Genomic DNA, 111,471 nt, shown 5'->3' on the forward strand with positions numbered 1-111,471 from the left:
GCAGTGGCTGCACACCTACAATCACCACCGCGGACACACCGCGCTGAAAGGCCAACCACCCGCCAGCCGCGTCCCCAACCTCACGGGTCAGTACAGCTAGCCGGCCGGATGCCCTCCAGGGTGAGCAGCCGCGTCTTGCGTTCGAGGCCGCCCGCGTATCCGGTGAGAGAGCCGTCGGCGCCGATCACGCGATGGCAGGGGCGCAGGATCAGCAGCGGGTTGGCACCGATCGCGCCGCCCACCGCGCGGACCGCGGGGCGGGAGGCGCCGATCCGCGCGGCGATCTCGCCGTACGTCGTGGTCGCGCCGTAGGGCACGTCGTCCAGGGCGGCCCACACGCGTTCCCGGAAGGCGGTGCCCTCGGCGCGCAGCGGCAGCCGGAACTCCCGCAGCTCTCCGGCGAAGTAGGCGGCGAGCTGCTCCCGGGCCGCCCGGAAGGGCCCGGCGTCCTGCCGCCAGCCGTCCTGGACGCTCCGGCCGCCCTTCTGCCCGGGCACGGACAGGGAGCTGAGCGCCCCGTCCGGGCCCGCGGTGAGGAGCAGCGGGCCGACGGGGCTGTCGACCTCGCTCCAGTAGGTCATGGCGGTGCCGGTCGTGGTGGTCATCGGTGCTGCTCCCACTCTCCTGCTGCGCGCAGGTGGTTCACGGCGTACGAGCGCCAGGGGCGCCAGGTGTCGGGCACGGCGGTGCCGGGCGGGGCCACGTCGGGGTCGCCGAGGGCGCGGGTGCGGACGACGGCGGCGGTGCGGGCGTCCATGCCGGGCACGGCGAGCAGCGCGCGTTCGGCGTCGTCCCGGTCGGCGCCGGGGTCCAGGCGCAGGGCGCCGTCGGCGAGCGCCGCGGCGAGCGCGCCCAGGGGGCCGCCCGGCTCGGCGCCGGCGAGGACGGCCGGTTCGGGGAAGAGGTGGGTCAGGGCGCCGCACGGCGCGTCCAGCGTCTTGCCGTACCGCTGCACCAGGCGCTCGGCTTCCGCCCGTCCCGCCACCGTCCGGACGGCGAGTTCGCCGGGGTCGGCGGTGCCGGGTGAGCGCAGTCCGGGGCGGGCGGCGACGAGGGGCGCGAGCCGGGGGTCGGCGCCGAGCCGCTCGTCCACGGCGTACGGATCGGCGTCCAGGTCGAACAGCCGGCGCAGCCGCTGCACGGAGGTGGTCAGGTCGCGGAGGTCGGTGAGGTGGAGTCGGGCGTCCAGCCAGCCGCCGGTGCCGGAGCGCGGTCCGCCGGGCCGCTCGTCGACGGCGACGATCCCGGTGCCGTACGGCAGGCGCAGGGTGCGCCGGTAGACGCGGCGGCCGGGCGGGCCGCTCACCTCTTCGACGCCGGCCACCGCCTCGTGCTGGAGCAGGTCGAAGACGGGGCCGTGCTGGTAGGGGCCGCGGTGGGCGAGCCGCAGGGGGATGCCGGCCGAGGGGGTGGCGCCGCGGCGGGCGGGCCGGTCACGGGCCGGGGCGGCGGCGCGCAGCGCGCTCGGGGTGGCCGCGTACACGGCCCTGATCGTGTCGTTGAACTGCCGCACGCTGGCGAAGCCGGCGGCGAAGGCGATCTCGGTCACCGGCAGGCCGGTGGTCTGCAGCAGGACGCGCGCGGTGTGCGCCCGCTGGGCGCGGGCCAGGGCCACGGGCCCGGCGCCCAGCTCGGCGGTGAGCTGCCGCTGCACCTGGCGGGCGCTGTAGCCGAGCCGGCCGGCGAGTCCGGCGACGCCCTCGCGGTCGACGACGCCGTCGCCGATCAGCCGCATGGCCCGGCCGACGACGTCGGCGCGGACGTTCCAGTCCGCCGAGCCCGGCACGGCGTCCGGGCGGCACCGCCGGCAGGCCCGGAAGCCCGAGCCCTGGGCGGCGGCGGCCGTCGCGAAGAACCGCACGTTGCGCCGCTTCGGGGTGACCGCCGGGCAGCTGGGCCGGCAGTAGATGCCGGTGGTCTCCACCGCGAAGAAGAAGGCGCCGTCGAACCGGGCGTCCCGGCTGCGGACCGCCTCGTACCTGCTGTCCTCGTACGCGCTGTCCTCGTACGCGCCGTCCCCGTTACCGCTGTTCTCGCGCCGCGCGGGCTCCGCGCGCTCCTTCACGTTCTGCGTCACGCTGTCCAGTCTCCGCCAGACCGGCGGACCGGGCTGGCGGAAATCGGACATCGCGTCGCAGGAGGGGTGGCGCCGCTACCGCACGCGGCCCCGCTTGGCCTCCATCGCCGCCTTGCCCATGGCGCCCCGGCGCTTCCACTCCTTGCGGATCTCGGCGCGCAGGCGGGCATCGGTCTTGGCGACGATGCGCTGGTTCTCCCGCATGAGCTTGCGGTAGCTCTCCAGCCGGCGTTCGGGCAGCTCGCCGCTGTCGAGGGCGGCGAGGACGGCGCAGCCCGGCTCGCTCTCGTGGGCGCAGTCGTGGAACCGGCAGTCGCGGCCCAGTTCCTCGATCTCGGCGAACACCTGCCCGACGCCGGTGCTCGCGTCCCAGAGCCCGACGCCCCGCAGCCCGGGGGTGTCGATGAGCACTCCCCCGCCGGGCATGGCGAGGAGGTTGCGGGTGGTGGTGGTGTGCCGGCCCTTGCCGTCGACGTCCCGGATGGCCTGCACGTCCATGACGTCCTCGCCGAGCAGCGCGTTGGCGAGGGTGGACTTGCCGGCACCGGACTGCCCGAGCAGCACGGCCGTGCCCCCGGAGACCACGGCGGCGAGGACGTCGAGCCCCTCCCCGTGCTCGGCGCTGACGGACAGCACCGTCACGCCGGGCGCGGCGGTCTCCACGTCCTGGACCAGGTGGGCCAGGGTCACCGGGTCGGGAACGAGGTCGGCCTTGGTGAGCACGACCAGGGGCTGCGCCCCGGACTCCCAGGCGAGGGCGAGGAACCGCTCGATGCGGGCGAGGTCGAGTTCGACCGCGAGGGACACGGCGACGATGGCGTGGTCGACGTTGGCCGCGAGGATCTGTCCCTCGGACCGCTTGGAGGAGGTGGAGCGTACGAAGGCCGTACGGCGCGGCAGGTACGTCCGTACGTAGCGCGGGGTGCCGTCGGGTTCGACGGCGACCCAGTCGCCGGTGCAGACGACGCGCAGGGGGTCGTGCGGGGTGACGAACGCGGTGTCGGCCCGCAGGGTCCCGTCGCTGGTGACGACGTCGCACTGACCGCGGTCGACCCGGACGACGCGGCCGGGCAGCAGCCCTTCGGCGGCGTACGGGGCGAAGGCGTCGGCCCAGTCCTCGTCCCAGCCGTAGGGGGTCAGGGTGGAGTGAGCGGTGAACGGGGTGGTGGAAGACAAGGGGTTGCCCTTCGGGGGGGCGGCCCCGGCGCGGGGACTCAGGAGGCCCGGAGGCGGCCGGCGGCCACGGAGGTGGACGTGATGGGTTGCTGGATGCGGGCAGCGCCCGTCGCAATGACAGCCATCGGTCGACACCTCCTCACTCGTACGTTCCTCACCGCGCGGCGATCGCCGCGTGACGTGCCGCCACAGTAGCCCGTCCCCACCACGGCCCGTCAACGCGTTTTCCGGCCGGGACGGCGGGCGTCGGGCGCTCACCCGCTCTCGCACTCCCGGCCGTTCAGCGTGAAGCCGTCCGGCGGGGCGTTCCTGCCGCGCCAGGAGGCGATGAAGCCGAAGGCGAGGCGGCCGCCCGCGGGGACGGAGGCGTTGTGGTCGGCGGCCGTCGCGGTGGCCCGGGCGCCGGTCTGGGCGTACCCGGCGTCCCACATCTGGCCGATCCGCTGGCCGTCGGGGAAGGTCCACGCGACCTGCCAGGAGTCGAGGGCGCGGGTGGTGGTGACGCTCACGGTGGCCTGGAAGCCGTCGGGCCACTGGTTGACGAGGTCGTAGCGGACACGGCAGGCGGCGGGGGCGGGCGTGCCGGGGTCCGGGGCCGGGGCGCGGTCGGGGCCTGTCGGTTCCCCGGCGCTCGCGGTGGGTGCCGTGGGTGTGGCGGTGCCCTGGGGTGCCGGGTCGGGGTCCTTCTTCCGCGGGGTCCGGTCCACGACCGGTGCGGTGGCACCGGTGGAGGCCCGCGCCCCTTCCGGTGTCGGCCGGCTGTCCGCCCGCGGCGGCGCGGGCTGCGGGATGACGACCGGGCGGCGGTCCGCGGTGCCGGTGGGCGCCGCGGCGTCGTCGGCGGTGCCGCGGGAGGTGACCAGGGTGACGGTGAGCGCCAGCAGGGACACCAGGCCGGCGGTGGCGAGGAGGCCGCCGCGGACGAGCCGGGTCCGGTGGTCGCCGTCGGGTGCCCCGTCGGCGCGGTCGTCGTCGGCCTGGCTCCCGGCGGCGCGTCGCGCCCGGGCGTCGCGGCGGCGGCGTTCCAGGTGCGCGAGCCCGCCCCAGCCGAGCACTCCGGCGGCGAGGGCCGCGGGCAGCCGGTCGTCGTGCGGGCTCAGACAGGCGGCGGCCTCGGCGCAGTCGGGGCAGTCGGCGAGGTGCCGGGAGAGGTCGTCGGGGACGTCGGCGGCGGGCGACCTGGTGACCGCGTCCAGGAGCCGGGCGTAGCCCCGGCAGGGCGGGGCCGGTGGCGCGTCGAGGTGGCCGCGTCGGCAGCGGTCCCGGAACAGCCGGCGCACCTGGGCGAGCTCCCCGGAGACCCTGGCGGGGTCGAGGCCGAGGCGGCGGGCCACCACCGGCGGCGGCAGGACCTCGACGTCGGCCAGCCACAGCAGCTCCGCGTCCGGTTCCTGCATGTCCTTGAGGCCGCGCAGCGCGAGCGGGCGACGCGGCGGCGGTCCCGTGTAGCGGGCGGACCGGGCGGAGCCCAGCCACTGCCGCAGTCCGGGGTCGAGTGCCTGCCCCCGGCCGCCGTCCTCCCAGGCGGCCGCCGTGGTGCGTACGGCGGTCAGGAGCAGCGCGGTGCGGGGCAGCCGGGACGGCGGGCGGGCGGTGGCCGGACCGGCGGCGCGGACCTCGCGCAGGCCGTGGGTGAACGCCTCGGCGGCCAGCCGGGCGGCCGCCTCCGGACCGGTCGTGCACAGGGCGGCGTAGGAGAGGACCGTGTCCCGGCACTCCGCGAGCAGCGCGGCCTCGGCGGCGTCCTTGAGGGTCGGCAGGTCGGGCATCGGACTCCTGCGTCCACGGGTGAGGCCAACTCGCCACACGGTCGGAGGAGTTGGGGCCGGGTCTCGCGGCAGCGCAGAGCTTCGCACGTCTTCCGCACGACTGACAAGCGGCCGGTCGGGACGAGGAGCGGGAGGGCGAAGACCGGCGGGCGCGGTGTGCCGCCCGCCGGTCCGCACGCCGGCTCACACCTCGACGGGCGCGTCCTCGGGCAGGCTGTCCATGAAGGAGCTGACGGAGAAGACCGCGTTGCCGGCGCCGGGCGGGCCGTAGCCGGGGGGCGAGGAGAGGCCGAACTCGTCCATCGTCTGCCGGTAGGCCTGGAGGAGCCGGATGTGGTACTCCAGCGGCGCGCCCTGCGGGTTGGCCTTGCCGAGCGGGGTGGTGGGCTCGGGGCACCAGGTGGTGAAGCGGGGCGTGATGCCCCGGGACATGAAGAAGCGCAGGCCCTCGGTGGTGGAGGCGATGGCCTCGTCGACGGTCTTGAAGCCGAAGGGCTCGGCCATCTCGACGCCCGCCACGAAGTTCGGGATCACGTTGCGCGCGCCGAAGACCTCGGTGGAGTCCAGGATGCGCTTGTGCCACTCGTCGCGGCCGACGTAGCGCTCCTTGCCGGGGCAGTACATCTTGAACAGGTACTCGTCCCACACCTCGTAGTTGGGGTGGTAGATCTGGACGCCGTAGTCCTTGAAGCGCTGCACGTCGTCCTTGGGCAGGGCCTGCGCGACGACCTTGCCGATCCAGCGGCCGGGGAAGTGCTCCTCGATGGCCTTGGCGTAGCGCCCGTAGAAGTCCGCCTCGTCCAGACCCTGGACCTTCGACGTGATCGCGCCGCCGGTGAGGGTGTAGGCGGTGGAGGTCTTCGCCGTGTCGTACCTGTTGATGATGTCCAGCGCTTCGAGGACCTCGTCGACGTCCTTCACACCGGTGTACGGGCGGCCCGCCGCCTTGTGCTGGCGCCAGTTGTGGTTGATGTCGCAGTACTGGCACTCCTCCTTGGCGCCGAAGTACTGGCAGACCCGGAAGGCGGTCAGGTAGATCAGGTAGCCCCACTGGATGGTGGGAGCCACCTCCATGACCGACTTCCCGTTGGCGAGCTTGTGTCGGTAGTACTCCGGCATGGGCGGCACGCCGACGTCGGAGATCCGCTTGCCGTCGAGGTACAGGCCGAGCTGGTTGTGCTCGTCGGCCGCGACGCGGTACGGCGAGGACGGGTTCACGCGGACCGAGACGACGGTGCGGCGCAGGTCGTAGGGGCCGCCGGTGAGGATGATCTCCTCGGGCGGGCGGCGCAGCGCGGCCTCGCCCAGCTCGGGCAGGGTGCCGTGGTCGAAGGAGAAGATGAAGTACGACTTCGGCTTGACCTCGCCGTCCTCGTTGTCACTCAGCGCGGAGGGGTCGAAGGCCACCCCGCCGCGGAGCAGGTCCTCCTTGAAGACGGCTTCCCGCGGTACGTGCGGAAAGCGCTCCATAAGATCCTCGACCAGCGCGGTGCGGCTGCCGCTGCCCATCCGTGTCTCCTCCCGGCTCAGGCGTTCGACTTCTCACGGTATGCCCCCGCCGGTGCGGCTTCCCGCCCGGGGCCCCCTCAGGCGCGCCGGGTAGGTTTCCGCGGTATGAGCGACATCACCGTGACCAACTGGGCCGGCAACATCACCTTCACGGCCGGGGAGCTGTCGCGGCCGCGTTCGACGGCCGCGCTGCGGTCCCTGGTCGCGGACGGCGCACGGGTCCGGGTGCTGGGCAGCGGGCACTCCTTCAACGAGATCGCCGAGCCGGGCGCCGGGGGCGTCCTGCTGTCGCTGGCCGATCTGCCGGCCGAGGTGGACGTCGACACGGCGGCCCGTACGGTCCGGGTGGGCGGCGGCGTCCGCTACGCGGAGCTGGCGCGACGGGTGCACGAGCGGGGGCTGGCGCTGCCGAACATGGCCTCGCTGCCACACATCTCGGTCGCCGGTTCGGTGGCCACCGGCACCCACGGCTCCGGAGTGGGCAACGGCTCGCTGGCGTCGGCGGTGCGTGCGGTGGAGCTGGTCACGGCGGACGGGTCGACGGTGACCGTCGCGCGGGGCGACGAGCGGTTCGGCGGCGCGGTGACCTCGCTCGGCGCGCTCGGCGTGGTGACCTCGCTCACCCTGGATCTGGAGGCGGCCTACGACGTCGAGCAGCACGTCTTCACCGAACTGCCGCTCGACGGGCTGGACGCGGCATCCTTCGACGCGGTGATGTCGGCGGCGTACAGCGTGAGCCTGTTCACCGACTGGCGGGCGCCGGGCTTCCGGCAGGTGTGGCTGAAGCGGCGCACGGACCAGCCGCTGCCGGCGTTCCCGTACGCCGCTCCGGCGGCCGAGAAGATGCATCCGGTGCCGGGCATGCCGGCGGTCAACTGCACCGAGCAGTTCGGTGTGCCGGGACCCTGGCACGAACGGCTGCCGCACTTCCGCGCCGCGTTCACGCCCAGCAGCGGCGCCGAGCTGCAGTCCGAGTACCTGATGCCCCGCGAGCACGCCGTGGAGGCCCTGCGCGCGATCGACGCGATACGGGCGACGGTCGCGCCGGTGCTCCAGACCTGCGAGGTGCGCACGGTCGCCGCCGACGCACAGTGGCTGAGCCCGGCCCACGGGCGGGACACCGTGGCGGTGCACTTCACCTGGGTGGACGACACGGCGGCGGTACTGCCGGTGGTGCGGCGACTGGAGGAGGCGCTGGCCCCGTTCGCGGCCCGGCCGCACTGGGGGAAGGTGTTCACCACGCCGGCGCACGAGCTGCGCGCCCGCTATCCGCGGCTGGACGACTTCCGGGCGCTGGCCGCGGCCCTGGACCCGGCGGGCAAGTTCACCAACGCGTTCGTGCGCGGGGTGCTGGGCGGCTGAGCGACTCCCGCCCGCGCCGGCCCGGCGGATGGCAAGGTGTGATCACCACCTCCGGTCTGCGATCACCACCTACGGTCTGTGATCATCACCTACGGTCGACGAAAGGGGACTGTCGGCATGGCCGTCATCCACCGCACCTCGCTCAGTCCGACCAAGCTGGAACTGCTCGCCGCCTGGCTGCCGTCCCGGCCGTGGTACTCCGGCGCGGGTGAACCGGAGCTGGCCAGGGCCGGCGGCTTCCGGCTGGACGACCCGCAGGGCGAGGTCGGGATCGAGTTCCTCGTGGTCACCGACGTCTCCGGCCCCCGCCCGTCCAGCTACCTGGTGCCGCTCACCTATCGCGGCGCCCCCCTCGACGGGGCCGAGGACGCCCTCGTCGGCACCATGGAGCACGGGGTGCTGGGGCGGCGCTGGGCCTACGACGGCTGCCACGACCCGGTGCTGGCCGCGCAGTTGCCGGCGCTGATCGAGGGCCGGGTGTCGGCTCAGGACCAGGACACCAGCAACGTCCCCGACCGGGAGGTCACCCGCTCCTGGACCGGTGCCGGCCTTGCCCCCACGGACTTCGGCACTCCCCCCACCGACGACGCGTCGGGCACCGAGCTGCACGCGCCGGACGGCTCGGTCCTGCGCCTGCACCGGGTGCTGCGCGCCACCGCGGACGGCGCGCCCGGCCCGGCGCCGGGGACGGCGGGCCACGTCGCCGGCTCCTGGACCCTGCCGGACGGGAGCAGGGCGCGGGGGCTCTTCGCCGACCTGCGCACCGGCACCCGTTCCCGGTAGTCCCCGGACCTCAGTGGTCCGCGCAGCACGGCGTCGGGTCCGGGTCCTCGAAGGGCACCAGGGTGCCGCCCGCGGCGGGCATGGCGGCCAGGACGAGGCGTCCGTCCCGCCACTGCGGGCGGACGTGCTCCCGGGTGACCAGCCGCGTGTCCGGGGACGGCGCGTCCGGTGTACCCAGCACGGTCACCTCGTCGATCGCGGTGCGCGCGAGCAGCTCGGCGAGCGTCAGGGTGCCGGTGAGTCCGGCCGCCCCCGGGAAGAGGACGGCGCGGCCGACCGCGTCCGGGGCGCCGTCCAGTACGTCGTACCCCTGGGTGGTGAGCCGGTCCTGGGCGGCGCGCAGGACCGGCTCCGCATCGGCGGCCAGGGACAGGACGACCCGCGGGCGGCCGTCCCGGACCAGGTGTGTGCAGCCGAAGACGTCCTCGGGGAGGGCGAGTTCCGCCGCGAGCGCCTGGAGGAGGTGGTCGGCCTCGCGGAGCGTCGTCGCGTGGGTGTCGATGCCGATGGCGTACGGCGGCCGGGGCGGTGTCACGAGGGCAGGACCCACACCGGGTTGGAGTAGAACCACAGGTCGCGCCACGGGTCGGCGTCGCCGACGACGTCGATGGCGGGGCCCGCCGGGTCGACCTTCGCGCCCAGTGCGCCGACGGCGGACCGGTTGCCGTCGGAACCGCGGGTGCGCAGGTAGACGGGGCGGTCGACGCGGCCGAGGTCGTAGGTGAGCCGGACGGTCCCGGAGTCCTTGTTCACCTCGTAGGACGTGACGACCCGGGCGGTCGGTGTGGTGAAGGTGTCCTGGTCGGCGACCGGGCCGGTGACGTCGCCCTGGATGACGTCGACGCGGGCCAGTCGGGGCGTGAATCCGGCCCAGTTGGGGCCGCCGGCCAGGGCCACGTCGATCGACAGGGTGACCCGGGTGCCCTTGCGGACGTGCAGGGCGCCGCCGAGCGTGGCCCACCGGCTGCCGCCCGAGACGCGGACGTCGAGGCCGCTGACGAGCTGCCCGTGGTCGACCCAGACGCGGCCGGCGCGGATGCCGTCCATGACGGCGGCGTAGGAGAAGCCGTCGGAGCCGACGTGGGTGCGGCTGTACTGGCCGGGCCAGAAGTCGCCCTGGCCGATGTCGATCTTCCCGGCGTAGACGGGGTCGTCGTACCGGCCGTTGGCGTTGAAGTCGCCGCCGCCGCGGGCGGCGGTGTCGGCGTACACCTGGTGGGAGTCGGAGTTGGCGGTGATCCACCAGGGGCGGCCCTCGGCGAGGAGGCTGTCCCACAGGCCGCCGACGGTGGCGGTCATCCAGTCGAAGCCGCCCCAGGTGCGGTAGCTCTCCAGCGGGTAGCCGGGGAAGGAGTTGACGCCGGGGCTGCCGTCGTAGATGCCGCGGGCCCCGCCCGCGCCGAGCGGCTTCGGCAGGCCGGCGGCCTGGTGGCCGGGGGCGCCCTCGAAGCCGACGGCGATCTGGTGGTGCGCGGAGGTGGCGTCGCGCCAGGCGCGGATCTCGTGCGGGGAGTCGATGCCCTTGCGCGCCGGGTGGTTGGCGAGCATCAGGGCGTCCTTGACCTTGCGCCGCTTCACCTGGTCGGCGAGGAAGGAGAGGCCGGCGACGGCGAGGGCCTCGTTGGCGGGCGTGGAGTCGCCGGCGCCCTTGACGCTGCCGTCGTAGTCGGTCTCGAACTGCTTGAGGACGGACACCTCGCCCCGGCCGGGGTGGACGAAGACCGTGCCGTGCTCGGCGGCCGGGATGTTCCACTCCAGGCCCTGGAAGACGAGGGTGTCCTCGTGGGCGGCCCTGGCCGCGCGGATGTCCGGGTTGACCTTCTCGACGCCGATCCTGGCGTGCGTGGTGCTGCCGTGGTCGGTGATGACCAGCCAGTCCATGCCGTTGCGGGCGCCCTGGCGGACCTGGTCGACGACGCGGTACTTGCCGTCGCTGCTGTACTGCGTGTGGATGTGGTGGTCCCCGGCGAGCCAGAGGAAGCCCTTCCCGGAGCGTCCGTTGCCCGCGGCCCGTGCGGGGGCGGCGTGCGCGGTCCGGGTCAGGACGGTGCCGGCGGTGAGTCCGGCGCCGAGCAGGCCGGCGCGGCGCAGCAGGCCCCGGCGCGACTGCTGCGCGGGGCTCAGGGCCTCGTCGGGGACGCTGGTGTCGAAGGCTGCGGGCAGGGCCGGCGCGGCCTCGTCGCCGTGGTCGTGCGGGTGCGCGTGCCCGTGGTGGTGATGGCCGTGTCCGTGTCCGTGCCCCATGAAGTCCTCCTGGATACCGCCGCGGTGCGCGGCTGTGAGGAGGATCGAGGCAGAAGGTGAACGTTGAACGACTCCCGGGTGAGCCCCGCCTGCCGCCCGGCCTGCCCTAGCATGAAACCTAGGAACCCTAGGAAACCGGAAGGTGGCCCATGCCCCGAGCGGGTCTGACGACCGACCGTGTCGTCGCGGCCGCCGCCGACCTCGCCGACCGGGACGGGTTCGAGAACGTCACCGTCTCCGCGCTCGCCCGGCACTTCGGCGTCAAGGACGCGAGCCTGTACACGCACGTCAGGAACCTCCAGGACCTGCGCGTCCGGGTGGCGCTGCTGGCCGGCGGCGAGCTGATCGAGGAGATCGCGGCGGCGGTGGCCGGCCGGGCCGGCCGGGAGGCCCTCGCCGCCTTCGCGGGCGCCTACCGCTCGTACGCCCTGGGCCACCCCGGCCGCTACGCCGCGACCCAGATCCGCGTCGACCAGGACCTCGTCGCCGACTCCCCCGCCCTGCGCCGCACCGCCGAGATCACCTACGGGATGCTCCGCGCCTACGGCCTCACCGAACCCGACCTCACGGACGCCGTACGCCTGCTGCGCAGCACCTTCCACGGTTACTGCGCCCTGGAGGCGGCCGGCGGCTTCGGCGCCCCGCGCGACGTGCGGGCCTCCTGGGACAAGGCGGTCGACGCCCTGCACATGGCCCTGGTCCACTGGCCGCGCGAGGAGCCCGGCGTCACCTGATGAGGGCCCGTACCTCGTCGTACGTCGGTGCCGCGCCGCCCGGGACCCGGCCCGCGGCGATGTCAAGCGCCGTCTCCAGGGCCGCGCCCAGCGCCCGCCGGTACAGCAGCGAGCCGAGGCTGACCCGGCGCACCCCGAGGTCGGTGAGGTGCGGAAGGGAGGGGCCGGTGGGCGAGTGGAGGACGTTGAGCGGTACGTCGAGGTGGGCGACGAGGTCCGCGATCCGGCCCGGGTCGGTCAGGCCGGGGACGAAGACGCCGTGGGCGCCTGCCTCGCGGTAGGCCTCCAGGCGCCGCGCCGTCTCCCGGGCACGGCCGTCGTCCTCGCCGGCCCGCAGCCAGTAGGTGTCGGTGCGGGCGTTGACGAACAGGCCGGGGGCCGCCGACCGGACCGCGGCGATCTTCGCGGCGTGCCGGTCGGCGGGGCCCGCTGCGTCCTCAAGGTTGATGCCGACGGCCCCGACCGCCGCCAGCTCCCGCGCGAACTCCCCCACCTCGTTGGGGTCGTCGCCGTAGCCGTCCTCCGCGTCCACGGACAGCAGGAAGGGCTCCGACCCCAGGGTCAGGGCCAACCGCAGCGTCTCGTCGCGGGTCGCCGAGGCCCCGTCGGGCAGCCCGGCCGCCGCGGCGACGCCGAGGCTGGTGGTGCCGACGGCCCCGAATCCCCGCCCGGCGAGCGCGACCGCGGAGGCGTGGTCCCAGGCGCACGGCAGGAGCAGGGGGTCACCGGCGCGGTGCAGGGCGGCGAAGGCGGTCACGAGAGGTCCCCGACCGCGTCGGCGTAGTAGACGGACTCCGCGAGGTGCGCGGCGAGTTCGCGGAAGCTCCAGCCCTCGCCGGGCGAGTGGTCGAGCTGCTCGGGGGTGAGCGCGTCGAGGCGGTCGGCCCAGATGCGGGCGAGCCGGGTGAGGCGGCTGCGGGCCTCGTCGAGGTCCTCCCGCGTGAAGGGGGCGCGGTCCGCCTCCGTGGTGATCAGGGAGGCGTGCCAGTGGTCGGGCTGCGTCTCCTCACCGGCCGACCGGGCCACCAGTTCGGCGAGATGGTCGACCATGTGGTCGGCGACGCGCCGGATCGCCTTGTGCGGGGTGTAGACGCGGCCGTCGACCTGGGTGGGGCGCCCGTCCCAGCCGGTCCAGGTGGCGGCGAGCGCGAGGACGTGGTCGACCATGCCGGTGACGGTGTCGGCGGGCGTGGGCGTGGGGGCGGTTGTGGCGGGCGTGCGGGGGGCGGTGTGCGTGTCGCTCATGTCCCCGACGCTAGGGGCCCGTCGCTTCGGTGCCGGCCGAAGTGTCCCCGCTCCGTCCGACGCCGACCGGAGTGTCCCCGCCCCTCGCGCGGGTACCCGCACACGCACGTGACGTCACCAAGAGGTGCTACGGACCTGGGGGGTTGGACATGGAGAGACCTGAGCGGGACGCCGACCGTCCGCGGCGGCTCCGGCGGGACAGCCTGTGGGTGATCGGCCTGGGGGCGCTGGCCGCGGGCCTCGTGGTCCGGCTGCTCTTCAACGGGGCCGGGGCCTGGCCGTCGGCCCTCGTCGGCGCCGCCGCGATGAGCGCCTGGGTCGTGTTCCTGGTCCGGCGCCGCCGCCGCGACGACGCGCGGGACACCGGTGCCGAGCCCGACGACGTACCCGCCATGGAGCGGCGGATCCTCAAGGGCGGTCCGCCTCCCGAGGATCCGCGACGCCGGCAGGCCATGGCGGCGCTGGTCGACTCCCGTCAACGACGGCTGCGGCGCCACCGCTGGTGGGCCTTCCCGCTCCTGTTCCTGATCTTCTTCGGCACGTCCGCCCTGTGGTTCGCCACCGGGTCGGTCACCGCCGGGAGTGGGATGCTCGTCCTGTCGGTCGTCACCGTGGGGTGGCTGGCCTGGTACAACGTCCGTTTCGACCGGCGCCTGACGCAGATGCGGCACCGGCTGCGGGCCTGACCTGCGGGGCGCGGGCGTGCCGGTCGGGACCGTTCAGCGGGTCGCCGGCGGCCCGACTAGCCTCGTCTCCATGACCAGCGACTTCACCGACGCCCTCGCCTCCGGCCCCCCGCTGGTGCTCGACGGCGGGATGTCCAACCAGCTGGAGGCGGCGGGCCACGACCTGAGTGACGACCTGTGGTCGGCGCGACTGCTCGCGGAGGACCCCGGCGCACTCACCGAGGCCCACCTGGCCTACTTCGAGGCGGGGGCGGACGTCGCCATCACCGCCGGCTACCAGGCCACGTTCGAGGGCTTCGCCCGGCACGGCATCGGCCCGCAGCGGGCGGCCGGACTGCTCGCGCTCAGCGTGGAGTCGGCGCGGGCGGCCGCACGCCGGGCGCGGGTGGCCCGCCCGCTGTGGGTGGCGGCCTCCGTGGGACCCTACGGGGCGATGCTCGCCGACGGCTCCGAGTACCGGGGCCGGTACGGGATCGGCGTCGCGGAGCTGGAGCGCTTCCACCGTCCCCGGCTGGAGGCGCTGGCCGCCGCCCGGCCGGACGTGTTCGCCCTGGAGACCGTCCCCGACACCGCCGAGGCCGAGGCGCTGCTGCGGGCGGTGCGTGGACTGGGCGTGCCGGCCTGGCTGTCGTACACCGTCGCGGGCGACCGCACCCGCGCCGGTCAGCCGTTGGAGGAGGCCTTCGCCCTGGCGGCGGACGCGGCGGAGGTGGTCGCGGTGGGCGTGAACTGCTGCGCGCCCGAGGACGTTCCCGGCGCCGTGGAGACCGCTGCGCGTGTCACCGGAAAGTCAGTTGTCGTTTACCCCAACAGCGGCGAGGCCTGGAACGCTGGGACGCGGGCCTGGGAGGGGCGTTCGTCGTTCGACGCCGGGCAGGTCCGCCGGTGGCGGGCGGCCGGGGCCCGGCTGATCGGCGGTTGCTGCCGGGTGGGGCCGCGGACCATCAGGTCGGTCGCGGCGGCGCTGGCGCCGGTGTGACCGGCTGTCGGTGGCACGGCCGTCGGGGGACGCGGACTGCGCGGATGCCGGGGCCTCGGTGCACTGATCTTTGACAGCGGCGTGTTCGGCGGGGGGAGCCATGGAACACGGGGAGCGGCGCAGGCAGCGGGCGGTGCCCGGCGCGGTGGTCGCCGTCGGGGTGGTCGGGGCGCTCACCGTGGCGGCGCTCGCACTGCGGCCCTCGGAGGGACTGCTGCACGCCGGCCGGGGGCCGCTCGGCCACGGGGGCGTCGTGATCGTGTCGTCCCTCGGCTGGACGGCCGTGGTCGTGTGGGCCGTCACCCGCCTGCGGGGCCGGTTCGGCTCCTACCGCGCCGCGCTGTCGCCGGGCGAGGAGCGGCTGCGGGAGGTCGCCGCACGGCTGCTGCTCGCCGGGGCGGGCGTCATCGGGGTGCTGGCTCTGGTGCTGCACCGGTTCCCCGACGGCACGGAGTCCGACCCGCCGCCGCCCCTTCCGACGCGGCTGCCCACCGCCGGTCCCGGCGGGCCGACGACCGATGGGGGTTCGGGGGACACGTCGGGCCTTCCGTCGCTGCCGCTGTACGCCGTGCTCGGGCTGCTGGCCGCGGTCGTCGCCGTGATCGCCACACGGACCGTCGTACGACGGCTGCGGCGGCTCGGGCTCAGGGTGCCGCACCGCCCCGACCTCGCGGGCACGGTGGCCGAGGACGACGAGGCGCGCCTGCTGCTGTCCGCCGTGCGGTCGGGCCGCCGCGCCCTGGCCGACACCGGTGACGCCCGTGCGGACGTCATCTCCTGCTACGCCGCGATGGAGGACGCCCTCGTCGCCTCCGGCGTCCGGCGGTACGCCTCCGACAGCCCCGCCGACCTGCTCACCCGGGCCGCCGGCGCGGGTCTCGCCCCCGGGCCGGCCGCACCGCGCCTCACCGCGCTCTTCCGCGAGGCCCGCTACTCCTCGCACCCGATGGACACCGCGCACCGCGAGGCCGCGGCCCGCGCCCTGGAGGAGATGGCCGCACTGCTGCGGGACGGGGAGGGGACGCGGTGAACCCGCGCGGAGAAGGGACCGCGGCAGGGGACCTGCTCACCCGGGGCCGGCTCGGCCTGCTCGGTGGCGCGGTCGCCGGCTCCGGTGTCCTGCTCGTCCTGCTCCTCGACGGGTTCGAGGCGGCCTGCGCGCTCCTGGTGCTGCTGACCGTCGTGGCGCTGGTCGTCACCCGGTACGTCGCCGGGGCGGCCGCGTTCGACTCCGCGCGCCGGGAGGAGGTGGGGCTGCTGCGCACGCGGGCGCCGGGGATGGGCGAGTGGCGGCGGAACGTGGGGACCGCCACGGGCCCCGACGGCGCCCTCTACTACCGTGCCGTGCTCCGCCCCGAGCTGCGCCACCTGTACGCCGCCGCGCTCGCCGAGCACCACCACGTCTCGCTCGACCAGCAGCCCGAGCGGGCGGCCGAGTTGATCGGCCCCGAGCTGTGGCCGTGGCTCGGTCCGGAGCCGCCCCGCACCGGGCCCGACGGCGAGGTCCCCGTCGACGTGCTGCGCCGCCTCGTCGACCGGCTCGAAACACTCGGCGCGCCCCGCGCCCGTACATCCGCACCCGCACCCGCACCCGCACCCGCACCCGTGAGGAAACAAGCGACGTGACGACTGACTCCACGCCCGGGCTCCGCACCGCCGCGCAGGTCGGCGAGCAGGCCGGCGCCGTACTGCGCGAGGTGGGCCGGGCCGTCGTCGGCAAGCCGGACGCGCTCGAACTGGTGATGCTGGGCGTGCTGGCCGGCGGCCACGTGCTCGTCGAGGACCTGCCGGGGCTCGGCAAGACCCTCCTCGCGCGGTCCTTCGCCGGCACGCTCGGCCTGGACTTCCGCCGCATCCAGTTCACGCCCGACCTCCTGCCCTCCGACGTCACCGGAACCTCGCTGTACGACCAGCGCACCGGCGAGATGGTGTTCCACCCCGGCCCGGTCTTCACCCATCTCCTGCTCGCCGACGAGATCAACCGGACGCCGCCCAAGACGCAGGCCGCGCTGCTGGAGGCGATGGCCGAGTCGCAGGTGACCGTGGAGGGCGAGACCCGGCGGCTCGCCGACCCGTTCCTGGTGATCGCCACCGCCAACCCGGTGGAGTACGAGGGCACGTACTCCCTGCCCGAGGCGCAGCTCGACCGGTTCCAGCTGCGCGTGCGGATGGGCTATCTGACCGGCGATCAGGAGCTGGCGATGTTGCGGGCCCGGATCGACCGGGCCGCGCCCGAGGCCGTCCTCGACCGTCTCGCGGGGCCGGCCGACGTCGTCGCGTGGCGGGCCGTCGTGGAGCGGGTGGAGATCGACGACGACCTGCTGGAGTACGCCGTCGCGCTCGTCGGCGCGACCCGCGACCATCCCCAGATCAGCATCGGCGCCTCGCCGCGGGGGGCTCGCCCTGGTGCAGCTCGCGCGTGCCCGCGCCGTGCTGGACGGCCGTGACTACGTCGTCCCGGAGGACGTCAAGGCCCTCGCGGTGCCCGCGCTGGCCCACCGGGTGTCGCTGCGGCCGGAGCTGTGGGTGCGCGAGGTGTCGACGGACGACGTGCTGCGCGAGATCGTCGGCAGCGTCGGTACACCGGCGACACGGCGCACGGCCGCCGCCGTCGCGTCGTGACCCCGCCCGTTCCCGTGCCGCCGCACGCAGCCGTGCTCCGCGCCCTGGAGGGGCGCACGGCACCGGCACAGCCGCCGCCCCCGCCGCCCGACGGTCCGCGCCCCGGCGAGCGGACGCTGCGCCTGCTGACCGTCGCCGTCGTCGCGCTGTCCGCCGCGCTGCTCACCGGGCGGGCCTGGCTGCTGGCCCTCGCGGCGGCCCCGCTGGTGCTGCTCGCGCTGGCCCTGCCCCGGGCCTTCGCCCGGCACGTCGAGGCGTCGACGACCGTGGCACCGGGCCGCTGTTTCGAGGGTGACACCGTCACCCTGCGCATCTCGGTGGCCCACGACGGGGATGCCGTCCGTCTCGACCCCGGTGTCACGCTCGGCCCGGGCCTGCGGCTGGACGAGGTCGTCGTCGGCCGGTCCACGGTGACGCTGCGCCACACCGCGCTGCACTGGGGCCGCTGGTCGCTCGGCCCGGTGGACCTCGACGTGTACGACGACGGGGGTACCGTGCGCCGCACCGTGCGCGTGGCGGCGGCCGAGGTGGCCGTGTTCCCGCGCGCCACCCGGGCGCGGTTCACGCCGATCCCGGCACGGCTGCCGCAGCGGCTCGGCGAGCACGCCGCGCCGCAGGCCGGGGAGGGCGTCGAGGTCGTCGGCGTGGGCCCCTGGGTGCCCGGGGAGCGGCAGCGGCGCATCCACTGGCCGTCGACGACCCGGCGTGGGTCGGTCCAGCTGCACCGGTTCGCGGCCGAACGGGCCGCCGACACGGTGATGCTCATCGACGCGTTCGGGGACGTGGTCGACCCGGTGACCGGAGTGTCGTCCCTGGACGAGACGGTGCGCGCCGCCACCGGACTCGCCCGGGCCTACCTGCGCACCCACGACCGGGTGGGGGTCGTCTCGACCGGCGGCACCACACGCTGGCTGGCGCCGGGCACCGGGGACGCGGCGTTCTACCGCATCGTGGAGAGCGTCCTCGGCGTACGCAAGGACCGGCGGTTCGACGCGCCCGGTCTGGAGCGGCTGCCGCCGCCCGCCCTGCCGGAGGGGGCCCTCGTCTACGTCTTCACCCCGCTCAGCGACGCCCGGGTGCTGAAGGTGCTGCGGGACCTCCAGCAGCGGGGGCGCCGCCCGGTCGTCGTGGAGATCCCGAGCGGCGATCCGCAGGTGGAACCGGACGACGCCGCCGGTGAGTTGGGGCTGCGCCTGTGGCGCGCGGAGCGGGACGCGATGCGTTTCGCCCTGCGGGACAGCGGGGTGCCGGTGCTGCGGCACACGGTGGGTGAGCCGCTGGATCTGGCGCTGGCACCGCTTCTGTCGGGGCGCGTCGGCGGGAGAGGAATCGAGCGGGTCGGCGGGAAGGGGCGCGCGGGATGACGGTGCCGGAGGCCCGGGTCGGCGCGCGCGCGTACCTGGGGTACTGGGCCGGCACCGTGCCGGTGCGGGTGCTCGGGGCGGCGGCCGTCGTGACGGCGTGGCGCCCGTGGACGACGGTGAGCAGTGTGCCGGAGGCGCTCGCTCTCGGCTGCGCGGTGCTCTTCGCCCTGTGGGCGGCGCCCTCGCCGGACCGACGGCCGTCACTGGAGTCCACGCGCTGGTCCCACCGCCTGCCGCGGCACCGGACGACGGTGCTGGCGTCGGGTGTGGTGGTGATCGCCGCGTCCGGTGATCCGGCCTGGTGGGAGGCTGCCTGCGTGGTCGGGTTGTCGGTCGCCTACCTGGTGTCGAGCGAGACGTGGCCGTGGCGGTGGGGGCGTGGACGCGTGCGCGTGTGGACCGAGGCGGTGGCGGCCTGTGCCGGGGCCGGGGTGGTGGGGGTCGCCGCGGCGCTCCCGGTGACCGGTACGGGATCCGGACCGGGTCGGGTGGTGGCGGCCGGGGCGATCGTGGGCCTGGCGGTGGCCGGCGGCGGGGTGCTGAGCGCCCGTTGGCGGGGCCGGGAGCGAGACCCCCGCTGAAGGAGTGGCCGCGAGGCCGCCCGCTCGCTCCTCACCCGTGACACTGACGAGGAAGCGGGTGGCCCACGGCCACTCCTCCCCCACCCCGAGCGGCACCCAGCTCGCACCACACGATCTTGCCGGGAGTCCGCTCCCCCACGCCCCACTTGTCCGCCAGCTCCGAGACGAGGAGCAGCCCGCGCCCACCCTCCCGGGACTCCCCGCCGGGCCCGGACGGCACGGCGGGCACCCCGCCCCCGCTGTCGTGCACCTCGACGCGGACGACATCGCCGAGGAGCAGCAACCGCAGCAGGAAGCCGCGGCCGGGCGGCACACCGTGCACCAGGGCGTTGGTCGCCAGTTCGCTGACGCACAGCACCACGTCGTCCGTGCGCCCGCGCACGCCCCACGCGTCGAGCGCCTCGCGGGCGAACGCCCGCGCGGCGGGTACGGATCGACGCTCCCGGGTGTAGAAGCGCTGACGTGAGGAGGGGGATCGAGTTTCGTCGTTCACGTGACGAGTGTCACGCTCCGTGGTCATCATGGGACAGTGCGTGCAGCCGTACAGCCGGTCCGTACGGGTGCGCGACGGTGAACGTACGCGCCCGGGTGGGGAGTTCGACCTCATGAGCACGACGACACGGAGGAACGCCTCCGCGATGAAGATGGTGGGCGCGTTGCTCGCCCTCTACCGCCAGGCCGCCGGCCACACCCAGAGGTCGCTGGGCGAACGGTTCGTCATCGGCGAGCAGCAGATCGCGTCGATCGAACAGGGCCGACGCCCACTCAAGCCGGATCTCGCCGAGCAGCTCGACGAACTCCTCGACACCAAGGGGGCGCTGTCGACCGCGCTGAGCAGGATGCCGGAGGTGGACCTCGTTCCCCTGTGGGCGGAGGAGTTCCTGGACCGGGAGCGGGAGGCGATCGCCATCTCGGTCTACGACAGCCTGGCCGTGCCCGGCCAGCTGCAGACCGACGGGTACGCCCGAGCGGTGTTCCGCAGCCGCGTACCCGTCTATGACGCGGACGAGATCGAGCACCTGGTGTCGAAGCGCATGGAGCGCCAGGAGATCCTGCACCGCAAGGTGCCGCCCACCACGAGCTTCGTCATCTGGGAAGCCACCCTGCGGGATCGCTTGGGCGGGGAGGACGTGTACACGGAGCAGGTACGGAAGCTGCGTGAATGCGTGGATGTGCCGGGCATCACCCTCCAGGTCCTGCCCCTCGGCCGCACCTCGCACGCGGGGCTCGACGGCCCCTTCGTCCTCCTGGAGACTCCCGACTACCAGCGACTCGCCTACATGGAAACCCAGCGCGGCAGCCAGCTGATCGCCGATCCCGACGGGGTGGGAATTCTGACCCAGAAATATGCGATGCTGCGAACGCAGGCCCTCAACACCGAGGACACAAGAGCCCTGTTGGACCGTCTTCTGGGAGAAGCATGAGCAGCGGCAGCGCACTTGAGTGGTTCAAGTCGAGCTACAGCGGCAGTGAAGGCGGCCAGTGCCTGGAAGTCGCCTACGAACCCGCCACCATCCACATCCGCGACTCCAAAACCGACACCCTGACCGCCCCCCGCATCACCGTCGCCCCGGAGGCCTGGGCCGCGTTCCTCGCCTGGTGACTCGCTGAACGGGCGTGTGTCAGGGGTGAATCCGTGACCCCTCGATCATTGCCTGCGCGTCCCTCACGCCGGCGAGTTTGGCGAAGGCGAGGACGTACTGACGGACGTTGGCCTGCACACGGCGAAGATCCGCGCGGCAGTCGGCCGCCCCCGGCCACTCCTCCTCAGGACGCCCGGGATGGCTCTGCTCGAAGGCCTGCAGGCGCGGGTGCCACTTGGTGAGGAACGGTCGCAGCTCGTTGTTGAGGAACGTGACGGCGAGGTGCTCGACGGTCAGCCCGCTGTTCGCGTGGACCGACGGACGACCGGCCTTGAGGGTCTCCCTGGTCGTGGCGAACAGCCCGTACAGCGACGTCAGCGCCTCCCGGAGCAGACCCTCGTCGTCGTCCAGGGGCTGGACCGACACCCGCGTGACGGACTCGATGAACAACTGCCAGGAGACCTGCCGCGAGTCGTTGTTGACCACGAAGGTGAGTTCACTCAGCTGCGGCACGGTGACCCGCACCTCGGTCAACCGGCCCGCCCGGCGGTAGGCGTCGAGCCCGAGTGCCACGACGACGCCGGTCAGCGCTCCGGTGACGGCGAAGAGGTAGGTGCCGTTGGCGTGACTGACGGAGTAGACACCGAGGCCCAGTCCGGCGCCGATCACCATCGACACCAGGGCTCGGAAAACCAGCGTCCCCGTGACCCTGGCCGCCCTTGCGTCGGCCATCCCCCACCTCACCGTCCGTGTGCGTGCCCTGGGCGAACTGTAGACGAGGCCGGGGGCGACGCGGCAGGGGTCACGGAAGCCCGGCGTGCGCCGTGGGACGAGGGCGGAGTTTGCGGCATATCACTGTATGGGGGGTGATGGAGGGGCTACTCTCCTGGCACGCGCAGGGGCGGTCGTCGGGGGACGCCGCGCGCAAGGGGGAACGGCATGGAGCAGGCCGGCGAACGTGTCCATCAGCACGACGTCTTCATCTCGTACAGCCACCAGTTGGACGACGGGCCCGCCACGGCCTTCCAGGCAGCCGTCGAGCACTTCGGCCGTCCGTTCTACCGCTCCCGCGACCTGCGCGTCTTCCGGGACAAGACGAATCTGTCCGCGAGCCCCCATCTGTGGGCGGACATCGAGAAGGCGCTGGAGGAGTCCGCCTGGCTCATCGTCATGGCGTCCCCCAAGGCGGCCGTGTCACCGTGGGTCCGCAAGGAGATCAGGTGGTGGCTCGAACACCGGAGCAGCGACCGCATCCTGATCGCGCTGACCGCCGGCACCATCGCCTGGGACGCCGAACGGGGCGACTTCGGCTGGGAGAGGACGGACTGCCTGCCCCGGGAGGAGGTGGCCGGGGCCTTCACCCAGGAGCCCCGGTGGGTCGACCTGAGGTGGTTGCGCGAGCACAAGCGGATCTCGCCGCGCCACACCGAACTCGTGCAGGCGGTGGCGGAGTTCGTCGCACCGGTGCGGGAGAGGTCGAAGACCGAGCTGATCGGGGCCCATCTGCGGCGTCAACTGCGCTTCAGACAGACCGTGACCGTCATCAGCGTGGTCCTGGCCGTGCTCCTGGGCATCGCCGTCGTCGCCGGGGTGCGGGCGAACGAGGAGAGCGACCGGGCCGCCGAGCGCCAGCTCGTCGCCACCTCCCGGCAGTTGGTGGCGGAGGCCGCCTCGATCCAGGACACCCAGCCCGACCTCGCCAGGCAGTTGCTCGTGCAGGCCTATCGGATGGCGCCGACCGCTCAGGCCCACGGGGCCCTCGTGGCCAGCGCCGCCATTCCGGACGTGTTGCCCACCAACGGCTCCTCGAACGGCGTCGCCTACTGTCCGTTCGGCAGAGTCCTCGCCTCGGCCGCGGACGACGGCGTGACGCTGTACAGCACCGACGACAGCCGTCGTCTGGGTCTGGCCGGGACCGTGAAGGGCTCCGCCACCGCCGTGGCGTTCGGCCAGGACTGCGGTGTGCTCGCCGTGGGTGACGGTTCCGGCCATGTACGCCTGTGGTCGGTGAGCCGGGCCGGCGAGCCGCGTCTCGTCTCGACGGTCCGACCGGACGACGGTGGTGTGGGAGGCCTGGCGTTCGTCGGGCGGACGCGGCGACTGGCGGTCATCACCGACGGCGCCGTGCCCCACGTCGTGGACTTCGAGAAGCCGGAAGCGGAGGTGACGGACTCACTGTCGGGCACCGTGCTGGCGGGCATCACCGAGACCATCGCCGTCAACCCCGACGGAACGCTCGTAGCGGCGTCGTACGAAGCGGGCAAGGTCAGGCTCATGAGCCTGTCCGACGAGGGCCGGCTCACCGTGGAGTCCACGACGACCAGCCCGTCCCGCGCGCTCGCGTTCAGCCCCGACGGCCAGTTCCTCGCCGCCGGCGGGGAGGAGGACTCCGCACGCCTGTGGGAGGTGAGCGACCCGGCCCGGCCGAGCCGGGCGGCGCTGCTCAGCGCGCGCTCCTCCCTGGGCGTCGACTCCCTCGCCTTCAGCACCAGCGGCAAGTCGCTCGCGACGGGAGCGGGGGACGGCACGATCCAGTTGTGGGACATGACCGACCCGCTGCGTCCCGCACAGGGAGCACGGCTCACCGGTCACTCCGGAACGGTCAAGGGACTGGCGTTCGCGCCGGACAACCGGACGCTGGCGTCCGCGGCCTCGGACGGCGCGACCCGCGCCGACGACGGCTCCGACGATCTCAACGGCACCGTACGGCTGTGGAGGGTGGCCGAGGCGGAACGCTCGTCCTCCCGGGTGTTCCTCCCGGAGGGCCACCTGTCGAAGCAGCCGTTCGGCAAGGACGGTCACGTGCTCGCCCTCGGCTCGCCCTCGTCGCTGTGGTGGGTCGACGGTGCCACGCAGCCGTACCGCCTGTCGACGCTGACCACGTTCAACGTGGGCGGGCAACAGGTCTCCTTCGGTCCGAACGGGACCACGCTCGCCACCGGGACTCCCCTGAAGATGTGGGACACCTCCGACCCCCTGAAGCCCCGCGAGCTCACGACCACCGCCATGGAACAAGGAGCGGACGTCGTGCTGTTCAGCCCCGACGGCGACCTCGTGGCAGCCGACGAGGACGATCGCCTGGGCCTGTGGAGCACCGAGGGGCGCGAACCCCGGCGGCTGGCGCTGCTGCCGGTGGCGACCAGGTCCCCCGCGGTCTTCCTCGACGACGGCAAGAGGCTCGCCACCGTCACGGAAGCCCAGGACGCCGTGCAGGTCTGGGACATCTCGACCCCGGCCGAGCCCAGGAAGGCGGCCACCCTGCGGACCGGCGCCGCCCGCCCCACCTCCCTGGCGGCGTCCGACCGGGCCCTGTACGTCGGGGACTCCCACGGCGCGGTCACGGCGTGGCGCGTCCGCGGCGACCGGGCCGACCGGCTGGGCTCCAGCACCCGGCACAGCACGGCGGTCGAGGACCTCGCCGTCCACCCGGAGGGCGCCACGGCGGCGAGCGGCGGAGCCGACGGGTCCGTGCGCATCTGGGACGTGTCCGACACCGAGAACCTGCGCGAGTCCGCGGTGCTGACCGTGGGGGCGGGGACGGACGGCATGGCGTTCAGTCCGGACGGCCACACCCTCGCGGTGTCGACCGGCGGGACCACTCAGATGTGGGAGGCGCAGCCGTCGACGATCCAGCAGCAGCTGTGTGCCCAGTCGGAGCCCATCACGCCTGAACAGTGGATCCAGTACCTGCCCGACCGCACCTACAGCCCACCCTGCATCGAACGGGAGCCGACCGTGGAGACGAGCACATGACGAAACGGGTGACACGGGCCCTGGTGGCCCTCGCCGCCGCCGGGTGCGCGGCGGCCTGCTCGCCCCCCGACCAGGGCCCCCGGGTCACCCCGGCGCCGACGGCGTCCAGCGTCTCGGCCCCGGTGCCCCCGGCCGCCCCTGCCGCCCCGCCCTCCGCTCTCGGGCCCGCCCCCGCCGACCTGCGGGACGTCGACTGGACGCACGCGGTGCTGCCCGGCGACTTCTGCGAGATCGCCGGGACGGTGTCCCTCACCGACAGCGAGGGCGAGGCCGACTCGAAGACCTGGGGCCGGGTCCACGTGGCACAGCTCCCCGACCTCACCACGTACGGGGACGTCACGGGGGACGGCCGCGACGAGGCCGCCGTCGCCGTCGGCTGCGACAACGGGGGAGGCACCGCGGCCGGGCAATTGGTCTTCGCGGCCATCGTCCTGACCGCGCGCGACGGCCGGCTGTACGCGCTCGGCACCCTGGACACGCAGGACGACTCGTCCGGCCCGCATCCGCCCCTGGTGTCCACGACGAGGCTGACGTCGGGCAAGGCCACGATGACCGAGCTGTGGTACCGGCAGTCGGACGCCAACTGCTGCCCGTCGGGGGAAAGGGTCAGCACCTGGACGCTGGAGGCCCCGGACATGCTGGTCCTGAGCGACTCGAAGGTCACGTCCTGACCGCCGGCCCGGTCTCCGGCGCGCCGGAGGCCCCGGCCGCGTTCCTCGCCCGGTGACCTCGACCCGTCCCGCTGGGCGCCACGGGGTGACAATGGGAGACACGCCCGCCCGCACTGTGCCGCCGAGGAGGCCGTCGTGACCGTCGATCCCCTACGCCCGAGCCGGTCCGCCCCCGTGACGATCACCGAGGCCGACGAGCGGCACGCCGTTCTGGCCTTCTCCGGTGCCCTGGACGCGCCCGCGCTGGGCCTCCTGGAAGAGCTGCTCCTCGACCCTCGACTGCGGCGACCGGGCGCATGGACCCTGGACATGAGCGACCTGACCCATATCGACCTGGCCTGCGCCTACGCGCTGCTGCGCACCGCCACCCGGGCCCCGGAACCCGCCGCCCTCACCGTCCGCGGCGCCCGCCCGGCGGTGCACCGCACCCTGCGGCACGCGGGGCTGGACACCGTGGCCACCTTCGTCGCCTAGGGCAGCCTCGCCCCTGACCGGTCCAGAACGGCCCAGAACGGCCCACCATCCCACCGACTTGCCTACTGGGAAAGTCATGGCTTACTTTCCCAGTAGGCAAGTAAGCCAGGTACGGGAGGGCGAGGGCTGTGAGCACATCGGTCGATGCCGAACAGGCATGGAAGGACCTGCAGCGCATCCGGGTGCCGCAGGAGCGGGTGTACGACGAGGTCGAGCGGGCGGCGGGCGGGGGCCTCGCCTCGACCTGGGCCACCGCCGCGATCATGTGGGTGTTCCTGGCCGGCCTGCGCCTGGACCCGCCCACGTGGGGCGTCTGGCTGGCCGTCGCGGCGTACGTGGTGCTGCTGGGCGGCCTGGCCGTCCTCCACCACCGCGGGAGCCGGCTGCTGCTGCATCACTCCCGCTTCACCTGGCGGACCGTCGCCACACTCGTCGCGGGGGCGGTGGTGACCGGCGGGACGGTCCTGCTGTCCGGCCGCATGGTCGAGTCCCTGGCGCCGCTGCCCGCCGGTCTGGTCCAGGCCACGGTCTCGGCGTCCGTGTTCGTCCTGTTCGTGGGCCCGGCGAGCCGCTGGGCGGCCGGTGCCCTGCGCGGCCGGGGCGCGGCGGAATCGCGTCCGGAGGCGGGGCGATGAGCATCCCCTCCGGTTTCGACGAGCTGATCCATCCCGCCACCCGGCTGTCGGTGGTCGCGCTGCTCGCGGCCACCGAGTGGGCGGACTTCGCGTTCGTCCGCGACAGCCTCTCGCTCAGCGACTCGGCGCTCTCCAAGCAGCTGCACACCCTGGAAGAGGCCGGGTACCTGGAACTGCTCAAGGAGGGCGGCGGCCGCAGGCGGCGCACGAAGGTGCGGCTGACCGACCGCGGCCGCACCGCCTTCGAGGGGCACGTGGCGGCGCTCCGGGCGATCGTCGACGCCGCCGGTCCCCCGGCCGCGGCCGACCCGGTTCCCCCGCGGCAGCACTCGGAGGCGGGGCGATGACACGGCACCCGTCCGGCCGGCCCGTGATCCACGCCCGTGACGTGGCCATGTCGTACGGCGGCACCGCCGTCCTGCACGGCATCGACCTGGACATCCACCGCGGCGAGGTCTTCGCGCTGCTGGGCCCCAACGGCGCCGGGAAGACCACCACGGTGGAGATCCTGGAGGGCTTCCGGCGGCGCTCGGCCGGCGAGGTCGACGTCCTCGGCACGGACCCGGAGCGGGGCGACGACGCCTGGCGCGGCCGGATCGGGCTGGTCCTGCAGTCCTGGCGCGACCACCGCCGCTGGCGGGTCGCCGAGCTGCTGGGGCACTTCGCGACGTTCTACCCCGACCCGCGCGACCCGGCCGAGCTGCTGGACCTGGTCGGCCTCACCGACCAGGCCGGCCGGCAGGTGGACCGGCTGTCCGGCGGGCAGCGCCGGCGGCTGGACGTCGCGCTCGGCATCGTCGGCCGTCCCGAACTCCTCTTCCTGGACGAACCGACCACCGGGTTCGACCCGCAGGCCCGGCACGACTTCCACCTCCTCGTCGAGGGGCTGGCCCGCGACGAGGGCGTCACCGTCCTGCTCACCACGCACGACCTGGTGGAGGCCGAACGCCTCGCGGACCGGATCGCCATGCTGGTCGGCGGCCGCATCCGGGCCTGCGGCACACCCGCGGACCTGGCCCGGCGGGCCGCCTCGCAGGCCGAGGTCCGCTGGACCGCCGGCGACGGGATACCCCGCCGCGAGCGCACGGAGGACCCCTCACGGCTGGTCTGGGAGCTCCACCGGGACGCGGACGGTCCGATCCCCGGGCTCGAGGTGCGCCGCCCGACGCTGGAGGACACCTACCTGCACATGGTGCACGGGTCCGCCGACGGCCCGGACGGGTCGCCGGACGACTCCCCGGACGGGGAGGCACAGGCCGCATGAGGGAGACACACGTGACGGACAGCGCCCCCGAGGCGGACGACACCACCGGCGCCGTCGCCCCGCAGGCACCGCACCGCCCGCACCGCCGCCCCTGGCGGGCCGGTTTCCTGCGCGGCGGCATCGAACTGCGGCACCTCCTGCGCAACCCCAAGGAGATGTCCGGCCACGTGACCAACGTGGTCGTCGCGCTGGTGATCGCCGCCTACATCGGCGACGACGTGCCGGGCACCCAGACCCCGATGGCCCACCTGGTGCTGGCCGGCTTCGCGGCCTACCTGCTCTTCCAGATCGGGTTGATCAACGTCCCGCAGATGCTGGTGACCGAGCGGGAGGAGGGCGCGCTGCTGCGGCTGCGCGCGACACCCGGCGGGATACCGGCCTACCTCGTCGCCAAGTGCCTGCTGGTGACCGCCACCGCGACCGGCACCCTGGTCGTGCTCCTGGCGAGCGCGGCGCTCCTGGTGGACGGACCGCTGCCGGACGGGCCGGCCGGCTGGCTGACGCTGCTGTGGGTCACCACGCTCGGGCTGCTCGCCGTCGTGCCGCTGGGCGCGGCCATCGGCGCCGTGCTGCCCAATCCGCGCGAGGCGCTGGCCCTGATCATGCTGCCCACCATGGGGCTGCTGGTCACCTCCGGGGCGGTGTTCCCGATCACCTCGCTGCCCGTGCCGGTGCAGCAGGTGGCCTCCGTCTTCCCGCTCAAGTGGATGGCCCAGGGCCTGCGTTCGGCGCTGCTGCCGGACTCGGCGCGGACCGCCGAGGCGGCCGGCTCCTGGGAACTGCCCCTGGTCGCCCTGGTCCTGGGCGCCTGGGCGGTCCTCGGCTTCCTCCTCGCGGTGCCCCTCCTGCGCCGCTCCGCCCGTCGCGAGTCCGGTTCCCGCCTGGCCTCGCGCCACCGCGCGGCGGAACGGAGCGGGGCGCTGCCCGGATAGCGCGGCCGTGAGCCGGTCATCGCTGCCGGCCACCCCGGGCCGCGCGGACCGCCCACTCGACGCCGCCCCGCAGATGCGCGCGGAAGACCGGGTCGCGGTAGGCGTCGGCGGTATGGCCGAGGGCCGTGTAGAAGACGCGGCCCGCGCCCTGTTCGCGGCACCAGACCAGTGGATGGTCCGCGCCCATGCCGCCGCCCTCGTACGACGACTCGTCGGCGCGGGCCAGCACCCGGACCGCACCGCGCGGGTTGGTGCGGAAGTCGTACCACTCGTCCGTGAACTCCCAGACCGGCGGCAGCTCCCGGGTCGCCGGATGGGCGGGGTCCTCGACCAGCACCCGGCCCGGCTGGCAGGCGGGGTGCCGGTCGAAACGGGCGCCGAGCAGCTCGCCGTAGTACGGCCAGTCCTCCTCGGTGCAGGCCGCCGCGTGCACGCCGACGAAGCCACCGCCCCCCTCGACGTACGCGGCGAGCCGGTCCCGTCCGGCCGGGGTGAGCACCTCGCCGCTGGTGGAGAGGAAGACGACGGCGCCGTACCGGTCGAGGGGCCGCTCCAGGACCGCCGGGTCCTCCGTGTGATCGACCTCGAACTCCCCCAGGGTGCGCAGGGCGTGGACCCCGTCCGGGATCGAGTCGTGGCGGTAGGCGGTGGTGCGCGTGCAGACGAGCAGCCGGGGCGCCGGGTCGCGGTCCCCGGTCCCGCCGCCGGGCCGCGTCATCCGCCCACGTCCACGTTGTTGTCGGGCGCCCCGTCGCCGACCGGGGGCAGGTCGCCGCGTTCGACCGGTGTGCCGGGCGCCGGGTCGGCGGAGGGCAGCAGCCGGGCGGTTTCCGCGGCGTCGGGGCGGTGGGCGGTGACAGCCGCCTCGCGCAGCACGCCACGCGGTACGGCGTCCACCTCCGCGGAGACCCGCAGGACGTGGCCCTCCCCCGGCACGGCGTACTCGTGGCGCCCGGCGCCGGTGCGGTACCAGGTGGCGCCGTCGCGCTCGCACGTCGTGCGCTCCCCGGACATGTCACCGACCGGCTGCTCGGGGCACGTGCCGACGGTGATCGAGCCCCGGTCGACGGCGAGCCGCAGCTGCGCCCCCGTCCCGGCGGAGACCCAGGTGGCGGAGAAGCCGTCGTCGCCGAGGACGCCGACGGACTGCTGGGCCAGGGTGAAACCGGGGGCCTCGATGACGCGGACCAGCTCGGGGGCCACGCCCAGCGCATGTGCGCGGGCGTCGAGTTCACCCCGGTCGGGGCCGGGGCCGGTGGCCTCGCGGGCTCCCACGGAGGAGACGGCCACGGTCTCGGTGTCCGCCTTCTCGGAGCCGCAGGCGGTGAGCAGCAACGGCGCCAGCAGCAGCACCGGCAGGACGCGCGGGGGACGAGGCATGCGCCCATCCTGCCGCACAGACGTTCCCCCCGTCAGGCCCGGCCGACCGCGGACCCCGCCGGACCCGCCGATCCCGCCGGACCCGCCGATCCCGCCGGACCCGCCGATCCCGCCGATCCCGCCGATCCCGAGCGGACGGGAGGCGCGCGGAGCCCCACCGGCCCTAGGGGCGGTGCGCCGCGGCGTCCTTCGCCAGCTGGACGGCCGAGAGCAGGCTGAGGCCCGGTGCGGCCTCGCGCAGGACCTTGACCGCCTGGACGGAGTCGGCGGGGCCCTCGTAGCCGGCCCGGGCGAAGCGTTCGCGGACCCAGCGGGCGCGCAGCTCCGCGTCGGAGGCGGCGGCGGCCTGCTCGGCCAGGGCGGCGGCGCGTTCCAGTCCCGGCCGCTGTTCGGGCGTCGCCTCGGCGAGCGCCTGACGGAGCCCGTGGGCTATGACGTCCGCGTCCCGCAGGACGAGCACGTTGAGTTCCTGTTGCCTGCCGCGTCCGAACATGCGGCCATGATCAGGGACGTGCCCGGCGCGGGGGAAGGGACTTGAGCGGCTTCTGAGGCGCGGCAGCCGTCACCGCGGCGCGTCCGTCGGCCGACGGACGCGTGTCCGATTCCTTCAAGACCGGCCCCGCGCGCCCCGCCTACGGTGGCCCCATGACCGCACGATTCGACGCCTTCAGCATCATCGTCTCCGACATGGCCGCCTCCGTGGCCTTCTACCGCCGGCTCGGTCTCGCGTTCCCCGAGGACGCCGGGGACCAGCCCCACGCCGAGGCCCGACTGCCGGGCGGCACCCGGCTGCTGCTCGACACGGAGGCGTCCGTCCGTTCCTTCACGCCCGGCTGGCAGCCGCCGGCCGGTGGCGGGCGGCACTCGCTCGCCCTGCTGTGCGACACCCCCGCCGAGGTTGACGCGCTCTACGCGGAGCTGACCGACGCCGGCTGCCACGGCGAACGCGGACCCTGGGACGCCCCCTGGGGCCAGCGGTACGCCGTGCTGAACGACCCGGACGGCCACGGCGTCGACCTGTTCGCGCCGCTACCCGCCCCGGCCGAGTAGCCGCCCCGGCGGCAGGCCCGTCAACTCCCTGACGTCCCGCGCCAGATGCGCCTGGTCGGCGTAGCCGGCCCGGACGGCCGTCTCGGCGAGCGGCACGCCCTCGCGGGCCAGGGCGAGGCCACGCTGGAGCCGCAGCACGCGGGCCAGGGTCTTGGGCCCGTAGCCGAAGGCGGCCAGGGAACGCCGGTGCAACTGGCGGGGCCCCACGCCCAGCTCGTCGGCGGTCGCGGCGACCGGACGGCCCGCTTCGAGGGCGGCCACGATCCGGCGCAGCAGCGGGTCGGGAGGCCCGGTGCCGGCCGCCCGGGACAGCGCCGCCTCCTCCAGTCCGCTCGCCGGGTCGGGGGCCGCGTTCACCCGGGCGGCCAGGTGACGGGCCCGGGCGGTGGGCCAGAGGTCGGTCAGCTCCACCCGCCGGTCGCGCAGCTCGTGGGCGGGGACGCCGAGCAGGGCGGGGGCGGTACCGGGGGCGAAGCGGACGCCCGCCCAGGGGCCGGGGGCGCCGTCGGTGACGTGGGCGCGGGTGTCGGGGCCCGCCACCAGCAGCCGGCCGTCGTGCCAGAGCAGGTCCATGCAGCCGTCGGGCAGGACACGTCCGGTGCCGGGCGCGACCGGGGTCTGGGTCCACACCACCGCGCCGGTCAGCCGGGACGCCCGTTCCGCGTACACGCCCGCCAGGCTACGCCGGTGTCCGGTACTCCTGCGGGCTGACGCCGTACACCCGTTTGAAGGCCGTGGACAGGGCGAAGGCGCTGCCGTAGCCGACCTGCCGGGCGATCGCGCCGAGGGTGTCGTCGGTGTCGCGCAGCCGGTCGGCGGCGAGCGCGAGGCGCCAACCGGTGAGGTAGGCCATCGGCGGTTCGCCCACCAGGTCGGTGAAGCGCCGGGCGAGCGCGGCGCGGGAGACGCCGGTCTTCGCGGCGAGCGACGCCACCGTCCAGGGGTGTGCCGGGTCGTCCTGGAGCAGCCGCAGCGCCCGGCCCGCGACCGGGTCGCCCAGCGCCCGGTACCAGGCGGGCGGCTCGGCCTCGGGCCCGGCGAGCCAGGCCCGCAGCGCGGCGATGACCAGCAGGTCGAGGAGCCGGTCCAGGACGACCTCCTGGCCCGGTTCGTCCCGGATGACCTCCGTCGTCAGCAGCGGCGTCAGCGGGCAGTCCCACTGGTCGGAGGTGAGGGACAGCAGCGGGGGCAGGGCGTCCAGCAGCCTGCCGCCGATCTCGCCGCGCACCAGGTACGTGCCGATCAGCAGCACGGCGTCGCCGTCGGCCCGGTCGCCCCAGGTGCGCACGCCGAGGTCCATCGAGCCGTTGAGGGGGCGGCCGTCGGGGTGGCTGCACGCGCCGCCCGGCAGGATCACCGCCTGCGGCGGGGTGCCGGGGTCGTCGGCGCAGGTGTACGGGTCGGGGCCGCGGGCGATGGCGAGGTCGCCCGCGCGCAGCCGCCGCCGCTCCCCCGTGTCCGGCACGATCCAGGCGTCGCCGCGGACCATCAGCATCACCGTCAGCGGTGCCCGGTCCTCGACGCGTACGGCCCACGGCGGGTCGAAGCAGGCGCGGATCATGAACGCGCCCCGGGCGCGGGGTCCCTCCAGCAGGCCGGCGAGTGCGTCCATGGCGTCACAGCGTAGACGCACGCGTATGCCGGCGAGCCGTTCGGCGATGGGAACGCGGGGCGCCCGGCCGTTGACTGGTGCCATGACGAGGACGAGTGCACAAGGGGACATGACGGTCGTCGTGACGGGGGCGTCCGGGCGGGCCGGCAGCCGGGTGGCCGGGGCGGCACGGGCGGCCGGGCTGACGGTGCGGGCCGCGTCGCGGGCGACCGGGTTCGACTGGTGGGACCGGTCGACCTGAGCCGGCACCCTGCGCGGCGCCGACGCGGCCTTCGTGGTCCACCCCGCCGACGTAGGCGCCCCCGACGCCGCGGCGACGGTCGGGGCCTTCGCCCGGGAGGCGGCGGGGCTCGGCGTACGGCGGCTGGTGCTGCTGTCGGCGCGGGGCGAGGAGCAGGCGCGGCCCGCCGAGGAGGCGCTGGCCGGGGCGGACACGCGGTGGACGGTCGTGCGGGCCGCCTGGTTCGCGCAGAACTTCGGTGAGGGTCCGCTGGCGGAGGAGCTGCGCGGGAGCGGGGAGCTGGTGTTCCCGGCCGGTGACGCGGCCCGGGAGCCGTTCGTGGACCTGCGGGACGTGGCCGACGTGGTGGTGGCGGCGCTGGTGTCCGGCGACCGGTACGCCGGGCGGGTGCTGGAGGTGTCGGGGCCCCGGCTGCTGACCTTCGCCGAGGCGGTCGCGGAGATCGCGAAGGAGACGGGCCGCGCGCTGACGTACCGGGCCGTCGCGGCCCGGGAGTACGGCGGGAACCTGGTCGGCTTCGGGGTGCCGGCGCAGGAGGCGGCGTTCCTGGTGGAGCTGTTCGGCACGCTGCTCGACGGCCGCAACGCCCGGTTGTCGGACGGGGTGCGGCAGGTGCTGGGGCGCGCGCCGAGGGACTTCAGCGACTTCGTGCGCGAGGGGGTGGCCGCCGGGACGTGGGAGCCGGGGGCGTCCGGCCGCGCCTAGGGACGGCCGCCGGGTAGGGGGATCTCGCGATCCGGGGGACGGCCTCGGCCGGTCAGGAGGCCTCCGGCTTGTCGTGGTTCGCGGGCGGGTGGTTCTTCACGTGGGCCCGCAGGCGGGCCGTGACGTCCTCGGGCGGCAGGAAGCGGGACCAGCGTTCCGGGAACTCGGAGGGCATGTCGGGGTCCGCCTCGCCGGTCGCGGCGGCCCGGGCCACGTACTCGGCGATCTGGGCCTGCCGCAGCCGCTCGTTGGCCTCGCGGGCGGCCGCGGTGGCGGCGGCGGGCCACACCCGGTCGATGGCCGCGTTGACCGCCGCCCCGACCAGCACCGCGAACGCCGACACGCCGATCCACAGCAGCACGGCGACGGGCGCCGCGAGCGAACCGTAGATGGTGGGTCCCTCGACGGTGCTGGTGAGGTAGATGCGCAGCAGGAAACTGCCGAGCACCCACATCGCGAGGGCCACCAGCGCGCCGGGCACGTCCTCGATCCACGGGGAGCGCACGGGCACGGAGACGTGGTACAGCGTGGTCAGGAAGGCGACGGACAGGATGATGACGACCGGCCAGTACAGCACCTGGACGACCGTCGTCGACCACGGCACGATCCGGACCACGGCGTCGGGTCCGGCCACCATCAGCGGCAGCGCGACCGACCCGATCAGCAGGGCCACCAGGAACAGCAGGAAGGCCATGAGACGGGTCTTGACGATCCCCCGGACGCCGTCGAGGCCGTACATCACGGTGATGGTGTCGATGAAGACGTTCACCGCGCGGGAGCCCGACCACAGGGCGAACAGGAATCCGATGGAGATGACGTCGGGCCGGCCGCCCTTGGTCACGTCGTCCAGGATCGGCTCGGTGATCTGCTGGACGCCCCGCTCGGAGAGCACCGCGCGGGAGGCGTCCAGGATGTTGGTGCGCAGGCTCTCGGTGGTGTCGGCGCCGATCCACAGGTCGACGTAGCCGATCAGCCCGAGGACGCTCAGCAGCAGGGGAGGCACCGACAGCAGGGTGAAGAACGCGGCCTCGGCGGCCAGGCCGAGGATGCGGTACTCCATGCCCGAGTTGACGGTGTCCTTGAGCAGCAGCCAGGCGGTCCTGCGTTTGGAGACGTTCCGGTACAGAACCCGGGCGCGATGGAGCCGGCCGGAGGGCCGTTCGGGGGATTCACTTGCTGGCTGCACGCCCTAAAGGTATCCGCAGCCGGGGGCCGCACTCATCCGCGGACGCCCGCCGGCCGGTGCCGCCGCCGCGCCGGTCGCCGGCACGGTAGGTTCACGGTCATGGCAGGCAGTACCCACACCGTGACGAATCAGGCCCCGCCGCTGGTCGGCCACGACGTCTTCACCACCGACCGGGCGCTGACGGCGGCGGTCGAGCGGCACCTGGCACCGGAGCTGCGCGAGGAGGCCCGGGCCGAGCTGTCGGGCCTGGGCCGCAGTTGCGGGTCCCTGCAGAGCCGGGAGTGGGGTGTACAGGCCGACGAGAACCCCCCGCGACTGCGCACCCACGACCGCTACGGCCACCGCGTCGACGAGGTCGACTTCCACCCGGCGTGGCACCGGCTGCTCGGCAAGGGCGTCGCGGCGGGCCTGACCGCGGCCTGGTCCCGGCCGGGCGGGCAGGTGACGCGCGCCGCCGGGTTCCTGATGTGGACCCAGGTGGAGGCCGGCAGCTGCTGTCCCCTGTCGATGACCCACGCGGCCGTGCCGGCCCTGCGCGCCGACGCGGAGCTGGCCGCGGAGTGGGAGCCGCGGCTGACCTCCCGGGTGTACGACCGGGAGCTGCGGCCCGCCCCGCTGAAGGCCGGGGTCCTGTTCGGGATGGCCATGACGGAGAAGCAGGGCGGCAGCGACGTCCGGGCGGGCACCACCGCCGCCCGCCCGCTGGCCGAGGACGGCACGTACGAGCTGACCGGGCACAAGTGGTTCTGCTCGGCGCCGATGTCGGACGGCTTCCTCGTGCTGGCGCAGGCCCCGGGAGGGCTGACCTGCTTCCTGGTGCCCCGCGTCCTGCCGGACGGGACCCGCAACGTGTTCCTGATCCAGCGGCTGAAGGACAAGCTGGGCAACCGGTCCAACGCCTCCGCCGAGGTGGAGTTCGCGGGCACCTGGGCGCGCCGGGTCGGCGAGGAGGGGCGCGGGGTGCGCACCGTCATCGGCATGGTGGCGGCGACCCGGCTGGACTGCGTGCTGGGGTCGGCGGGACTGATGCGGCGGGCCGTCGCCGAGGCGGTGCACCACTGCACGTACCGGGAGGCGTTCGGCGCGAAGCTCGTCGACCAGCCGCTCATGCGCAACGTCCTCGCGGACCTCGCGGTCGAGTCGGAGGCGGCGACCACGCTGGCGATGCGGCTGGCGGCGGCCCAGGACGCGGCCGAGGGCGGTGACGAGCGCGAGCGTGCGCTGCTGCGGCTTGCGGTGCCGGTGGCCAAGTACTGGGTGACCAAGCGGTGCGCGCCGGTGGTCGTGGAGGCCGCCGAGTGCCTGGGCGGCAACGGGTACGTCGAGGAGTCCGGGTTGCCCCGGCTGGTGCGCGAGTCGCCGCTGAACTCGATCTGGGAGGGCGCCGGCAACGTACAGGCGCTGGACGTGCTCAGGGCGCTCGGGCGGGAACCGCTGGCGATGGACGCCTACCTGACGGAGGTGGGCCTGGCGCGCGGCGCCGACCACCGCCTGGACGCGGCGATCAGGGGGCTGCTGACGGAACTGGCCGATCTGGGGGCCGCCGCCGAGGGGCGGGCGCGGCGGCTGGTGGAGCGGCTGGCGCTGGTGCTCCAGGGCTCGCTGCTGGTGAGGTACGCGCCGCCCGAGGTCGCCGACGCGTTCTGCGCGGCCCGGCTGGGCGGCGACGGGGGCATGGCCTTCGGCACGCTGCCGCCGACGCTCGATCTGGCGTCGGTCGTGGAGCGGGCCCGCCCGGTGGCCTGATCGCGCCCGTGTGGCGCGGGGGTGGTGCTGCGCCGACACGGCACCACCCCCGCCACACGGGCCCGTTCGGGCCGCGTACGCCGCACGGGGCGGCGTGACTCCAGTTTGGACACCGGCCGGGCGGTCCACCAGGGTTGCAGGGGGTTGCAACTTGCCGGCCGTGTGCGGACCGTGTTCCGCGGGGCACGGGCAGGCGGCCCCCACCAGACGGACATCCGGCTTCCGGGAGGGACGGGACCAGTGGCGCTCTCGCCGAGGGACGTGACGCGGCTCGCCGCCGTCGACACGACGCGCGCGGCGCGCATGCTCAGCGAGGTCCGCTCCGCGCGACTCTCGGGCGGACGGGCCCCGGTGGCGCCGCGTCCGGTGATCGAGCAGTCCTGGGAGCGGATGCTGCGCAGCGGCGTCGACCCGGAGCACGACTTCCGCGCGGGGCTGCTGCCCCTGGACGAGGTTCGGCGGCGCCGGGAGGCCTCGCCGCTGCGGCACGTGCTGCCGGTCCTGCGCGAGGGCCTGCTGTCCGTCGCGGACGTGGCGCAGCACATCATGGTGGTCGCCGACGACGAGGGCCGGCTGCTGTGGCGGGAGGGCAGCGCGCCCGTGCTGCGCAAGGCCGACGGGCTGGGCTTCGAACTCGGGGCGGACTGGCGCGAAGAGGTGGTCGGGACCAATGGTGTGGGGACGCCGGCGGTCACCCGGCGGCCCGTCCAGGTGTTCGCCTCCGAGCACTTCGTGCGGTCCCAGGCGACCTGGACCTGCGCCGGAGCGCCCATCAGCGATCCGCGCAGCGGCCGGCTGCTCGGCGTGGTCGACGTGAGCGGGCCGCTGACGACGATGCATCCGGCCACGCTCGCCTGGGTCGACTCGGTCGCCAAGCTGGCCGAGGCCCGGCTGCGCGAGCTGCACGTGCGGTCCCTGGAGCGGCTGCGGGCGGTGGCGGCGCCGGTGCTGGCCCGGCTCGACGGCCGGGCCCTGGTCACGGACCGGGACGGCTGGTCGGCGGCGGTGACGGGGATGCCGTACCTGGACCGGGTGGTGCTGCCCGGACCCCCGGTGGCGGGACGGCGGTGGCTGCCGTCGCTCGGCGCGTGCACCGTGGAGCCGCTGGGCGAGGGCTGGCTGGTGCGGGCGGCCGAGGAGCCGGTGCCGAGCGGGGGCGTCCGGGTGGTGCTGGACCTCGGGCAGCCGCGCCGCTGGTCGGTCCGGGTGCTGGGGGACGCGCAGGCGTGGACGCGGGGACTGAGCGCCCGGCACGCGGAGTTGCTGTACCTGCTGGCCGTCCACCGCGGCGGTCGCAGTGCCGCGGAGCTGGCCGAGGACCTGTTCGGCGACCCGGCGCGCACGGTGACGGTGCGGGCCGAGATGTCCCGGGTGCGCAGGTACCTCGGGGCCTGTCTGGAACACCGGCCGTATCGTTTCTGCGCCTCGGCGGAGGTGGAACTCGTCCTCCCGGACGACCCCCGTGACCTCCTCCCCCACTCCACGGCCCCGACGGTGACGGCGCACCGGGCCGCACGCCCGGCGCCCTGACCGCCCGCCTCGGCCCCGGGCGGAGCGCCCGACCCGCCGGGCGTCCCGCACGCCCGGGCACGCCCGCACCGGGCACCGGGCACCGGGCACCGGGCACCGGGCACCGGGCACAGGGCACAGGGCACAGGGCACCGGGCACAGGGCACAGGGCACAGGGCACAGGGCACAGGGCACCGAGACGCTACGTTTTCGCATATTTGCAGCGTCCGCGTCCGCGGACCCGCCCACCTGTGTAGCATCCTCTACGGACCGCGCCAGCCGCTCCCCGGTCAACGCGACCACCGTCGAGCCCAGTTGGTCCGGTGCCTGTGGAGGTTTGATGAAGCACCGCGGCAGACACCGCCGACGCAGGCGGAGCCGGGCGCTGCGCGCGGCCCTGGCCGGTGCGGCCCTCGCACTGACCGGCGCCGCCACGATGATCAGCGCCTCGCAGGCCACGGTCGCCGACGACCCCGGTGCCCTCGAGCCCCTCACCTCCGCCACCCGGACCGACGCCCTGCGCCTGACCGAGCACCGGGTACCGCGCCCCTGGCTCGACCGCCTCTCCGCCGCGATGGGTGAACCGGTGGGCGTCGCCACCGTCCTCGGCTCCGCCGACCGCACGCTGCGCGACGCCGCCGACTGCACGACCGGTGAGCGGGAGGCGCTGCCGGTCCTCCCCGCGGCCACCCGGGCCTACTGCTGGGACCCGGCCGACACCGAGGGCTGGCGGCCGGGCGCGGTCACCACCTCCGGGGACGCCGAGGCGGACGGCCGCTGGGGCGCCCACCGCGTGGTCCTCTCCGCGTGGACCCGCGACGACGGTACGCCCGAGGGCGGCCTCGCCCGGGTCTCCTTCGTCGACGCGGACGCTCCCGACCGGCCCGGCTACACCTCGGCCCTCCTCGCCGTCCCGGTCGACCGCGGGCACGACTACCGGGGGCTCGCCTCCCCCGTCTCCGGCATGGTCTGGTACCAGGACAAGCTGCTGGTCACCACCGGCGCCGGTGGTCGAGAGGCGCTGTACGTCTACGACCTGGACCTGATCCAGCGCGCCACCACCGACGCGGACGCGGTCGGCCGGGTGCCCGGCGGCTGGGCGGCGGGCGGCCACCCGTACGTCCTGCCCGCCGTCGCCTCGTACCGGCTCTCCGACACCTCCGGCGCGGCGCGTCCCGCCGCGATCTCCCTGGACCGGGGCACGGCCCCGGTCAGCCTGGTGGCGAGCGAGCGGGTGCCCGCCGAGGGCGACCGCCCCACCCGGCTCTGGCGCTACGCGTTCAGCGCCGATCCCGCCCGGGCCGGACTGCCGGCCGTCGACTCCGCGGGACACGTCGACGCGGTGGAGGCGTACGAGACGGGGGCGGCCGAGGTGGGCGGCGTCCTCTCGCACCGCGCGCCCGGCGCGACGCGAGCCGACTGGTACCTGGGCCGCGCGGCCGGCGGGGACGACGGGCGCGGGACCCTGTGGCGCCAGGACACGGACGCCGCCCGGGCCGTGGAGTGCGGGGCGGACCGCTCGCAGCGGTGCTGGAGCGGACAGGCGGGCTCCCTGTCGTACTGGGAGGCGACCGGTGAGATCTGGTCCCAGTCGGGCCGCATGCTGTTCGCGGTGCCGCTGACGTCGATCGAGGACGCGCTCGACTGACGCCCGCCCCGGGGGACCGGACGGGAGATGACAGATGCGCGGCGCGGATGGTTCCCTGACCGCCATGACCCACATCGCCGTGACCACCTGGTCCCTGGAGCAGACGGCGCCGACCGATCTGCTGCCGGCCGCCGCACCGGAGGGGGACGTCCGGATCGTCCGCTCCGAGGTGCCCTCCCCCGAGTTCAGCCGTTTTCTGTACGCCTCGGTCGGCGGGGACATCCGCTGGACGGACCGGCTCGGCTGGAGTCACGCGCGGTGGCGGGAGCACCTGGAGCGGCCGGGGGTGGAGACCTGGGTCGCCCACGACCGCGGCACCCCCGCCGGGTACGTGGAGCTGTCGTCCGGCGACGACGGGGTGGTGGAGATCGAGTACTTCGGCCTGATTCCGGCTTTCCGGGGCCGGCGCATCGGTGGTCACCTGCTGTCGTACGGCACCGCCCGCGCCTGGGACCTGGCGGACCGCTGGCCGGGCCTGGCCGCGACCAAGCGGGTGTGGCTGCACACGTGCAGCAAGGACGGCGCGTTCGCGCTGGACAACTACCAGCGCCGCGGCTTCCGCCTCTTCGACACCAAGGTCGAGGAGGAACCGGACGTCGCCACTCCCGGGCCGTGGCCCGGAGCGTTCCCCGCCTGACCGTGCCTCGGCCCTGACCAGGCGTCGACGGGGGCCGACGACCATGTGACCCACAACACCCTTGTCTCGCTGTACGAGACAAGGGTGTCTGCATCGTGGACAAAGCTGGACGGTGTTCAGATCGTCGTGCCAGGCTTCCGTCATGCCTGGAACTGGAATTGCCTTGGTGAGTCGGCGGCACGTCGACCTCGGCCGCATGTCCAGCGCCATCTGTCCGGGCCGCTGAGAGCTTCCTCCAGCACTACCGGATCCCCGCAGTCGCCTCATTCCCGCGCAACGCCGCGCAATCATGCCCGTGCGCGCACACGCGCAGGTCAGAGCCGCATTTCCGCCTGCCCCGAAGGACGTGTCATCCATGGCCGCCACGCCGCCGAATCCTGCTGCCGCGACCCCCCGCCGCAAGGTGAGCCGTCACCGCGGCGAGGGTCAGTGGGCAGCCGGTCACTTCACCCCGCTCAACGGCAACGAGCAGGTGAAGAAGGACGACGACGGTCTCAACGTGCGGACACGTATTGAGACGATCTACTCCAAGCGTGGTTTCGACTCGATCGACCCCAGTGACCTCCGCGGACGCATGCGCTGGTGGGGGCTGTACACCCAGCGCAAGCAGGGCATCGACGGCGGGAAGACGGCCGTCCTGGAGCCGGAGGAGCTGGACGACAGCTACTTCATGCTGCGCGTGCGCGTCGACGGCGGCGCGCTGACCACCGCGCAGCTGCGCGTCATCGGCGAGATCTCGCAGGAGTTCGCCCGCGGCACCGCCGACCTCACCGACCGGCAGAACGTCCAGTACCACTGGATCCGGATCGAGGACGTCCCCGAGATCTGGAACCGGCTGGAGGGCGTCGGCCTGTCCACGGTCACCGCCTGCGGCGACACGCCCCGCGTGATGATCGGCTCCCCGGTCGCGGGCATCGCCGAGGACGAGATCATCGACGGCACGCCGGCCCTGGAGGAGATGAAGCGCCGGGTCCTGAACAACCCGGCGTACTCGAACCTGCCGCGGAAGTTCAAGACCGCGATCTCCGGGTCGCCGGTGCTGGACGTGGTCCACGAGATCAACGACGTGGCCTTCGTCGGCGTCGAGCACCCCGAGCACGGGCCGGGCTTCGACCTGTGGGTCGGCGGCGGCCTGTCCACCAACCCCAAGCTGGGCGTGCGCCTGAACGCCTGGGTGCCGATCGAGGACGTGCCGGACGTCTACGAGGGCGTCATCTCCATCTTCCGCGACTACGGCTACCGGCGGCTGCGCAACCGTGCCCGCCTGAAGTTCCTGGTCGCCGACTGGGGTCCGGAGAAGTTCCGCCAGGTGCTGGAGGACGAGTACCTGAAGCGGAAGCTGACCGACGGCCCGGCGCCCGCCGACCCGACCAGCCGCTGGCGCGACCACATCGGCGTGCACCGGCAGAAGGACGGCCGCTTCTACGTCGGCTTCGCCCCGCGCGTCGGCCGCGTCGACGGCACGATCCTCACCAAGGTCGCCGACCTGGCGGAGGCGCACGGCTCGGGCCGGGTGCGCACCACGGTCGAGCAGAAGATGATCGTCCTCGACGTCGAGGAGGGGCAGGTCGACTCCCTGGTGGAGTCCCTGGAGGCGCTGGACCTCACCGCCCGGCCCTCCACCTTCCGGCGCGGCACCATGGCCTGCACCGGCATCGAGTTCTGCAAGCTCGCCATCGTCGAGACCAAGGCGCGCGGCGCCTCGCTGATCGACGAGCTGGAGCGCCGGCTCCCGGAGTTCGACGAGCCCCTCACCATCAACCTCAACGGCTGCCCCAACGCCTGCGCCCGCATCCAGACCGCGGACATCGGTCTCAAGGGCCAGCTGGTCCTGAACGCCGAGGGCGAGCAGGTCGAGGGCTACCAGGTGCACCTGGGCGGCGCCCTCGGCCTGGAGCCCGGCTTCGGCCGCAAGGTGCGCGGCCTCAAGGTCACGGCGGAGGAGCTGCCGGACTACGTGGAGCGCGTGCTCAAGCGCTACGAGGCCGAGCGCGAGGACGGCGAGCGCTTCGCCACCTGGGCGGCCCGCGCCACCGAGGAGGCCCTGTCATGAGCGAGCGCGCCGCGCCGTTCCACTGCCCCTACTGCGGCGACGAGGACCTGCGTCCCCACGAGGAAGGACACGGGGCCTGGGAATGCGGGGCGTGCAACCGCGCATTCCAGTTGAAGTTCCTCGGGCTCCTCGCCCGGGGTCTTCAGCCCAACTCCACGGGAGAGGAACCGATATGACGGCGGTTCAGGAAGAGCGTACGACCGAGGAACTCAAGGCGCTGGCCGAGCGGGCGGGCCGCGAGCTGGAGGACGCCTCCGCGCTGGACATCCTCCGGTGGGCGGCCGAGACGTTCGGCAGCCGCTTCTGCGTGACCTCCTCGATGGAGGACGCGGTCGTCGCCCACCTGGCCTCCCGCGCCCTGCCCGGCGTGGACGTGGTCTTCCTCGACACCGGCTACCACTTCCCGGAGACCATCGGCACCCGGGACGCGGTGGAGGCCGTGATGGACGTCAACGTCATCACGCTCACCCCGCGGCAGACGGTCGCCGAGCAGGACGCCGAGTACGGCCCGAGGCTGCACGACCGCGACCCCGACCTGTGCTGCGCGCTGCGCAAGGTCAAGCCGCTGGAGGAGGGCCTGAAGGGCTATCAGGCCTGGGCGACCGGCCTGCGCCGCGACGAGTCCGAGACCCGCGCGAACACCCCCGTCGTCGGCTGGGACGAGAAGCGGCGGAAGGTGAAGGTCTCCCCCATCGCCAAGTGGTCACAGGAAGACGTGCAGACGTACGTCGACGAGCACGGAGTCCTCACCAACCCGCTGCTGACGGACGGCTATGCCTCCGTGGGCTGCGCGCCCTGCACCCGCCGCGTGCTGGAGGGCGAGGACGCCCGCGCCGGCCGCTGGGCGGGCCGTTCCAAGACCGAGTGCGGACTGCACGGCTGACATGACGACGACCACTGATCTTCAGGAGAACCCTGTGACGACCGGAGCCACCGTCTGGCTCACGGGTCTGCCCAGTGCCGGCAAGACCACCATCGCGTACGAGCTGGCCGACCGCCTCCGGGCGGAGGGCCGGCGCGTGGAGCTGCTCGACGGCGACGAGATCCGCGAGTTCCTCTCGGCGGGCCTCGGCTTCAGCCGCGAGGACCGGCACACCAACGTGCAGCGGATCGGCTTCGTCGCCGAACTGCTCGCCCGCAACGGCGTCACCGCGCTGGTCCCGGTGATCGCCCCCTACGCGGACAGCCGGGACGCCGTCCGCAAGCGGCACGAGGCGAACGGCACGGCGTACGTGGAGGTGCACGTGGCGACCCCGGTCGAGGTCTGCTCGGTGCGCGACGTGAAGGGCCTGTACGCCAAGCAGGCCGCGGGCGAGCTGACCGGGCTCACCGGGGTCGACGACCCGTACGAGGAGCCCGTCGCGCCCGACCTGCGCGTCGAGTCGCAGGACCAGACCGTGCAGGAGTCCGCCGCGGCGGTCCACGCCCTGCTCACCGAAAGGGGACTGGCATGACGACGACCGTCGCAGCGGTGGAGGGGACGGCGGGCCCGTACACCCTCTCCCACCTCGACGCCCTCGAGTCCGAGGCGGTGCACATCTTCCGCGAGGTGGCGGGCGAGTTCGAGCGGCCGGTGATCCTCTTCTCCGGCGGCAAGGACTCCATCGTCATGCTGCACCTGGCGCTGAAGGCGTTCGCCCCCGCGGCGGTCCCCTTCTCGCTGCTGCACGTGGACACCGGGCACAACTTCCCGGAGGTTCTGGAGTACCGCGACCGCACGGTGGAGCGGCACGGGCTGCGCCTGCACGTCGCCTCCGTGCAGGACTACATCGACCGCGGGGTGCTCAGGGAGCGTCCGGACGGCACCCGCAACCCGCTGCAGACCCTGCCGCTGACCGAGAAGATCCAGGCGGAGCGGTTCGACGCCGTCTTCGGCGGCGGGCGCCGCGACGAGGAGAAGGCCCGCGCCAAGGAGCGGGTGTTCTCGCTGCGCGACGAGTTCTCCCAGTGGGACCCGCGCCGCCAGCGCCCCGAGCTGTGGAACCTGTACAACGGCCGGCACGCCCCCGGCGAGCACGTCCGGGTCTTCCCGCTGTCCAACTGGACCGAGCTGGACGTGTGGCAGTACATCGCCCGCGAGGGCATCGAGCTGCCGGACATCTACTACGCCCACGAGCGGGAGGTCTTCGCCCGGTCCGGGATGTGGCTGACGGCCGGTGCGTGGGGCGGCCCGAAGGACGGCGAGACGGTGGAGAAGCGGCGGGTCCGCTACCGCACCGTCGGTGACATGTCCTGCACCGGGGCCGTCGACTCCGACGCCGACGGCATCGAGAAGGTGATCGCCGAGATCGCCGCCTCCCGGCTCACCGAGCGCGGCGCCACACGCGCCGACGACAAGATGTCCGAGGCCGCGATGGAAGACCGCAAGCGCGAGGGGTACTTCTAGCCATGACCAGCACCGCCGAACCCGTCGAGCCGCTCTCCGTCGAGCAGCTGTCCGAGACCACCCTGCTGCGGTTCGCCACCGCCGGGTCCGTCGACGACGGCAAGTCCACCCTGGTGGGCCGCCTGCTGCACGACTCCAAGTCGATCCTCACCGACCAGCTGGAGGCCGTCGAGCGGGCCTCCGCCAGCCGCGGCCAGGAGGCCCCGGACCTCGCGCTGCTCACCGACGGCCTGCGGGCCGAGCGGGAGCAGGGCATCACCATCGACGTGGCCTACCGCTACTTCGCCACCCCGCGCCGCCGGTTCATCCTGGCCGACACCCCGGGGCACGTGCAGTACACCCGGAACATGGTCACCGGCGCCTCCACGGCGGAGCTGACGGTGATCCTGGTCGACGCGCGCAACGGCGTCGTCGAGCAGACCCGCCGGCACGCCGCGATCGCCGCCCTGCTGCGGGTCCCGCACGTCGTCCTCGCCGTCAACAAGATGGACCTGGTGGACTACCGGGAGCCCGTGTTCGCCGCCATCGCCGAGGAGTTCACGGCGTACGCGACCGAGCTGGGCGTCCCGGAGGTCACCGCGATCCCCATCTCGGCGCTCGCGGGCGACAACGTGGTGGAGCCGTCGGCCGTCATGGACTGGTACGGCGGCCCGACGGTGCTGGAACACCTGGAGACCGTCCCGGTCAGCCACGACCTGGCGCACTGCCACGCCCGGCTGCCCGTGCAGTACGTGATCCGGCCGCAGACCGCCGAGCACCCCGACTACCGCGGCTACGCGGGCCAGATCGCCGCGGGCACCTTCCGCGTCGGCGACCCGGTCACCGTGCTGCCGTCGGGCCGCACCTCGACGGTGTCCGGCATCGACGTGCTCGGTGACGCGGTCGACACCGCGTGGACGCCGCAGTCGGTGACGCTGCTGCTGGAGGACGACATCGACGTCTCGCGCGGGGACCTGATCGTGCCCAGCAAGGACGCCCCCGCCACCAGCCAGGACGTCGAGGCCACGGTCTGCCACGTCGCCGACGCGCCGCTCACCGTGGGCCACCGCGTGCTCATCAAGCACGGCACCCGCACGGTGAAGGCGATCGTCAAGGACATCCCGGCCCGGCTCACGCTCGACGACCTGTCCCTGCACCCGCACCCCGGTCAGCTCGTCGCCAACGACATCGGCCGGGTGAAGATCCGCACCGCGGAGCCGCTGCCCGCCGACTCCTACGCGGACTCCCGCCGCACCGGGTCGTTCATCCTGATCGACCCGAGCGACGGCACCACGCTCACCGCCGGGATGGTCGGCGAGTCCTTCGCCGCGCCGGAGCCGGTCAAGGACGCGGCGGACGACGACGGGTGGGACTTCTGACCATGCGTTCCCCGGACTTCTACTCCACGTTCGCCAAGGAGGGCGGCCGCGTCGGCAGCGGCTCCCTCGGCAGCGGGCAGGGCGGGGTCGGGCGATGTGCGCGGTGACGTACGCGCACTGCTCGCGCGCCCGCACCCCCCACCCGCACAGCCGAAGACCAGCCGACCTCCCGGCCACGACCTGACACCTCGGATCCACCGACAGGCGTGACCGCCGGGCCAACGAGAGGAAAGCCTCCCGTGCCTGCCACCACCGCTCTGCGCCGCACCCTCGCGGTCATGGCCGCCCTGCCGCTCCTCACCCTCGCCGCCTGCGGATACGGCTCCAAGGCCGAAGACGAGGACACCGCGAAGGTCGCCGCCGGCGCCGAGAAGATCGACGGTCTCGACTCCGTCCGCATCGGCTACTTCGGCAACGTCACCCACGCCACCGCCCTGGTCGGCAACCAGAAGGGCTTCTTCCAGAAGGCGCTGGGCGCCACCGAGGCCAAGTACGCGACCTTCAACGCCGGCCCGTCCGAGATCGAGGCCCTGAACTCCGGCTCCATCGACATCGGCTGGATCGGCCCCTCCCCGTCGATCAACGGATACACCAAGTCCGGCGGCAAGAACCTGCGGATCATCGGCGGTTCGGCCTCGGGCGGGGTGAAGCTGGTGGTGAACCCCGAGAAGATCAAGTCGCTGAAGGACGTCAAGGGCAAGCGCATCGCCACCCCGCAGCTCGGCAACACGCAGGACGTGGCGTTCCTCAACTGGGTCGCCGAGCAGGGCTGGAAGGTCGACGCGCAGAGCGGCAAGGGCGACGTGACGGTCGTCCGCAGCGACAACAAGGTCACGCCCGACGCCTACAAGGCGGGTTCCCTGGACGGCGCCTGGGTGCCGGAGCCGACCGCGTCCAAGCTGGTCGCCGAGGGCGGCAAGGTGCTGCTGGACGAGTCGACGCTGTGGCCGGACAAGAAGTTCGTGATCACGAACATCATCGTGTCGCAGAAGTTCCTCAGGGAGCACCCGAAGGCCGTCGAGGCCGTGCTGAAGGCCTCGGTCGAGACCAACGAGTGGATCAAGGCCAACCCGGACGAGGCGAAGGCCGCGGCCAACCGGCAGCTGGAGAAGGACACGGGCAAGGCCCTGCCGGCCGAGGTCCTGGACCCGGCGTGGCAGTCGATCGAGGTCACCGACGACCCGTTGGCCGCCACCCTCGACGCCCAGGCCGAGCACGCCGTCAAGGCGGGCCTGCTGGACGAGCCCGACCTGCAGGGCATCTACGACCTCCGGCCGCTCAACAAGGTCCTCGGGGCCAAGGGCAGGCCCGCGGTCGACGACGCCGGTCTCGGCGCGAAGTAGCCGGATCCCGACCATCCCCAGGAGGTGACGACCATGGCCACGACCACGACGCTCGCCAAGGCCGACGAGGGCACCGCGGCGGTCACGCACGCGGCCCGGATCGAGCACGTCTCGAAGTCGTTCCCGGGCCCCGCCGGGCAGCAGCTCGTGCTGGACGACATCACCCTCGATGTCGCGCCCGGCGAGTTCGTCACCCTCCTGGGGGCCTCCGGCTGCGGCAAGTCCACGCTGCTGAACCTGGTGGCGGGGCTGGACCGGCCGAGCGCCGGCGCGATCTCCACGGACGGGCGGCCGGCCCTGATGTTCCAGGAGCACGCCCTGTTCCCGTGGCTGACCGCGGGCAAGAACATCGAACTCGCCCTGAAGCTGCGGGGCGTGCCCAAGGCCGAACGCCGGGAGAAGGCGGAGGAGCTGCTCGAACTCGTCCGGCTGAAGGGCTCCCACGGCAAGCGGGTGCACGAGCTGTCGGGCGGTATGCGCCAGCGGGTCGCGCTGGCCCGGGCACTCGCCCAGGAGAGCAAGCTGCTGCTGATGGACGAGCCGTTCGCGGCGCTGGACGCCATCACCCGGGACGTGCTGCACGACGAGCTGACCCGGATCTGGCGCGAGACGCGGCTGTCCGTCCTGTTCGTCACGCACAACGTGCGCGAGGCCGTCCGGCTCGCCGAGCGCGTGGTGCTGCTCTCCTCCCGCCCCGGGCGCATCGCCCGCGAGTGGACGGTCGGCATCCCGCACCCGCGCCGCATCGAGGACACCGAGGTGGCGGAGCTGTCCGTCGAGATCACCGAAGAACTGCGTGGGGAGATCCGCCGCCATGGCCAGCACTGACACGACCCGCCCGGTGAAGGACACGGGGGCCGGCGCCGGGGACGGCGGCGACCTCGCCGGTCTGGAGGCCGGCCTGGACGCACTGGAGACGGTGCAGCAGCGCCGCAAGCCCTTCCGGCAGACCTTCGTGGAGAAGATCCTGCCGCCCGCCCTCGCCGTCCTGCTGGTGCTGGCGGTGTGGCAGGGACTCGTCTCCTTCGAGGTGGTCGACGACCCGACCAAGCTGCCCGCCCCGTCCGCGGTGTGGGACGTGGTCCGCCAGGCGTGGCTGGAGGGCGAGCTGCTCGGCTACATCTGGACCAGCGTCTCGCGCGGTCTGTTCGGCTTCTGCCTCGCGCTGCTGATCGGCACCCCGCTGGGGCTGCTGGTGGCGCGGGTGAAGTTCGTGCGCGCGGCGATCGGCCCGATCCTCTCCGGGCTCCAGTCGCTGCCCTCGGTGGCCTGGGTGCCGCCGGCCGTGATCTGGCTGGGCCTGAACGACAAGATGATGTACGCGGTGATCCTGCTCGGCGCGGTGCCGTCCATCGCCAACGGCCTGGTGTCGGGCGTGGACCAGGTGTCCCCGCTCTTCCTGCGCGCCGGCCGCACGCTGGGCGCGACGGGGCTGAAGGGCACCTGGCACGTCGTCCTCCCGGCCGCGCTGCCGGGTTACGTGGCCGGTCTGAAGCAGGGCTGGGCGTTCTCCTGGCGGTCCCTGATGGCCGCCGAGATCATCGCCTCCTTCCCCGACCTCGGGGTGGGCCTCGGCCAGTTGCTGGAGAACGGCCGCAACGCCAGCGACATGGCCATGGTCTTCGAGGCCATCCTGCTGATCCTGACCGTGGGCATCGCCATCGACCTGCTGATCTTCAGTCCGCTGGAGCGGTGGGTGCTGCGCAGCCGCGGCCTGCTGGTGAAGGGCTGACGACGGTCGTGTCCGCTCCGGTCCTCCTGGTCATCGCCCACGGCAGCCGCGACCCGCGGCACGCCGCGACCGTGCACGCCCTGGTCCGCCGGGTCCGGGCGCTGCGGCCGGACGTCCGGGTGGAGACCGGCTTCCTGGACTTCAACGTGCCCTCGGTGCAGGGCGTGCTGGAGTCCCTGGAGACGGAGGGCGTGCGGGACGTGGTGGCGCTGCCGCTGCTGCTGACCCGCGCCTTCCACGCCAAGGCGGACATCCCGGCGGTCCTCGCGGACGCGCCGCCGCGCCTGCGGATCCGGCAGGCGGACGTGCTCGGCCCCTCCCCCCTGCTGCTGTCGGCGCTGGAACGGCGCCTGTACGAGGCGGGCCTGACGCCCGCCGACAAGTCCTCGACCGGGGTCGTGCTGGCCTCGGCGGGGTCCTCCGACCCGGAGGCGATCGCAGTGATCGCAGAAATCGCGCGGGAGTGGCGGCACACCGGTTGGTGCGCCGTGCGGCCTGCGTTCGCCTCCGCATCCCTCCCCCGCACCGAGGACGCGGTACGGGAACTGCGGGAGCTGGGCTGCCCGCGCGTCGCCGTCGCCCCCTACGTCCTGGCCCCCGGGTTCCTGCCGGACCGCATCGCGCGGGGCGCGGCCGGGGCCGACGTGCTGGCCGACGTCCTAGGTCCCGCGCCGGAGGTCGCGCGGGTGCTGCTGCGCCGGTACGACCGGGCGCGGGCGCCGGTGCTGACGGCGGTGGGCGCCTGACCTCGCGCCCGTACGTCTCCGGGGACCCGTCGGTGCGCTAGCCGGAGGTCATCTCCACCAGCTTGACGACGGTGTTCCAGTTGCGGGTGGTGGCGGTCAGGCCCTTGTTCACGCGGGGCCTGGCGAGGGCCTCGGCGAGCTTGGAGCGGCCGAGGCCCTCGGGTGCGTAGAGGTAGAGGGCGCGGTCGGTGAGGCGGAACTCCTCGGGGAGGAAACCCGCCCGGTCGATCGCCGCGAAGCGTTCCTCGTCCACCGGCGCGGAGAAGTAGGTGACGTGGAGCTGCTTGGCCTCCAGGTCGGCGGCCGGGAACGGGCAGGCGTCCGCGATGCCCTGCAGATAGGCGTGGTCGCGCACGAGCACGTCCACGGCGAAGCCGAAGCGCTTCTCGACCGCCGACGACAACTCGGCGGCCAGGGACTCCTCGTCGCCGCCGGACGCGAACACGGCCTGCCCGCTCTGGAGATAGGTGCTCACACGGTCGTGGCCGAGATCCACCAGGAGGGCGCGCAGCTCCGCCATCGGGAGCTTCCTCGCGCCGCCCACGTTGACCCCGCGCAGCAGCGCCGCGTACATCGTCGTCATGCGCACACCATAAGGCGGCCGTCGTGCCCCGTGGGGGTGGGCACGACGGCCGCGTCCGCGCCGAGCGGACGTGCGCGCCACTCTCGCCGATGCGGTGCGCGGGCTTCAACCACTACGCGCGCCTGTGACTTATTCAACAACTCTTCGAAAGACGCGGGGAAGCGGCGCCGCGCCCCGGTCACCACCCGGACCGGTCCCGATAGATGTAGGGGACCATGTCCTCCTCAGCGGTGAGGAACGTCGGTACAAGGGGATGAGCCGGCGCCGCCGCGGGTCACCGGGGAGCACGACGAGATGGCTTTATCCGGCCCCTACCTTCGAGGAGGAAGGTGACGGCAGGGGGCTGTCACCGCTCACAAGGGGGCAAGCCCGTCATGGGGAAAGAAGCACGGGTGCGGGGCATAGCCGCCCGGGCCGGCGGCTGGAGCGCCCGGCACCGATGGGCTGCCGTGGGGATCTGGGTGCTGTTCGTCGTCCTGGCGATGGGGCTCGGCTCGGCGGCCGGGCGGGTCGACGTCAAGGACAGCGACCAGCTGAGCGGCGAGACGCACACCGCCGCGAGGATCATCGAGGACGCCGGGATCGAGGAACCGGCCGGGGAGACCGTCCTGGTCCAGGCGAAGGACGGCGGGCTGAAGGCCACCGACGCCGAGTTCCGTGCCGCGGTGACCGCGGTGATGGCGGCGGTGGAGGACACCGGCGAGGTGACCGGCGTGTCCTCCCCGTACGACACGAAGACGATCTCGAAGGACGGCCGCAGCGCACTGGTCCAGTTCGACATGCGGGGCGAGGCGGACACCGCGGGCGAGCGGGTCGAGCCGGTGCTGAAGGCCGTCGAGGGCGTCCAGGAGGAGCACGGCTCGCTGCGGATCGAGGAGATCGGCGGCGCCAGCATGATGAAGACGTTCGACGACGCGTTCGGCGACGACTTCAAGAAGGCCGAGTACTCCGCGGTGCCGGTGGCCCTCGGCATCCTGCTCGTCGCGTTCGGCGCGCTGGTGGCGGCGCTGGTCCCGGTGGCGCTGGCGATCACCGCGATCATGGCGACGATGGGTCTGATGGGGCTGGTCAGCCACTTCCAGCCGATGAGCGAGACCGCCAACTCGGTGATGCTGCTGGTCGGTCTGGCCGTGGGCGTCGACTACTGCCTGTTCTACCTGCGCCGCGAACGCGAGGAGCGCGCCGCCGGACGCGACGCGCAGACGGCCCTGCGGATCGCCGCCGCCACCAGTGGCCGGGCGATCGTCGTCTCCGGTGTCACGGTGTGCGTGGCGATGGCGGGCATGCTCTTCACCGGCATCGCCGAGTTCGAGGCGATGGGGCTGGCCTCGCTGATGGTCGTCGCGGTCGCGATGGTCGGTTCGGTGACGGTCCTGCCCGCGCTGCTCTCCCTGCTGGGTGAGCGGGTCGAGAAGGGCCGCCTCCCCTTCCTGCGCCGGCGCGGGAGGAACGGCGCCGCCGAGGGCAGCCGGTTCTGGACGGCCGTCCTGGACCGGGTGCTCGCCAAGCCGGTGCTCGCCGCCGCCGTGGCGACCGGCGCCCTGCTGGCCGTCGCCGCGCCCGCGCTCGGCATGAAGACGCAGAACCTGACGCTGGACCAGGAGTTCGGCGACTCGCTGCCGATCGTCCAGACGTACAACCGCGTCAACGAGTCCTTCCCCGGCGGTTCCGACCCGGCCGAGGTGGTCGTGAAGGCCGACGACATCAACGCGCCCGAGGTCAGGGACGCGCTCGCCGAGTTCCGCGAGCGGGCGGTCTCCTCCGGGGCCTCGCGCGGCCCGGTCGACGTCGTGATGCACGACGAGCGGAACGTCGCCCTGGTGTACGTCCCGCTGGTCGGCGGCTCGGACCTGGACAAGGCGGGCGAGAGCCTGGACCGGCTGCGCGACGAGGTACGGCCGGCGACGCTCGGCGAGGTCGACGGCGTCGAGGCCCCGATCACCGGGCAGGTCGCCGGGTCGAAGGACTTCAACGACCAGCTCGTCGGCTCGGTCCTGCCCGTCTTCGTGTTCGTGGTGATCTTCGCCTTCGCGCTGATGCTGCTGTCGTTCCGCTCGCTGACGATCGCGCTGACCTCGATCGTGCTCAACCTGCTGTCGGTGGGCGCGGCCTACGGCATCCTGGTCGCCGTCTTCCAGCACGGCTGGGGCGCCTCGCTGGTGGGCGCGGAGGGGGTCGGCGCCATCATCTCCTGGCTGCCGCTGTTCCTCTTCGTGATCCTGTTCGGCCTGTCGATGGACTACCACGTGTTCGTGGTCTCGCGGATCCGCGAGGCGCGGCTGCGCGGGCGGACCACCGGGGACGCGATCCGGCACGGGGTGGTCACCACGGCCGGCGTCGTCACCAGCGCCGCGGTCATCATGGTCGCCGTGTTCGCCATCTTCGGCACGCTGTCCATGCAGTCCATGAAGCAGATGGGCGTGGGCCTCGCGGCGGCGGTGCTGATCGACGCGACGATCATCCGGGGCGTCCTGCTGCCGGCCGTGATGGCCCTGCTGGGCGAGCGCAACTGGTACCTGCCGAAGTGGCTGCACCGGCTGCCCGACCTCACCCACGACGAGGCGCCCGAGGCGGTCGCGCCCGCGGCCCGGGACGACGAGGGCGAGCGCGGGGAGCGGGGCGAGCGGATCGGGGTCTGAGCCTCCTGGGCACCGAGAGCGAACGGAGGGCCCGCCGGTTCCGTGGAACCGGCGGGCCCTCGGCGTCCCCTCCCCCGGTCGGGTCAGCTCCTGGCCGCCGCCAGCTCCGCCTCGATCAGGTCGGCGGCCCGCCGGGTGCCGCCCTCCTGCGCCATCTCCGCCTGGATCTCCTTCAGCCGCCGGGCCACCTCCGGGTCCCCGACCAGGGCGAGGCCCGCGGTGCGCAGCGCCTCGGCGGTGGCCTCCCCGGTGGGCAGGTGGCGGGCGACGCCGAGCCCCTGGAGCATGTCCGCGTTGCCGAACTGGTCCACGGCCTGCGGTACCGCGATTATCGGCGTGGCGGTGGCGAGGCCCTCCTGGCTGCCGCCCGCGCCCGCGTGCGTGACGAACAGGTCGGCCTGCTTGAGGATCGCCAGCTGCGGCACCCAGGAACGGACCTCCACGTTGCCCGGTACGTCGCCCAGCTCGGCGGCGTCGACGTGTCGGCCGATCTGGAGCACCACGTGCCAGCCGGGCAGCTCGCCGAACGCCTCGACGCACGCCCGGTAGAACGCCGGCCGCTTGGTGAAGGAGGACCCGAGCGAGACGAGGACGACCTTCTCCGCGCCCTCGGGACGCCGCCAGTCGCCTTCGGCGGCGCGGTCGCCCTGGCAGGCGCCGACGAAGGTGTGCGTCTTCTCGTCGACCCGGTCGGCGTGCGGCTGGAGCGCCTTCGGGATGAGCACCAGCGACCGGTCGGGACGGCCGACGAAGGGGTCGGGGTCCTCGGTGATCCCGTTCTCCTTCAGCCAGCCGCGGAAGCGGGCGTCGTACGCCCGGCCGCGCTCGGTCTTCAGCGGCTCCTCCCACGTCGGCCGGCCGACCTCCTCCTCGTATCCCTCCCAGGCGACCAGGTTCGGCGACAGCGAGACGGCGGGGACTCCCCAGCGGTGGGCGAGGACGCGGGCCGGGTACGAGGTGATGTCGTGCAGGACCAGGTCCGGCTCGTCGCCCTCGTACGCCTCGACGAGCTGCGGGAGTGCCTGGATCGCGTCGTCGAGGAACGGCTCGACGTTGTCCAGCAGTGTGGTCCCCCAGGCGTCCGGGTCGGCGTCGGGGCCGGGCAGCGTGCTCCTCCACAGCTTGGGTTCGGCGCCCGTCTCGGCGACCTTCCCGGCGAAGAGCGGCGGGATCGCGTAGGTCACCCGGTGCCCGCGCGCGACGAGTTCCCGGATCACTTCCAGGCTGGGATTCACGTGGCCGTGCGCGGCGATGGAGAACATGGCGATATGAGCGGGATCGTGCATGCGCGGAGCGTAGTCAAGACGATACGTCTCGTGCAAATCGCTTCGTCTCACGCCGCCAGCTCCTCGTGCAGGCGCAGCCACCGCGCCGGTGCCACCTCGCCGACGAGCACCCCGGGGTCCAGCCTGGCCGCCCGGAACGCCGCGTCGACCCGGCGCCGGGGGTGGGCCCGGCGCAGGGACGCGTGCAGCGAGCCGCCGACTCCCGAGAAGCCCAGCTCGACCAGATCCCACCAGCCGGGCAGGGCGGCGCCGGGGACCAGGGGGACGGGGCGGCGTTCGATCCGCAGGACGCCGGCGTCGACGCGGGGCGCCGGGCGGAATCCGTGGCGGCTGACGCGTCCCCTCAGGCGCCACTCGTGGTGGGGCCAGGTGCGGACCGTCAGGAGGGACCAACGGCCGTAGTCCCCGGTGCGCTTGCGCGCGTACTCCAGCTGGGTGATCAGGGTGGCGTCGGTGAGGGTGGGTGCGCCGAGGCACCAGTCGACGATGTCCGCCGTGCGGGAGAAGGGCACGTTCCCGGCGACGGAGAAGGGCGTCCGGGGGGCCCGCGCGGCGAGGAAGTCGCCTTCGACGACGCGGACATGGGGTGCGGTGGCGAAGCGGGTGCGCAGCCCGGGGACGAGCCGGGAGTCGATCTCGTAGGCGTGCAGCTCCCGGCTGCGGCGGGCGAGCGGCTCGGTGAGGGCGCCCTTGCCGGCGCCCACCTCGAGGACGAGCGGCGGGTGCCGGGGGTCGGGGGCGGTCAGCCGGGCGACGTGCGAGGCGGCGGCGCGATCGGCGAGGAAGTTCTGCGAGAGCGTGCGGGCACGCTGGGTGGGGCGGGCCATGGCCTGCGGTCCTTGTCTTCCGTGCAGGGGAGAAGGGCATGCGAAGGCCCTGACCGGAGGACGAGGGGGAAAGGAGATGCGGAGGCTCAGCCCCGCCGCGCTGCGTCAGCGGCGGGGGGTCCCCGGGCCGGTCAGGGCTCCGGGGCGGCGACGCATCCTGACGGAGTGCGTGCAGCCCCGGCCGGGACCGGAGTGGTAGATCGCGTTGAAGGCTCCCACGGAGCCGACCCTAGGCGGTGCCTCGGCGGCCGGGCAACGGATTATCCGCGTCACGGCCGCCGACGGCCGATATCCGACGACCGGTGACCGACGGCCGACGGTCGGGCACGGGACGGTCAGCGTTGGTAGCGGGCGAGGACGAGGTTGCCGTCGTCCTCCAGCCTCCCGCGCAGCTCGCCGAGGCCGATCGCCCCGCTGTAGTACTCCTGGAGCGCCGGGGTCGCCACCTTGTCCTTCCACTCGGGGTAGCCCCGGACGGACTGGGCGGGCGCCGGGCGCAGGTGGGCGGCGAGGGCGGTGCCGGTGGCCCAGCCGTGCTCGGCCGTGTGCAGGGCGGGGTCCTTCAGGGCCTCGGTGCCGGTGGGCAGCATCCAGTCGCCGAGGGCGAGGCGCACCATGTTGTCCGGCTGGAGGAGGAAGTCGACGAACGCGGCGGCCTCCTCCTTGTGCGGGCTGTCCTCGGCGATCGACAGCGTCTGCGGGCTGACGCCCTGGTCGAGCCCCTCGGCGCCGGCCGGCGCGGGCAGCACCTGCCAGTCGAAGCCGTCGGGTGCCTGCTGCTCGATCTGCTGGCGGTAGGCAAAGCCGAGCGGCACCATCGCGTACTTGCCCGCGAAGAAACCCGGCAGGGTGTCGGAGCCGCCGCTGCCCAGGGTGGTGGCGGAGGCGCTGTGGTCGGTGTTGACCTGGTCGCGGACGGTGCGGGGCACGACCTGGTCGGCCTCCTCGAACCGGACGGTGACCTTGCCGTCGGCGCCGCGGTGGAAGAGCTGTCCGCCGGTGGACAGCGACAGGTTGAGCGTGGCCGACACCGGCTCCTTGAGCGGCCAGGCCACGCCGTACCGCCCGTCGCCGCTCAGCTGCTTCGTCACCCGCCGGAACTCCGGCCAGGTCCAGGGGCGTTCGGGTGTCGGTATCCGCACGCCCGACTCCCGCAGCAGGTCGGCGTTGGCGATCAGGACGCGCGGTTCCTGGAGGAAGGGCACGCCGTAGACGCCGTCGCCGAAGGTGACCGTCTCCCACGTCCGCCGCGGGATGTCGGCCTCCAGCCGCTCGGGCAGCAGGTCCGAGAGGTCGGCGAGGTAGCCGCCGTAGGCGAAGTCCGCGAGGTCGTCGGAGGCGTCGTGGATGACGTCGGGCGCCTCGCCGCCCTCGAAGGAGGTGAGGAGCTGGTCGTGGACGCTGTCCCAGCTGCCCTGGACGTACTCGACCCGCACGTCCGGGTGCGTGGCGTTCCACTCGCGCACCAGCTCCTTGGTGGCCGCCACGGACTCCTCCTGCCAGGCGAGCGACTGGAAGCGCAGCGTGACGCGGCCGTCCGCGGAGTCGTCGCCGCCGTCCGTGCAGCCGGCGAGCAGCAGGGCGAGGGAGAGCAGCAGGGTCGCGGTCCTCGTGCGCATCAGCTCTTCACCGCCCCGGCCAGCATGCCGCCGGTGATCCGTCGCTGGATGAGGGCGAAGACCAGCAGGGAGGGCAGCGTCGCGAGGAAGGCCGCCGCCGCGAGCGGGCCCAGGTCGGCGACGCCCTCGGCGCCGATGAAGTGGGTGAGGATCACCGGCAGGGTCTGTTTCTCCGGAGTCTTCAGCAGCACCAGCGCGAAGAAGAACTCGTTCCACGCGGTGATGAACGCGAACAGCGCCGTGGCCACGATGCCCGGCGCGAGCAGCGGCGCGGTGACCGAGACGAGCGTGCGCAGCCGCCCGGCGCCGTCCACCGCCGCCGCCTCCTCCAGTTCGGGCGGCACGGCCCGGACGTACCCGGTGAGCATCCACAGCGCGAAGGGCAGCGACCAGACGACGTACACCATCACCAGTCCCGGCACGGAGTTGATCAGGTGCAGGTTCTTCAGCACCAGGAAGAGCGGGATGATCACCAGGACGAAGGGGAAGGCCTGGCTGACCACCACCCATCCCGTCGCCGCCCTGGTGAGCCGGGAGCGGTGGCGGGCCATGACGTACGCCATCGGGGTGGCGATCACCACGGCGATCAGCGCGGCGCCGAGCGCGGCCACCAGGGAGTTGAGGGCGGCGCGCAGCAACGGCTGTTCGTCGAAGGCCTGCCGGAAGTTGTCGAGGGTGGGGTCCTTCGGAATCCACGTGGGGTGGAGACCGGCCAGCTCCTGCGGCGGTTTGAACGCGGTGGAGATCAGCCAGAGGAACGGGAAGACCAGGAAGACGAGGTAGGCGAGCAGTGCGGCGTACTGCCCGGCGCGGGCACCGGTCGAGGTCCTCATGCGACGCCGCCTTCCTTGAGTCCGCCCCTGAGCCGGCCGGCGAGGAAGACCGCCAGCAGCACCGAGACGACGGCCACCATGACGCAGCCCATCGCCGCCGCGTAGCCGAACTGCCCGTACCGGAAGGCTTCCTCGTAGGCGAACAGCATGGGCAGCCGGGTCCGGCCGCCCGGGCCTCCGCTGGTCAGCACGTAGACCAGGGCGAAGGCGTTGAAGTTCCAGATGAGGTTGAGCGCGGTGATGGCGAGCGCGACGGGTCTGAGGGCGGGCCAGGTGACCGTGCGGAAGCGGCGCCAGGCTCCGGCGCCGTCGACCGCGGCGGCCTCGTGCAGCTCGCGCGGGGTGTTCTGCAACCCGGCGAGCAGGGCGACCGTCGTCTGGGGCATGCCGGCCCAGACGCCGACGACGATGACGGCGGGCAGGGCGGTGGCGAGGCCGCTGAGCCAGTCTCGGCCGTCGCCGAGGCCGAGGTCGCGCAGCGTCTCGTTGAGGATGCCCGCGTCCGGGTTGTAGACCAGCCGCCACATGATGCCGACGACGACCTCGGGCATCGCCCAGGGGACGATGGCGAGGGCCCGGGCCAGCCAGCGCAGCCGCAGGTTCTGGTTGAGCAGCAGGGCGAGGCCGAGGGCGAGCAGGAACTGCGGCACCGTCACCCCCACGGCCCACACCAGCCCGATGCGGAACGACTCCCAGAACAGGGTGTCGTGCATCAGGTCCTGGAAGTTCAGGGTGCCGATCCACCGGGTGGGCTCGGTACGTCCCGACTGCGCGTCGGTGAAGGCCAGCAGGACGCCGTAGAGCAGCGGCCCGACGCTGAGCACCAGGATGGGGATCAGCGCGGGCAGCACCAGGAACCAGGCGCCGTGGTCGGGACCGGGCCGGGGCCGCTTCGCGCCGGACGCGCGGCGCGCCGGGCCCTTCGGATCGGTCACCGGTGTCACATGATCAGCCCCTTCGCGCGGCCAGGACGGGCCTGGCCATGGTCGTGAAGGCGCCGGGCCCCGTCAAGGGCCCGGACATACCCTCCCACCAGTGCGAATGCGACACTGGCCGACGGATGGCGGGATTGCGGCGGACCGGACGGACCCCGCGGGCCGGACGGACCCGGCGGATCCGGCCGGCCCGGCGGACCCGGCCGACGACACGGACAGGGACACGGAGGCGCGGGACGATGGACGAGGCACGGGCTCGGGAGGTGCTGGCCGCGGCGGGAGTGCTCTCCGGCCCGGTGAGGGAGGCGCGGCTGCTCGCGCTGGGCGAGAACGCGGTGTTCGTCGCCGGTGACCTGGCGGTCAAGGTGGGTCGCGAAGCCGAGCTGCTCGACCGGGCGCGCCGGGAACTGGCCGTGGCGGTGTGGCTGGAGCAGGCCGGTGTGCCGGCGGTGCGGGCGGCCGACCCCACGGCGCTCTTCGTCGACGGGCACCCGGTGACGCTGTGGCGACGGCTGCCGGACCCGGTGCGGCCCACCGAGCCGCGGGACGTGGCCGCCCTGCTCCGGCTGGTCCACGCGCTGCCCTCCCCCTCCTTCGCCCTGCCGCCCCGCGAACTGCTGGGCGGCGTGGAACGCTGGCTGCGGCTGGCGGGTGACGTGATCGACCCGGCGGACGCCGCGTTCCTGCGCGAGCGGCGCGACGGCTTCGCGACGGCCGCCGCCGCGCTCACCCCCCGTCTGCCGCGGGGCCCGATCCACGGGGACGCCCTGCCCCGCAACGTGCACGTCGGCCCCGACGGTCCGGTCCTGGTCGACCTGGAGACCTTCTCCGCCGACCTGCGCGAGCACGATCTGGTGGTGATGGCCCTCAGCCGGGACCGCTACGGGCTGCCCGCGGAGGCGTACGACGGCTTCACCGGGACCTACGGCTGGGACGTGCGCGAGTGGGACGGCTGCGCGGTGCTGCGCGGCGCCCGGGAGACGGCCAGCTGCGCGTGGGTCGCCCAGCACGCGCCGGGCAACCCGAAGGCCCTGGCCGAGTTCGAACGCCGGGTGGCGTCGCTGCGGGACGGCGATCCGGCGGTGCGCTGGTACCCCTTCTGACTGCCCCTCGCCCGCCGGGCCGGGGCCGGGTCAGACCCGCTCGTCGGCCGGTTCGCGCACCGGCCATCTGCCGTCGACGACCGCCGTGGCGTCGCCCTTGCGGCGCAGGAAGCTCTGGAAGTCCGCCGCCCACTCGGCATACCACTCGATCTGACGGTGGTGCAGGTCGGCCGGGCCGAGGGAGGCGACCTTGGGGTGCCGGTCGGCTATCGCGCAGGCCAGGCGGGCCGCGGCGAGGGCGTCGGCCGTGGCGTCGTGGGCGGCGTCGAGCGGGACGCCGTACTCCTGGCAGACCGCTTCCAGGTTGCGTTTGCCGCGGCGGTACCGGTCGACGGAGCGGTCGATGGTGTACGGGTCGATGACGGGGGCCGGGTCCAGGCCGCCCAGGCGGTCGCGCAGGGACGGCAGTCCGTGGCGCCGCAGCTCGGCGGAGAGCAGGGTGAGGTCGAAGGCCGCGTTGTAGGCGACGACCGGGACCCCTGTCTTCCAATGGTCGGCCAGCACACCGGCGATGGCGTCGGCGACCTGGTCGGCGGGGCGGCCCTCGGTGGCCGCCCGCTCGTTGCTGATGCCGTGCACCGCCACCGCGTCCGCCGGGATCTCCACACCGGGGTCGGCCAGCCACTCCCGGCGTCCGCGCGGCTCCCCGCCCACGACCTCGATCACGGCCCCCGTGACGATGCGCGCCTCGCGCGGGTCGGTGCCCGTCGTCTCCAGGTCGAAGCCGATCAGCAGCTGTCGGTGCCAGCCCATGGGCGGTCCCCCTTCTTGGTGGTGCGTCCCCCAGTGGTCCCCACCTTCCCACGGGCCACTGACAATCAGAGGATCGCATTCCGCTTGCGCCCGCGCCCGGCCCGGCGCCGACGTTCACGAGACGGGTCGCGAATCCGCCCACATCAGCTCGAACTCTTCGCGATAGGTGGGGAAAAGTCCGCTTTCGTCGAGCTGGTCCGACTTCACGACCTTGCCGCCGTTGCGCCCGTTGCGCAGCACCAGCACCGGCGCCTCCATCCCCCGCGTCCGGCGCAGATAGGACTGGACGACGGCGATCCCGTCGACGCCGTCCCCGTCGACCAGGTAGGCGGTGAAGCGGGGTGTCTCGTCGAAGACCTGGATCTCGAACGCGCCCGGGTCCCGCAGCCGGGCGCGCACCCGGCGCATGTGCAGGATGTTCATCTCCACGGCGCGGCTCAGCTCGCCCCGCTTGATGCCCAGTTCGCGCTCGCGGCGCTTGATCGCGCTCGACGCCGGGTTCAGGAAGAGCAGCCGCACCCGGCCGCCGGACTCGGCCAGCCGCAGCAGGCGCCGGCCGGAGAAGTTCTGCACGAGCAGGTTGAGGCCGATACCGAGGGCGTCCACCCGTCGCGCGTTGCCGAAGAGGTCCTCGGCGGGGAACTGGCGCAGCAGCCGGACCCGGTCCGAGTGGACCGCGACCACGTCGGCGTACCGGTCGCCGACCAGGTCCTCCACCGCGTCGACCGGCAGCCGCCGCGCGGACGGCACGTCGCTGCCCGCGCCGAGCACCTCCAGGAGTCGCGCCGACGCCCGCTCGGCCTGGTTCAGGACGGCCTCGGACAGCGCCCGGTTGCGGGAGACCACGTTGCGGGTGACCTCCAGCTCGTCCAGGGCCAGTTCGACGTCCCGGCGTTCGTCGACGTAGGGCTCGAAGCAGGGCCAGTGCTGCACCATCAGCTCGCGCAGCTGCGGCAGGGTGAGGAAGCTGAGCACGTTGTCGTCCGCCGGGTCGAGCAGGTAGCCCTTGCGGCGGCTCACCTCGCGCACGGCGACGGCCCGCTGCACCCACTCCTGGCCCGCCGGTCCGGCCGCGGCGACCACCCAGTCGTCGCCGTGGACGGGCTCGTAGACCGGCCTGAGGACGGCGGCCACGACCGCGCGCAGCCGCTGTTCGACGAGGTTGAGCCAGATGTAGGCCCGGCCCGCCCGCTGCGCGCGGGTGCGCACCTCGTGCCAGGAGTCGGCGTCCCAGTCCAGCTCCGGGCCGATCGCGCCCGCGCTCATCGGCCGTGCCAGGGACACCGCACCGGGCGGGACGTCCGTGGAGGTCCCCTGGTGACCGTCGTCACCAGGAGGCAGCTCCAGCCCTCCCGAGCCCACCCGCGCACCGCCTTCCGCTCCCCCGGAGCACCTTCGGGGAGACCCCGTCCCAACGATCAAGGAAGGGTACTCCGCGAGCGGTCCGCGGTGCAGCCCGATGGACGGGCCGGTTTCCCCAACCTCCGTGATCCACACGCGCGTTCCGGTCACCGGGACACCGTGGAGTGAGCGGATTCATAGCGGTGACGTCGCACGGTACGGGGAAGAATCCCTGGCGCCCTCCCCGGGGCGTGGATCGAGCACATCGCCGACGGGTGGGTAGGAGGACGTACGTGCTAGGTGGTCGCCTCACTTTCGGGGAGACTCGGAGCCATGGCGTCCGCACCGGCGCCCCACACCTGAAAGAGTCGTGTTCATGCAGGTCTGGCCTGGAGAGGCATATCCCCTCGGTGCCACGTACGACGGCGCCGGTACCAACTTCGCGGTCTTCACGGAGGCCGCCGACCGAGTAGAGCTGTGTCTGCTGCACGACGACGGCTCGGAAGCCGCGGTCGAGCTGCGGGAGAGCGACGCGTTCGTCCGGCACGCGTACGTGCCGGGCGTGATGCCCGGGCAGCGGTACGGCTACCGCGTGCACGGCCCGTACGCCCCGGAGCGCGGGCAGCGCTGCAACAGCGCCAAACTGCTGCTCGATCCGTACGCACGTGCGATCAGCGGCTCGATCCAGTGGGGCGAGGAGGTGTACGGCTACCACTTCGACGACCCCGACCGGCGCAACGACCTCGACTCCGCGCCCCACATGATGTCCTCGGTCGTGGTCAATCCCTACTTCGACTGGGGCGACGACCGGCGGCCCCGGACGGAGTACCACCACACGGTGCTCTACGAGGCCCACGTGAAGGGCCTGACCATGCGGCACCCGGGCCTGCCCGAGGAGCTGCGCGGCACCTACGCGGCCCTGGCGCACCCGGCGGTGATCGAGCACCTGACCGAGCTGGGGGTGACCGCGCTGGAGCTGATGCCGGTCCACCAGTTCGTCAACGACCACCGCCTGGTGGACATGGGTCTGAACAACTACTGGGGCTACAACACGATCGGCTTCTTCGCCCCGCACAACGCGTACGCCTCCTGGGGCGACCGCGGCCAGCAGGTGCTGGAGTTCAAGTCGGCGGTGAAGGCGCTGCACGAGGCCGGCATCGAGGTCATCCTGGACGTCGTCTACAACCACACCGCCGAGGGAAACCACCTGGGTCCGACGCTGTCCTTCAAGGGCATCGACAACGCCTCGTACTACCGGCTGACCGACGATCCCCGCTACTACATGGACACCACGGGGACCGGCAACAGCCTGCTCATGCGGTCGCCGCACGTACTCCAGATGATCATGGACTCGCTGCGGTACTGGGTCACCGAGATGCACGTCGACGGGTTCCGCTTCGACCTCGCGGCCACCCTGGCCCGGCAGTTCCACGAGGTGGACCGGCTGTCGTCGTTCTTCGACCTGGTCCAGCAGGACCCGGTGGTGTCCCAGGTGAAGCTGATCGCCGAGCCCTGGGACGTGGGCGAGGGCGGCTATCAGGTGGGCAACTTCCCGCCGCTGTGGACCGAGTGGAACGGCAAGTACCGGGACACGGTGCGGGACCTGTGGCGCGGCGAGCAGCGCACGCTGGCCGAGTTCGCGTCCCGGCTGACCGGGTCGTCCGACCTGTACCAGGACGACGGCCGCCGTCCGCTGGCCTCCATCAACTTCGTCACCTGCCACGACGGCTTCACCCTGCACGACATGGTGGCCTACAACGAGAAGCACAACGACGCCAACGGCGAGGACAACCGGGACGGCGAGAGCCACAACCGTTCCTGGAACTGCGGCGTCGAGGGCGACACCGACGACCCCGCGGTGCTGGAGCTGCGGGCCCGCCAGATGCGGAACTTCATCGCCACGCTGCTGCTCTCCCAGGGCGTGCCGATGATCAGCCACGGCGACGAGTTCGCCCGCACCCAGCGGGGCAACAACAACGCCTACTGCCAGGACAACGAGCTGGCGTGGGTGGCGTGGCCCGAGGGCGACGGCGTGGGCCGCGAGCTGCTGGAGTTCACCCGCGCGATGGTGTGGCTGCGCAAGGACCACCCGGTCTTCCGCAGGCGGCGCTTCTTCCACGGCCGGCCCGTGGAGGGGACGCACGACGAGCTGTCGGACATCGCCTGGTTCACCCCCGAGGGCGGGGAGATGACCCAGCGGGACTGGAACTCGGCCCGGGCCTCGGCGCTCACGGTGTTCCTCAACGGCAACGCGATCTCCGAGCCGGGACCGCGCGGGGAGCGCATCGCCGACGACTCGTTCCTGCTGATGTTCAACGCCTCACCGAAACCGCTGGACTTCGTGGTGCCGGTCGACCACGGGCGGCAGTGGGAGGTGGTCGTCGACACCGCGCGGGCCGAGGGCGTGCCGCGGGAGACGGGGACGAAGGTACAGGCCGGGGACCGGCTGACCCTGGTGGACCGGAGCATGACGGTCCTGCAGCGGCCCGTCTAGGAGGGCGCCCGGTCGCGCGCGTCGTCCACGCGTGCGCGCCGGGCCTCCCCCGCGCGTCCGGCGTACGGCGCCGGGCGCGCGGCCAGCGCGGTCGCGCAGGCGAGCGCGGCCGCCCCGCTCGCCGTCGCGAACGCCGCCACCGGACCGTGGGACTCGGCCAGGCGGCCGGTGAGCGCGAGGGCCAGGGCCTGGCCCCCGACGAGGGCGCTGGTCGCGAACGCCATCGCCTCGGCGAGCCGGGCCCGCGGCACCGCCCGCTCGGTGAGCGCGAACACGGTGATCAGGTGCGGGGCGTAGGCGACGCCCAGGACGGTGACCACCAGGTAGAGGCCGGTCAGGCTGTCCGTCCACAGCAGCGGCAGCGACAGGCCGCACGCGGCGGCCGTGGCCGTCCGCCAGCGGGCCCGCAGTCCGAGGCGGGCGGGCACGGCGGCCATGGCGAGCCCCGCGACCGCGCTCATCACTCCCATGGCGGCATAGACGAGCCCCGCCTGTTCCGGCTTCCCGAGCCGCTCGGTGAGCGCGGTGATCCCCGCCTGGCAGGCCCCGAACATCGCCCCCTGGAGGGCGAGCGAGGCCCTCAGGGCGTGCACCGCGCGGGGCATGGGGAGGCGGGCGCGGGGGCCGCCGGGCGTCCCGGTGGCCGGGGAGGCCGTGGCCCGGGCCGTGGGGTGCAGGGCGAAGGCGGTGCCGCACCCGGCGACCAGGACGGCCGCACCGGTCAGGGCGTACGCCGGGTGGGCCAGGACCGCCGCGAGGCCCACCAGCGCCGGACCGAGGACGAAGGAGACCTCGTCGAGGGTGCTCTCGAAGGAGAGCGCGGCGCCCACGGTGGGCTCCGGAGCATCGGCCCGGCGGGCGAGCGCCACCAGGCGGGCCCGGGCCAGCGGGCCGATCAGGGGCGTGCTCGCCCCCGCCGCCGCACCGAGGAGCGCCAACAGCGGCGGCGCCAGTCCCGCGAGCGCGCCCGCCACCAGCGCGCCGATCGCGACGGCGTTGACCAGGCAGAGGACGAGGACGACGGTGCGCTGTCCGTGCCGGTCCGCGAGCCGGCCGGCCGGCGGACCGCACGCGACCTGCCCGACGGCGAGCGCTCCCCCGGTCAGCCCCGCGGCGGCCAGCGAGCCGCTGGTGCGGGCGATCAGCAGGACACTGCCGAACTGGACGGTGGCCGTCGGCAGCCGCCCCAGGAAGGACACCACCGGCAGCAGCGGCCCCGTCAGGCCGATCACCTCCCGGTACGAATCCAGTGCGCCGTTCCCCGTGCTCCGGTCACGTCCCATCGCTCGAAGCTAGTCACGCGCGCGTACGCCTGTGGAGGGGCCGATGACACGAAAGGCGGTGAGACGGGTACGTAGGTTTCCATGACACCTGAGCGACCCGACCCGACGGTGCCCACAGCCACGTACCGGCTGCAGCTGCAGCCCGACTTCCCCTTCTCGGCCGCGGCGGCGGCCGTGCCGTACCTGGCCTCGCTCGGCGTCTCGCACCTGCACCTGTCCCCGGTGCTGGAGGCCGTGCCGGGCTCTCAGCACGGCTACGACGTCGTGGACCACGCGCGCGTGCGCGGGGAACTCGGCGGCGAGGAGGGACTGCGGGCGCTGGCGCGCACCGCGCGGGAGCACGGTCTCGGCCTGGTGGCGGACATCGTGCCGAACCACATGGCGATGTCCCCCCGCCACAACCGCGCCCTGTGGGAAGTGCTGCGCGAGGGCCCGAAATCGCCCTACGCGCGGTGGTTCGACATCGACTGGGAGGCGCAGGGCGGCCAGGTGCTGCTGCCGGTGCTCGGTGCCCCGGTCGGCGAGGTCCTGGACGACCTCCGGGTCGACGGTGACGTACTGCGCTACCACGACCACGCCTTCCCCCTGCGGGACGGCACCGGTGACCTGCCGCTGCCGCAGCTCCTGGACGCGCAGTGGTACCGCCCCGTGTGGTGGCGGCTCGCCCGCACCGAACTGAACTACCGGCGCTTCTTCAGCATCTCGGAACTGATCGGCGTCCGCGTGGAGGACCCGGAGGTCTTCGAGGCCACGCACTCCACGGTGCTGCGGCTGCTAAACGAGGGCGTGCTCGACGGGCTGCGCGTCGACCACCCGGACGGCCTCGCCGACCCCGACACGTACCTGCGGCGGCTGCACGAGGCCACTGGCGGCCGGTGGACGGTGGTGGAGAAGATCCTTGCGGACGGCGAACGGCTGCCGGCCGCCTGGCCCGTGGCGGGCACGACCGGCTACGACGCCCTGCGGCACATCGACGCGCTCTTCGTGGACCCGGCGGGCTACGGGGAACTCCTCGGCCACTACCGCCGGTTCGCCGCCCCGCGGACGGACCGGGGCGGGGACTGGGCGGCGACGGTGCGCCGCGCGGCCCACAAGGTGCTCTCGTTCGAGCTGGCCACCGAGATGGACCGGCTGACGCGGGTGGCGCACCGGCTGTGCGTCGCCTCCCCGGAGCCCGCCCTGCGCGACCGGGCGCCGTGGGCGCTGCGCACGGCCCTGCGGGAGCTGCTGGTCCGGCTGGAGGTGTACCGGCCCTACGGCTCGGTGGACGCGGCGTCCGTCGTCACCGAGGAGGCGGCGGCCGAGGCGCGGCTCGCGTTCCCGGTGCGGGAGGAGGGCGGGGCGGTCGACGTCGTACGGGACCTGCTGCTCGGGCGGTACGGGGAGGGGCCGGAGCACGTGGAGTTCCGGACCCGGTTCGCCCAGACCGCGTCGGCGCTGCGCGCCAAGTCCGTCGAGGACACCGCGTTCTACCGCTACGTGCCGTTGCTGTCGGCGACCGAGGTCGGCGGGAACCCGGGCGACCCGGCTCTGTCCCCGGACGCGTTCCACGCGTACTGCGCGCGCGTGCAGCGCGACTGGCCCGCGACCGGCACGGTCGTCTCGACCCACGACACCAAGCGCAGCGCCGACGTGCGAGCCGCCCTGGCGGTGCTCACGGAGGCTCCCGAACGGTGGGCGGAGGTCCTGACGGAGGTCGCCCGCTCCGGCGAGGACGTACCGGACGCCCAGCTGGCGTGGGCGGCCTGGCAGACGGTCTTCGGGCTGGGGCCCGCCGACGGCGGGCGGGTGCGGGAGGCGCTGCTGAAGCACGTCCGCGAGGCGGGGATGTACACCAGCTGGACGGAGCAGGAGCCGGCGTACGAGGACGCGGTGGCCCGGTTCGTGGCGGCGGGTCCGTGCGGCACGCCGGGGGAACGGGTGGCCGCCTTCCGGGAAGCACTGGAACCGCACATCCGGGCCAACGTCCTCGGCACGGCCCTGACGCACCTGATGATGCCGGGGGTGCCGGACCTCTACCAGGGCACGGAGGGCGAGTACCTGGCCCTGGTGGACCCGGACAACCGGCGGCCCGTACGCTTCCCGCCCGCCGGGGACGGGGGGACCGGGGCCGACGAGGACGCCGGGACCGCCGAAACGAAGGAAGCGGTGACCCGGGCGGCGTTGGCACTGCGGGCGCGGCGGCCGGAGGTGTTCGGCGCGGCGGCGACGTACGAGCCGCTCACCGCCGAGGGCCCCGCGGCGGCGCACTGCCTGGCGTTCGCCCGCTCCGGGGAGGTCGTGACCGCCGTGACCCGGTTGTCCCTGCGGCTGGCGGAGGCGGGCGGCTGGCGCGGAACGACGCTGCCGCTGCCGCCCGGCCGGTGGGCCGACGCGCTGACACCCGGGCGGGAGTTCTCCGGGCACGCGCGCGTGAAGGAGCTTTTCGCGCAAGTGCCGGTGGCGTTGCTGGAGCGGGTGGGGGCGGCGGAGGAGGGCACGGACTGAGCGGCGGGCCCGCCGGAGCCGGCGTCAGCCGCCCCGCGCGGCGGCGGGGACAGCGCCGCACGCGGCGGCCGGGGAGGTCGGGCCCGCCGCCGGGGAGGTCGGGTCTGCCGCCGAGGAGGCCAGGCCCGGAGCCGGGGCAGCCGGGCCCGGGGTCGGCCACGTCGCGCGCAGCAGGTCGACAAAGGCCTCGGCGGCGCCGGTCGGCGGCAGGCGCGAGAAGACGGTGAGGGCGCGTCGCCAGGGCGGGTCGGGCGTAAGGACCACGCAGTCCTCGCCGACCGCGCCGCGCACGATGTGCGAGGGCGCCGTGCAGACGCCGACGCCGGCGGCGGCCATCCGGACGGCCGTCGACGTGTGTTCGGTGAAGACGGCGGTGCGCGGCCGGAAGCCGGCGCGTCCGCACATCAGGTCGAGGAAGCGTTCGCCCTCGACGAGGGGTTCCATGGCACACCGGACCCAGGGACGGTCCGCCAGTTCGGGCAGCGTCACCGTCGTACGGCCCGCGAACCGGTCGTCGAAGGGCACCACGAGGACGATCTCCTCCTCGCCGACCGTGACGACGGTGCCGGACCAGTCGCTGGGCGCCGGGCCGACGGCGAGGTCCGCGGTGCCGCGCTCGACCTCCTCCTCGAGCACCTCGGTCGTCGCGTACTCGTGGAGGTGCAGCAGGACGCCGGGGTGGGCGGTGCGCCAGCGGGCGAAGACGTCGGGCAGGATGCCGACGGCCACCGAGTGCAGGGCGGCGACGTGCAGTTCGCCGCCCTCGGCCCCGGCGACCGCGCGGGCGGCTCGGCGGGCCTGGGCGGCGCTGCGGACGGCGAGTTCGGCGTGCGGCCGGAAGGCGCGGCCCATGGGGGTCAGGCGCACACCGCGCGGCATGCGCTCCAGCAGGGCGCCACCGACCGACCGCTCCAGGGCCTTGATCTGGTGGGAGAGCGCGGACTGCGTGACGTGCAGGGCCTCGGCCGCGCGGGTGAAGGACGCCTCGTCCAGGACCGCCAGGAAGTACTCCATCTGCCGCAGGCTCATCCCCGCCCCGTCCCCCACCCCGCGCCCTGCCCGTCACCGGGACCTGTCATGAAGGCCCTGCATCGAATCCACAAGAACATTGCCTTGGACTCATGACAAGAGGCGGACGGAGGCTGAGGGCATGAACACACACGACGTGATCGTCATCGGCGGCGGCACCGGCGGTTACAGCACCGCCCTGCGTGCCGCGGCCCTGGGCCTCGACACCGCCCTCGTCGAACGCGACAAGGTGGGCGGGACCTGTCTGCACCGCGGCTGCATCCCGAGCAAGGCGATGCTGCACGCCGCCGAACTGGTCGACGGCATCACCGAGGCACGGGAGCGCTGGGGGGTCCAGGCGAGCCTGGGCGGCGTCGACTGGGCGGCACTCGTCGCCACCCGCGACGACATCGTGAACCGGAACCACAAGGGGGTGGAGGCGCACCTCGCCCACGCGGGCGTGCGGGTGGTACGGGGCGACGCCCGGCTGACGGGCGCACGGACCGTGCGGGTCGACGGCGCGCTCGACCTCACCGCACGCCGCGGCGTCGTGCTGGCGACCGGCTCACGCCCGCGCACGCTCCCCGGGCTCGCGCCGGACGGGCGGCACGTGGTGACCAGCGACGACGCGCTGTTCGCACCCGGACTGCCGGCGTCGGTCCTGGTCCTGGGCGGTGGGGCGATCGGTGTCGAGTACGCCTCGTTCCACCGCTCGATGGGCGCGGAGGTGACCCTCGTGGAGGCCGCCGACCGGATCGTGCCGCTGGAGGACGCGGACGTCGGCCGCCATCTGACGCGCGGTCTGAAGAGGCGCGGCGTCGACGTGCGGGTGGGCGCCCGGCTGGCGGACGCCGAGGTGCTCGACGACGGCGTCCGCGCGTGGGTGCGCACCTCGCGCGGGGAGACGGTCACGGTCGAGGCCGAACGGCTCCTGGTGGCCGTGGGACGGGCGCCGGTCACCGAAGGGCTGGATCTGGCCGCCGCGGGGCTGGAGACCGACCGCCGGGGTTTCGTCGTACCGGCCGACTGGGACAGGCTGGAGACGGCGGTACCCGGAATCCACGTGGTGGGCGATCTGCTGCCGCCGCCGTCCCTCGGGCTGGCCCACGCGTCGTTCGCCGAGGGCCTGCTGGTGGCCGAGACGCTGGCGGGCGTGCCGTCCGCGCCCGTCGACTACGCGGCCGTGCCCCGGGTGACGTACTCGGCGCCGCAGACCGCGGCCGTGGGCCTGGGCGAGGCGGAGGCACGCGCGCGGGGGTACGAGGTCGCCGTCGACGTCATGCCGTTGACCGCGGTCGCCAAGGGGATGGTGCACGGGCAGGGCGGGATGGTGAAGGTGGTCGCCGAGCAGGAGGGCGGCAGGGTGCTCGGAGTCCACCTGGTGGGCCCGCACGTGTCGGAGATGATCGCCGAGAGCCAGCTGATCGTCGGCTGGGACGCCGAGCCGTCCGACGTCGCCCGCCACATCCACGCCCACCCCACCCTGTCGGAGGCGGTCGGCGAGGCCTTCCTCACGCTGGCCGGTCGCGCACTGCACCAGCGGTGACGCGCCCGGCCGGTCACCGGCCCGGCGTGATCACCCCACTCGGTCCCACGCGAACACCGCCCCCGTACTCGCCGCCAGTACGCACGTGTTCGGGAAGGTCCGCGTGTAGTCCACCTGTTGTCCGCGCCACCGGCCGCTCGCGTGGGCGGTCACCGGGGCGTGGACCATCGGGCAGTGGGCCTTCCGCGGCGGGATGGCGTCGATGCGGCCGTCCGTCGCGTCGAGGTCCGCGCAAGCACGGGCCGCGTGGGCGTGGCCCCGGGGCGGGTCGCACCGCAGCAGGGCACCGCGCGTGGCGCCGCCTCCGGTACCCGGCCGGGCACCGGGGACGCCCGCCCGGGCGTCGCCCGGGGTGACGGTGAGGAGCAGCCAGTCGGCCGCCGGTCGCCGCTCCGCGGTGGCGTGGGCCGGTGCCGCGCAGGTGAACAGGAGGGCCGCGGCGGCCAGGAGACCGGCCCGCGCCGCTCCCGCCGTGATGGTGTGGGTCATTCCAGGTGCATCGGCACGGCGGCCTCGGAACCCCAGCCCGGCTCACCCGAACGGGAACCCGCGGTGGAGTGCCGCGCGGCCAGTTCGAACGCGGCGAGGACGACCCGCGTCTGGTACTCCACCTGGCGCGCGACCGGGATCCAGCGGGCCGCACAGCCGTCGCGGTAGTCGGCGCAGCCCTCGTCGACGAGCCGGTCCAGCTCGGGCAGGACACCCGTGGGATCGTCCCCGGTCCGGGTCACCAGCTGGTGCAGCAGCCCCGCGGTCCGCAGGGCCAGCCGCCGGCCGGCCAGCCGCAGGGCGACCAGGTGGGCGGTGCTCATGGGCGGGAGGGACCGGTCCGAACCGTCGTCGGTGTCGGGGTCCCACGCGTCGGCGAGCCGGGGGCAGACCAGCAGGTAGTCGTCGACGGGGGCGAGCAGGTGGGCCGCGTCCGGGTCGGTGGCGACGTGCGGCCGGATGCGGGCGAGGACGCGCTGGAGTCGACGGGTGTCCTGGCGCAGGGTGCGGCTCACGGAGCGCAGCACCGCGTCCCGGTCGGCCGGGGGCGAGCCGTCCGCGACGGCGGCCACGCCCCACATGGGCGCCTCGACGACGGCGGTGACGGTCCCGTACCGCCGGGGATGGCACCACGTGGACTCGACGGCCGCCTCGGTGATGGCCGCGGTGAGGTCGCCGCGGCGGGGCGGTGGGATGCGGTAGACGGCGGGGCCGAGGTCGGGCCAGTACAGGGTGTCGTAGGCGCCGAGTTCCCGGGGGATGCCGAGCCGGGCCGCGGCGTGGGCGATGCGCTGGGCGATGCCGGGCAGGTTGTGGGTCAGCTCGACGAAGCCGCCGCCCACGTCGACGCCGTGCAGGGAGCAGTGCAGGAAGGGCCGCAGCTCGTCCTGGAGGGCGAGCAGGGCGCGGGTCTCCGGCAGCGTGGCGTGGTCCGGGCCGTCGGGCAGCCACTCGGGCTGCTCCAGGAAGCCGGGCCGGAAGAAGTTCCGGGCGTAGCGGCCGAGGGTGTACGGGCCGGCCAGCCAGCCCTCGTTGCGGCGCAGGCCGTCGGGGTCGGCGCACAGGAGCAGGTTCCAGGTGGCGTCGGCGCCCTCGGTGAGCCGGGGGTCCGCCAGGGCCCGCTCGGCGAGCCGCAGGACGGTGGCGCCGCCCACGGGTTCGTTGGCGTGCGGTCCGGCGACGACGAGGGCCTGGCGGCTGCCGTGGCCGACGGAGAGCAGCAGCAGTGGAGTGCCCGCGCGGGAGGTGCCGACGCGGCGCAGGCGGGCCTGCCGGGGGTGGCGGGCGACGAGCGCGGCGGCCCGGGCGCCCAGCTCGTCCACGGTCGGGTAGCGCAGGAGGGGCGGCAGGGCACACCTCCACGATGCGGTCCGTCGGTTCACCTGGCGTGCGTGGTGTACGCACAGTCAGTCACGACTTGCGGGGCACGTCAACACCACGACAGGCAAAGGCATTTGCGCCATCGGCCCGGCCCACCGGAATGCGCGACTCCGAGTAAAGTCCAGGCCAGAGCTGGGCTTCGACCACCCTGTCTCCGGCTCAGGTCGCCGCGAGTCGGAAGGCCATCTGGCCGAAACCGATCAGGTCGCCCTCGCGGACCACCGCCGCACCGATGACCCGCCGGCCGTTGACCGTGGTCCCGTTGGTGGAGCCCAGATCGCGCAGCACCCACATGCCGCCCTGGCGGCTCAGTTCGGCGTGCACGCGGGAGACCGTCTCGTGGGTGAGCCGCAGCCCGTTCGCCGGGTCGCGCCCTATGCGCAGCGGGTGACCGGTGCCGGGGTGGGGCAGCAGCAGCTTGGGCAGCCGCTCGGCCTGCCAGGCCCTGCGCAGGCGCACGCCGAAGCCGGACACCGCCTCGACGGTGCCGAACACCATCCGGGACAGCCGGCCCTCGGTGGGGAGGTCGGCGGTGAGCGCGGCGAGCTCCTCCAGGCGGCGGGCGGCGAGCGCCAGCTCCATCCTGCGGACGAACGTGTCGTGCGACAGGCGCCCCATGACGACGCCGTCCCGGAGCACCTTCAACGCCTGGTCGCGCTCCGCGTCGGACAACCGCGCGGGGTACGTGTTGAACTCGAAGGACGACGTCACGCTGGTGATTGTCGGTCAGCCGGGCCGGGGTGTCCAGGAGACGGGAGAGGCCGCCCGGCGCCCGGCGCGCCACGACACCTGGCGCGAACGGCGGTTTTCACCAGCGGGGAGATCGCTTTTGCAGGACCATGGACGGGCTACATCACGGTGAGCAGACGAAGGGGAACCGTCCGTGCAGTTCGAGGTGTGGGCACCACAGGCCGGCCGGGTGACGCTGGAGTGCGACGGCGTCACGCGTGCGATGGAGCGCGATCCCGAGCGGCCGGGGTGGTGGTGCGGGGAGGCCGAGGCGCGGGACGGCTCGCGGTACGGCTTCGCGGTGGACGACGGGCCGGTGCTGCCGGACCCCCGATCGCGCAGGCAGCCGGACGGACCGGACGGACGGAGCGCGGTCGTCGACCAGGGACGGTACGCGTGGCGCACCGAGTGGGCCGGGCGTCCGCTGCCCGGTGCCGTCCTGTACGAGCTGCACGTGGGCACGTACACGCCCGAGGGCACCCTGGACGCCGCCGCCGCGCGACTGGAGCACCTGGCCGGGCTCGGCATCACGCACGTGGAGTTGATGCCGCTGTGCCCCTTCCCGGGCCGGCACGGCTGGGGGTACGAGGGCGTCTCGCTGTGGGCGGTGCACGAGCCGTACGGCGGGCCCGAGGCGCTGAAACGGTTCGTCGACCGGGCTCACGAACTGGGCCTCGGCGTCGTCCTGGACGTGGTGCACAACCATCTCGGCCCCTCCGGCAACTACCTGCCCGCCTTCGGCCCGTACTTCACCGACACCCACCACACTCCCTGGGGCGTCGCCGTCAACCTGGACGCACCCGGCTCGGACGAGGTCCGCGCCTACCTGGTGGACAGCGCGCTCGCCTGGCTGCGGGACTACCGGCTCGACGGACTGCGCCTGGACGCGGTGCACGCCCTGGTCGACACCCGCGCGTGCCACTTCCTGGAGCAGTTGTCGACCGCGGTGGACGGCCTCGCCGCCGACCTGGAGCGTCCGCTGTTCCTGATCGCCGAGTCCGACCTCAACGACCCGCGGATCATCACCCCGCGCGCGGAGGGCGGCCTGGGCGTGCACGCGCAGTGGAACGACGACTTCCACCACGCCCTGCACACCGCGCTGACCGGGGAGTCGCAGGGCTACTACGCCGACTTCGCGCGGAATCCGTCGGCGGCGCTCGCCAAGACCCTGACCCGGGGCTACTTCCACGACGGCACCCACTCCAGTTTCCGGGGCCGGGGGCACGGCCGGGAGCTGGACCGGGGCCGCGTCGCCGCGCACCGGCTGACCGGTTACAGCCAGACCCACGACCAGGTCGGCAACCGCGCCCAGGGCGACCGGCTGGCCGCGCTGGTCTCCCCCGGGCTGGCGGCCTGCGCGGCGACGCTGGTGCTGACCGCGCCGTTCACGCCGATGCTGTTCATGGGCGAGGAGTGGGCCGCCGGCACACCGTGGCAGTTCTTCACCGACCACACGGACCCGGAACTGGCCGAGGCGGTGCGCGGCGGCAGGCGCCGGGAGTTCGCCGCGCACGGCTGGCGCGAGGAGGACGTCCCCGACCCCCAGGACCCGGCGACGCGCGAGCGCTCCTGCCTCGACTGGTCCGAACCGGAGCGCGAGCCGCACGCGCGCGTACTGGACTGGTACCGCCGGCTGATCGCCCTGCGCCACGAGCGGGCGGACCTGACCGCTCCGGATCTGGCCGACACCAAGGTGGCGTACGACGCCGACGCGCGCTGGCTGGCCTTCCGGCGCGGTGACCTCCGGGTGGCCGTCAACCTGGGCTCCGCGCCGGTGGCCATCCCCTTGGGTGCCCGCCCCGCGCGTGTGCTCGCCGCGTGGGAGCCCGTGGAGGGGCCGGGCGCGGACGGGGTGCTGCGCCTGCCCGGTGAGTCGAGCGTGGTGCTCGTGCAGGAGTGAGGCGCCGCCCGCCTCACTCCCCCGGGCCGGTGCCGCCCGTGCCGTCGTCCTCGCGCAGCTCCGTCACCCGTTCCAGCAGGATCGGTTCCCAGGCCCGCCGCAGGCGGAGCCTGAGCGGGGACAGGGGCCGCCTGCCCGCGCCCGTCGGCGTCGGCGGCCCGCCCGGCAGGGCGTCCGCGAGGTCGACGAGGGCGTCGCAGCGGGCCAGCCACAGGCCGCGCAGGCAGGGCCGGGCGCCGTAACCGGCGAGGGTGGCGGCGCGGACGGCGGCGGGTGAGCCGACGGACAGCGCGAGGGCGGCGATGTCCTCGGCCGGGTCGCCGAAGACCGCGTCGGACCAGCCGAGGACACCGCGCACCCGGCCGTCGGCGCCGACCAGGAGGTGCTCGCCGGCCAGCGCGCGGTGGACGAGGACGGCCGCGCCGGGCTGGGCGGCGAGCTGGGCCGTCGCCGCCCGGGTCAGCCGCTCCGGTCGGGCGGCGTCGAACTCGTCGGCCTCCGCGAGGCGCGGGGCGACGCGCTCGGCGGTCTGCCGCAGCGTCTCCAGGGAGCGCGGGACGGCCCGGGGCACGCCGAGGGTCTCCGCCTGGCGGGCCGGCACCTCGCGCAGCCCGCCGAGCAGCGCCGCCAGGTCCGCCTCGCCCAGCGCCGACACCTCGTGGTCCGCGCCCGATCCGCCGGGCACCCTGGCGTCCAGCGTGTAGGTCAGGCCCGGCGCCCACTCGCCGTGCGCCACGCTGACCGGCACCGCGACCGGGACGTACGGGCGGACCAGCTCGCGCAGCCGCAGCTCGCGTCGCTGCCGCACGGCGGCCTCGCGATCGGGCGCCAGCCGGAGCACGTGCCGGGCGCCGACCCACCAGGTGGCGGGCACGGTGCCCTCCGCGGCCGGCCGGACGGCCTCGGGTTCCGCGTCCCCGCCCAGCAGGGAACGGACCAGTCGGCGGACGGTGTCCGCGGTGGGTGTCGGTGCCTGGGTCATGGTCGCGCCGTCGTCCTCCGGGTCTGCCGGGGCGTGCGGGTACCGCCGGGGCGTTTCGGGCTCTCTCGGTCGCCGCTCACTCCACTGTGACCATCTCCCGCGTGGTGTCGTTGAGGCGGCGGCCGCCGTCGTCGGTGACGGTGACGATGTCCTCGATGCGTACCCCGAACCGGCCGGGCAGATAGACGCCGGGCTCGACGGAGAAGCACATCCCGGGCACGAGCGGCTGCTCCTCGCCCTCGATCATGTACGGCGGCTCGTGCGTGGTGACGCCGATGCCGTGCCCGGTGCGGTGGATGAAGTGCTCCCCGTACCCGCCGTCGGCGATGACGGCGCGGGCGGCCCGGTCCACCTCCTGGCAGGCGACACCGGGCCGCACCGCCCGGAAACCCGCCTCCTGCGCCTCCCGGACGAGGTCGTGCACCCGGCGCTCCTCGTCGGTGGGCTCGCCCACGTGGACGGTGCGCGAGGTGTCGGAACCGTACCCGTCCTTCAGGCCGCCGAAGTCGAGGACGATCATGTCGCCGTCCTCGATGACGCGGTCACCGACCTCGTGGTGCGGGTTGGCGCCGTTGGGGCCGGAGGCGACGATGGTGAAGTCGACCTGGGAGTGCCCGAACCGCCGCAGCAGACCGGCGAGGTCGGCGGCGACCTCGGACTCCCGGCGCCCGCCGAAGCGGACCGTCCGGATCTCCTCGAAGGCGGCGTCCGCGGCGGCGCCCGCGGCGGCCAGCAGTTCCAGTTCGGCCGCGTCCTTGACGGCCCGCAGCATGGGCAGCGCCTCGGTGAGGGAGGCGTACGAGGTGCCCGGCAGCGCCCGCTGGAGGGCCAGCAGGTGCATCGCCCAGGCGTTGTCGCTGATGCCGAACCGTCCGGAGTCCGCGAGGAGGGCGGCGGTGGCCGCGTAGGGGTCCTTGCCGTCGGTCCAGTCGCGCAGGGTCAGGGCGGGCGCGCCGACGGCCTTCTCCGCGTCGGGGGCCTCCAGCGTCGGCACGACGAGGACGGGGTCCTGTCCGGGGGCGAGGACGAGCAGGGTGAGCCGTTCGGTGGCCGCGGTGGGCGCGTAGCCGGTGAGCCACACGAGGTCCGGTCCCGGCGCCACCAGCAACCCGGCCAGGCCCGCGTCGGCGGCCGCCCGTGCGGCGCGCTCCATGCGGGCCCGGTAGTCGTCGGTGGTGAAGTGAGCAGCGGGCGTGCTGCCGGTCATCCGGGCCTCCTGGGCGACGAGGGCGGGGCTGTGAGCAGCATCCTGCCCTCGGCGCGGGAGTGACGCGAGCCGATTCGCACGGGCAACCGCACGCCGATGGCCGGGCGCCGGGCGGCCCACGGCGTCCGGGGCGCGCCGTCCGGGTCCTCGGATGCCCCGGCGCCGTGCGCGTGCGGTGCGCCGAGGGCCCCGCGGACGCGGGGGTCGCCGGGTCCGTGCCGGGCGGCGGGTGGGTCGCCCGGCTGCCCGGGCGGGTGCGCCGGGAGACCCCCGGCGCCGTGCGCGTGCGGTGCGCCGGGGCATCCGCGGACGCGGGGGTCGCCGGGTCCGTGCCGGGCGGCGGGTGGGTCGCCCGGCTGCCCGGGCGGGTGCGCCGGGAGCGGGCCCGCGGGGCGGGTCAGGTGACGACGCCCGGCGAGGCCGTCAGCTGTTGGTAGCCGCCGCTGCGGTGGCGCACCGTGAGCTTGACCTCCTTGCCCGGTCGGACGCGCGCCACGGCATGCGCGAGGTCGGCCGCCGAGTCGACGCGGTCCGTGCCGACGGCCAGCAGCACGTCGCCCCGGACCAGGCCGGCCGCGTAGCCGGGGCCGGGCACGTGGACGCCCACGACCAGGGCTCCCGGTTTCTCTGCGTCCACGGCCTCCACCCCGAGGGTCGCGGTGGCCGGGGCCGGTGCCGGGGAGGGGGACCGGCCGCCCGGCGGGTGCGCCGCGGCGGCCCGGGTGTCCGCCGGCGTCCCCGCCGCCGGTCCCGGAGCACCCGCCTGCCGCCGCAGCTCGGCCAGTTCGCTCATGCCGATCACCGTGGCGCCCACCGTGCCGAGTCCCACGCCCGCCAGGAGCAGGGCGGTGGCGGCGCACACGCCGAGCAGCACGGTGGTGAGCCGTCGGCGGCGCCGACGGCCGGTGTGCGGGCGCCGGACGTCGGCCGGCGCGGTACCGGCCCGCGGTTCCCGCCCGGGCATCGGCTTGGGTCGCAACGCTGTCTGTTCCATGGATCGCCTCCGGCTGGTGCTCTACCCGGCGCACCGGCGCGTGACGAGCCACGAACGAGTGAGACTGGAACGCCGGTCAGAGCGTCGGGACGGGGCTGCGCCGGGGCACGGGCACGGCCGGGATCCGGTCCGGGAGGAAGCCGTGGGTGCGCCGGGCCAGGTACTCGGCCTTGTACCGCGGCACCTCCCGATGCCAGTTGAGGATGCCCGCCATCCAGTTCTCCAGGTCGGTCACATAGCCCTCCATGACGCCGCGCGCCTCGTCGCCGAGCCGGAAGTCGTCGTAGACGACGGGCAGTTCGTGCGCGACGACGTGCTCGAACTGGCGCATGCGCTGGTTCATCAGATCCTGCACGACGGTGAGCGCGGCGGGGTAGTCGACGCCGAAGAAGTTCTGCACGACGAGGACCGCGTTGTGCATCTCGCCCTCGTACTCGATCTCCTTCTGGTACGAGAAGACGTCGTTGACGAGGCACGCGTAGTCGATCGCCGCGTTCTCCAGGGACCGGACGGGACCGCTGCGGTAGACCTCGGGCGGAACGGCCGGGCCGTGTCCGGCGCGGCACAGGCCCAGCGTGAGGTCGGAGCCGAAGGTGGCGCGCCGCATCTCCAGGTAGTCCACCGGGTCGGGGACGCGGCCCTGGATCTGGTTGGCCAGCTCCCACACCCAGGCCTCGGTCATCTTGTCCACGGCCGCCTTCAGCGGGCGCCGCTGGCCGGGCGTCATGCCGGCGGTCGTGCGGGTCCACAGGTCGGTCAGGGAGCGCTCCATCGCGTTGGCCGGCGGCGGGACCGGCTCACCGTCGAGCGGCATGCAGGCCGACAGCCGGGCCGTGGTGAGCCGGGCGGCGGCCAGGTCGCGCCGGTGGCCGTAGACCAGGGGGTAGTAGTCGTCGCCGTAGGTGCCGAAGGCCAGCCAGCCGGAGGCGAGGTCCAGTTGCTCCTGGGTGGCGTCCGGGTCGAGGCCGGCGGCGCACAGGGGCAGGTCGCAGCCGGCGAGCTTGTCCTCGTCCCATACGCCCTCGCTGAGGATGCCCATCGCGTGGCACCACTCGGACAGATGCCGCCGGGCGCCCTCCAGGGCCGGGCTCAGCTCCAGCGGGAAGGGCATCCGGATGTCGGGGATCACCGAGGGGCCGACCTTCCGGTACGGCACGTACGTGTAGGGGCGCGCGCGTCCGGCGGCCGCCGCGGCGAGGAGCGCGCCGACGTCCGCGGCGGAGGTGCCGGGGCCGGTCAGCGCCGGCCGACCGGCGGTGGACCGGGCGCCCTCGTTCATGTACCGGCTGGAGCGCAGGTGCCACTCGTGGCCGCCGGACTGCCAGTCCTGGAGGCCCTTCGCGTACGCCCCGACGGCGACCACCTCGGCCGGGGTCAGGCCGTTCTCCAGTGCCACCGCGGGCACTTCGGTGAACGCGGTGTGCTCGAACTGGTGCAGCCGGGAGGTGAGCACGTCGTTGACCAGCTCGGCGGCCTCCTGGGTGGTGCAGCCGAAGAAGGTCTCCAGGACCAGCACCCCGTTGCTCAGCTCCCCCTCGTCCTCGACCTCCCGCTGGTAGGAGAACAGGTCGTTGCGCAGGTGCACGGCGTCGGAGAACGTCTCCATCAGCACCCTCAGCGGCCTCGACCCGGCGACGGCGGCCGGCACCTCGGCCGTCGCGTACTCGACGAGCCCCGCCGACCAGGGGGCGCCGCCGACCTTGCGGCGCATCTCGATGTACTCGACGGGGTTGGCGATACGCCCCTCGTTGATGTTGGACAGCTCCCACAGGGACTCGTTGAGCAGGTGCTCGGTGGCGACGGCGAAGCGGCGGCGCCAGTCGGCCGACATCGCCGGCACCGTGCGCCTCCACAGGTCGGCGAGGCCGGCCTCGACCGGGTTCTCCGGTTCGGGCATCGGGGCGAAGACGTCGAGCGGCATGAACAGGGGGAGCCGGTCGAGGTGGGCCTTGCCGCCGACGCGGTCCTGGGTGCGTTTGAACTTCTCCAGGAAGTGGTCGTCGAAGAAGAAGACCCACACGTACCAGTCGGTGATGAGGGAGAGCGCCGGCCCGTCGCAGTCGGGGTGGGTGTAGGCACAGAGCAGTCCGTAGTCGTGGGCGTCGAGGTCGGACCGCTCCCAGACCCCGGAGCCCTCCAGCATGCCCATCTCCCGCGCCCACGTCGTCGAGTGGGCGCGGGCCTCGTCGAGATGCGGATTGAGCCGCGCGGGGTGCGGCAGGTAGAAGTGCGGGAGTTCGAAGGGCTGTTGCGTCATGGCCGGGCCCTACCCATGGCCCCGCGGGCACATCCGCGGAGCGGCACATGATCACACCATCGCGTGAATCGGGGCGAACGGCGGGAACTTTCGCCGGTCCGTCCTTACCGTGGCGCCGTCCGCTCAGCCCTTGACCTGGATCAGCGCGTGGGTCCCGCTCGTGCGCCAGCGTCGTTCCCCGCTCGCCTCCAGCGCGGCCTCCGTCCGCGCGGTCAGGCCGGTGACCACGTCGGACTTCAGGGTGCGCAGCGCGGCGACGGGGCCCGGGAAGTAGCCGGTCACGTCCGCGAAGGGCGTCGTCGCCGGCCAGTACCGGTCGCCCACCAGGCGGCGGTAGTTGAGGTCGCCCTTGAGGACGGTGACCGTCGCCGCGGCGAACTCCGCGCGCAGGTCGCCGGGCATGTCCGCGTACGGCAACGGGGCGCAGGAGAAGGGGTGCGCGCGGACGGTGACGCGGCCGTCGGTCAGTGCGGTCCACAGTCCCTCGCCGTAGGAGGCGGCCGCTCCGCCCGCCGCCACCAGCCGCCGCAGGGCGTCGAGCACGTCGGCGGGCGTGGCGTCGGAGACGTAGTAGGGGTGCGGTTTGACGTGCAGGACCGCCCGTCGGACGCGGCCCTCGGCGAGGAGGTGGGCGATGAGCAGCAGGTCGGGGACGAGTTCGCGGCCCGCGTTGTCGGCGACGAGGCACAGGGTGGCCGGGGCCGGGGTCCCGTGCGCCGGGGGCGGGAGGAGCGACCGGAGGGCGTCGCCGTCGTCGGCGACCAGGGCCGCCGCTCGGTCCTCGGCGCGGGCGCCGCTGCCGGAGAGGCGGAAGCTCAGGTCCGCGCGGTTGCCCCAGAGCGAGCCGTGCAGCAGCGCCCGGGTCCGCTCCTCGGCGGGCAGGCCGGCGAGGTCGTCGAGGGCGGCCAGTTCCTCGTCCGTCTCCGCGGACCGGAGTTCGGCGAGCTTGGCGGGCCGGAAGGGGTCGACGCCGCGCCAGGGGCCGGGGCCGAAGTATCCGACGGCGTCGAGGAGCCGGCGGTAGAAGTGGCTCTCGGCCCACAGCCAGGGCACGTCGAACCAGGAGCGGCCGGCGTACCGGTCCGTCCCCCACTCCGCCCAGCGGCGCCGGTCCTCGGCGTCGGCCGTGTCGGGCAGCGGCTCGATCGTCCCGCCTGCGCAGCTCGCGAGCAGCGCGTCGAGGGCGGCCTGTCGCTCGGGGTCGTGGGGGAACGCCTCGCGCACCTGGCGGACGATGGCGGGGTGCCGCTCGGCCAGCACGCTGTGGGGGAAGGACCCCGGCTCGTTGCCGAGGATGACCGGGGCGGACTCCGGCGGGGTGTCGGGCATGGGGCTCACCGTATCGCCGACCGGTACCGGCTGAACCGCAGGCTCGGGCCGGGCGGCACCGCCGAGGTGTGCGCGGCCGGGGCCCGGCGAGGGGGCCGGCCGTTCCGGGCCGAGGTGGGCCGCGGAGGTCAGGCGGCGGTCAGATCCCGCTCCAGGCGGGCCGCCAGGGTGAGGTAGCGCGCGCGTCGGGTGACCGGCACCATGCCGCGGATGAGGAGGCGCCACATCCCGGCCAGGCGGCGCGGCTGCCGCGCGTCGGGTTCCAGGGTGCCGCCCACCACCCGGGTGCCGACGATGGAGCAGACGAGGGTGTGGGCGACGGAGTCGACGTCGATGTCCGGGTGCACGTCGGACTGCCGGACGGCGTCCAGGAGACGGGACGAGGCGATCTCGCGCCACTCGGTGAAGGGGTGCGGCAGCGGCGGACGCACCGCCACTCCCCCGGTGGCGAGCCGCAGACCGGCCCGCAGCACCGGCCCCTCCTCGCACAGCCGGGCCATCACGAAGGTCAGGCGCATCAGCGCCTCCAGGGAGGTGTACCCCCTGCCGTCCAGCTCCGTGGCGAGCCGGCGCGACGTGAGGGACTGGAGTTCCATGATGGCGTGCGCGAGGTCCTCCTTCGCCGCGAAGTGGAAGTACAGGGCCCCCTTGGTCACTCCGGCGTGGGCCACGATCTCGCTCAGGCTGGTCGACTCGTAGCCCTGACGGTCGAACAGCTCGGCGGCGGCCCCGAGGATCGTCGCGCGGGTCTGTTCGGCGCGTAGCTGCCTCGCCATCGGCTGGACTCTCCCGGGCTGGAACTCAACAGGCCGTGCCGCCTGTCTTAACCCCCCGTACAAGATAACGCACCGTCAGCTGCCTTTTCCTGGCCCCCCGGTGGACCGGGCCCCGACACCGGGTGCGCCGCCGTGGGAGCCGGGGCGCGCGCGGTGGGCGTCGAGCGACCCCATCCGTTCACTCACGTTTCACCCGTCCCGTTCATCACGATGCGGCACCGACAACTCGTGGCAGGTCGCGGGTCACTTGACTACCGGCGGTCACACACGGTTTGCTCCGGCCAGGCGAGGTTCACCCGGTCGGCGCACCGTCACGCGGCTCCGGTCCCCCTCGCTCCGTTCCTCCTGCTCGGCCGCACAGCGAGGTGCCGCAACCCCCATGAGTACTCCTCCCCCGTCCACCCCCACGCCCGGACGTCTGCGCGCCGTCGCCCTCGCCGCGGCCCTCTGCCTGCTGGCGGCCGGCTGCTCCGCCCTCGGCGGGGACGAGGACGGCTCCACCGCCGCGGCCGGGTCCGGCGGCGACCGGATGAAGATTGTCATGGTGACCCACGGTGGTGAGGGCGACGCCTTCTGGGACCGGGTGCGCAAGGGCGCCGAGGCGGCCGCCGCAAAGGACGGCGTCGACCTGACGTACGCCGGTGACGCCGACACCGCCGACCAGGCCGGCCTGGTGCGGGACGCGATTCGCGAGAAGGCCGACGGCATCGCCGTGACCCTGGCCAAACCGCAGGCCATGAAGGGGCCGGTCGCCGAGGCGGAGGCGGCAGGGATCCCCGTCGTCGGGCTCAACTCCGGTATCGACGCCTGGCGGCCGACCGGGCTCCTCCAGTACTTCGGGCAGGACGAGAGCGTCGCGGGCCGGGCCGTCGGCGACAAGCTGGACGACCTCCGGGCCCGGCACGCCCTGTGCGTCATCCACGAGCGGGGCAACGTCGCCCTGGAGGCCCGCTGCGCCGGGGTGAAGAAGACCTTCGGGGGCGAGACCGAGATGCTCTACGTCGAGGGCACCGACATGGAGGCGGTGGGTGCGGCCGTCACCGCGCGGCTGCGGCAGGACTCCAGCATCGACCAGGTCGTCATGAACGGCGCGGCCTTCGCGCTCACCGCAGTCGAGGCCGTGGCGGAGGCGGGCAGCAGGGCCCGGGTCGCCACCTTCGACCTGGACGAGGACCTGGTCGCCGCGGTCAAGCGGGGCGAGGTGCAGTTCGCGGTGGACCAGCAGCCGTATCTGCAGGGCTACCTCGCGGTGGACGCGCTCTGGCTGTACCGCACCAACGGCAACGTCAGCGGCGGCGGAGTGGCGCCCGTCCTGACCGGCCCCGCCTTCGTGACCCGGACGAACGCCGACGCGGTCGCGCGCTTCGCCGCGGGCGGCACCCGGTGACCGGGGCGCGTGACCGCACGCGTCCGCGCACACCTGACAGCCTTCCCCACTGATCGCCTAGGACGACGATGTCTGCACGGACGGGTGCCCGGCGCCGCCTCGGCTCCATACGTCTCTCCCTGATCCTCCTGGCCCTGGTCCCGGGCGTCAGCCTCGCCACGGTGTGGGGGGTGACGACGATCCAGATGTTCTCCGAGGGCCTGCGGCTGCGGGCGCAGACGGAGCTCAGCCGGTCCACCGGCGCCATGGGCACCGAGGCGGCGCTCGCGCTGCAGAAGGAGCGCAGTCTGTCGGCGGCGTGGCTCGCGGGTCCCGGCGGCGACCGTGCCGAACTGGACGCCCAGCGCAAGAGGTCGGACGCGGCGGTGGCCCAGCTGGTCGGCCGGTCGGAGACGATCGAGCGGGCGCCCGACCGGGTCGCGGACCGGCTGTACTCGGTGCTGGGCTCGGTGGGCAGCCTCGAGTACTACCGCGACCAGGTCGACGACCCCAGTGACATCACCGCCGACCAGGCGCTCGACCAGTACACGTCGATCATCGACGAGCAGATCCACGCCTTCGAGGAACTGTCCCAGGTCGACGACGGGGACCTCACCTCGCAGGCCGGACCGCTGGTCGCCCTGGAGCACGCGGCGGAACTGGTGTCCCAGGAGGACGCCCGGCTCACCCTGGCCTGGCCGTCCGACCGGATGGGCGAGGAGGAGTGGGCGGAGTTCGCCCAGCTGGTCCACACCCGGCGCTGGCTGGTCCAGGACCAGATCGTGCCCTCCCTGCGGGGTGAGGCGAAGGCGCAGACCGAGCGGATCCTCGCGAGCCCCGAGTGGGGGACCCTGGAGGCCGTCGAGGACCAGGTGCTCGCGGCCCGCGCGGCGGGCGGGGACGGCCGCATCGACCTGCCGGACGCGCGGCAGCGCTGGACGACCGCCCTGGACAAGGTCTCCGGCCAGTACGCGGCGCTGATCCGGCAGCAGACGGACGGACTGCTCGACCGCAGCGCCGCAGAGGCGCGCGGACTGCTGATCACCGCGGCCTCCCTCAGCGCGGGCGGCCTGGTCGCCCTGCTGCTGTGCGTCGGCATGTCCTGGCGCATCACCCGCTCGCTCTCCCGCCGGCTGCGCGGGCTGCGGCTGGCCACCCTGAGCCTGGCCGAGGAGCGGCTGCCCGAGGTGGTGGCCCGGCTGGAGCGGGGCGAGAAGGTCGACGTGGAGTCGGCGACCCCGCCGCTGGACTACGGGCGCGACGAACTCGGCCAGGTGGCCCAGGCGTTCAACACGGCGCAGCGCACCGCCGTGCACACCGCCGTCGAACTGGCCGACACCCGGCGCGGCTTCCAGAAGGTGATCCTCGGCATCGCCCGGCAGAGCCAGAACCTCGTCAACATGCAGCTCGGCAAGCTGGACGCCCTGGAGCGCGAGCACACCGACCCCGAGATCCTCAAGGGCCTCTACGAACTGGACTCCACCGCCAGCCAGTTGCGCCGGTACGAGGAGAACCTCGTGATCATCAGCGGCGAGCAGCCGCGGCGCACCTGGCGCGAGCCCGTCGCGCTGGTCGACATCCTGCGCAGCGCCGTCGGCGAGGTCGCCGAGTACCAGCGGGTGGAGCTGCACACCGACGAGGAGGTGGCCCTCGCCCCGCCCGCGGTGGCCGACGTGATCCACCTCCTCGCCGAACTCATCGACAACGCCACCGCGTACTCCCCCGCCCCTCAGCCGGTCGGGGTGCGGGCCGCGATGGTCGCCAAGGGCCTGGCCGTCGAGATCGAGGACCGCGGCCTGGGTCTGTCGGAGGAGGACTACGCCTCGTTCAACGCCCAGCTCGCCGTGGCTCCGCAGTTCGACGTCGTGGCGCTCGCGGACGACCTGCGGCTGGGCATGTTCGTGGTCGCCCGGCTCGCCCACCGCCACGGCATCACCGTGACGCTGCGCTCCTCCCCGTACGGGGGGACCACCGCCATCGTGCTCCTCCCGCACGACATCGTGGTGCCGGACCCGGTCGCGGGGCCCGGCGCCGACGACGGAGCACCGGCTCCCGAGGCTGTCGCGAGCGTGGCGTCCGGTGCCGGGGAGGGCCGTCCCCTTCCCGTGAAGCGGCTCCCGCCGGCGGCCCGTCCGGTGCCGGCCGCCGCGCCCGCCGAGGCCGACGGACTCGTCCCGCTGCCCCGCCGGGTGCCGCAGACGAGCCTGGCCGCCGAACTCCGCGACGAGGGCCCCGCCGCCGGCCCGGACGGTCCGGACGCCGCCGACGACGGCTACGCCGACTTCACCGCCGAGCGCGCCGCCTCGTCCCTCGCCGGTTTCCAGCGCGGCACCCTGCGGGCCCAGGCCGCCGATGCCGATGCCGACACCGCCGCCGCCGCCGACGACGACACCGTCACCGGCCCCTCCGCCGACGAGCAGGCTCTCTCCTCCGCCGCGCCCCCGACTCCGACCGCCGACCGACGACCGCCGACGAAGGACACGCCATGACCCGACCCTCCCCCGCCACGCACACCGAGCTGGACCAGCTGCTCACCGGACTCGTGGAGCGGGTCGCCGACGTGAACCAGGCGGTGGTGCTCTCCGAGGACGGACTGGTCGTCAGCAAGTCCACCGGTTTCCTGCGCGACGACGCCGAGCGGCTGGCGGCGACCGCGTCCGGGCTGATGAGCCTCAGCAAGGGCGTCAGCATGGACTTCCGCGGTGGTCCGGTGCGCCAGGCACTCATCGAGATGGCCAACGGCTACCTGATCCTCACCTCGGCGGGTCCGGGCGCCCACCTCGTCGTCCTCACCGGACCGAACGCCGACGTCGGTGTCGTGGCGTACCAGATGAACATGCTGGTGAAGAAGATCGGCGAGCATCTGAGCGCGGCACCGCGGGCCACCGCCGCCCCCGGCGAGTGACGTGACCGGAGGCGACGCGGGGGGCCGGCTCGTGCGGCCGTTCACCCTGACCGGCGGCCGGACCCGGCCCAGCCGCGCCGACTTCACCCTCATCACGACGGTGACCGCGGTCGATCCGCAGCCCGCCCGGGCCGCCCGGCCGCAGCCCGAGCACCTGCGCATCCTGCGGCTGTGCGCCGAGCCCGTCGCCGTCGCGGAGATCGCGGCACGCCTCGACCTGCCGGTGAGCGTGGTCGTGATCCTCCTCTGCGACCTGCTGGAGGCGGGCCGGATCACCGCCCGGCCGCCGCACCTCGTCTCCCGCGCCCACGCGGATCTGGACCTGCTGCAGAAAGTGAGGGACGGCCTTGGCCGGCTCTGACCGCACCGCTCCGGCGCCCACGGCACCCGCTCCCCCGGCCGCCGCGCCCGACGCCGTGAAGATCCTCGTCGCCGGGGGTTTCGGCGTCGGCAAGACCACCATGGTCGGGTCGGTGAGCGAGATCGCGCCGCTGCGGACCGAGGAACCGCTGACCGCGGCGGGCCTGGACGTGGACGACCTCGCCGGGATCGAGGAGAAGCGGGCCACGACCGTGGCCCTCGACTTCGGCCGGATCAGCATCGGCCGGGAACTGGTGCTGTACCTCTTCGGCACACCCGGTCAGCAGCGGTTCTGGTTCATGTGGAACGACCTGGCGATCGGCGCCCTGGGCGCCGTGGTCCTGGTCGACGTCCGCAGACCGGAGTCGAGCTTCGCGGCCGTCGACTTCTTCGAGCGGCGGGGCATTCCGTTCGTCGTCGGCGTCAACGGCTTCCACGGGCGGCACCCGTATCCGGCCGAGGCGGTCCGGGAGGCGCTGGCGCTGCCGGCACACGTGCAGGTGCTGCTGTGCGACGCGCGGGACCGGGCCTCCTGCCGGGACGTCCTCGTCGCACTGATCGACCAGCTGATCGACGCCGCGGCCGGGGCCGCGGCGCCGTGACGGCGGTCGGGAACCGGGCGTCAGCCCAGTCCGGCCGACGCGAGCCACTCCTTGGCCACGTCCAGCGGGTCCTTCTTGTCCAACTGCACCTGGGCGTCCAGGTCGAGGAGCGTCTTGGTGTCCAGCTTGGCGGAGACCGCGTTCAGCGCGGCGACGCCCTCCTCGGAGAGCCCCTCCTTGTACACCAGCGGGGTCACGTTCGCGTAGCCGAAGAGGTTCTCCGGGTCCTTCAGGACGACGAACTTCTCCTTGATGATGGTCGGGTCGGTGGTGAACACGTCGGCCGCCTGCACGGTGTTCTTGGTCAGCGCCGACTGCGTGAGGGGGCCGCCCGCGTCCAGCGCCTTGAAGGACTTGAACTTCAGGCCGTACACGGACTCCAGGCCCTTCAGCCCCTGCTGCCGGGTCTGGAACTCGGGCGAACCGCCGATCACCAGGTCCGGCGCGACCTCCTTCAGGTCGGCGAGGGTCGACTCCGCGGTGAGCCCGTACTTCTTCGCGGTCTCGGCGTTGACGCTGACCGAGTCCTTGTTCTCGGCCGGCGACGACTCCAGCAGCGTCAGCTTCTGGTCGAGCTTGCCCTTGGCCGCCTCGTTCACCGCCTCGGCCGACTTCTGCTCGGCCCCCGAGTCGAGATAGGCCAGCAGCGAGCCGTTGTACTCGGGCAGCACCGTCACCGAGCCGTTCTTCATCAGGCCGTACGTCGTCTCGCGGCTGCCGATGTTGTGCTTGTAGGTGACCTTGAGGCCCTTGGCCTTGAGGGCCTCCCCGTAGATGTCGGCGAGCAGGGTGCTCTCGGCGAAGTTGTTCGAGCCGACGACGACGGTGCCGGCCTCCGCCTTCTCGCCGGCGAGGGGGTTGTCGGAGGTGTCGTCGGAGGAGGAGGAACAGCCCGCGAGCAGCGCCGTGGCGGCGGTGAGCGCGACGGCCGCCGCGCCGGTGTGCCTCGTCCTGGACCTGCTGCTCTTGGCGGTGGAAGTCATCCACCGATCCAAACGAGCCACTTGTCGGTCAGTCAAGAACGGCATGATTACGTTTTCCACAACTGTGTTCGATTCCCCGCTCCGTGGTCAGCGCCTGCGCACCCCGGGCGAGACCGCCAGCCGCTCCGCCGCCCAGAAGAGCGCGAGCGTGACGAGCGCCAGGAGCGCCACCAGGGTGGCCCCGCCGACCACCTTCTCGTAGTCGCGCTGGTAGAGCCCGTCGATGATGTACCGGCCGATCCCGCCGAGGCTGACGTACGCGGCGATGGTGGCCGTCGACACGACCTGGATGGCGGCCGAGCGCAGCCCGCTGAGGATCAGCGGCAGGGCGACGGGCAGTTCGACCCGGAACAGGATGCTCGACTCGTGCATGCCCATGCCCCGGGCGGCGTCCACCGGGGAGGGGTCGACGGAGCGGACCGCCTCGTAGGTGGTCACCAGGATCGGCGGGACCGCGAGCACGACGAGCGGGATCATCACGGGCAGCAGGCCGATACCGACCGCGACGGCGATCAGCACCAGCAGTCCGAAGCTGGGCAGCGCGCGGGCGGCGGTGGCGACGAAGGCGACCGCGTTGCCGCCGCGTCCGGTGTGCCCGGTCAGCAGCCCGACGGGCAGCCCGATCGCGGCGGCCAGGCCGAGGGCCAGCAGCGAGTACTGGACGTGCTCCAGCAGGCGTTGCGGGATGCCGTCGTAGCCGTGCCAGTGGGCGCTGTCGCTGAAGAAGGCGTTGACGAAGTTGATCACGTTCACCGGGCCGCCGCCTTCTCCGTCTCGGGCCGGCCCCGCCGTACGGCGGCCGCCTTGGGGCGCCTGGTCCCGCCCCGGGGCATCCACGGCGTCAGCAGGTTGCGGACCAGGACGAGGGCCGCGTCGCACAGGATCGCCAGTACGGCGGTGGTGAGGACGGAGTTCACCGCCAGTTCGGGACGGCCGTACTTCTGGGCGTCCGCGAGGAGGTTGCCGAGGGCGCCCTGGTTGCCGATGAGCGCGCCGACGCTGACCAGCGAGATGCTCGCCGACACCGCCACGCGGAGCCCGGCGAGGATGGCGGGCACGGCGATCGGCAACTGCACCTGGAGGTAGCGCCGCAGGGGACCGAAGCCCATGGCGGTGGAGGCGGCGAGGGTCTCCTCGGGCACCGACCGGACGCCGTCGACGATCGCCGGGACGAGGACCACGAGGCTGTAGACGGCCAGCGGGATCATCACCGTGAGCTCGGTCTGGCCCGTGTAGTCGATGAGGACGACGAAGACCGCCAGTGACGGGATGGCGTAGAAGACGGTGGTCACACCGAGCACGGGCGGGTACAGCCAGCGGAACCGCACGCAGAGCTGGGCGACGGGCAGCGCGAGCAGCAGTCCGGCCAGCACCGGGAGCAGCGCCTCGCGCAGGTGCAGTCCGATCAGCCCGAAGTAGGTGTTGTCGAGGTCGCTCGGGATGTCGAAGAAGCCGTTCACGGGGCGGCCTCGGTGACGGAGACGGTGGCGGGCCGCGCCGCCGGTCTCCCCTCCGCGTCCCCCGCGACGTGGGCGGCGCGGATCGCGTCGCCGACGGCCTGCTGGGAGACGACGCCGGTCACCCGGCCGTCGGCGTCCACGGCGACGGCCCAGCCGGTCGGCGAGAGCACCGCGCAGTCGAGGGCCGCCCGCAGCGAGTCGGTGCCGGGCCGGAACGGCCGCCCGTGCGACAGGAGGCGCTCGGGCCGGACGGCGCCGGGCGTCAGGTCCCGCGGCTCGGCCCAGCCCAGCGGCCTGCCGTCCGCGTCGGTCACCAACAGGTACGGGGCGTCGGCCGCGGCGAGGTGCTCGGCGGTGGCGTCGATCCGCACCACCGGGCCGGTCGTCAGCTCCAGGCCCGCGGACGGGAAGAGGGAGAGCCGGCGGATGCCGCGGTCGGCGCCCAGGAAGTCCTCGACGAAGTCGTCCGCCGGGTCGGACAGCAGTTCGGCGGGCGGCGCGAACTGGGCGAGCCGGCCGCCGGTGCGCATCACCGCGACCATGGAGCCCAGTTTGACGGCCTCGTCGATGTCGTGCGTGACGAAGACGATGGTCTTGCCCAGTTCGTCCTGGATGCGCAGGAGTTCGTCCTGGAGGCCCTTGCGGACGACGGGGTCGACCGCGGAGAACGGCTCGTCCATGAGGAGCACGGGCGGGTCGGCGGCGAGCGCCCGCGCCACACCGACGCGCTGCTGCTGTCCGCCGGAGAGCTGGTACGGGTACCGCTTGCCGAGGGAGGCGTCGAGTCCCACCCGCTCCATCAGTTCGGCCGCCCGGTCCCGGGACTTCTGCCGGCCCCAGCCGATCAGGCGGGGCACGGTGGCGATGTTGTCGAGGATCGTCCGGTGCTGGAAGAGCCCGGCGTTCTGGATGACGTACCCCATCGACCGGCGCAGCGTGGTGACCGGCTGCCGCTGGAGGTCCTCGCCGTCCAGGGAGATGGTGCCCTCGGTGGGTTCCACCATCCTGTTGATCATCCGCAGGGTCGTCGTCTTGCCGCAGCCCGAGGGTCCGACGAGGACCGTGATCGAGCGGTCCGGTATCTCCAGCGACAGCCGGTCGACCGCCACGGTGCCGTCCGGGTACCGCTTGGTGACTGAATCCATCCGTATCAAAACGCCGAATACCCTTCGGGTGGGCGGAAAGTTCTGGCCAGGTCGCTACGGGTCGTTGCCGGGAGAGTCTAGACGTCCGGTGTTGCGGGCCCGTGGCGGCCGCGTGAGGCCACCTACCCCGCCGGGGGCCGCCCAGCCGTGCGCGGCCCCGGCGTTCCGCGTCCGCCTCCGGGTACCTGTCGTTCTCCTGTCGATCCCGGTCCGCGGGCCCACGCGGTATGGGGTGCGGGCGGACGGTGGCGCAGTATGAGCGGGTGGAGAAAGTACGACTGCTCGTGGTGGACGACGACCCGCCCATCGCCGACCTGGTGGCCACCGTCGCCCGTTACGAGGGCTGGGAGGCGGTCACCGCGAACACCGGCGAGCAGGCGCTGCGGCTGGCCGCCGGGTTCCGTCCGGACATCGTGGTGCTCGACCTGATGCTGCCGGACGTCGACGGCTTCGGTGTCCTGGACCGGTTGCGCGGCGCGGGCACGATGGTGCCGGTGGTCTTCCTCACCGCACGTGACGGGGTGGCCGACCGGGTGGCGGGACTGACCCGGGGCGGTGACGACTACCTGGTCAAGCCGTTCGCCGTGGAGGAGTTGATGGCCCGGCTGCGGACCGTGCTGCGGCGCAGCGCCGGGCCGGGTCCGCGGCGGTCGGTGCTGCGGGTGGGGGACCTGACGGTGGACGAGGACACCCGCGAGGTGCGCCGGGGCGAGCGCCGGCTGTCGCTGACGCCCACCGAGTACGAGGTGCTGCGCTACCTGATGCGCAAGTCGCCGGCCGTGCTGACCAAGGCGCAGATCCTGGACCACGTGTGGGAGTACGGCTTCGGCGGCCGGTCCAACGTGGTGGAGCTGGTCGTCAGCCGGCTGCGCCGCAAGCTGGGGGACGCCGAGGGCGCCGACGGCGCCGGTGAACCGCTGATCCGGACGGTGCGGGGGTTCGGGTACGTGATCCGGCAGCCGGCCCGGTGATACGCCGGCTGTGGCGGGCCTACCGCGGGCTGCGGCTCGGGACCCGGCTGGCGCTGGGTCTCGGGGCGCTGTCGCTGGTGGTGTTCGCCGTGGTCGGCACGGTGCTGACCGCGTACATGCGGGACTACCTGGAGCGTCAGCTCGCCGACCAGATGAAGCTGGTGCAGGTCGTGCAGTCCAAGGACGCCGCCGAGCACGGCACGGTCCGGCGCAAGCCCTACTACGGCTGGTACACGGCCGTGTACGACGTCTCCGCCGGCTCCGCCGATCTGCGCACGCCCGCGGAGGTGCCGGCCGACAGCCGTGCGCTCACCGCTCTCGCGCGGACGATGGCGCGCTCGGACGAGGACCTCACCCGCACCGTGCGGATCGGCGGGCACGGCCCCTATCTGCTGCGGGCCTGCGAGGTCGAGCCGGGGGTGGTGCTGGTCAGCGCCGCGCCCCTGGGGGACGTCGAGGACACCGTGGAGCAGTTGGTCACGGTGCAGGTGGTCGCGTTCGGCCTGGCCCTGCTGGCGCTGGTGGTGTTCGGGCGGCGGATGCTGCGGCGCGGGCTGAAGCCGCTGAGCGACATGGCGGGCACGGCGCACGGCATCGCCTCGCACGACCTGAGCGAGTCGGCGGCCCGGCTGCCGCTGCGGGTGGACGGCCGGGACGGCGGCCGGGAGGTGGCCGAGCTGCGGACCGCGTTCAACACGATGCTGGAGCACATCGACGACTCGCTGGCGGTGCGCGCCGAGGCCGAGCGGCGGCTGCGCCGGTTCGTCGCGGACGCCTCCCACGAGCTGCGCACCCCCCTGATGTCCGTACGGGGTTACGCCGACCTGTTCCAGTACGCGGCGGCCGACGAGCCCGGGGAACGGGAGCGGCACCTGGCCCGGCTGCGCGCGGAGGCGGCCCGGATGGGCGTGCTCCTGGACGACCTGCTGCTGCTCGCCCGGCTGGACGCGGACGAGGTGGAGGCGCCGCTGCGGTGGGAGGAGGCGGATCTGACGGAGCTGGTACGGCAGGCGGCGGACGCCTTCCGGGCCGGGCACCCGGAGCATCCGCTGACGGTGGCGACCGGGCCGGCGGGGGTGACGCTGCGCCTGGACCCGCAGCGCATGCGGCAGGTGCTCGACAACCTGCTCACCAACGCCGCCGTGCACACACCGCCGGGCACGGAGGTCTCGGTCACGCTCTCCGTGGCGCCCGGCGCGGCGCGGGTGGCCGTCGCGGACCGGGGGCCGGGCGTCCCGGCCGCCGACCGGGAGCGGATCTTCGACCGCTTCTACCGCGTGGACAAGGCCCGCAGCCGGGACCGCGGCGGCAGCGGCCTCGGGCTGGCCGTCGCCGGGTCGCTGGTGCGGGCGCACGGCGGGACGATCGAGCTGGGCGGCGGACCGGGCGTGACGGTGTTCACCGTGACGCTGCCGGCCGCCGCCCGCTGACCGGCCGGCTCAGCCCTCGGCGGGCTGGAGGCGCAGCGCGATGCTGTTGATGCAGTACCGCTGGTCGGTAGGGGTCGGATAGCCCTCGCCCTTGAAGACGTGCCCGAGGTGCGAGCCGCACCGGGCGCACCGCACCTCCGTGCGCACCATGCCGTGCGAGCGGTCCTCGATCAGCTCGACCGCGTCGGTGTCCTTCGGGTCGAAGAAGGACGGCCAGCCGCAGTGCGACTCGAACTTGGTCGTGGAGGTGAACAGGTCGGCGCCGCAGGCCCGGCAGGAGTAGACGCCCTCGGTCTTGGTGTCGGTGTACTCACCGGTGAAGGCGGGCTCCGTGCCGGCCTGGCGCAGCACGGCGTACTCGGCCGGGGCCAGTTCCTCGCGCCACTGCTCGTCCGGCTTCTCGACGTCGTACGACATGAGTCTCAGCCCCTCGTGAATGCGGTTCTCTACAGCTCGTCCAGGATGCGCGGTCCGAGGTCGGTGACGTCGCCCGCGCCCATGGTGAGAACGAGATCACCGGCCTTCGCCATTCCCGCGACCACCGCCGGCGCCGCCGCCTTGTCGTGGACCGGTGTCACGTCGGCGCCTGCGGCCCGGGCCGCCTCGATGATCAGCTCGCTGGTGATGCCCGGGATCGGGTCCTCGCGGGCGGGGTAGATGTCGAGGACGACCGACGCGTCGGCGAGGGCCAGCGCCTGGCCCATCTCCTTGCCCAGCTCCTGGGTGCGGGAGAACAGGTGGGGCTGGAAGAGGACCAGGATGCGGGCGTCGCCGACCGCGGCCCGCATGGCCTCCAGGTCCGCCGTCATCTCGGTGGGGTGGTGCGCGTAGGAGTCGACGACCTGGACTCCGGCCGCCTCGCCCTTGAGCTGGAGGCGCCGCTTGACGCCCGTGTAGGCGGCGAGCGCGGGGGCCAGCTCGGCGGCCGGGATGCCGAGGGCCGCGCCGGCGGCGAGGGCGGCGACCGCGTTGTGGGCGTAGTGGCGGCCGGGGACGGAGACCTCGAAGGTCAGCTCGGTGCCGTCCAGCGCCACGGTGACCTGGCTCTTCAGCCCCTGCGGGACGACCGACAGGATGCGCACGTCGGCGTCCTCGGACTCCCCGTACGTCACCGTCCGCACCGACCCGGCCAGCCGGCGCGTCAGCTCCCGGGCGCCGTCCTGGTCGGCCGCGATCACCAGGGTGCCGCCGGGGACGATCCGGCCGGCGAAGGTCTCGAAGGACTCGTAGATCTCGTCCATCGACGCGTAGTTGGCGTGGTGGTCCAGCTCGACGTTGAGGACGATGGCGACCTCGGGGGCGTACTTGTGGAAGCTGCGGTCGCTCTCGTCGGCCTCCGCGACGAAGATCTCGCCCTCGCCGTGCAGGGCGTTGGAGCCGGGCGCGTCCAGGTCGCCGCCGATCGCGTACGACGGGTCCAGGCCCAGCTCGGACAGGGAGACCGCCAGCATGGAGGTGGTCGTGGTCTTGCCGTGCGTGCCGGCGACCGCGATCGGGCGCGCGCCGTCCATCAGGGCGGCGAGGGCGTCGGAGCGGTGCACCACCGGGATGCCCAGGGCGGCGGCGCGGGCCAGCTCCGGATTGTCCTCGCGGATGGCCGAGGAGACGACCACGCAGCTGGCGTCGTCGGCGAGGTGCTCGGCCGCGTGTCCGACGTGCACGGTCGCGCCCTGGGCGCGCAGGGCCTCGGCGGTCGGGGAGTCCTTGGCGTCGCTGCCCGCCACCGCTGCGCCCCGCTGGGCGAGGATCTTGGCGATGCCCGACATCCCGGCGCCGCCGATGCCGATGAAGTGCGGTCGGTCCATGGCGGTAGGAAGGCCGGGTGCCATGCGCTGTTCTCCCCAGAGGTGCGACGGGTGTAAGAGAGGTGCTCTGTCGGTGGGCGCGCCCCCTGGGCGGGGGCGCGGCCCCAGCCTATGCCTTGCTGTGGGAGAACAGTTTCAGGACCGGCACGCCGACCTTGTGCCGGGCGCGCGAGGCCCAGTCGCGGTGGAAGAACTCCTCCACGTAGTGCGGGTCGGTCAGGACGATCACCTCGTCGGCCCCGGTCTCCGTGACCAGCGACTTCAGCGAGTCCAGCGGGTGGTCCTCGATCAGCCGGCCCACCGCCTGGGCCCCGGACGCGCGCAGGGCGGTGAGGGACACCTCCAGGGCCCGCTGCCCGACGCTCTGCGCCTCCTCGCCCTCGGGCGTCTCGCCCTCCCGCACGGCGTCGTCCAGCTCGCCGAGCGCGACGTCGTCGATGGCTCTCAGCAGCCTGTCCGCCTGATCGCCGCGCGGCTGGAGCAGCACGTGGAAGGCGACCCGCTCCTCGCCGTGCAAGGTGGTGACGAACTCCACGTCGGCGGACGTCAGGGCCTTCTCGATCATCAAAACGCTTGTGAACACCAGGCGCCCCTTCTCCTTCGCGGGCCCGTGGGACCCACCCTCCGTAGGCCGTACCGGACCCTGCGGAAACCATCCTGCCCCGTGATCGCACGGGTACTGCCGGATTCAGTGTGCCCGGCGCGGACCGGGCGGAACGGGTGATTCCGCCTGTTCCGCCGATTACCTCGGTCCCGCCGGCCCCGGCCGGGTCAGTCCCGCCGGTACCGGCTGAACAGGAATCCCTCCTCCTCCAGCAAAGAGGCCAGGACGAACCGCCGCGGCACCTCGACCGACGGCCCCCCGGCGATCCGCTGCGCGTCCCCGGCGGTGAGCAGCGGCGAGACGGTCAGGCACAGCTCGTCGAGCACCCCGGCCGCGACGAACTGGCCCAGCAACCGGGGGCCGCCCTCGGTCAGCAGCCGGGTGTGGCCGAGGGCGACGAGCGCGTCCACGGCACGGGCGGGGTCCACGCCGACGCCGTCACCGGCGATCACCACCCGGGCGCCGGCCTTCTCGGCGGCCGCGATCCGCTCCGGCGCCGCGGCGGCACCGGTCAGGACCAGGGTGGGCACCAGCGGTGAGGTGAACAGCGGCAGGGTGAAGTCCAGCTCCAGACCGGCGCTGACCACGGCGATCGCGGGCACGGGGGCCTGGCCGGCCGCCCGCCGCGACTCGGCGAGGTCGGCCCGCGAGCGGGCCGGGCGGTACCCCTCCTGGCGCACGGTCTCGGCGCCGGCGATCACCACGTCGGCCAGGGCGCGCAGGGTGCCGAAGACGCGCATGTCGGCCGCGCTGGAGATGGGCTGGGAGCGCCCGTCGTGCTGGGCGGCGCCGTCGAGGGTGGAGACCATGTTGGCCCGCAGCCACGCCCCCGGCCGCCCGTCCGGCCGTCCCCCGGGCTCGGGATAGGCGTAGGCGGCGGCCAGCTCGGCGAGACTCCACTCCCGGTCGGTCCCGTCGGGGTCCGGGCCGGCTGTCTGATCGGTCACAGGGAACAGGCGTCGCATGCGGTGCAGTGTTCCACGCGGCCGGTCCCCGAACCGTACCGGCGGAGCACGGGCCGGCGAGCGCGCGGGACGCTGTGTGAACAGGCCCTACCATGGACCACCGTGTCGCCCTCCTCTTCCGCCGCTTCCGGTTCCAGCCCCTCCGGCCCCACCCCGATAGCCGGGGCGGCCTCCGCCCCGCTGTCCCTGTGCGCCCGCGAGCCGCACGTGCCCGCGGAGCGCCTGGTCGCCGAGATGGTGCCCCCGCCCCGCTTCGACTCGGTCCGCTTCGGCACGTACATCCCGGACCCGAACCAGCCGAGCCAGAGCGAGGCCGTACGGGTCCTGGAGGGCTTCGCCGCGGGACTCGGCGGCGAGGGGGCGGGCGGCGGCAGGCGCGGCTTCTTCGGTCTCGGTCGCGCCAAGGCCCCCAAGGCCCCCGCCGGCCCCCGCGGCGTCTACCTCGACGGCGGCTACGGCGTCGGCAAGACCCACCTGCTGGCCTCCCTGTGGCACGCCACCCCCGCCGAACCCTCCCGCAAGGCGTTCGGCACCTTCGTGGAGCTGACCAACCTCGTCGGCGCCCTCGGCTTCCAGCAGACCGTGAGCACCCTCTCCGGGCACCGCCTGCTGTGCATCGACGAGTTCGAGCTCGACGACCCCGGCGACACCGTCCTCGTCTCCAGCCTCCTCGGCCGCCTCGTGGAGGCCGGCGTCGCGCTCGCCGCCACCTCCAACACGCTGCCGGGCAAGCTCGGCGAGGGACGGTTCGCGGCGGCCGACTTCCTCCGTGAGATCCAGGGCCTGTCCGCCCACTTCCGCGCCCTGCGCATCGACGGCGAGGACTACCGCCACCGCGGCCTGCCCGAGGCCCCGGCGCCCTACTCCGACGAGCAGGTGACCCGCGCGGCACAGACCGCCGGGGGCGCCTCCCTGGACGCCTTCCCCGCGCTCCTCGACCACCTCGCCCGCGTCCACCCCAGCCGCTACGGCGCCCTGACCGACGGCCTGACGGCCGTCTGCCTCACGGGGGTGCGCCCGGTGCCGGACCAGTCGACCGCGCTGCGGCTCGTCGTCCTGGCGGACCGGCTCTACGACCGCGAGGTGCCCGTCCTGGCCTCCGGGCTGCCCTTCGACCGGCTCTTCAGCGAGGAGATGCTGAACGGCGGCTACCGCAAGAAGTACTTCCGGGCGATCTCCCGGCTCACCGCACTGGCCCGGGACGCCGCCCGGCTGGTCGAAACGCCCTGACGAGCGGTCGGTTCGCGCCAACCCACCCGCCATTTTCGGGCTCTCTCCTGCTCGTAACGTTCCGTTAACCTTGCAAACGAATCCGCAGGGTTAACGTGTTTCTTGACCGCGCATTGACCATGTGTTGACGACCCGTTGACCTTGCGCCGTCATGGACCAGCGACACGAACGGCCTGGAGGGGGCGCATGTTCCGAGGCACGACGGCCCGGACCCTGATTCCGCTCCTCGCCGCCGTCCTGATCGCGCTCTTGTTCCTCACCCCCGGAACATCGTTCGCATCCGCGCACACAGACCGCGAGGCCGTGGCCAACGCCCGTTCCGGTGGCGCTCCTTCCGGCACGGTGCTGCACGACGAGACCGTCACCTGCCACACCGCCGGGCGCTCCGGGAAACCGGCCCCCGCCCCGCGCGTCCGCGACCGCCACCGCCCCGCCGCCGCACCCCAGCCCGAGGCCCTCCTGTGGCCGCCGCCGCGGCAGGCCACGTCGGCGGTGTCCGCCCCCGACCCGTCCGGCGGCGCCGCCGAGTACCGGCCGAGACGGGCGGCGGACCTCTCGCCGGCGGCGCTCCAGGTCTTCCGCTGCTGAGGGCCCGGCGGCACCCCCCACCACCGTCCTGCCCATCCGACGCGCTCCCCACCGCGCGCCAGGAGGAATCACCGCATCATGCAGCCCCTCATCGACAACGCCCGCGCATACGGACAGCGCCCTGAGGAGTTCGCCGGGCACGCCCAAGGCCAGTCGCCCGAAGTCCTGTTCATCACCTGCTCCGACTCCCGGGTCGTACCGGCCCTGATCACGGGCGCCCGGCCCGGCCGGCTCTTCGAGCTGCGCACCGCGGGCAACATCGTCCCGGCGTACGGCGCCCAGAGCCCCTCCGGCGAGGCGGCCACCATCGAGTACGCCGTGCAGGTGCTCGGGGTCGCGGACATCGTGGTCTGCGGCCACTCGCACTGCGGCGCCGTCGGCGCGCTGGTGCGCGGCGACGACCTGAGCGCCGTACCCGCCGTGCGCGACTGGCTCGCGCACGCCGCGGACGAGCCGAGGCCGTGCGACCCCGCCGACCCGACGGTCGCCGACGCCGTCCAGGGCCACGTCCTCGCCCAGCTCCAGCGGCTGCGCTCCTACCCGTGCGTGCAACGCGGCCTGGCGGAGGGCCGGCTGCGGATGCACGGCTGGTACTACGAGGTCCACACCGGCGCCGTGCGCGCGCACCGCGCGGACACCGACGCGTTCGAGACGCTGTGAGCGCCGGCATGAGCGCCCCGACCGAGAACCTCCGCAGGTTCCCGCACCTGCGGCAGGACGTCACCGCCTCCCTGGTCGTGTTCCTGGTCGCCCTCCCGCTGTGCGTGGGCGTCGCCGTCGCCTCCGGCGTCCCGGCCGAACTCGGCCTCGTCACCGGCATCGTGGGCGGCATCGTCACCGGACTGCTGCCGGGCAGCAGTCTCCAGGTGTCCGGGCCGGCCGCCGGCCTGACCGTGCTGGTCTTCGGCGCCGTCGACGCGTACGGGCTGCCCGCGCTCGGCGTGATCGTGCTGGCCGCCGGTCTCATACAGCTCGTGATGGGTGCCCTGAGGCTGGGGCGCTGGTTCCGGGCGATCTCCCTGTCCGTGGTCGAGGGCATGCTGGCCGGCATCGGCCTCGTGCTCATCGCCGGCCAGCTGTACTCGGCGGCCGGACTGACCGCTCCCGCCTCCGGCCTCGACAAGATCACCGGTCTGCCCGGGGCCGTGTCCGACGCGCTGGGCAGTACCGAGGCGCTCACCTCGCTCGCCCTCGGCGCGGGCACCGTCGCGGTGATGGTGCTGTGGAAGCGGCTGCCCCGGCGGGCGCAGACCGTGCCCGGCGCGCTCGCCGCGGTCGTCCTGGCCACGGCGGTCACCACGGCGTTCGGCCTGTCGGTCGCGACCGTCGAGGTCAACGGCCTGCTGGACTCCATCCAGCCGCCGGGCGCCGACGCCTTCGGCGAGTTGCTGAACGTGGGCCTGCTCGGCACGATCGTGGCCTTCACCCTGATCGCGTCGGCGGAGAGCCTCTTCAGCGCCGCCGCGGTGGACCGGCTGCACAGCGGCCCGCGCACCGAGTACAACAAGGAACTGATGGCGCAGGGCGCGGGCAACACGGTGTGCGGCCTGCTCGGCGCACTGCCGATGACGGCGGTCATCGTGCGCAGCTCCGCCAACGTCAGCGCCGGCGCGCGGACCAAGGCGTCCCGGGTGCTGCACGGGGTGTGGCTGCTGCTGTTCGCCGCGCTGCTGCCGTCCGCGCTGGCACTGATCCCGCTGCCCGCGCTGGCCGGCATCCTGGTCCACGCGGGCTGGAAGCTCATCCCCTTCCGCGGTGTCGTCTCGCTGTGGCGGGGACACCGGGGCGAGGCGCTGATCCTGGTGGTCACGGCCGTGTCCATCGTCGCCGTGAACATGTTCGAGGGCGTGCTGATCGGTCTGGCGCTGTCCGTGGCCAAGACCGCCTGGGAGGCCTCGCACCTCAAGCTGGAGGTCGTCGACAAGGGCGCCGGCCCCGTCCAGGCGCACCTGTCGGGCAACGCGACCTTCCTGCGGCTGCCGAAGATCCTGGAGAGCCTGGAGGCGCTGCCGCAGGACCGGCCGGTCGAGCTGGACCTGTCCGGCCTGCACCACCTGGACCACGCCTGCCGCACCGCGCTGGAGAACTGGGCCGAGCGGCACAGCGCGACCGGGACGGACCCCGTGAAGGTCACCGAACCGGCGCAGGCGGCCGTGTAGTCCCGCCGTCGGGACCACCTCTGCGGTGACGGCGCCCGGTCCGGGGCATGGCCTCGGACCGGGCGTCGGGCCTATCGTGACAGAGGCGGATGAAACGGACCTCCGTGCGCCACCTGGCACGGATCTCCGTCCGCCTCTGGACGAGGAGGTCGTCATGGTCCAGGAGCTGCTGACCGCGGCCGCCGCCGCGGGGAGCGCCGGTGTCCTCTACCTCGCCTCGGCCGCCCGGGTCGTCAAGCAGTACGAGCGCGGGGTGGTCTTCCGGCTCGGGCGGCTCGCGGGTCGGGTGCGGGAGCCCGGCTTCACGATGGTGGTCCCGTTCGTGGACCGGCTGCACAAGGTGAACATGCAGATCGTGACGCTGCCGGTGCCCGCCCAGGAGGGCATCACCCGGGACAACGTCACCGTGCGGGTGGACGCCGTCGTGTACTTCAGGGTGGTCGACGCGGCCAACGCGCTGGTGCGGGTCGAGGACTACCGGTTCGCCGTCTCGCAGATGGCGCAGACCTCGCTGCGGTCGATCATCGGCAAGAGCGACCTGGACGACCTCCTGTCCGACCGCGAGAAGCTCAACCAGGGCCTGGAGCTGATGATCGACAGCCCGGCGGTCGGCTGGGGTGTGCAGATCGACCGGGTGGAGATCAAGGACGTGTCCCTGCCGGACACGATGAAGCGCTCCATGGCCCGCCAGGCCGAGGCCGACCGGGAACGCCGGGCCCGGGTCATCAACGCCGACGCCGAGCTGCAGGCGTCCAAGGTGCTCGCCGAGGCCGCCCGGGAGATGTCCGAGACACCCGCGGCCCTGCAACTGCGGCTGCTGCAGACGGTGGTGGCGGTCGCCGCCGAGAAGAACTCCACGCTGGTGCTGCCCTTCCCGGTGGAACTGCTCCGGTTCCTGGAGAAGGCACAGGAGCACCCCGTGGAGCGGTGAAGCACCGGTGGAGGTCGTGGGGCGCCCGGGGACACCGGGGACACGTTCTACGCGCGTGGTTCCCGGGACTCCGGTCAGGTGATAGACACAGCGGGTCACAGTCCTGTCCGCCAACAGGAAGGTCGCCCCATGTCCGCAACACGACGTCAGGTCCTGGCCCGCACCGGCGCCCTCGGCGCAGGCATCGCCTTCACCGGAGCCCTCTCCGAACTCTTCGCCGGCACCGCCGCCGCGCAGTCCCTCGGCCACACCGGCTACGGCCCCCTGATCCCCGACCCCGACGGTCTCCTCGATCTGCCGAAAGGATTCCGCTACCGGGTCCTGTCCCGCGAGGGCGACCAGCTGCGCTCGGGCGAGGGCCCGGTGCCGTCCAACCACGACGGCATGGCGGCCTTCCCCGCGCGTTCCTCCGGCCGGCCCGGCGGCGTTCACCTGGTGCGCAACCACGAGAACCGCGCCGACGGCCGCATCCCGGTCCCCACGGTCGAGGGCCTGACGTACGACCCGGAGGGCAAGGGCGGCTGCACGGCCCTGACCCTGGACTCCCGGGGCCACGTCCGTGACGAGCGGGTCGCGATCGCCGGGACGGCGGTCAACTGCGCCGGCGGGCCCACCCCCTGGCACACCTGGCTGACCTGCGAGGAGACCGAGGACAAGGCGGGGACCAACGGCTACACCAAGGACCACGGCTTCATCTTCGAGGTCGACCCCGCCGACCCGCGCCGCACGGGCGCGGTACCGCTGACCGCGATGGGCCGCTTCCAGCACGAGGCGATCGCCGTGGATCCGCGGCGGGGCGTCGTGTACGAGACGGAGGACGCGTTCGAGCGTCCCTTCGGCCTCTTCTACCGGTTCCTGCCCGAGAAGCCGCTGGGCGGCAGGGGCTCGCTGCGGGCGGGCGGACGGCTCCAGGCGATGCGCGTGCCCGGGGTGCCCGACCTGTCGTCGATCCAGGAGACCGGCGCCGAGTTCGACGGCGTCCAGTGGATCGACGTACCCGACCCGCTGGCCACCGGGACGCCCATCCGGCACCAGGACTTCGGCCGGGGCGGCGTCACGCACGCGCAGAAGCTGGAGGGCTGCTACTGGGGCGGCCGCAGCGTGTACTTCGTCTCCTCCTTCGCCCGCAGCGCGGAGGGGTCGGCGGCCGACCACTACGGCCAGATCTGGCGCTACGACCCCGAGAGGCGCCGCCTGACCCTGGTGATCGTCTTCGGCCCGGACACCGACGTCCAACTGCCCGGCGAGTCCCCCGACAACATCTGCCTGGCCCCCAGCGGCGGCCTCATGGTCTGCGAGGACGGCAACGGCGCCCAGCACGTCTACGGCGTGACCCGGCGCGGCGAGGTCTACGCGATGGCCCGCGGCGCCCAGAACATCGGGTCGCCGGACGAACCGGAGTGGGGCGAGTTCGCCGGGGTCACCTTCTCCCCCGACGGCGACACGATGTACGTCAACTGCTACACGCCCGGCACGACCTTCGCGGTGACGGGGCCCTGGCGCAGGTAGAGCGCGCCGGACGCGTCCGCCCGGGGGACCCCGTCCCTCCGGCGGACGCACGCCCGGCCACTGAAGCCGTGACAACGGGGTACTCAAGACCTCATGACGGAGAAAGCGCAGGTCAACGGCTCGTACTGGTTGCAGACGGCGCCGGGCGGCGCGCCCCGGCCGGCCCTCGCGGAGGACCTCGACGTCGACGTCGCCGTGATCGGCGCCGGCGTCGCCGGGCTCAGCGCGGCCTGGGAGCTGACCCGGGCCGGGCGGAGCGTGGCGGTGCTGGAGGCCGGGCGGGTGGCCGCCGGCGTCACCGGCCACACCAGCGCCAAGCTCACCGCCCTGCACTCGCTGGTCTACGACAAGCTGCGCCGCACCCGCGGTCCCGAGGGCGCCCGCCTGTACGCCCGCTCCCAGTCGGAGGCGATCGCGCACGCGGCCGACGTCGTGGCCGAGCTGGGCATCGACTGCGACTGGGAGACCCGCAGCGCCTACACCTACGTCCGCGACGAGGGCCGGGTGGACGAACTGCGGGCCGAGGCCGCCGCCGCGCGGGAGGCGGGACTGCCGGCGTCGTTCACGACGGAGACGGGGCTGCCCTTCCCGGTCGCGGGCGCGGTCGAGGTCACCGGGCAGGCGCAGTTCCACCCGCGCAAGTACCTGCTGGCCCTCGCCGACGACCTGGAGGCGCACGGCGGGCGGATCTTCGAGGACACCACCGTGCAGGGACTGGACGAGGGCGAGCCGTGCCGTGTGCGGACGGAGGCGGGAGCGACGGTCACCGCCCGGGACGTCGTGGTGGCCACGCACTACCCGATCTTCGACCGGGCCCTGCTGTTCGCCCGTCTCTCCCCGCGCCGGGAACTGGTGGTGGCGGGGAGCATCGAGGCCGGCCGCGACGTGGAGGGCATGTACATCACGCCCGAGGAGAACACGCGCTCGGTCCGTACGGCGCCCCTGGACGACCCGGGCCGCCGGCTGCTCGTCGTCACCGGGGAGCACTTCACCCCCGGCACGGGCGACACCCGGCAGCGCTTCGACCGCCTGTCCGCGTGGGCCCGCGAGCACTTCCCCGGCGTCGACCTCACCCACGCCTGGGCCACGCAGGACATCGACCCCACCGACACCGTGCCGATGGTGGGCCCGCTGCACCCGGGCGCGCACCACACGTACGTCGCCACGGGGTTCGGCGGCTGGGGGCTGAGCGGCGGCATGATGGCGGGCCGGCTGCTCACCGCGCAGATCACCGGCGAGGAGTGCGCGTGGAGCGCCCTGTACGACCCGCGCCGGCTGCGTACGGCGGTGCGCGAGGCGCCGACGTTCCTCAAGACGCAGGCCCAGGTGGCCGGCCACTTCGTCGGCGACCGGCTGAAGCCCGCGCCCCCGGTCGACGCCCTGCCGCCGGGCGAGGGTGCCGTCGTACGGGCGGGCGGTGACCGGCTCGCGGTCTACCGGGACGAGGCCGGCGCGCTGCACGCCCTCTCGCCGCGCTGCACCCACCTCGGGTGCCTGGTCGACTTCAACGCGGCCGAGCGCGCCTGGGAGTGCCCCTGCCACGGTTCCCGTTTCGACACGGACGGCAATGTGATCGAGGGACCGGCGACGAAGCCGCTGGAGCGGCGGGACATCTGACCCGGGAGGGTGACCTCCCGGGCACGTCACCCCACATAGTCATACATACCGAACAACACACTTATACGTTCGTACGGTGATCGCTCTCGTACGACGTGCCACCGTTCTCTGCCTCGCGGGCGCCGCTCTCACCGCCTGCGGGACCGCCGAGGTCCCGCAGGCGCCCCGCCCGGCCCCGTCCGCGCCCTCCGCCGCTCCCTCGAAGGCGGCCGCCCCGTCGGGGCCTCCGACGCTCGCTCCCGGCCCCGCGGGTCTGACCCCCGTCTTCGAGCACGGTCCGCGGGCCGGGGGCAAGACCGTCGCCCTCACCTTCGACGCCGACATGACCGCCGACCAGGGGCCCCGGGCGGCGGCCGGCGAGCGGTTCGACAACCCGCGGCTGATCGAGGCCCTGCGGACGCTGAAGGTGCCGGCGACCGTGTTCATGACCGGCCGGTGGGCCGAGGAGTACCCGGACGCGGCCCGCTCCATCGGCCGGGACCCGCGGTTCGAGGTCGCCAACCACTCCTACAGCCACCACGCCTACACCGACGACTGCTACGGCCTGCCGACCGTGCCCGAGGACCGGATGCGGGCCGACGTGGAGCGGGCGTACACGGCGTTCCGCGAGGCCGGGGTGGCGAAGGCGATGCCGTACTTCCGCTTCCCCGGCGGCTGCTACGACGACGGCGCCCTCAAGGCGCTGACCGCCACCGGGGTCACCGCCGTGCAGTGGGACGTGGTGAGCGGGGACGCCTTCGCGACCGACGCCGACGCGGTGGCCCGGCAGGTGCTGGACGGGGTGCGGCCGGGGTCGGTCGTCGTCATGCACTGCACCCGCAGCGCCGCCCCGGTCACCGAGCAGGCGGTGCGGACGATCGTCCCCGAGCTGCGGAGCAGGGGCTACCGCTTCGTCAAGGTGTCGGAGCTGATCGGCGCCGGGAACGGCCGCCGCTGACGGGCCTACGCTGGAGGTATGAGCGGTGACGACGACTCCGACCCGAACGACTACTGCCTGATCGACGGCTCCCGGCCGCCGAAAGCCGACGGCCCGCCGTACGCGGAGTGCGTGCTGTGCCGGGAGCCGACCGAGTACGCCGAGTCGTACAAGGGGATCACCATGTGCCCGCGCTGCGAGTGGCAGGAGGCCCAGCGGACGGCCTGCTCGGGCTGATCCGCCGGGGCCGTCCTCCCGCGCCCCGGGCGCTTGGCAGACTGGTGGGCGTGAGCAACGAGCCGACGACGCCCCTCCCCGACTCCCCCTTCCGCCCCGGGCCCGGCGACCGCGACCTCGCACCGCAGTTCGTCCTGCCGCTGGTCGTCCGCATCGAGCGCGCCGCGCCGCCGCCCCGTACCGACGCGCTGGAGACGGCGGCCCGGGCGGTGCTGGTGATGCTCGGCGACGAGCGGTCGAGCGGCGACGGCGTGTGGGCGGAGGCGATGCGGGACTGGCAGGACGCGCGCATCCGCAAGGTCGTGCGACGGGCGCGCGGCGCCGAGTGGCGGCGGGCCGAGGCGCTGCCCGGCATCACGGTCACCGGCAGGGCGGCCGAGGTGCGGGTCTTCCCGCCGGTCCCGCTGGACGGCTGGCCGAAGGACCTGGCCCGCCTCCAGGTCTCCGGCACCGACCTGGACGACCCGGAACCGCCGGGCGGCGCGGACCCCGCCGTGCCCGTCCTGTGGATGAATCCCGGCCTGGACATGTCGGCGGGCAAGGCGATGGCGCAGGCCGGGCACGGCGCCCAGCTCGCCTGGTGGGAGCTGGACGACGCGGCCCGTGCCGCCTGGCGGGACGCCGGCTACCCCCTGGCGGTGCGTACCTCCGCGCCGGAGCGGTGGCCCGCCCTCACCACGAGCGGCCTGCCCGTGGTCCGGGACGCCGGGTACACGGAGATCGCGCCGGGATCGTGCACGGTGGTGGCGGACCATCCGGCGTTGCGGTGAGCGGGCACCGGGGCGGGCGGTTCCCGGGCGTCGCACCCTGCCCCGTGGCATCGTGGGTCGCATGACCGTCGACGTCCGCCCTGCCTCGGTCTTCGAGGACGTCCGGACGCTGCTCGGCCCCAAGTCGCCCACGGCAAACGTCTGCTGGTGCCTGAGCCACCGCCTCCCCTCCCAGGTGAACAACGAGCTGCGCGGCCCGGCCCGCGGCGCGTTCGTCGAGGCGCTGTGCCGTACCGGGCCGTCCCCGGGCGTCCTCGCGTACGACGGTGACCAGCCCGTCGGCTGGGCCGCCGTGGCGCCGCGCGCGGACACCTCCTACGCACGCAGCCGCACGATCCCCCACGTCGACGACCTGCCCGTCTGGTCGCTGTGGTGCGTCCGGGTACGCCCCGGTCACCGGGGGCGGGGGATCTCGCACGCCCTCATCGCCGGGGCGGTCGGCTTCGCCCGCTCCCGGGGCGCCCCGGCCGTCGAGGCGTACCCCCTGGACAACGGGGGCGCCCGCGTCGACCCGACCATGGCGTACGCGGGCATCCGGAGCAATTTCGAGCGGGCCGGGTTCGTCCACGCCGCCGACACCACCTCGGTGCTGGCCGGACACCCCCGGGTGCTGATGCGGCTCGGCCTGCGCTGACCGGTGCCGCCGCCGCGAACCTCAGATGTTGCTCTGAACATGCCCTGCTCGGGGTTCGGGCCCGGCGGGGTGGGCGATACCCCCGACATGTTCGCAGGAGGGGGACGGAACCATGGATCGCATCATGCGACTGGGAACGGGAATCGGCTGGCGTCCGGAGATCGCGGACGTCGTCGAGCGGATGCCCGGCATCGACTGGGTCGAGGCCGTCGCGGAGAACCTCTGCCCCGGGCATCTGCCCGACTCGCTGCTGCGCCTGCGTGAGCGGGGCGTGACCGTCGTGCCGCACGGGGTCTCGCTCGGCCTGGGTGACGCCGGGCGGCCGGACGCCGGACGCATGGCGGCGCTGGCCGAGCGGGCCGAGGCGCTGGGGTCGCCGCTGGTCACCGAGCACATCGCGTTCGTCCGGGCCGGGGGGCCGATGACCGCGTCCGAGCGGCTGGAGGCCGGGCACCTGCTCCCCGTGCCGCGTACCCGCGACGCCCTTGACGTGCTGTGCGAGAACGTGCGCATCGCACAGGACGCGCTGCCCGTGCCGCTCGCCGTGGAGAACATCGCCGCGCTCTTCTCCTGGCCGGGCGAGGAGATGACGGAGGGGCAGTTCCTGTACGAGCTGGCCGACCGGACGGGCGTGCGGCTGCTGATCGACGTGGCGAACCTGCACACCAACCACGTCAACCGCGGCGAGGACCCCGCCCGGGCCCTCGCCGAACTCCCCCTCGAAGCCCTCGCCTACGTCCACGTCGCGGGCGGCTTCGAACGGGACGGCGTCTGGCACGACAGCCACGCCCACGCCGTGCCGCAGCCGGTGCTCGACATCCTCACCGACCTCGCCTCGCGCGTCACACCCCCCGGCGTCCTGCTGGAACGCGACGAGAACTTCCCCGACGCGGCGGAGCTGGAGGACGAGGTCGAGGCGATCCGGGTCGCGGTGGGCAAGGGCCGGGCGGCGGGCGGGCCGCCCGGCGCGGAGCGGACCGCCCCGCCGCGCACCGCGGCCGTCGAGCCCGGTGCCGGCGACGCCGTACGGCAGCGGCTCGCCCTCGCGCAGACCGCGCTGCTGTCCGCGCTGGTCGCCGGCACCCCCGTGCCCGAGGGGTTCGACCGGGTGCGGCTGGGGGTCCAGGCGCGGGCGCTCGCCGCCAAGCGGGCGGACGTGGTCGCGAAGGTCGCGCCCGAGCTGCCGGTGATCCTCGGCGCGGAGTACCGTCCGGCCTTCCTCGCCCACGCCCAGCACCGGCCGATGACCGGCGGCTACCGGCGGGACGCCCTCGACTTCGTCGAACAGCTGCTGCGGGACGGCCGGCCGAAGGACGAACGGGCGCGCCATGCGTTGCGCCGGTGGTGGCTGGAGCGGTCGGGGCCGGTGCCGCGTGCGGGACGGCCCGGGGCCCGGCTGGCCCGTGCGACCAGGCGCGTTCTGCTGCGTCGCTGACAGCGGCCCGGCATCTCAAACGGAACGTCACATACCCACAACACTGCGTCCCGAAATGTGAACAGGCCATGGCGCCGGCGAAAGCCTGTGGCATAGAAGTACGGCATGTTCTGGGTGCTTCTCCTCCTGCTGGCCTGGTCGATCGCCGGTCTGGCGTGCCTGCGGCTGTGCCTGGCCGCGGTGCGCGCGGCGGCCGTCGGCCCGCACACCGCCGACCGCGAGCACGCGCTGACGCTGTACGAGGCGGCGTTCCTCTCCGGCGGCCCTCGGCGGGTCGCCGACCTGACCCTGGTCTCCATGGCGCGCCAGCGCCGCCTGCTGCTCGCGCACACCGGCTGGGCGACCGTCGTCGACCCGTGCGGGCGCGACGACATGGAGCGCTCGGTCATAGGGGCGATAGGCCCCGGCGGGCAGTCCCGGATAGCGCCGGTGCGGTCCACCGCCGCCGCCGCGGACGCGGTGCGGGTCCTGGCCGACCGGCTGGTCAGCGCTGGCCTCGCCGTGCCGGACGACGGGCGCGGCATCGCGGCCGGGGTGCGGCGGGTGCGCGTCGCCGCCCTCGCCGTGTGCGCGCTGGGCGCCGCCGCGCCGGCGCTGCCACTCCCCGCCGACCAGCCGCGCCTGCTGATCGCCCTGTGGTTCGCGCTGCCCCTCGCCCTGACCCTCGGATGCCTCGCCATCACGCGGATGGAGGTCCACCCGTACTCCCGGTGGGCCTCACCGGCCGGGCAGCGGCTGATCGGCAGCCTGGTGCGGCAGGCCGACGGCACCGCCGACGACCGCACGTACCTCACCTCGGTCGCCGTGCGCGGGGTCCACGCGATCGGCGAACCGGACCTGCGCGCGGCCTTCGCCCACCGCGAGCGGTACGTCGGCGAGCACCCCGAGGGGCACGACGACCCGCGGGGCTGACGCGCCGGGGGCGCACGGGCGCACGCGAGGGCGACACCCGCCGTCGGTGCTTGCCCCGCCCCGCCCTCGAACCAACCATCCCTTGTGTCACCCCGTGTGCATGGAAGGGATACGCGATGCGAGCTGCCGCCCTCTACTCGGCCGCCGGGTCCTTGCTGCTGACCGCCCTGACCGCCGGTCCGGCGCAGGCGGGTCCGGCCGCACCCGGTGCCGCCGAGACGCGCGGCACCGCCGTGGCCGCCGAGCGCGCGGCGGCGGCCGGCATCGACTTCGGCGGGTGCCCCGAGGCCGAGGGCCTGCCGCACACCGTCCGCTGCGGCACGGTCACCGTGCCCCTGGACTACGCCCACCCCGACGGGGAGCAACTCCGGCTCACCGTCAGCCGCGTGCGGGCCACCCACGGGGACCCTGACGACGGCAGGCGCAAGGTGCCCGGCCAGGGCGCCCTGCTGTACAACCCGGGCGGTCCGGGCGGTTCGGGGCTGTACTTCCCGCTGGTCGGGATGGTGCCCGCGTGGAAGCGGATCGCGGCGGCGTACGACCTCGTCGGGTACGCCCCGCGCGGGGTCGCGCCCTCCGCGCCGCTGTCCTGCCAGGACCCCGGCGACTTCTTCAAGGGTCCCCGGCCGGCCCCGACGCGGCCGTCGGACGCGTACAAGCGGGAGCGCGCCGCCGAGGCCGAGGCGTACGCGCGCGGCTGCGCGGACCGGGCCGGGCGGGCGCTGCGCCACTACCACTCCCTCAACAACGCCCGCGACCTGGAGGTGGTACGGGCCGCGCTGGGCGAGCGGCGGCTCACGTTCGTGGGCGCGTCCTACGGCACCTACCTGGGGGCGCTGTACGCGGAGCTGTTCCCCTCGCGCGTGCGGCGGATGGTGTTCGACTCGGTGGTGAACCCCGACCCGGAGCAGGTCTGGTACCGCAACAACCTGGAGCAGTCCGAGGCGTTCGAGGACCGCTGGACGGACTTCAAGGAGTGGATGGCCGAGCACGACGCCGTGTACGGCCTCGGGGACACGGCGCGGGAGGTGCAGAACAGCTACGAGGAGGCGAGCACGCGGCTCGCCGCGAAGCCGGCGGGCGGGACGGTGGGGCCCGCGCAGTTGCAGGGGGCGTTCCTGCGGGCCGGGTACTACGACGACTACTGGCCGCACCGTGCCGAGGCGCTGTCGGCCTATCTGCGGGGGAACCCGCGGCCGCTGGTCGAGCAGGCGGGTACCCGCACCGCGGAGGGGGCGGCCGGGGCGGAGAACTCCAACGCCGTGTACACGGCCGTCGAGTGCAACGACGCGCCCTGGCCCACCGAGTTCGAGGTGTGGGACCGGGACAACACACGGCTGGCGCGCCGGGCGCCGTTCGAGACGTGGGACAACGTGTGGACC

The 111,471-nt window shown here is 74.0% G+C and carries 105 protein-coding genes and 2 pseudogenes (1 of these 107 only partly in view); 63 read left to right on the forward strand and 44 right to left on the reverse strand.

Translation table 11 applies throughout. The features are described 5' to 3' along the window. Positions 1 to 80: 80 nt before the first annotated feature. The 5 genes from ACGF5T_RS22340 to ACGF5T_RS22360 form a co-directional block, all read right to left on the reverse strand. Entirely contained in the window at positions 81 to 605 is a 525-nt protein-coding gene (locus ACGF5T_RS22340; protein ID WP_366767773.1) for a methylated-DNA--[protein]-cysteine S-methyltransferase, read from the reverse strand. Continuing rightward, a complete protein-coding gene (locus ACGF5T_RS22345) occupies positions 602 to 2,128 on the reverse strand; it encodes a bifunctional transcriptional activator/DNA repair enzyme AdaA (protein ID WP_392888935.1) in 1,527 nt (508 codons plus the stop codon). Before ACGF5T_RS22345 ends, ACGF5T_RS22340 begins: the two co-directional genes overlap by 4 nt. A 24-nt stretch (positions 2,129 to 2,152) precedes the next feature. Beyond that, positions 2,153 to 3,253, reverse strand: a complete 1,101-nt coding sequence (rsgA, locus tag ACGF5T_RS22350) for a ribosome small subunit-dependent GTPase A (RefSeq protein ID WP_366767771.1) — start codon at positions 3,251 to 3,253, stop codon at positions 2,153 to 2,155. 254 nt (positions 3,254 to 3,507) lie between these two features. Then, positions 3,508 to 5,022 carry a cellulose binding domain-containing protein gene (locus ACGF5T_RS22355; RefSeq protein WP_366767770.1) on the reverse strand — a complete coding sequence of 505 codons (1,515 nt, stop codon included), beginning with the start codon at positions 5,020 to 5,022 and terminating at the stop codon, positions 3,508 to 3,510. 183 nt (positions 5,023 to 5,205) lie between these two features. Continuing rightward, the gene (locus ACGF5T_RS22360) at positions 5,206 to 6,531 is read right to left on the reverse strand and encodes a radical SAM protein (protein ID WP_356607351.1); all 1,326 of its coding nucleotides are present in this window, start codon (positions 6,529 to 6,531) and stop codon (positions 5,206 to 5,208) included. A gap of 105 nt (positions 6,532 to 6,636) precedes the next feature. Here ACGF5T_RS22360 and ACGF5T_RS22365 point away from each other — a divergent pair, with 105 nt between their 5' ends. After that, a complete protein-coding gene (locus ACGF5T_RS22365; protein ID WP_366767769.1) occupies positions 6,637 to 7,893 on the forward strand; it encodes a D-arabinono-1,4-lactone oxidase in 1,257 nt (418 codons plus the stop codon). A 117-nt stretch (positions 7,894 to 8,010) separates the two neighbouring features. Then, positions 8,011 to 8,676, forward strand: coding sequence for a 1,4-alpha-glucan branching protein (locus tag ACGF5T_RS22370; protein ID WP_366767768.1), 666 nt, complete (start codon positions 8,011 to 8,013; stop codon positions 8,674 to 8,676). 10 nt (positions 8,677 to 8,686) lie between these two features. Here ACGF5T_RS22370 and ACGF5T_RS22375 read toward each other — a convergent pair whose 3' ends face one another. Then, a complete protein-coding gene (locus tag ACGF5T_RS22375; RefSeq protein WP_356607357.1) occupies positions 8,687 to 9,211 on the reverse strand; it encodes a hypothetical protein in 525 nt (174 codons plus the stop codon). Further along, positions 9,208 to 10,920 carry a PHP domain-containing protein gene (locus ACGF5T_RS22380; protein WP_366767767.1) on the reverse strand — a complete coding sequence of 571 codons (1,713 nt, stop codon included), beginning with the start codon at positions 10,918 to 10,920 and terminating at the stop codon, positions 9,208 to 9,210. Before ACGF5T_RS22380 ends, ACGF5T_RS22375 begins: the two co-directional genes overlap by 4 nt. A 149-nt stretch (positions 10,921 to 11,069) precedes the next feature. On the opposite strand from ACGF5T_RS22380, the gene ACGF5T_RS22385 reads away from it, so the two are divergent. Then, the gene (locus ACGF5T_RS22385) at positions 11,070 to 11,654 is read left to right on the forward strand and encodes a TetR-like C-terminal domain-containing protein (protein WP_361009458.1); all 585 of its coding nucleotides are present in this window, start codon (positions 11,070 to 11,072) and stop codon (positions 11,652 to 11,654) included. Here ACGF5T_RS22385 and ACGF5T_RS22390 read toward each other — a convergent pair. Beyond that, on the reverse strand, positions 11,647 to 12,411 hold the full coding sequence (locus ACGF5T_RS22390; RefSeq protein WP_366767766.1) for an isocitrate lyase/phosphoenolpyruvate mutase family protein: 765 nt from the start codon (positions 12,409 to 12,411) through the stop codon (positions 11,647 to 11,649). The two genes, ACGF5T_RS22385 and ACGF5T_RS22390, sit on opposite strands and share 8 nt — an antisense overlap. Further along, the gene (locus ACGF5T_RS22395; protein ID WP_356607365.1) at positions 12,408 to 12,899 is read right to left on the reverse strand and encodes a hypothetical protein; all 492 of its coding nucleotides are present in this window, start codon (positions 12,897 to 12,899) and stop codon (positions 12,408 to 12,410) included. Before ACGF5T_RS22395 ends, ACGF5T_RS22390 begins: the two co-directional genes overlap by 4 nt. A 149-nt stretch (positions 12,900 to 13,048) precedes the next feature. Between ACGF5T_RS22395 and ACGF5T_RS22400 the strand changes: the two genes are divergently transcribed. From ACGF5T_RS22400 to ACGF5T_RS22430, 7 genes and pseudogenes are all read left to right on the forward strand, one after another. Next, positions 13,049 to 13,585: a hypothetical protein gene (locus ACGF5T_RS22400; protein WP_356607367.1), complete on the forward strand. Its 537-nt coding sequence runs from the start codon at positions 13,049 to 13,051 to the stop codon at positions 13,583 to 13,585. A 70-nt stretch (positions 13,586 to 13,655) separates the two neighbouring features. Beyond that, on the forward strand, positions 13,656 to 14,564 hold the full coding sequence (mmuM, locus tag ACGF5T_RS22405) for a homocysteine S-methyltransferase (protein ID WP_356607369.1): 909 nt from the start codon (positions 13,656 to 13,658) through the stop codon (positions 14,562 to 14,564). A 100-nt stretch (positions 14,565 to 14,664) separates the two neighbouring features. Beyond that, the gene (locus ACGF5T_RS22410; RefSeq protein ID WP_366767765.1) at positions 14,665 to 15,594 is read left to right on the forward strand and encodes a DUF4129 domain-containing protein; all 930 of its coding nucleotides are present in this window, start codon (positions 14,665 to 14,667) and stop codon (positions 15,592 to 15,594) included. After that, positions 15,591 to 16,190 (forward strand): hypothetical protein, encoded by a 600-nt coding sequence (locus ACGF5T_RS22415; protein ID WP_366767764.1) that lies wholly within the window; start codon positions 15,591 to 15,593, stop codon positions 16,188 to 16,190. Before ACGF5T_RS22410 ends, ACGF5T_RS22415 begins: the two co-directional genes overlap by 4 nt. After that, positions 16,187 to 17,186, forward strand: a pseudogene (locus ACGF5T_RS22420) (AAA family ATPase). Before ACGF5T_RS22415 ends, ACGF5T_RS22420 begins: the two are co-directional and overlap by 4 nt. After that, positions 17,183 to 18,550 (forward strand): DUF58 domain-containing protein, encoded by a 1,368-nt coding sequence (locus ACGF5T_RS22425; RefSeq protein WP_356607377.1) that lies wholly within the window; start codon positions 17,183 to 17,185, stop codon positions 18,548 to 18,550. The pseudogene ACGF5T_RS22420 and the gene ACGF5T_RS22425 overlap by 4 nt, the downstream one beginning before the upstream one ends. Next, complete coding sequence (locus ACGF5T_RS22430; protein WP_366767763.1) at positions 18,547 to 19,131, forward strand: hypothetical protein; 585 nt, start codon at positions 18,547 to 18,549, stop codon at positions 19,129 to 19,131. The genes ACGF5T_RS22425 and ACGF5T_RS22430 overlap by 4 nt, the downstream gene beginning before the upstream one ends. Before the next feature lie 31 nt (positions 19,132 to 19,162). Here ACGF5T_RS22430 and ACGF5T_RS22435 read toward each other — a convergent pair whose 3' ends face one another. Continuing rightward, on the reverse strand, positions 19,163 to 19,651 hold the full coding sequence (locus ACGF5T_RS22435) for an ATP-binding protein (RefSeq protein WP_366767775.1): 489 nt from the start codon (positions 19,649 to 19,651) through the stop codon (positions 19,163 to 19,165). Between the two features lie 85 nt (positions 19,652 to 19,736). Between ACGF5T_RS22435 and ACGF5T_RS22440 the strand changes: the two genes are divergently transcribed. Continuing rightward, positions 19,737 to 20,555 (forward strand): helix-turn-helix transcriptional regulator, encoded by an 819-nt coding sequence (locus ACGF5T_RS22440; protein ID WP_356607383.1) that lies wholly within the window; start codon positions 19,737 to 19,739, stop codon positions 20,553 to 20,555. After that, positions 20,552 to 20,734 carry a DUF397 domain-containing protein gene (locus ACGF5T_RS22445; RefSeq protein ID WP_356607385.1) on the forward strand — a complete coding sequence of 61 codons (183 nt, stop codon included), beginning with the start codon at positions 20,552 to 20,554 and terminating at the stop codon, positions 20,732 to 20,734. The genes ACGF5T_RS22440 and ACGF5T_RS22445 overlap by 4 nt, the downstream gene beginning before the upstream one ends. 19 nt (positions 20,735 to 20,753) lie before the next feature. On the opposite strand, the gene ACGF5T_RS22450 is transcribed toward ACGF5T_RS22445, so the two are convergent. Next, positions 20,754 to 21,446: a hypothetical protein gene (locus tag ACGF5T_RS22450; protein WP_356607387.1), complete on the reverse strand. Its 693-nt coding sequence runs from the start codon at positions 21,444 to 21,446 to the stop codon at positions 20,754 to 20,756. A gap of 207 nt (positions 21,447 to 21,653) precedes the next feature. Here ACGF5T_RS22450 and ACGF5T_RS22455 point away from each other — a divergent pair, with 207 nt between their 5' ends. From ACGF5T_RS22455 to ACGF5T_RS22485, 7 genes are all read left to right on the forward strand, one after another. After that, positions 21,654 to 24,467: a TIR domain-containing protein gene (locus ACGF5T_RS22455; RefSeq protein WP_366767762.1), complete on the forward strand. Its 2,814-nt coding sequence runs from the start codon at positions 21,654 to 21,656 to the stop codon at positions 24,465 to 24,467. Beyond that, positions 24,464 to 25,138, forward strand: coding sequence for a hypothetical protein (locus ACGF5T_RS22460; RefSeq protein WP_366767761.1), 675 nt, complete (start codon positions 24,464 to 24,466; stop codon positions 25,136 to 25,138). Before ACGF5T_RS22455 ends, ACGF5T_RS22460 begins: the two co-directional genes overlap by 4 nt. Positions 25,139 to 25,273: 135 nt before the next feature. Next, positions 25,274 to 25,612 (forward strand): STAS domain-containing protein, encoded by a 339-nt coding sequence (locus tag ACGF5T_RS22465; RefSeq protein ID WP_356607393.1) that lies wholly within the window; start codon positions 25,274 to 25,276, stop codon positions 25,610 to 25,612. Between the two features lie 128 nt (positions 25,613 to 25,740). Continuing rightward, entirely contained in the window at positions 25,741 to 26,247 is a 507-nt protein-coding gene (locus tag ACGF5T_RS22470) for a hypothetical protein (RefSeq protein WP_361009426.1), read from the forward strand. Further along, a complete protein-coding gene (locus tag ACGF5T_RS22475; protein WP_356607397.1) occupies positions 26,244 to 26,594 on the forward strand; it encodes a transcriptional regulator in 351 nt (116 codons plus the stop codon). Before ACGF5T_RS22470 ends, ACGF5T_RS22475 begins: the two co-directional genes overlap by 4 nt. Next, positions 26,591 to 27,511 (forward strand): ABC transporter ATP-binding protein, encoded by a 921-nt coding sequence (locus ACGF5T_RS22480; RefSeq protein ID WP_366767760.1) that lies wholly within the window; start codon positions 26,591 to 26,593, stop codon positions 27,509 to 27,511. Before ACGF5T_RS22475 ends, ACGF5T_RS22480 begins: the two co-directional genes overlap by 4 nt. Next, positions 27,508 to 28,443 (forward strand): ABC transporter permease, encoded by a 936-nt coding sequence (locus tag ACGF5T_RS22485; protein WP_361009419.1) that lies wholly within the window; start codon positions 27,508 to 27,510, stop codon positions 28,441 to 28,443. Before ACGF5T_RS22480 ends, ACGF5T_RS22485 begins: the two co-directional genes overlap by 4 nt. 16 nt (positions 28,444 to 28,459) lie before the next feature. Here ACGF5T_RS22485 and ACGF5T_RS22490 read toward each other — a convergent pair whose 3' ends face one another. The 3 genes from ACGF5T_RS22490 to ACGF5T_RS22500 form a co-directional block, all read right to left on the reverse strand. Then, positions 28,460 to 29,161 carry a ThuA domain-containing protein gene (locus tag ACGF5T_RS22490; protein ID WP_366767759.1) on the reverse strand — a complete coding sequence of 234 codons (702 nt, stop codon included), beginning with the start codon at positions 29,159 to 29,161 and terminating at the stop codon, positions 28,460 to 28,462. Further along, complete coding sequence (locus ACGF5T_RS22495) at positions 29,158 to 29,823, reverse strand: hypothetical protein (RefSeq protein ID WP_366767758.1); 666 nt, start codon at positions 29,821 to 29,823, stop codon at positions 29,158 to 29,160. Before ACGF5T_RS22495 ends, ACGF5T_RS22490 begins: the two co-directional genes overlap by 4 nt. A 163-nt stretch (positions 29,824 to 29,986) precedes the next feature. Further along, positions 29,987 to 30,316: a hypothetical protein gene (locus ACGF5T_RS22500; protein WP_356607405.1), complete on the reverse strand. Its 330-nt coding sequence runs from the start codon at positions 30,314 to 30,316 to the stop codon at positions 29,987 to 29,989. A 152-nt stretch (positions 30,317 to 30,468) separates the two neighbouring features. Between ACGF5T_RS22500 and ACGF5T_RS22505 the strand changes: the two genes are divergently transcribed. Continuing rightward, positions 30,469 to 30,873 (forward strand): VOC family protein, encoded by a 405-nt coding sequence (locus ACGF5T_RS22505; protein ID WP_361009411.1) that lies wholly within the window; start codon positions 30,469 to 30,471, stop codon positions 30,871 to 30,873. Here ACGF5T_RS22505 and ACGF5T_RS22510 read toward each other — a convergent pair. Both ACGF5T_RS22510 and ACGF5T_RS22515 read right to left on the reverse strand, forming a co-directional pair. After that, on the reverse strand, positions 30,853 to 31,542 hold the full coding sequence (locus ACGF5T_RS22510; RefSeq protein ID WP_356607409.1) for a helix-turn-helix transcriptional regulator: 690 nt from the start codon (positions 31,540 to 31,542) through the stop codon (positions 30,853 to 30,855). The two genes, ACGF5T_RS22505 and ACGF5T_RS22510, sit on opposite strands and share 21 nt — an antisense overlap. 10 nt (positions 31,543 to 31,552) lie before the next feature. Beyond that, positions 31,553 to 32,485 carry an AraC family transcriptional regulator gene (locus ACGF5T_RS22515; protein ID WP_366767757.1) on the reverse strand — a complete coding sequence of 311 codons (933 nt, stop codon included), beginning with the start codon at positions 32,483 to 32,485 and terminating at the stop codon, positions 31,553 to 31,555. Between the two features lie 82 nt (positions 32,486 to 32,567). Between ACGF5T_RS22515 and ACGF5T_RS22520 the strand changes: the two are divergent. Continuing rightward, a pseudogene (locus tag ACGF5T_RS22520) lies at positions 32,568 to 33,431 on the forward strand (NmrA family transcriptional regulator). A 52-nt stretch (positions 33,432 to 33,483) separates the two neighbouring features. Here the strand turns inward: ACGF5T_RS22520 and ACGF5T_RS22525 are convergent. Beyond that, on the reverse strand, positions 33,484 to 34,617 hold the full coding sequence (locus tag ACGF5T_RS22525) for a YihY/virulence factor BrkB family protein (protein ID WP_356607417.1): 1,134 nt from the start codon (positions 34,615 to 34,617) through the stop codon (positions 33,484 to 33,486). A gap of 99 nt (positions 34,618 to 34,716) precedes the next feature. Here ACGF5T_RS22525 and ACGF5T_RS22530 point away from each other — a divergent pair, with 99 nt between their 5' ends. The 15 genes from ACGF5T_RS22530 to ACGF5T_RS22600 all read left to right on the forward strand — a co-directional run bounded on the left by ACGF5T_RS22530 (position 34,717) and on the right by ACGF5T_RS22600 (position 49,775). Continuing rightward, positions 34,717 to 36,363, forward strand: a complete 1,647-nt coding sequence (locus tag ACGF5T_RS22530) for an acyl-CoA dehydrogenase family protein (RefSeq protein WP_366767756.1) — start codon at positions 34,717 to 34,719, stop codon at positions 36,361 to 36,363. A 240-nt stretch (positions 36,364 to 36,603) separates the two neighbouring features. Then, complete coding sequence (locus ACGF5T_RS22535; RefSeq protein ID WP_366767755.1) at positions 36,604 to 37,893, forward strand: GAF domain-containing protein; 1,290 nt, start codon at positions 36,604 to 36,606, stop codon at positions 37,891 to 37,893. Positions 37,894 to 38,212: 319 nt separating this feature from the next. Next, positions 38,213 to 39,520, forward strand: coding sequence for a hypothetical protein (locus ACGF5T_RS22540; protein WP_366767754.1), 1,308 nt, complete (start codon positions 38,213 to 38,215; stop codon positions 39,518 to 39,520). Positions 39,521 to 39,584: 64 nt separating this feature from the next. Continuing rightward, positions 39,585 to 40,157: a GNAT family N-acetyltransferase gene (locus tag ACGF5T_RS22545; RefSeq protein ID WP_356607425.1), complete on the forward strand. Its 573-nt coding sequence runs from the start codon at positions 39,585 to 39,587 to the stop codon at positions 40,155 to 40,157. A gap of 142 nt (positions 40,158 to 40,299) precedes the next feature. Further along, positions 40,300 to 40,383, forward strand: a complete 84-nt coding sequence (locus tag ACGF5T_RS22550; protein WP_309475039.1) for a putative leader peptide — start codon at positions 40,300 to 40,302, stop codon at positions 40,381 to 40,383. Positions 40,384 to 40,512: 129 nt separating this feature from the next. Then, on the forward strand, positions 40,513 to 42,210 hold the full coding sequence (gene sirA / locus ACGF5T_RS22555; protein WP_356607427.1) for a sulfite reductase SirA: 1,698 nt from the start codon (positions 40,513 to 40,515) through the stop codon (positions 42,208 to 42,210). Continuing rightward, positions 42,207 to 42,386 (forward strand): hypothetical protein, encoded by a 180-nt coding sequence (locus ACGF5T_RS22560; RefSeq protein WP_366767753.1) that lies wholly within the window; start codon positions 42,207 to 42,209, stop codon positions 42,384 to 42,386. Before sirA ends, ACGF5T_RS22560 begins: the two co-directional genes overlap by 4 nt. Further along, positions 42,383 to 43,093, forward strand: coding sequence for a phosphoadenylyl-sulfate reductase (locus ACGF5T_RS22565; RefSeq protein ID WP_356607431.1), 711 nt, complete (start codon positions 42,383 to 42,385; stop codon positions 43,091 to 43,093). Before ACGF5T_RS22560 ends, ACGF5T_RS22565 begins: the two co-directional genes overlap by 4 nt. A 1-nt stretch (position 43,094) precedes the next feature. Further along, a complete protein-coding gene (gene cysC, locus ACGF5T_RS22570) occupies positions 43,095 to 43,664 on the forward strand; it encodes an adenylyl-sulfate kinase (RefSeq protein WP_356607433.1) in 570 nt (189 codons plus the stop codon). Then, positions 43,661 to 44,596 carry a sulfate adenylyltransferase subunit CysD gene (gene cysD / locus ACGF5T_RS22575; RefSeq protein WP_361009394.1) on the forward strand — a complete coding sequence of 312 codons (936 nt, stop codon included), beginning with the start codon at positions 43,661 to 43,663 and terminating at the stop codon, positions 44,594 to 44,596. The genes cysC and cysD overlap by 4 nt, the downstream gene beginning before the upstream one ends. 2 nt (positions 44,597 to 44,598) lie before the next feature. Continuing rightward, positions 44,599 to 45,954: a GTP-binding protein gene (locus ACGF5T_RS22580; RefSeq protein ID WP_356607437.1), complete on the forward strand. Its 1,356-nt coding sequence runs from the start codon at positions 44,599 to 44,601 to the stop codon at positions 45,952 to 45,954. A gap of 239 nt (positions 45,955 to 46,193) precedes the next feature. Further along, positions 46,194 to 47,297, forward strand: coding sequence for an aliphatic sulfonate ABC transporter substrate-binding protein (locus ACGF5T_RS22585; protein WP_356607439.1), 1,104 nt, complete (start codon positions 46,194 to 46,196; stop codon positions 47,295 to 47,297). A gap of 33 nt (positions 47,298 to 47,330) precedes the next feature. Beyond that, entirely contained in the window at positions 47,331 to 48,125 is a 795-nt protein-coding gene (locus ACGF5T_RS22590) for an ABC transporter ATP-binding protein (protein ID WP_361009390.1), read from the forward strand. Beyond that, positions 48,112 to 49,029, forward strand: coding sequence for an ABC transporter permease (locus ACGF5T_RS22595; RefSeq protein ID WP_361009387.1), 918 nt, complete (start codon positions 48,112 to 48,114; stop codon positions 49,027 to 49,029). The genes ACGF5T_RS22590 and ACGF5T_RS22595 overlap by 14 nt, the downstream gene beginning before the upstream one ends. 8 nt (positions 49,030 to 49,037) lie before the next feature. Further along, a complete protein-coding gene (locus ACGF5T_RS22600) occupies positions 49,038 to 49,775 on the forward strand; it encodes a sirohydrochlorin chelatase (protein WP_356607445.1) in 738 nt (245 codons plus the stop codon). A gap of 37 nt (positions 49,776 to 49,812) precedes the next feature. Here the strand turns inward: ACGF5T_RS22600 and ACGF5T_RS22605 are convergent, their stop codons facing one another. Further along, on the reverse strand, positions 49,813 to 50,358 hold the full coding sequence (locus ACGF5T_RS22605) for a DUF1697 domain-containing protein (protein ID WP_366767752.1): 546 nt from the start codon (positions 50,356 to 50,358) through the stop codon (positions 49,813 to 49,815). A 374-nt stretch (positions 50,359 to 50,732) separates the two neighbouring features. Here ACGF5T_RS22605 and ACGF5T_RS22610 point away from each other — a divergent pair, with 374 nt between their 5' ends. Next, positions 50,733 to 52,997, forward strand: coding sequence for an MMPL family transporter (locus ACGF5T_RS22610; protein WP_366767751.1), 2,265 nt, complete (start codon positions 50,733 to 50,735; stop codon positions 52,995 to 52,997). An 83-nt stretch (positions 52,998 to 53,080) separates the two neighbouring features. On the opposite strand, the gene mgt is transcribed toward ACGF5T_RS22610, so the two are convergent. The 5 genes from mgt to ACGF5T_RS22635 form a co-directional block, all read right to left on the reverse strand. Further along, positions 53,081 to 54,334 carry a macrolide-inactivating glycosyltransferase gene (mgt, locus tag ACGF5T_RS22615; protein WP_366767750.1) on the reverse strand — a complete coding sequence of 418 codons (1,254 nt, stop codon included), beginning with the start codon at positions 54,332 to 54,334 and terminating at the stop codon, positions 53,081 to 53,083. Then, positions 54,331 to 55,110, reverse strand: coding sequence for a 23S rRNA (adenine(2058)-N(6))-methyltransferase Erm(O) (gene erm(O) / locus ACGF5T_RS22620; protein ID WP_366767749.1), 780 nt, complete (start codon positions 55,108 to 55,110; stop codon positions 54,331 to 54,333). Before erm(O) ends, mgt begins: the two co-directional genes overlap by 4 nt. A 335-nt stretch (positions 55,111 to 55,445) precedes the next feature. Continuing rightward, positions 55,446 to 56,729, reverse strand: coding sequence for a sugar ABC transporter substrate-binding protein (locus ACGF5T_RS22625; RefSeq protein ID WP_366767748.1), 1,284 nt, complete (start codon positions 56,727 to 56,729; stop codon positions 55,446 to 55,448). After that, on the reverse strand, positions 56,729 to 57,562 hold the full coding sequence (locus tag ACGF5T_RS22630) for a carbohydrate ABC transporter permease (protein ID WP_361009367.1): 834 nt from the start codon (positions 57,560 to 57,562) through the stop codon (positions 56,729 to 56,731). The genes ACGF5T_RS22625 and ACGF5T_RS22630 overlap by 1 nt, the downstream gene beginning before the upstream one ends. Beyond that, on the reverse strand, positions 57,559 to 58,497 hold the full coding sequence (locus tag ACGF5T_RS22635; RefSeq protein ID WP_392888967.1) for a carbohydrate ABC transporter permease: 939 nt from the start codon (positions 58,495 to 58,497) through the stop codon (positions 57,559 to 57,561). The genes ACGF5T_RS22630 and ACGF5T_RS22635 overlap by 4 nt, the downstream gene beginning before the upstream one ends. 239 nt (positions 58,498 to 58,736) lie before the next feature. On the opposite strand from ACGF5T_RS22635, the gene ACGF5T_RS22640 reads away from it, so the two are divergent. Continuing rightward, complete coding sequence (locus ACGF5T_RS22640; RefSeq protein WP_366767747.1) at positions 58,737 to 59,600, forward strand: aminoglycoside phosphotransferase family protein; 864 nt, start codon at positions 58,737 to 58,739, stop codon at positions 59,598 to 59,600. A 30-nt stretch (positions 59,601 to 59,630) separates the two neighbouring features. Here ACGF5T_RS22640 and ACGF5T_RS22645 read toward each other — a convergent pair whose 3' ends face one another. Beyond that, complete coding sequence (locus tag ACGF5T_RS22645) at positions 59,631 to 60,353, reverse strand: 3'-5' exonuclease (protein WP_356607463.1); 723 nt, start codon at positions 60,351 to 60,353, stop codon at positions 59,631 to 59,633. Between the two features lie 114 nt (positions 60,354 to 60,467). Continuing rightward, complete coding sequence (locus ACGF5T_RS22650) at positions 60,468 to 61,715, reverse strand: SAV2148 family HEPN domain-containing protein (protein WP_356607465.1); 1,248 nt, start codon at positions 61,713 to 61,715, stop codon at positions 60,468 to 60,470. A 355-nt stretch (positions 61,716 to 62,070) separates the two neighbouring features. Between ACGF5T_RS22650 and glgX the strand changes: the two genes are divergently transcribed. Beyond that, complete coding sequence (gene glgX, locus ACGF5T_RS22655; protein WP_356607467.1) at positions 62,071 to 64,188, forward strand: glycogen debranching protein GlgX; 2,118 nt, start codon at positions 62,071 to 62,073, stop codon at positions 64,186 to 64,188. Here glgX and ACGF5T_RS22660 read toward each other — a convergent pair. Then, positions 64,185 to 65,471, reverse strand: coding sequence for an MFS transporter (locus ACGF5T_RS22660; RefSeq protein WP_366767746.1), 1,287 nt, complete (start codon positions 65,469 to 65,471; stop codon positions 64,185 to 64,187). The genes glgX and ACGF5T_RS22660 overlap by 4 nt on opposite strands. 81 nt (positions 65,472 to 65,552) lie before the next feature. Between ACGF5T_RS22660 and treY the strand changes: the two genes are divergently transcribed. Then, the gene (gene treY, locus ACGF5T_RS22665; protein WP_366767745.1) at positions 65,553 to 67,958 is read left to right on the forward strand and encodes a malto-oligosyltrehalose synthase; all 2,406 of its coding nucleotides are present in this window, start codon (positions 65,553 to 65,555) and stop codon (positions 67,956 to 67,958) included. Between the two features lie 24 nt (positions 67,959 to 67,982). Here treY and ACGF5T_RS22670 read toward each other — a convergent pair whose 3' ends face one another. Next, on the reverse strand, positions 67,983 to 68,987 hold the full coding sequence (locus tag ACGF5T_RS22670; protein ID WP_356607472.1) for a LysR family transcriptional regulator: 1,005 nt from the start codon (positions 68,985 to 68,987) through the stop codon (positions 67,983 to 67,985). Between the two features lie 121 nt (positions 68,988 to 69,108). Between ACGF5T_RS22670 and lpdA the strand changes: the two genes are divergently transcribed. Then, entirely contained in the window at positions 69,109 to 70,512 is a 1,404-nt protein-coding gene (lpdA, locus tag ACGF5T_RS22675) for a dihydrolipoyl dehydrogenase (RefSeq protein WP_366767744.1), read from the forward strand. A 30-nt stretch (positions 70,513 to 70,542) separates the two neighbouring features. Here lpdA and ACGF5T_RS22680 read toward each other — a convergent pair whose 3' ends face one another. The 3 genes from ACGF5T_RS22680 to ACGF5T_RS22690 all read right to left on the reverse strand — a co-directional run bounded on the left by ACGF5T_RS22680 (position 70,543) and on the right by ACGF5T_RS22690 (position 73,092). Further along, the gene (locus ACGF5T_RS22680; protein ID WP_356607476.1) at positions 70,543 to 71,001 is read right to left on the reverse strand and encodes an SSI family serine proteinase inhibitor; all 459 of its coding nucleotides are present in this window, start codon (positions 70,999 to 71,001) and stop codon (positions 70,543 to 70,545) included. Then, positions 70,998 to 72,323 (reverse strand): M14 family zinc carboxypeptidase, encoded by a 1,326-nt coding sequence (locus ACGF5T_RS22685; protein WP_361009989.1) that lies wholly within the window; start codon positions 72,321 to 72,323, stop codon positions 70,998 to 71,000. Before ACGF5T_RS22685 ends, ACGF5T_RS22680 begins: the two co-directional genes overlap by 4 nt. Positions 72,324 to 72,540: 217 nt before the next feature. Continuing rightward, positions 72,541 to 73,092, reverse strand: a complete 552-nt coding sequence (locus tag ACGF5T_RS22690; RefSeq protein ID WP_356607477.1) for a DUF1707 and FHA domain-containing protein — start codon at positions 73,090 to 73,092, stop codon at positions 72,541 to 72,543. A gap of 172 nt (positions 73,093 to 73,264) precedes the next feature. Between ACGF5T_RS22690 and treZ the strand changes: the two genes are divergently transcribed. Continuing rightward, a complete protein-coding gene (gene treZ, locus ACGF5T_RS22695; RefSeq protein ID WP_356607479.1) occupies positions 73,265 to 75,010 on the forward strand; it encodes a malto-oligosyltrehalose trehalohydrolase in 1,746 nt (581 codons plus the stop codon). 13 nt (positions 75,011 to 75,023) lie between these two features. On the opposite strand, the gene ACGF5T_RS22700 is transcribed toward treZ, so the two are convergent. The 6 genes from ACGF5T_RS22700 to ACGF5T_RS22725 all read right to left on the reverse strand — a co-directional run bounded on the left by ACGF5T_RS22700 (position 75,024) and on the right by ACGF5T_RS22725 (position 82,555). Then, the gene (locus ACGF5T_RS22700) at positions 75,024 to 75,992 is read right to left on the reverse strand and encodes an aminoglycoside phosphotransferase family protein (RefSeq protein ID WP_366767743.1); all 969 of its coding nucleotides are present in this window, start codon (positions 75,990 to 75,992) and stop codon (positions 75,024 to 75,026) included. Positions 75,993 to 76,068: 76 nt separating this feature from the next. Beyond that, complete coding sequence (locus ACGF5T_RS22705) at positions 76,069 to 77,199, reverse strand: aminopeptidase P family protein (protein ID WP_356607483.1); 1,131 nt, start codon at positions 77,197 to 77,199, stop codon at positions 76,069 to 76,071. 397 nt (positions 77,200 to 77,596) lie between these two features. Beyond that, on the reverse strand, positions 77,597 to 78,193 hold the full coding sequence (locus tag ACGF5T_RS22710; protein ID WP_356607485.1) for a PDZ domain-containing protein: 597 nt from the start codon (positions 78,191 to 78,193) through the stop codon (positions 77,597 to 77,599). A gap of 76 nt (positions 78,194 to 78,269) precedes the next feature. After that, positions 78,270 to 80,450: a germacradienol/geosmin synthase Cyc2 gene (cyc2, locus tag ACGF5T_RS22715; protein WP_361009342.1), complete on the reverse strand. Its 2,181-nt coding sequence runs from the start codon at positions 80,448 to 80,450 to the stop codon at positions 78,270 to 78,272. Between the two features lie 123 nt (positions 80,451 to 80,573). Then, positions 80,574 to 81,779 (reverse strand): damage-control phosphatase ARMT1 family protein, encoded by a 1,206-nt coding sequence (locus ACGF5T_RS22720; RefSeq protein ID WP_366767742.1) that lies wholly within the window; start codon positions 81,777 to 81,779, stop codon positions 80,574 to 80,576. Between the two features lie 128 nt (positions 81,780 to 81,907). Then, positions 81,908 to 82,555, reverse strand: coding sequence for a ScbR family autoregulator-binding transcription factor (locus tag ACGF5T_RS22725; RefSeq protein WP_356607491.1), 648 nt, complete (start codon positions 82,553 to 82,555; stop codon positions 81,908 to 81,910). A 379-nt stretch (positions 82,556 to 82,934) separates the two neighbouring features. Here ACGF5T_RS22725 and ACGF5T_RS22730 point away from each other — a divergent pair, with 379 nt between their 5' ends. The 5 genes from ACGF5T_RS22730 to ACGF5T_RS22750 all read left to right on the forward strand — a co-directional run bounded on the left by ACGF5T_RS22730 (position 82,935) and on the right by ACGF5T_RS22750 (position 87,788). After that, entirely contained in the window at positions 82,935 to 83,942 is a 1,008-nt protein-coding gene (locus ACGF5T_RS22730) for a substrate-binding domain-containing protein (protein ID WP_356607493.1), read from the forward strand. 68 nt (positions 83,943 to 84,010) lie between these two features. Next, positions 84,011 to 86,410: a nitrate- and nitrite sensing domain-containing protein gene (locus tag ACGF5T_RS22735; RefSeq protein ID WP_366767741.1), complete on the forward strand. Its 2,400-nt coding sequence runs from the start codon at positions 84,011 to 84,013 to the stop codon at positions 86,408 to 86,410. Further along, positions 86,407 to 86,826: a roadblock/LC7 domain-containing protein gene (locus ACGF5T_RS22740; RefSeq protein ID WP_366767740.1), complete on the forward strand. Its 420-nt coding sequence runs from the start codon at positions 86,407 to 86,409 to the stop codon at positions 86,824 to 86,826. Before ACGF5T_RS22735 ends, ACGF5T_RS22740 begins: the two co-directional genes overlap by 4 nt. Position 86,827: 1 nt before the next feature. Then, positions 86,828 to 87,187 carry a DUF742 domain-containing protein gene (locus ACGF5T_RS22745; protein WP_366767739.1) on the forward strand — a complete coding sequence of 120 codons (360 nt, stop codon included), beginning with the start codon at positions 86,828 to 86,830 and terminating at the stop codon, positions 87,185 to 87,187. Next, positions 87,174 to 87,788 carry an ATP/GTP-binding protein gene (locus ACGF5T_RS22750; RefSeq protein WP_361009328.1) on the forward strand — a complete coding sequence of 205 codons (615 nt, stop codon included), beginning with the start codon at positions 87,174 to 87,176 and terminating at the stop codon, positions 87,786 to 87,788. Before ACGF5T_RS22745 ends, ACGF5T_RS22750 begins: the two co-directional genes overlap by 14 nt. Before the next feature lie 20 nt (positions 87,789 to 87,808). Here the strand turns inward: ACGF5T_RS22750 and ACGF5T_RS22755 are convergent, their stop codons facing one another. From ACGF5T_RS22755 to ACGF5T_RS22770, 4 genes are all read right to left on the reverse strand, one after another. Then, positions 87,809 to 88,771 carry an ABC transporter substrate-binding protein gene (locus tag ACGF5T_RS22755; protein ID WP_356607502.1) on the reverse strand — a complete coding sequence of 321 codons (963 nt, stop codon included), beginning with the start codon at positions 88,769 to 88,771 and terminating at the stop codon, positions 87,809 to 87,811. Between the two features lie 87 nt (positions 88,772 to 88,858). Beyond that, on the reverse strand, positions 88,859 to 89,524 hold the full coding sequence (locus ACGF5T_RS22760) for an ABC transporter permease (protein ID WP_356607504.1): 666 nt from the start codon (positions 89,522 to 89,524) through the stop codon (positions 88,859 to 88,861). Then, positions 89,521 to 90,231 carry an ABC transporter permease subunit gene (locus ACGF5T_RS22765; protein WP_356607506.1) on the reverse strand — a complete coding sequence of 237 codons (711 nt, stop codon included), beginning with the start codon at positions 90,229 to 90,231 and terminating at the stop codon, positions 89,521 to 89,523. The genes ACGF5T_RS22760 and ACGF5T_RS22765 overlap by 4 nt, the downstream gene beginning before the upstream one ends. Beyond that, complete coding sequence (locus ACGF5T_RS22770; RefSeq protein ID WP_366767738.1) at positions 90,228 to 91,385, reverse strand: ABC transporter ATP-binding protein; 1,158 nt, start codon at positions 91,383 to 91,385, stop codon at positions 90,228 to 90,230. The genes ACGF5T_RS22765 and ACGF5T_RS22770 overlap by 4 nt, the downstream gene beginning before the upstream one ends. A gap of 218 nt (positions 91,386 to 91,603) precedes the next feature. Between ACGF5T_RS22770 and ACGF5T_RS22775 the strand changes: the two genes are divergently transcribed. Further along, the gene (locus ACGF5T_RS22775; protein ID WP_361009318.1) at positions 91,604 to 92,347 is read left to right on the forward strand and encodes a response regulator transcription factor; all 744 of its coding nucleotides are present in this window, start codon (positions 91,604 to 91,606) and stop codon (positions 92,345 to 92,347) included. Next, on the forward strand, positions 92,344 to 93,777 hold the full coding sequence (locus ACGF5T_RS22780) for a HAMP domain-containing sensor histidine kinase (protein ID WP_366767737.1): 1,434 nt from the start codon (positions 92,344 to 92,346) through the stop codon (positions 93,775 to 93,777). The genes ACGF5T_RS22775 and ACGF5T_RS22780 overlap by 4 nt, the downstream gene beginning before the upstream one ends. 9 nt (positions 93,778 to 93,786) lie before the next feature. On the opposite strand, the gene msrB is transcribed toward ACGF5T_RS22780, so the two are convergent. From msrB to ACGF5T_RS22800, 4 genes are all read right to left on the reverse strand, one after another. Continuing rightward, on the reverse strand, positions 93,787 to 94,194 hold the full coding sequence (gene msrB / locus ACGF5T_RS22785; RefSeq protein WP_356607514.1) for a peptide-methionine (R)-S-oxide reductase MsrB: 408 nt from the start codon (positions 94,192 to 94,194) through the stop codon (positions 93,787 to 93,789). Between the two features lie 29 nt (positions 94,195 to 94,223). Continuing rightward, positions 94,224 to 95,606 (reverse strand): UDP-N-acetylmuramate--L-alanine ligase, encoded by a 1,383-nt coding sequence (gene murC / locus ACGF5T_RS22790; protein WP_366767736.1) that lies wholly within the window; start codon positions 95,604 to 95,606, stop codon positions 94,224 to 94,226. 85 nt (positions 95,607 to 95,691) lie between these two features. Continuing rightward, on the reverse strand, positions 95,692 to 96,165 hold the full coding sequence (locus ACGF5T_RS22795) for an indole-3-glycerol phosphate synthase (RefSeq protein WP_356607518.1): 474 nt from the start codon (positions 96,163 to 96,165) through the stop codon (positions 95,692 to 95,694). 188 nt (positions 96,166 to 96,353) lie between these two features. Then, complete coding sequence (locus ACGF5T_RS22800; protein ID WP_356607520.1) at positions 96,354 to 97,151, reverse strand: pyrimidine reductase family protein; 798 nt, start codon at positions 97,149 to 97,151, stop codon at positions 96,354 to 96,356. A gap of 102 nt (positions 97,152 to 97,253) precedes the next feature. On the opposite strand from ACGF5T_RS22800, the gene zapE reads away from it, so the two are divergent. The 14 genes from zapE to ACGF5T_RS22870 form a co-directional block, all read left to right on the forward strand. Beyond that, positions 97,254 to 98,381 carry a cell division protein ZapE gene (gene zapE, locus ACGF5T_RS22805; protein ID WP_392888988.1) on the forward strand — a complete coding sequence of 376 codons (1,128 nt, stop codon included), beginning with the start codon at positions 97,254 to 97,256 and terminating at the stop codon, positions 98,379 to 98,381. A gap of 186 nt (positions 98,382 to 98,567) precedes the next feature. Next, positions 98,568 to 98,969, forward strand: coding sequence for a hypothetical protein (locus ACGF5T_RS22810; protein ID WP_356607522.1), 402 nt, complete (start codon positions 98,568 to 98,570; stop codon positions 98,967 to 98,969). Positions 98,970 to 99,047: 78 nt separating this feature from the next. Continuing rightward, complete coding sequence (locus ACGF5T_RS22815; RefSeq protein WP_366767735.1) at positions 99,048 to 99,629, forward strand: carbonic anhydrase; 582 nt, start codon at positions 99,048 to 99,050, stop codon at positions 99,627 to 99,629. An 8-nt stretch (positions 99,630 to 99,637) separates the two neighbouring features. Beyond that, positions 99,638 to 101,128 carry a SulP family inorganic anion transporter gene (locus ACGF5T_RS22820; protein ID WP_366767734.1) on the forward strand — a complete coding sequence of 497 codons (1,491 nt, stop codon included), beginning with the start codon at positions 99,638 to 99,640 and terminating at the stop codon, positions 101,126 to 101,128. Positions 101,129 to 101,282: 154 nt separating this feature from the next. After that, positions 101,283 to 102,059, forward strand: a complete 777-nt coding sequence (locus tag ACGF5T_RS22825) for a slipin family protein (RefSeq protein ID WP_356607528.1) — start codon at positions 101,283 to 101,285, stop codon at positions 102,057 to 102,059. A gap of 129 nt (positions 102,060 to 102,188) precedes the next feature. Next, positions 102,189 to 103,568: a PhoX family protein gene (locus ACGF5T_RS22830; RefSeq protein ID WP_356607530.1), complete on the forward strand. Its 1,380-nt coding sequence runs from the start codon at positions 102,189 to 102,191 to the stop codon at positions 103,566 to 103,568. A gap of 93 nt (positions 103,569 to 103,661) precedes the next feature. After that, positions 103,662 to 105,185: an FAD-dependent oxidoreductase gene (locus tag ACGF5T_RS22835; protein ID WP_366767733.1), complete on the forward strand. Its 1,524-nt coding sequence runs from the start codon at positions 103,662 to 103,664 to the stop codon at positions 105,183 to 105,185. A gap of 76 nt (positions 105,186 to 105,261) precedes the next feature. Continuing rightward, positions 105,262 to 106,122 (forward strand): polysaccharide deacetylase family protein, encoded by an 861-nt coding sequence (locus tag ACGF5T_RS22840; protein ID WP_366767732.1) that lies wholly within the window; start codon positions 105,262 to 105,264, stop codon positions 106,120 to 106,122. A gap of 18 nt (positions 106,123 to 106,140) precedes the next feature. Beyond that, on the forward strand, positions 106,141 to 106,338 hold the full coding sequence (locus ACGF5T_RS22845) for a hypothetical protein (protein ID WP_356607536.1): 198 nt from the start codon (positions 106,141 to 106,143) through the stop codon (positions 106,336 to 106,338). Positions 106,339 to 106,388: 50 nt separating this feature from the next. Then, positions 106,389 to 107,108 (forward strand): peptidyl-tRNA hydrolase, encoded by a 720-nt coding sequence (locus ACGF5T_RS22850; protein ID WP_366767731.1) that lies wholly within the window; start codon positions 106,389 to 106,391, stop codon positions 107,106 to 107,108. A gap of 61 nt (positions 107,109 to 107,169) precedes the next feature. Further along, positions 107,170 to 107,742, forward strand: coding sequence for a GNAT family N-acetyltransferase (locus ACGF5T_RS22855; RefSeq protein WP_366767730.1), 573 nt, complete (start codon positions 107,170 to 107,172; stop codon positions 107,740 to 107,742). Between the two features lie 121 nt (positions 107,743 to 107,863). Next, positions 107,864 to 109,177, forward strand: coding sequence for a DUF692 domain-containing protein (locus ACGF5T_RS22860; RefSeq protein ID WP_366767774.1), 1,314 nt, complete (start codon positions 107,864 to 107,866; stop codon positions 109,175 to 109,177). A 105-nt stretch (positions 109,178 to 109,282) separates the two neighbouring features. Continuing rightward, the gene (locus ACGF5T_RS22865; protein ID WP_356607544.1) at positions 109,283 to 110,089 is read left to right on the forward strand and encodes a TIGR04222 domain-containing membrane protein; all 807 of its coding nucleotides are present in this window, start codon (positions 109,283 to 109,285) and stop codon (positions 110,087 to 110,089) included. Between the two features lie 116 nt (positions 110,090 to 110,205). Then, positions 110,206 to 111,471, forward strand: the 5' portion of a protein-coding gene (locus tag ACGF5T_RS22870) for an alpha/beta hydrolase (protein WP_361009290.1). It continues 333 nt past the right edge of the window; the window shows 1,266 of its 1,599 coding nt (coding positions 1–1,266); its start codon is at positions 110,206 to 110,208; its stop codon lies beyond the right edge, outside the window.

Origin of the sequence: Streptomyces sp. NPDC047853 (assembly GCF_043204535.1) — a bacterium.
GTDB lineage: Bacteria > Actinomycetota > Actinomycetes > Streptomycetales > Streptomycetaceae > Streptomyces.

Excerpts from the sequence above, each read along its gene's own strand:
- ACGF5T_RS22560 (WP_366767753.1), top strand. The coding sequence starts at position 42,207 with ATGAGCGAGCGCGCCGCGCCGTTCCACTGCCCCTACTGCGGCGACGAG.
- ACGF5T_RS22720 (WP_366767742.1), bottom strand. The coding sequence starts at position 81,779 with ATGCCCGACACCCCGCCGGAGTCCGCCCCGGTCATCCTCGGCAACGAG.
- ACGF5T_RS22345 (WP_392888935.1), bottom strand. The coding sequence starts at position 2,128 with ATGTCCGATTTCCGCCAGCCCGGTCCGCCGGTCTGGCGGAGACTGGAC.
- ACGF5T_RS22355 (WP_366767770.1), bottom strand. The coding sequence starts at position 5,022 with ATGCCCGACCTGCCGACCCTCAAGGACGCCGCCGAGGCCGCGCTGCTC.
- ACGF5T_RS22855 (WP_366767730.1), top strand. The coding sequence starts at position 107,170 with ATGACCGTCGACGTCCGCCCTGCCTCGGTCTTCGAGGACGTCCGGACG.
- cysD (WP_361009394.1), top strand. The coding sequence starts at position 43,661 with ATGACGACGACCGTCGCAGCGGTGGAGGGGACGGCGGGCCCGTACACC.
- ACGF5T_RS22725 (WP_356607491.1), bottom strand. The coding sequence starts at position 82,555 with ATGGCGAGGCAGCTACGCGCCGAACAGACCCGCGCGACGATCCTCGGG.
- ACGF5T_RS22835 (WP_366767733.1), top strand. The coding sequence starts at position 103,662 with ATGACGGAGAAAGCGCAGGTCAACGGCTCGTACTGGTTGCAGACGGCG.
- ACGF5T_RS22385 (WP_361009458.1), top strand. The coding sequence starts at position 11,070 with ATGCCCCGAGCGGGTCTGACGACCGACCGTGTCGTCGCGGCCGCCGCC.
- msrB (WP_356607514.1), bottom strand. The coding sequence starts at position 94,194 with ATGTCGTACGACGTCGAGAAGCCGGACGAGCAGTGGCGCGAGGAACTG.
- ACGF5T_RS22380 (WP_366767767.1), bottom strand. The coding sequence starts at position 10,920 with ATGGGGCACGGACACGGACACGGCCATCACCACCACGGGCACGCGCAC.
- ACGF5T_RS22705 (WP_356607483.1), bottom strand. The coding sequence starts at position 77,199 with ATGACCGGCAGCACGCCCGCTGCTCACTTCACCACCGACGACTACCGG.
- ACGF5T_RS22495 (WP_366767758.1), bottom strand. The coding sequence starts at position 29,823 with ATGCCTCGTCCCCCGCGCGTCCTGCCGGTGCTGCTGCTGGCGCCGTTG.
- ACGF5T_RS22580 (WP_356607437.1), top strand. The coding sequence starts at position 44,599 with ATGACCAGCACCGCCGAACCCGTCGAGCCGCTCTCCGTCGAGCAGCTG.
- ACGF5T_RS22595 (WP_361009387.1), top strand. The coding sequence starts at position 48,112 with ATGGCCAGCACTGACACGACCCGCCCGGTGAAGGACACGGGGGCCGGC.
- cysC (WP_356607433.1), top strand. The coding sequence starts at position 43,095 with ATGACGACGACCACTGATCTTCAGGAGAACCCTGTGACGACCGGAGCC.
- ACGF5T_RS22545 (WP_356607425.1), top strand. The coding sequence starts at position 39,585 with ATGACCCACATCGCCGTGACCACCTGGTCCCTGGAGCAGACGGCGCCG.
- ACGF5T_RS22820 (WP_366767734.1), top strand. The coding sequence starts at position 99,638 with ATGAGCGCCCCGACCGAGAACCTCCGCAGGTTCCCGCACCTGCGGCAG.
- ACGF5T_RS22645 (WP_356607463.1), bottom strand. The coding sequence starts at position 60,353 with ATGGGCTGGCACCGACAGCTGCTGATCGGCTTCGACCTGGAGACGACG.
- ACGF5T_RS22475 (WP_356607397.1), top strand. The coding sequence starts at position 26,244 with ATGAGCATCCCCTCCGGTTTCGACGAGCTGATCCATCCCGCCACCCGG.
- ACGF5T_RS22755 (WP_356607502.1), bottom strand. The coding sequence starts at position 88,771 with ATGACTTCCACCGCCAAGAGCAGCAGGTCCAGGACGAGGCACACCGGC.
- ACGF5T_RS22490 (WP_366767759.1), bottom strand. The coding sequence starts at position 29,161 with ATGACGCGGCCCGGCGGCGGGACCGGGGACCGCGACCCGGCGCCCCGG.
- ACGF5T_RS22435 (WP_366767775.1), bottom strand. The coding sequence starts at position 19,651 with ATGACCACGGAGCGTGACACTCGTCACGTGAACGACGAAACTCGATCC.
- ACGF5T_RS22455 (WP_366767762.1), top strand. The coding sequence starts at position 21,654 with ATGGAGCAGGCCGGCGAACGTGTCCATCAGCACGACGTCTTCATCTCG.
- ACGF5T_RS22440 (WP_356607383.1), top strand. The coding sequence starts at position 19,737 with ATGAGCACGACGACACGGAGGAACGCCTCCGCGATGAAGATGGTGGGC.
- ACGF5T_RS22370 (WP_366767768.1), top strand. The coding sequence starts at position 8,011 with ATGGCCGTCATCCACCGCACCTCGCTCAGTCCGACCAAGCTGGAACTG.
- ACGF5T_RS22550 (WP_309475039.1), top strand. The coding sequence starts at position 40,300 with ATGCCTGGAACTGGAATTGCCTTGGTGAGTCGGCGGCACGTCGACCTC.
- ACGF5T_RS22680 (WP_356607476.1), bottom strand. The coding sequence starts at position 71,001 with ATGACCCACACCATCACGGCGGGAGCGGCGCGGGCCGGTCTCCTGGCC.
- ACGF5T_RS22485 (WP_361009419.1), top strand. The coding sequence starts at position 27,508 with ATGAGGGAGACACACGTGACGGACAGCGCCCCCGAGGCGGACGACACC.
- ACGF5T_RS22340 (WP_366767773.1), bottom strand. The coding sequence starts at position 605 with ATGACCACCACGACCGGCACCGCCATGACCTACTGGAGCGAGGTCGAC.
- ACGF5T_RS22365 (WP_366767769.1), top strand. The coding sequence starts at position 6,637 with ATGAGCGACATCACCGTGACCAACTGGGCCGGCAACATCACCTTCACG.
- ACGF5T_RS22670 (WP_356607472.1), bottom strand. The coding sequence starts at position 68,987 with ATGAGCCTGCGGCAGATGGAGTACTTCCTGGCGGTCCTGGACGAGGCG.
- ACGF5T_RS22565 (WP_356607431.1), top strand. The coding sequence starts at position 42,383 with ATGACGGCGGTTCAGGAAGAGCGTACGACCGAGGAACTCAAGGCGCTG.
- ACGF5T_RS22710 (WP_356607485.1), bottom strand. The coding sequence starts at position 78,193 with ATGGAACAGACAGCGTTGCGACCCAAGCCGATGCCCGGGCGGGAACCG.
- ACGF5T_RS22830 (WP_356607530.1), top strand. The coding sequence starts at position 102,189 with ATGTCCGCAACACGACGTCAGGTCCTGGCCCGCACCGGCGCCCTCGGC.
- ACGF5T_RS22630 (WP_361009367.1), bottom strand. The coding sequence starts at position 57,562 with ATGAGGACCTCGACCGGTGCCCGCGCCGGGCAGTACGCCGCACTGCTC.
- ACGF5T_RS22610 (WP_366767751.1), top strand. The coding sequence starts at position 50,733 with ATGGGGAAAGAAGCACGGGTGCGGGGCATAGCCGCCCGGGCCGGCGGC.
- mmuM (WP_356607369.1), top strand. The coding sequence starts at position 13,656 with ATGACCAGCGACTTCACCGACGCCCTCGCCTCCGGCCCCCCGCTGGTG.
- ACGF5T_RS22445 (WP_356607385.1), top strand. The coding sequence starts at position 20,552 with ATGAGCAGCGGCAGCGCACTTGAGTGGTTCAAGTCGAGCTACAGCGGC.
- lpdA (WP_366767744.1), top strand. The coding sequence starts at position 69,109 with ATGAACACACACGACGTGATCGTCATCGGCGGCGGCACCGGCGGTTAC.
- ACGF5T_RS22825 (WP_356607528.1), top strand. The coding sequence starts at position 101,283 with ATGGTCCAGGAGCTGCTGACCGCGGCCGCCGCCGCGGGGAGCGCCGGT.
- ACGF5T_RS22810 (WP_356607522.1), top strand. The coding sequence starts at position 98,568 with ATGTTCCGAGGCACGACGGCCCGGACCCTGATTCCGCTCCTCGCCGCC.
- ACGF5T_RS22605 (WP_366767752.1), bottom strand. The coding sequence starts at position 50,358 with ATGACGACGATGTACGCGGCGCTGCTGCGCGGGGTCAACGTGGGCGGC.
- ACGF5T_RS22505 (WP_361009411.1), top strand. The coding sequence starts at position 30,469 with ATGACCGCACGATTCGACGCCTTCAGCATCATCGTCTCCGACATGGCC.
- ACGF5T_RS22360 (WP_356607351.1), bottom strand. The coding sequence starts at position 6,531 with ATGGGCAGCGGCAGCCGCACCGCGCTGGTCGAGGATCTTATGGAGCGC.
- ACGF5T_RS22530 (WP_366767756.1), top strand. The coding sequence starts at position 34,717 with ATGGCAGGCAGTACCCACACCGTGACGAATCAGGCCCCGCCGCTGGTC.
- ACGF5T_RS22480 (WP_366767760.1), top strand. The coding sequence starts at position 26,591 with ATGACACGGCACCCGTCCGGCCGGCCCGTGATCCACGCCCGTGACGTG.
- glgX (WP_356607467.1), top strand. The coding sequence starts at position 62,071 with ATGCAGGTCTGGCCTGGAGAGGCATATCCCCTCGGTGCCACGTACGAC.
- ACGF5T_RS22740 (WP_366767740.1), top strand. The coding sequence starts at position 86,407 with ATGACCCGACCCTCCCCCGCCACGCACACCGAGCTGGACCAGCTGCTC.
- ACGF5T_RS22515 (WP_366767757.1), bottom strand. The coding sequence starts at position 32,485 with ATGGACGCACTCGCCGGCCTGCTGGAGGGACCCCGCGCCCGGGGCGCG.
- ACGF5T_RS22865 (WP_356607544.1), top strand. The coding sequence starts at position 109,283 with ATGTTCTGGGTGCTTCTCCTCCTGCTGGCCTGGTCGATCGCCGGTCTG.
- ACGF5T_RS22500 (WP_356607405.1), bottom strand. The coding sequence starts at position 30,316 with ATGTTCGGACGCGGCAGGCAACAGGAACTCAACGTGCTCGTCCTGCGG.
- ACGF5T_RS22640 (WP_366767747.1), top strand. The coding sequence starts at position 58,737 with ATGGACGAGGCACGGGCTCGGGAGGTGCTGGCCGCGGCGGGAGTGCTC.
- ACGF5T_RS22800 (WP_356607520.1), bottom strand. The coding sequence starts at position 97,151 with ATGCGACGCCTGTTCCCTGTGACCGATCAGACAGCCGGCCCGGACCCC.
- ACGF5T_RS22400 (WP_356607367.1), top strand. The coding sequence starts at position 13,049 with ATGGAGAGACCTGAGCGGGACGCCGACCGTCCGCGGCGGCTCCGGCGG.
- ACGF5T_RS22845 (WP_356607536.1), top strand. The coding sequence starts at position 106,141 with ATGAGCGGTGACGACGACTCCGACCCGAACGACTACTGCCTGATCGAC.
- ACGF5T_RS22660 (WP_366767746.1), bottom strand. The coding sequence starts at position 65,471 with ATGGGACGTGACCGGAGCACGGGGAACGGCGCACTGGATTCGTACCGG.
- murC (WP_366767736.1), bottom strand. The coding sequence starts at position 95,606 with ATGGCACCCGGCCTTCCTACCGCCATGGACCGACCGCACTTCATCGGC.
- ACGF5T_RS22460 (WP_366767761.1), top strand. The coding sequence starts at position 24,464 with ATGACGAAACGGGTGACACGGGCCCTGGTGGCCCTCGCCGCCGCCGGG.
- ACGF5T_RS22430 (WP_366767763.1), top strand. The coding sequence starts at position 18,547 with ATGACGGTGCCGGAGGCCCGGGTCGGCGCGCGCGCGTACCTGGGGTAC.
- ACGF5T_RS22625 (WP_366767748.1), bottom strand. The coding sequence starts at position 56,729 with ATGCGCACGAGGACCGCGACCCTGCTGCTCTCCCTCGCCCTGCTGCTC.
- ACGF5T_RS22735 (WP_366767741.1), top strand. The coding sequence starts at position 84,011 with ATGTCTGCACGGACGGGTGCCCGGCGCCGCCTCGGCTCCATACGTCTC.
- ACGF5T_RS22775 (WP_361009318.1), top strand. The coding sequence starts at position 91,604 with ATGGGGTGCGGGCGGACGGTGGCGCAGTATGAGCGGGTGGAGAAAGTA.
- ACGF5T_RS22700 (WP_366767743.1), bottom strand. The coding sequence starts at position 75,992 with ATGACCCAGGCACCGACACCCACCGCGGACACCGTCCGCCGACTGGTC.
- ACGF5T_RS22410 (WP_366767765.1), top strand. The coding sequence starts at position 14,665 with ATGGAACACGGGGAGCGGCGCAGGCAGCGGGCGGTGCCCGGCGCGGTG.
- sirA (WP_356607427.1), top strand. The coding sequence starts at position 40,513 with ATGGCCGCCACGCCGCCGAATCCTGCTGCCGCGACCCCCCGCCGCAAG.
- ACGF5T_RS22540 (WP_366767754.1), top strand. The coding sequence starts at position 38,213 with ATGAAGCACCGCGGCAGACACCGCCGACGCAGGCGGAGCCGGGCGCTG.
- ACGF5T_RS22730 (WP_356607493.1), top strand. The coding sequence starts at position 82,935 with ATGAGTACTCCTCCCCCGTCCACCCCCACGCCCGGACGTCTGCGCGCC.
- ACGF5T_RS22395 (WP_356607365.1), bottom strand. The coding sequence starts at position 12,899 with ATGAGCGACACGCACACCGCCCCCCGCACGCCCGCCACAACCGCCCCC.
- cyc2 (WP_361009342.1), bottom strand. The coding sequence starts at position 80,450 with ATGACGCAACAGCCCTTCGAACTCCCGCACTTCTACCTGCCGCACCCC.
- treY (WP_366767745.1), top strand. The coding sequence starts at position 65,553 with ATGACACCTGAGCGACCCGACCCGACGGTGCCCACAGCCACGTACCGG.
- ACGF5T_RS22450 (WP_356607387.1), bottom strand. The coding sequence starts at position 21,446 with ATGGCCGACGCAAGGGCGGCCAGGGTCACGGGGACGCTGGTTTTCCGA.
- ACGF5T_RS22590 (WP_361009390.1), top strand. The coding sequence starts at position 47,331 with ATGGCCACGACCACGACGCTCGCCAAGGCCGACGAGGGCACCGCGGCG.
- ACGF5T_RS22815 (WP_366767735.1), top strand. The coding sequence starts at position 99,048 with ATGCAGCCCCTCATCGACAACGCCCGCGCATACGGACAGCGCCCTGAG.